At 73.7% G+C, this 83,095-nt stretch carries 70 protein-coding genes, 6 pseudogenes and 1 CRISPR repeat array (1 of these 77 cut by a window edge); of the genes and pseudogenes, 32 read left to right on the top strand and 44 right to left on the bottom strand.

Annotation, left to right across the window (positions count from 1 at the left end):
- The 5 genes from ACOBQU_RS40040 to ACOBQU_RS40060 form a co-directional block, all read right to left on the bottom strand.
- Positions 1–9,380, bottom strand: the 5' portion of a protein-coding gene (locus tag ACOBQU_RS40040) for an amino acid adenylation domain-containing protein (RefSeq protein ID WP_423635459.1). It extends 436 nt beyond the left edge of the window; 9,380 of the gene's 9,816 nt are visible here — the first part of the coding sequence; the start codon lies at positions 9,378–9,380; its stop codon lies off the left edge, out of view.
- Between the two features lie 170 nt (positions 9,381–9,550).
- Complete coding sequence (locus ACOBQU_RS40045; protein ID WP_423635461.1) at positions 9,551–9,814, bottom strand: acyl carrier protein; 264 nt, start codon at positions 9,812–9,814, stop codon at positions 9,551–9,553.
- A 41-nt stretch (positions 9,815–9,855) separates the two neighbouring features.
- Complete coding sequence (locus ACOBQU_RS40050; RefSeq protein ID WP_423635463.1) at positions 9,856–10,734, bottom strand: acyl-CoA dehydrogenase family protein; 879 nt, start codon at positions 10,732–10,734, stop codon at positions 9,856–9,858.
- Complete coding sequence (locus tag ACOBQU_RS40055) at positions 10,731–12,482, bottom strand: acyl-CoA dehydrogenase family protein (protein WP_423635465.1); 1,752 nt, start codon at positions 12,480–12,482, stop codon at positions 10,731–10,733. Before ACOBQU_RS40055 ends, ACOBQU_RS40050 begins: the two co-directional genes overlap by 4 nt.
- Complete coding sequence (locus tag ACOBQU_RS40060) at positions 12,479–14,230, bottom strand: fatty acyl-AMP ligase (protein WP_423635467.1); 1,752 nt, start codon at positions 14,228–14,230, stop codon at positions 12,479–12,481. The genes ACOBQU_RS40055 and ACOBQU_RS40060 overlap by 4 nt, the downstream gene beginning before the upstream one ends.
- Before the next feature lie 674 nt (positions 14,231–14,904).
- Between ACOBQU_RS40060 and ACOBQU_RS40065 the strand changes: the two genes are divergently transcribed.
- The 4 genes from ACOBQU_RS40065 (at position 14,905) to ACOBQU_RS40080 (ending at position 18,422) form a co-directional block, all read left to right on the top strand.
- Positions 14,905–15,309, top strand: a complete 405-nt coding sequence (locus ACOBQU_RS40065; protein WP_423635469.1) for a cobalamin B12-binding domain-containing protein — start codon at positions 14,905–14,907, stop codon at positions 15,307–15,309.
- Entirely contained in the window at positions 15,306–16,559 is a 1,254-nt protein-coding gene (locus tag ACOBQU_RS40070; RefSeq protein ID WP_423635471.1) for a methylaspartate mutase, read from the top strand. Before ACOBQU_RS40065 ends, ACOBQU_RS40070 begins: the two co-directional genes overlap by 4 nt.
- Entirely contained in the window at positions 16,556–17,374 is an 819-nt protein-coding gene (locus ACOBQU_RS40075) for an ABC transporter permease (RefSeq protein WP_423635473.1), read from the top strand. The genes ACOBQU_RS40070 and ACOBQU_RS40075 overlap by 4 nt, the downstream gene beginning before the upstream one ends.
- Before the next feature lie 61 nt (positions 17,375–17,435).
- Complete coding sequence (locus tag ACOBQU_RS40080) at positions 17,436–18,422, top strand: TauD/TfdA family dioxygenase (protein WP_423635475.1); 987 nt, start codon at positions 17,436–17,438, stop codon at positions 18,420–18,422.
- Here the strand turns inward: ACOBQU_RS40080 and ACOBQU_RS40085 are convergent.
- Genes ACOBQU_RS40085 through ACOBQU_RS40095 form a run of 3 tightly spaced genes read right to left on the bottom strand, consistent with a single transcriptional unit; the run spans position 18,332 to position 19,360 of the window.
- Entirely contained in the window at positions 18,332–18,739 is a 408-nt protein-coding gene (locus tag ACOBQU_RS40085) for a hypothetical protein (RefSeq protein ID WP_423635477.1), read from the bottom strand. The genes ACOBQU_RS40080 and ACOBQU_RS40085 overlap by 91 nt on opposite strands.
- Positions 18,732–18,920 (bottom strand): hypothetical protein, encoded by a 189-nt coding sequence (locus ACOBQU_RS40090; RefSeq protein WP_423635479.1) that lies wholly within the window; start codon positions 18,918–18,920, stop codon positions 18,732–18,734. Before ACOBQU_RS40090 ends, ACOBQU_RS40085 begins: the two co-directional genes overlap by 8 nt.
- Positions 18,917–19,360 (bottom strand): hypothetical protein, encoded by a 444-nt coding sequence (locus tag ACOBQU_RS40095; protein ID WP_423635481.1) that lies wholly within the window; start codon positions 19,358–19,360, stop codon positions 18,917–18,919. Before ACOBQU_RS40095 ends, ACOBQU_RS40090 begins: the two co-directional genes overlap by 4 nt.
- A gap of 230 nt (positions 19,361–19,590) precedes the next feature.
- Here ACOBQU_RS40095 and ACOBQU_RS40100 point away from each other — a divergent pair.
- The 3 genes and pseudogenes from ACOBQU_RS40100 (at position 19,591) to ACOBQU_RS40110 (ending at position 21,227) form a co-directional block, all read left to right on the top strand.
- Positions 19,591–19,853: pseudogene (locus ACOBQU_RS40100) on the top strand (hypothetical protein).
- Positions 19,825–20,352: a DUF6879 family protein gene (locus ACOBQU_RS40105; RefSeq protein ID WP_423635483.1), complete on the top strand. Its 528-nt coding sequence runs from the start codon at positions 19,825–19,827 to the stop codon at positions 20,350–20,352. Before ACOBQU_RS40100 ends, ACOBQU_RS40105 begins: the two are co-directional and overlap by 29 nt.
- Before the next feature lie 23 nt (positions 20,353–20,375).
- Complete coding sequence (locus ACOBQU_RS40110; RefSeq protein ID WP_423635485.1) at positions 20,376–21,227, top strand: helix-turn-helix domain-containing protein; 852 nt, start codon at positions 20,376–20,378, stop codon at positions 21,225–21,227.
- A 325-nt stretch (positions 21,228–21,552) separates the two neighbouring features.
- Positions 21,553–22,617: a CRISPR direct-repeat array (repeat unit 29 nt; unit sequence GTGGTCCCCGCGCGTGCGGGGGTGGTCCC).
- Between the two features lie 605 nt (positions 22,618–23,222).
- On the opposite strand, the gene ACOBQU_RS40115 is transcribed toward ACOBQU_RS40110, so the two are convergent.
- From ACOBQU_RS40115 to ACOBQU_RS40190, 16 genes are all read right to left on the bottom strand, one after another.
- Entirely contained in the window at positions 23,223–24,158 is a 936-nt protein-coding gene (locus ACOBQU_RS40115) for a kinase (RefSeq protein WP_423635487.1), read from the bottom strand.
- Positions 24,155–26,743, bottom strand: coding sequence for an amino acid adenylation domain-containing protein (locus ACOBQU_RS40120; RefSeq protein ID WP_423635614.1), 2,589 nt, complete (start codon positions 26,741–26,743; stop codon positions 24,155–24,157). The genes ACOBQU_RS40115 and ACOBQU_RS40120 overlap by 4 nt, the downstream gene beginning before the upstream one ends.
- Positions 26,632–27,402, bottom strand: a complete 771-nt coding sequence (locus tag ACOBQU_RS40125; protein WP_423635489.1) for a hypothetical protein — start codon at positions 27,400–27,402, stop codon at positions 26,632–26,634. Before ACOBQU_RS40125 ends, ACOBQU_RS40120 begins: the two co-directional genes overlap by 112 nt.
- Entirely contained in the window at positions 27,399–28,751 is a 1,353-nt protein-coding gene (locus tag ACOBQU_RS40130; protein ID WP_423635491.1) for an ATP-grasp domain-containing protein, read from the bottom strand. Before ACOBQU_RS40130 ends, ACOBQU_RS40125 begins: the two co-directional genes overlap by 4 nt.
- Positions 28,748–30,244, bottom strand: coding sequence for an argininosuccinate lyase (gene argH / locus ACOBQU_RS40135; protein WP_423635493.1), 1,497 nt, complete (start codon positions 30,242–30,244; stop codon positions 28,748–28,750). Before argH ends, ACOBQU_RS40130 begins: the two co-directional genes overlap by 4 nt.
- Positions 30,241–31,329: a cysteine synthase family protein gene (locus ACOBQU_RS40140; RefSeq protein WP_423635495.1), complete on the bottom strand. Its 1,089-nt coding sequence runs from the start codon at positions 31,327–31,329 to the stop codon at positions 30,241–30,243. Before ACOBQU_RS40140 ends, argH begins: the two co-directional genes overlap by 4 nt.
- A gap of 144 nt (positions 31,330–31,473) precedes the next feature.
- Positions 31,474–32,586, bottom strand: coding sequence for an ATP-binding cassette domain-containing protein (locus ACOBQU_RS40145; protein ID WP_423635616.1), 1,113 nt, complete (start codon positions 32,584–32,586; stop codon positions 31,474–31,476).
- 255 nt (positions 32,587–32,841) lie between these two features.
- Complete coding sequence (locus ACOBQU_RS40150; protein ID WP_423635497.1) at positions 32,842–34,542, bottom strand: GH3 family domain-containing protein; 1,701 nt, start codon at positions 34,540–34,542, stop codon at positions 32,842–32,844.
- 2 nt (positions 34,543–34,544) lie between these two features.
- Positions 34,545–35,156, bottom strand: a complete 612-nt coding sequence (locus ACOBQU_RS40155) for a hypothetical protein (RefSeq protein ID WP_423635499.1) — start codon at positions 35,154–35,156, stop codon at positions 34,545–34,547.
- A complete protein-coding gene (locus ACOBQU_RS40160; RefSeq protein WP_423635501.1) occupies positions 35,149–35,817 on the bottom strand; it encodes a DUF6182 family protein in 669 nt (222 codons plus the stop codon). The genes ACOBQU_RS40155 and ACOBQU_RS40160 overlap by 8 nt, the downstream gene beginning before the upstream one ends.
- Positions 35,818–37,011: a hypothetical protein gene (locus ACOBQU_RS40165; protein WP_423635503.1), complete on the bottom strand. Its 1,194-nt coding sequence runs from the start codon at positions 37,009–37,011 to the stop codon at positions 35,818–35,820.
- Positions 37,012–37,025: 14 nt separating this feature from the next.
- Positions 37,026–37,937, bottom strand: coding sequence for a TrmB family transcriptional regulator sugar-binding domain-containing protein (locus tag ACOBQU_RS40170; protein WP_423635505.1), 912 nt, complete (start codon positions 37,935–37,937; stop codon positions 37,026–37,028).
- 466 nt (positions 37,938–38,403) lie between these two features.
- On the bottom strand, positions 38,404–39,027 hold the full coding sequence (locus ACOBQU_RS40175; protein WP_423635507.1) for an HAD family acid phosphatase: 624 nt from the start codon (positions 39,025–39,027) through the stop codon (positions 38,404–38,406).
- A 170-nt stretch (positions 39,028–39,197) separates the two neighbouring features.
- Positions 39,198–39,812 (bottom strand): hypothetical protein, encoded by a 615-nt coding sequence (locus tag ACOBQU_RS40180; protein WP_423635509.1) that lies wholly within the window; start codon positions 39,810–39,812, stop codon positions 39,198–39,200.
- A gap of 157 nt (positions 39,813–39,969) precedes the next feature.
- A complete protein-coding gene (locus ACOBQU_RS40185) occupies positions 39,970–40,335 on the bottom strand; it encodes a DUF1330 domain-containing protein (RefSeq protein ID WP_423635511.1) in 366 nt (121 codons plus the stop codon).
- A 111-nt stretch (positions 40,336–40,446) separates the two neighbouring features.
- Positions 40,447–41,355 (bottom strand): MerR family transcriptional regulator, encoded by a 909-nt coding sequence (locus tag ACOBQU_RS40190; protein WP_423635513.1) that lies wholly within the window; start codon positions 41,353–41,355, stop codon positions 40,447–40,449.
- A 39-nt stretch (positions 41,356–41,394) separates the two neighbouring features.
- On the opposite strand from ACOBQU_RS40190, the gene ACOBQU_RS40195 reads away from it, so the two are divergent.
- Positions 41,395–42,144: a maleylpyruvate isomerase family mycothiol-dependent enzyme gene (locus ACOBQU_RS40195; protein ID WP_423635515.1), complete on the top strand. Its 750-nt coding sequence runs from the start codon at positions 41,395–41,397 to the stop codon at positions 42,142–42,144.
- Positions 42,145–42,205: 61 nt separating this feature from the next.
- Here the strand turns inward: ACOBQU_RS40195 and ACOBQU_RS40200 are convergent, their stop codons facing one another.
- Entirely contained in the window at positions 42,206–42,442 is a 237-nt protein-coding gene (locus ACOBQU_RS40200; RefSeq protein ID WP_423635517.1) for a hypothetical protein, read from the bottom strand.
- 26 nt (positions 42,443–42,468) lie between these two features.
- Here ACOBQU_RS40200 and ACOBQU_RS40205 point away from each other — a divergent pair, with 26 nt between their 5' ends.
- The gene (locus ACOBQU_RS40205) at positions 42,469–42,657 is read left to right on the top strand and encodes a hypothetical protein (protein ID WP_423635519.1); all 189 of its coding nucleotides are present in this window, start codon (positions 42,469–42,471) and stop codon (positions 42,655–42,657) included.
- Entirely contained in the window at positions 42,654–43,469 is an 816-nt protein-coding gene (locus tag ACOBQU_RS40210) for a class I SAM-dependent methyltransferase (protein WP_423635521.1), read from the top strand. The genes ACOBQU_RS40205 and ACOBQU_RS40210 overlap by 4 nt, the downstream gene beginning before the upstream one ends.
- 74 nt (positions 43,470–43,543) lie before the next feature.
- On the opposite strand, the pseudogene ACOBQU_RS40215 reads toward ACOBQU_RS40210, so the two are convergent.
- Positions 43,544–43,878, bottom strand: a pseudogene (locus tag ACOBQU_RS40215) (cupin domain-containing protein).
- Positions 43,879–43,949: 71 nt separating this feature from the next.
- On the opposite strand from ACOBQU_RS40215, the pseudogene ACOBQU_RS40220 reads away from it, so the two are divergent.
- Positions 43,950–44,875 (top strand): annotated as a pseudogene (locus tag ACOBQU_RS40220) (GlxA family transcriptional regulator).
- 28 nt (positions 44,876–44,903) lie between these two features.
- On the opposite strand, the gene ACOBQU_RS40225 reads toward ACOBQU_RS40220, so the two are convergent.
- On the bottom strand, positions 44,904–45,653 hold the full coding sequence (locus tag ACOBQU_RS40225; RefSeq protein WP_423635523.1) for a TetR/AcrR family transcriptional regulator: 750 nt from the start codon (positions 45,651–45,653) through the stop codon (positions 44,904–44,906).
- 276 nt (positions 45,654–45,929) lie between these two features.
- On the opposite strand from ACOBQU_RS40225, the gene ACOBQU_RS40230 reads away from it, so the two are divergent.
- The 3 genes from ACOBQU_RS40230 (at position 45,930) to ACOBQU_RS40240 (ending at position 48,969) form a co-directional block, all read left to right on the top strand.
- Positions 45,930–47,444: an MFS transporter gene (locus tag ACOBQU_RS40230; RefSeq protein ID WP_423635525.1), complete on the top strand. Its 1,515-nt coding sequence runs from the start codon at positions 45,930–45,932 to the stop codon at positions 47,442–47,444.
- Between the two features lie 86 nt (positions 47,445–47,530).
- Positions 47,531–48,427, top strand: coding sequence for an alpha/beta hydrolase (locus ACOBQU_RS40235; RefSeq protein ID WP_423635527.1), 897 nt, complete (start codon positions 47,531–47,533; stop codon positions 48,425–48,427).
- Entirely contained in the window at positions 48,424–48,969 is a 546-nt protein-coding gene (locus tag ACOBQU_RS40240; protein ID WP_423635529.1) for a hypothetical protein, read from the top strand. Before ACOBQU_RS40235 ends, ACOBQU_RS40240 begins: the two co-directional genes overlap by 4 nt.
- Before the next feature lie 55 nt (positions 48,970–49,024).
- Here the strand turns inward: ACOBQU_RS40240 and ACOBQU_RS40245 are convergent, their stop codons facing one another.
- Complete coding sequence (locus ACOBQU_RS40245) at positions 49,025–50,083, bottom strand: hypothetical protein (RefSeq protein WP_423635531.1); 1,059 nt, start codon at positions 50,081–50,083, stop codon at positions 49,025–49,027.
- A 341-nt stretch (positions 50,084–50,424) separates the two neighbouring features.
- Here ACOBQU_RS40245 and ACOBQU_RS40250 point away from each other — a divergent pair, with 341 nt between their 5' ends.
- Positions 50,425–51,132 carry a response regulator transcription factor gene (locus ACOBQU_RS40250; RefSeq protein WP_423635533.1) on the top strand — a complete coding sequence of 236 codons (708 nt, stop codon included), beginning with the start codon at positions 50,425–50,427 and terminating at the stop codon, positions 51,130–51,132.
- Here the strand turns inward: ACOBQU_RS40250 and ACOBQU_RS40255 are convergent.
- Complete coding sequence (locus ACOBQU_RS40255) at positions 51,093–52,769, bottom strand: sensor histidine kinase (RefSeq protein WP_423635535.1); 1,677 nt, start codon at positions 52,767–52,769, stop codon at positions 51,093–51,095. The genes ACOBQU_RS40250 and ACOBQU_RS40255 overlap by 40 nt on opposite strands.
- Before the next feature lie 409 nt (positions 52,770–53,178).
- Between ACOBQU_RS40255 and ACOBQU_RS40260 the strand changes: the two genes are divergently transcribed.
- Positions 53,179–53,514, top strand: a complete 336-nt coding sequence (locus ACOBQU_RS40260) for an SH3 domain-containing protein (protein ID WP_423635537.1) — start codon at positions 53,179–53,181, stop codon at positions 53,512–53,514.
- Between the two features lie 284 nt (positions 53,515–53,798).
- Here ACOBQU_RS40260 and ACOBQU_RS40265 read toward each other — a convergent pair whose 3' ends face one another.
- The 5 genes from ACOBQU_RS40265 to ACOBQU_RS40285 form a co-directional block, all read right to left on the bottom strand.
- Positions 53,799–54,980, bottom strand: coding sequence for an ABC transporter permease (locus ACOBQU_RS40265; RefSeq protein WP_423635618.1), 1,182 nt, complete (start codon positions 54,978–54,980; stop codon positions 53,799–53,801).
- 197 nt (positions 54,981–55,177) lie between these two features.
- Positions 55,178–55,936 carry an ABC transporter ATP-binding protein gene (locus ACOBQU_RS40270; RefSeq protein WP_423635620.1) on the bottom strand — a complete coding sequence of 253 codons (759 nt, stop codon included), beginning with the start codon at positions 55,934–55,936 and terminating at the stop codon, positions 55,178–55,180.
- 23 nt (positions 55,937–55,959) lie between these two features.
- Positions 55,960–57,234: a peptidoglycan-binding protein gene (locus ACOBQU_RS40275; protein WP_423635539.1), complete on the bottom strand. Its 1,275-nt coding sequence runs from the start codon at positions 57,232–57,234 to the stop codon at positions 55,960–55,962.
- 3 nt (positions 57,235–57,237) lie between these two features.
- A complete protein-coding gene (locus ACOBQU_RS40280; protein WP_423635543.1) occupies positions 57,238–57,822 on the bottom strand; it encodes a hypothetical protein in 585 nt (194 codons plus the stop codon).
- A 169-nt stretch (positions 57,823–57,991) separates the two neighbouring features.
- Positions 57,992–58,363 (bottom strand): VOC family protein, encoded by a 372-nt coding sequence (locus ACOBQU_RS40285; protein WP_423635545.1) that lies wholly within the window; start codon positions 58,361–58,363, stop codon positions 57,992–57,994.
- A 222-nt stretch (positions 58,364–58,585) separates the two neighbouring features.
- On the opposite strand from ACOBQU_RS40285, the gene ACOBQU_RS40290 reads away from it, so the two are divergent.
- Together ACOBQU_RS40290 and ACOBQU_RS40295 are read left to right on the top strand one after the other, a co-directional pair.
- Positions 58,586–59,068: an OsmC family protein gene (locus tag ACOBQU_RS40290; RefSeq protein WP_423635547.1), complete on the top strand. Its 483-nt coding sequence runs from the start codon at positions 58,586–58,588 to the stop codon at positions 59,066–59,068.
- Positions 59,069–59,231: 163 nt separating this feature from the next.
- Positions 59,232–60,011, top strand: a complete 780-nt coding sequence (locus ACOBQU_RS40295; protein WP_423635549.1) for a hypothetical protein — start codon at positions 59,232–59,234, stop codon at positions 60,009–60,011.
- 130 nt (positions 60,012–60,141) lie between these two features.
- On the opposite strand, the gene ACOBQU_RS40300 is transcribed toward ACOBQU_RS40295, so the two are convergent.
- On the bottom strand, positions 60,142–61,197 hold the full coding sequence (locus ACOBQU_RS40300) for a nuclear transport factor 2 family protein (RefSeq protein ID WP_423635551.1): 1,056 nt from the start codon (positions 61,195–61,197) through the stop codon (positions 60,142–60,144).
- A gap of 212 nt (positions 61,198–61,409) precedes the next feature.
- Between ACOBQU_RS40300 and sigJ (ACOBQU_RS40305) the strand changes: the two genes are divergently transcribed.
- Together sigJ (ACOBQU_RS40305) and ACOBQU_RS40310 are read left to right on the top strand one after the other, a co-directional pair.
- Positions 61,410–62,363 carry an RNA polymerase sigma factor SigJ gene (gene sigJ / locus ACOBQU_RS40305; protein WP_423635553.1) on the top strand — a complete coding sequence of 318 codons (954 nt, stop codon included), beginning with the start codon at positions 61,410–61,412 and terminating at the stop codon, positions 62,361–62,363.
- A gap of 289 nt (positions 62,364–62,652) precedes the next feature.
- The gene (locus ACOBQU_RS40310) at positions 62,653–63,423 is read left to right on the top strand and encodes an SDR family oxidoreductase (protein WP_423635555.1); all 771 of its coding nucleotides are present in this window, start codon (positions 62,653–62,655) and stop codon (positions 63,421–63,423) included.
- A 135-nt stretch (positions 63,424–63,558) separates the two neighbouring features.
- On the opposite strand, the gene ACOBQU_RS40315 is transcribed toward ACOBQU_RS40310, so the two are convergent.
- Both ACOBQU_RS40315 and ACOBQU_RS40320 read right to left on the bottom strand, forming a co-directional pair.
- Positions 63,559–64,467 carry a LysR family transcriptional regulator gene (locus ACOBQU_RS40315; RefSeq protein ID WP_423635557.1) on the bottom strand — a complete coding sequence of 303 codons (909 nt, stop codon included), beginning with the start codon at positions 64,465–64,467 and terminating at the stop codon, positions 63,559–63,561.
- 160 nt (positions 64,468–64,627) lie between these two features.
- Positions 64,628–65,077 carry a carboxymuconolactone decarboxylase family protein gene (locus ACOBQU_RS40320; protein ID WP_423635559.1) on the bottom strand — a complete coding sequence of 150 codons (450 nt, stop codon included), beginning with the start codon at positions 65,075–65,077 and terminating at the stop codon, positions 64,628–64,630.
- Between the two features lie 178 nt (positions 65,078–65,255).
- Here ACOBQU_RS40320 and ACOBQU_RS40325 point away from each other — a divergent pair, with 178 nt between their 5' ends.
- Positions 65,256–66,107 (top strand): sigma-70 family RNA polymerase sigma factor, encoded by an 852-nt coding sequence (locus ACOBQU_RS40325; protein WP_423635622.1) that lies wholly within the window; start codon positions 65,256–65,258, stop codon positions 66,105–66,107.
- An 8-nt stretch (positions 66,108–66,115) separates the two neighbouring features.
- Here the strand turns inward: ACOBQU_RS40325 and ACOBQU_RS40330 are convergent, their stop codons facing one another.
- Both ACOBQU_RS40330 and ACOBQU_RS40335 read right to left on the bottom strand, forming a co-directional pair.
- Positions 66,116–66,562 (bottom strand): cupin domain-containing protein, encoded by a 447-nt coding sequence (locus ACOBQU_RS40330; protein ID WP_423635561.1) that lies wholly within the window; start codon positions 66,560–66,562, stop codon positions 66,116–66,118.
- Positions 66,563–66,768: 206 nt separating this feature from the next.
- Positions 66,769–67,005, bottom strand: a pseudogene (locus ACOBQU_RS40335) (NAD-dependent epimerase/dehydratase family protein); the annotation flags it as partial.
- Positions 67,006–67,287: 282 nt separating this feature from the next.
- Here ACOBQU_RS40335 and ACOBQU_RS40340 point away from each other — a divergent pair.
- Both ACOBQU_RS40340 and ACOBQU_RS40345 read left to right on the top strand, forming a co-directional pair.
- Positions 67,288–67,761 carry a carboxymuconolactone decarboxylase family protein gene (locus ACOBQU_RS40340; protein WP_423635563.1) on the top strand — a complete coding sequence of 158 codons (474 nt, stop codon included), beginning with the start codon at positions 67,288–67,290 and terminating at the stop codon, positions 67,759–67,761.
- 80 nt (positions 67,762–67,841) lie between these two features.
- Positions 67,842–68,606: an SDR family NAD(P)-dependent oxidoreductase gene (locus tag ACOBQU_RS40345; protein ID WP_423635565.1), complete on the top strand. Its 765-nt coding sequence runs from the start codon at positions 67,842–67,844 to the stop codon at positions 68,604–68,606.
- A gap of 27 nt (positions 68,607–68,633) precedes the next feature.
- Here ACOBQU_RS40345 and ACOBQU_RS40350 read toward each other — a convergent pair.
- Positions 68,634–68,760, bottom strand: a pseudogene (locus ACOBQU_RS40350) (cupin domain-containing protein); the annotation flags it as partial.
- A gap of 531 nt (positions 68,761–69,291) precedes the next feature.
- On the opposite strand from ACOBQU_RS40350, the gene ACOBQU_RS40355 reads away from it, so the two are divergent.
- Both ACOBQU_RS40355 and ACOBQU_RS40360 read left to right on the top strand, forming a co-directional pair.
- Positions 69,292–70,068: a polysaccharide deacetylase family protein gene (locus tag ACOBQU_RS40355; RefSeq protein WP_423635567.1), complete on the top strand. Its 777-nt coding sequence runs from the start codon at positions 69,292–69,294 to the stop codon at positions 70,066–70,068.
- Between the two features lie 246 nt (positions 70,069–70,314).
- On the top strand, positions 70,315–70,905 hold the full coding sequence (locus ACOBQU_RS40360) for a lytic polysaccharide monooxygenase auxiliary activity family 9 protein (protein ID WP_423635569.1): 591 nt from the start codon (positions 70,315–70,317) through the stop codon (positions 70,903–70,905).
- 171 nt (positions 70,906–71,076) lie between these two features.
- Here ACOBQU_RS40360 and ACOBQU_RS40365 read toward each other — a convergent pair whose 3' ends face one another.
- The gene (locus tag ACOBQU_RS40365) at positions 71,077–72,567 is read right to left on the bottom strand and encodes an FAD-dependent monooxygenase (RefSeq protein ID WP_423635624.1); all 1,491 of its coding nucleotides are present in this window, start codon (positions 72,565–72,567) and stop codon (positions 71,077–71,079) included.
- 192 nt (positions 72,568–72,759) lie between these two features.
- Between ACOBQU_RS40365 and ACOBQU_RS40370 the strand changes: the two are divergent.
- Positions 72,760–73,355 (top strand): annotated as a pseudogene (locus ACOBQU_RS40370) (TetR family transcriptional regulator).
- On the opposite strand, the gene sigJ (ACOBQU_RS40375) reads toward ACOBQU_RS40370, so the two are convergent.
- Positions 73,352–74,290, bottom strand: a complete 939-nt coding sequence (gene sigJ / locus ACOBQU_RS40375) for an RNA polymerase sigma factor SigJ (RefSeq protein ID WP_423635571.1) — start codon at positions 74,288–74,290, stop codon at positions 73,352–73,354. The pseudogene ACOBQU_RS40370 and the gene sigJ (ACOBQU_RS40375) overlap by 4 nt on opposite strands.
- Positions 74,291–74,670: 380 nt before the next feature.
- On the opposite strand from sigJ (ACOBQU_RS40375), the gene ACOBQU_RS40380 reads away from it, so the two are divergent.
- Positions 74,671–75,141, top strand: a complete 471-nt coding sequence (locus ACOBQU_RS40380) for a carboxymuconolactone decarboxylase family protein (RefSeq protein ID WP_423635573.1) — start codon at positions 74,671–74,673, stop codon at positions 75,139–75,141.
- Positions 75,142–75,270: 129 nt separating this feature from the next.
- Positions 75,271–76,155, top strand: coding sequence for an endonuclease/exonuclease/phosphatase family protein (locus ACOBQU_RS40385; protein WP_423635575.1), 885 nt, complete (start codon positions 75,271–75,273; stop codon positions 76,153–76,155).
- 217 nt (positions 76,156–76,372) lie between these two features.
- On the opposite strand, the gene ACOBQU_RS40390 is transcribed toward ACOBQU_RS40385, so the two are convergent.
- The gene (locus tag ACOBQU_RS40390; protein WP_423635577.1) at positions 76,373–77,356 is read right to left on the bottom strand and encodes a TolB family protein; all 984 of its coding nucleotides are present in this window, start codon (positions 77,354–77,356) and stop codon (positions 76,373–76,375) included.
- Positions 77,357–77,833: 477 nt separating this feature from the next.
- On the opposite strand from ACOBQU_RS40390, the gene ACOBQU_RS40395 reads away from it, so the two are divergent.
- Entirely contained in the window at positions 77,834–78,535 is a 702-nt protein-coding gene (locus ACOBQU_RS40395; RefSeq protein ID WP_423635579.1) for an RNA polymerase sigma factor, read from the top strand.
- 373 nt (positions 78,536–78,908) lie between these two features.
- Complete coding sequence (locus ACOBQU_RS40400; RefSeq protein WP_423635581.1) at positions 78,909–79,061, top strand: hypothetical protein; 153 nt, start codon at positions 78,909–78,911, stop codon at positions 79,059–79,061.
- A gap of 32 nt (positions 79,062–79,093) precedes the next feature.
- Here ACOBQU_RS40400 and ACOBQU_RS40405 read toward each other — a convergent pair whose 3' ends face one another.
- Entirely contained in the window at positions 79,094–79,408 is a 315-nt protein-coding gene (locus ACOBQU_RS40405; RefSeq protein ID WP_423635583.1) for a restriction endonuclease, read from the bottom strand.
- A 396-nt stretch (positions 79,409–79,804) separates the two neighbouring features.
- On the opposite strand from ACOBQU_RS40405, the gene ACOBQU_RS40410 reads away from it, so the two are divergent.
- Positions 79,805–80,998, top strand: coding sequence for an NAD(P)/FAD-dependent oxidoreductase (locus ACOBQU_RS40410; protein WP_423635585.1), 1,194 nt, complete (start codon positions 79,805–79,807; stop codon positions 80,996–80,998).
- Between the two features lie 9 nt (positions 80,999–81,007).
- The gene (locus tag ACOBQU_RS40415) at positions 81,008–81,946 is read left to right on the top strand and encodes a sigma-70 family RNA polymerase sigma factor (RefSeq protein ID WP_423635587.1); all 939 of its coding nucleotides are present in this window, start codon (positions 81,008–81,010) and stop codon (positions 81,944–81,946) included.
- Positions 81,947–83,095: the final 1,149 nt, after the last annotated feature.

The raw sequence follows: 83,095 nt of genomic DNA on the forward strand, positions 1-83,095 counted from the left end.
ACCTGGGGGTGCGGGAGTTCGGCGAAGGTCTCCCGCGTCTCCGGGTTGAGATAGCGGACCATGCCGTGGCCCATGCCCTTGTCGGGCACCGCCCGCAGCTGCTCCTTGACGCGCTTGAGGACCTGACCGGCGGCCGGGCCGCCCGCCCACGCCTCGGCCGCGTCGAACGAGCCGCCGTCCAGGCGCACCGGGTACAGGTTCGTGAACCAGCCGATGGTGCGCGACAGGTCCGCGCCCGGCACCAGCTGCTCCTCACGGCCGTGGCCCTCCAGGTCCAGGAGCAGGCCGCCGCCGCGCCACTTCGCCCACGCCAGCGTGAACGCCGTCAGCAGCACGTCGTTGACCTCGGCCTGGAACACCGACGGCACCTTCGTCAGGACCGCCTCGGTGACCGCCACCGGCAGCGTCAGCGTCAGCCCGCCCGCCGTGCCGTACGTGTCCCTCGCCGCGTCCAGCGGGCGGGAGCCGATCGGCTCCTCGGCGCCGCCGATGACGTCCTGCCACCAGGCGGCCTCCGCGACCCGCACCGGCTCCGCCGCCAGCTCCGCCATCCGCTGCGACCAGCGCCGCAACGACGTGCCCACCGGCTGGAGTTCCGGCGTCCGGCCCGCGGCACACGCCTCGTACGCCTCCGCCAGGTCCGGAAGCAGCACCCGCCACGACACGCCGTCCATCACCAGGTGGTGCACCAGGACCGCCAGCAGCCCCGACGTGTCGGCGCCCCGGTCGAGCCACACGACCTGCACCAGCGAGCCCGCGGCCACGTCCAGGCGGTCCCGCGCGGCCTCGCCCTCGGTGTGCAGCAGCGCTTCGAGGACCGAGCCGTCCAGGCCGCGTGCGTCCACCCGGCGCACCACGTCGGCCGCCGCCACCGCGCCCGGCTCGCGCACCTCCACGTGCCACACCGGCGAGACGGTGGTGTCCACGCGGGCCCGCAGCGCGTCGTGGTGGTCCAGGACCGCCTGCACGGCGCCCGTCAGCGCGGCCAGGTCCAGGCCCGCCGGGACCTGGAGGACCGCCGACATGTTGAACGCGTCCACCTCGGCGGTGCGCCCCGCCAGCCAGCGCGTGATCGGCAGCGGCTCCACCGTGCCGTACGCCGCGCCCGGCTCCTCCGCGGCCGGGGCCTGGGCCTCCGTGACGACCTCCGCGAGCGCCGCCACCGTGCGGTGCTCGAAGATGTCCCGCACCGACAGCTCAAGGCCCACGCGGCGGGCGCGGCCCACCAGCTGGATCGACATGATGCTGTCGCCGCCCAGGTCGAAGAACCCGTCGTCGACGCCGACCTGCGGCACCCCGAGCACCTCGGCGAACAGCGCGCACAGCGCCTTCTCCCGCTCGCCGCGCGGCGCCCGGCCGCCCGGGAGGCCGTCGGCGCCCGGCGCGGGCAGCGCACGGCGGTCCAGCTTGCCGTTCGCGGTCAGCGGCAGCTCGTCCAGGAGCACCACCGCGGACGGCACCATGTAGTGCGGCAGCCGCTGCTCCAGGTGGGCGCGCAGCAGCCGGGCGCCGTCGTCGCCGAGGTCGGCGTCGGCCGCCGGGACCGCGTAGCCGACCAGGCGCACCAGGCCCGGGGTGTCCTCGCGGGTGATGACCGCGGCCGTCGCGACCGCCGGGTGCTCGCCGAGGACGGCCTCCACCTCGCCGGGCTCCACGCGGAACCCGCCGATCTTCACCTGGTGGTCGGCGCGGCCCAGGAACTCCAGCTCGCCGGAGCGCGTCCAGCGCACCAGGTCGCCCGTGCGGTACATGCGCGCCCCGCCCGCCGTGAACGGGCTGGCCACGAACCGCTCGGCGGTGCGGCCCGGGTTGCCGAGGTAGCCGCGCGCGAGCTGCGCGCCGCCGATGTACAGCTCGCCGCGCACGCCCGGCGGCACCGGCCGCAGCCGGTCGTCGAGGACGTACACCGACACGTTCCACAGCGGCTGCCCGATGGAGGCCGAGCCCGGCCACTCGTCGATGTCGTCGGGCAGCGTGGTCGTCGTCGCGGCGTGCGTCTCGGCGGGCCCGTACACGTTGTGGGCGAGGGGGCGCCAGTCGGCGGCGCAGAACGCGCGCAGCTCGTCGCTGAGCCGGAACTGCTCGCCGCCCTGGAACAGGTCCGTCAGGGACGTCAGCGGCGTGCTGCGGTCGGCGGCGGCCGCGAGCACCGCATCGATCACCAGGGTCGGCGCGAACAGCTCGTTGACGCCGTGGCGGTCGATCCACGCGGCCAGCTCGTGCGCGTCGCGCCGCACCTGCTCCTCGGGGATGACCAGGGTCTTGCCGACGATCAGCGCCTGGAGGATCTCCTGCACCGCGAAGTCGAAGGACAGCGCGAGGAACTGCGCGGTGCGGGTGCCGACGCCGCCGCCGTAGCTGCCGGTGTGCCACGACAGCATGTTCACCAGCGAACTCATCGGCATCACCACGCCCTTGGGCGCGCCGGTCGAGCCGGAGGTGTACACGACGTACGCGGGGTGGCGCGGGTCGAGCGGGCGGACCCGGTCGGCGTCGCCGAGGTCGGCGGCGTCGGCCGCCGCCCACGCGGCGGCGGTGTCCGGCGCGTCCAGGACCAGCGCGCTGTCGAGGCCGAGGCGCGGCAGCGTCGCGGTGTCGGTGATGACGGTGGCGGGCGCGCAGTCGCCGATGACGGCCCGCAGCCGCTGCTCGGGCGCCGCCGTGTCCAGCGTCAGATAGGCGGCGCCGGACTTCAGGACCGCCACGATCGCGACGACGAGTTCCGGCGAGCGCGGCAGGGCCAGCGCGACGACGTCCTCGCCGCCCACGCCCCGCTCCACCAGCAGGCGCGCCAATTGGTTGGCGCGCGCGTTGAGTTCGCCGTAGCTGACCACGGTGTCCCCGGCGATCAGCGCGGTGGCCCGCGGCACGTCCGCGGCCTGCCGCTCGATCAGGGCGGGAACGGGCGCGTCCGGCACCTCGTGCGCGGTGTCGTTCCACTCCTCCAGGACCTGCCACCGCTCGGCGGGCGACAGGATCTCCAGCTGGCTGACCGGCCGGTCGGGGGCGGCCGTGGCCTCCTCGAACAGCCGCAGCAGCCGCTCGGCCATGCCGAGGACCGTGGCCCGGTCGAACAGGTCGGTGCTGAACTCGACGGCCGCGTGCAGACCGGTGGCCTCGCCGTCGGGCCCGTACGTCTCGTCGAAGAAGAACGACAGGTCGAACTTGGACCGGCCGGTGTCCGGGGCGTCGGCCTCCACGGTCAGGCCCGGCAGCTTCAGGGCCGCCTCGGCGTCCTGGTTCTTGTCGAAGCCGAGGAGGACCTGGAACAGCGGGTGCCGGGCCAGGGACCGCACCGGGTTGAGGACGTCGACCAGCCGCTCGAACGGCACGTCCTGGTGGGCGTACGCGGCGAGGTTGGTGGCGCGGACCCGGCCCACCAAGTCGGTGAACGTGGGGTCGCCGGAGGTGTCGGTGCGCAGCACCAGGGTGTTGGCGAAGAAGCCGACCAGCTCCTCCACGGCGTCGTCGGTGCGGCCCGCGATGGGGCTGCCGATGGGGATGTCGGTGCCCGCGCCGAGCCGGGTGAGCAGCGTGGCGAGCGCGGCCTGCACCACCATGAACAGGCTGGAGTGCGTCTGCCGGGCCAGCGCCACCAGCTGGGCGTGCACCTGCTCGGGCACCTCGAACTCCACCCGGTCGCCCCGGTAGGACTGCTTCGCCGGACGCGGCCGGTCGGTGGGCAGCTCCAGCTCCTCCGGCAGACCGGCCAGGGCCTTGGTCCAGTGGGCGAGCTGGCGGGAGATCTCGCTGTCGGGGTCGTCCTCGGAGCCGAGGAGTTCCCGCTGCCACAGCGTGTAGTCGGCGTACTGCACCGGCAGCGGCTCCCAGGCGGGGGCCGTCCCGCGCACGCGGGCCGTGTACGCCTCGGACAGGTCACGGGCCAGCGGGTTCATCGACCAGCCGTCGCCTGCGATGTGGTGCAGCACGAGCAGCAGCACGTGCTCGCGCTCGCCGACCGCGAACAGCCAGGACTTCAGGGGCAGGTCGGCCGCCAGGTCGAAGGTGTGGCCCGCCGCCTCCAGCACCTGCTCGGCGACGGCGTCCGGCGTGGTGTCGACGACCGTCAGGTCCGGGTGGGCGGCGTGCGCGGGCAGGATCACCTGGCGGGAGCCGGAGGAGTCCTCGGCGAACAGGGTGCGCAGGCTCTCGTGCCGGGCCGTCAGGTCACCGAGCGCCGCCCGCAGCGCCTCCCGGTCCAGGGCGCCGGTCAGGCGCAGCGCCACCGGGATGTTGTACGTGGAACTCGGGCCCTCCAGGCGGTCCAGGAACCACAGGCGGGCCTGCGCGGGCGACAGCGGCACCCGCGGCGGGCGCGGCCGGGCGGTCACCGCGCCGCGCGCCCCGGCCGCCTCGTCGATGGCCGCGGACAGGCCCGCCACCGTCGGGTTCTCGAACAGCTTGCGGATGGACAGCTCCGCGCCGAGCACCGACCGCACCCGGCTCAGCAGCCGCACCGCGGACAGCGAGTGCCCGCCCCGGTCGAAGAAGTTGTCGTCGATGCCGACGCTCGGCACGCCCAGCATCTCCGCGAACAGGGAGCACAGGATCTCCTCGCGCGGACCGCGCGGCCCGCGCGAGACGGCGGCGGCCGGGCCGGACGCGTCGGCCTCCGGCGCGTCCAGGACCACGAGGTCGCCGTCGGCGGTGAAGCGGGCCCGCGCGTCGGTGCGGTACAGCCAGGCGTCGCCCGGGAACGGGCTCGGCAGCCAGCGCTCGGGCTCGGCGCGCTCGCCGTCGCCGGTGCCCGCGGTGTGCAGGCGCCCGGCCACCCCCGGCGCCACCGGGCGCAGCGCCTCGTCGAGGACGTACACGCGCGGTCCGCGGGCCGCCTCGGGCAGGGCGAGCGCGGCCAGGGCGGCGGCGGTCGCCGGGCGGGTGGCGTCGCTCCACTCGTCGAGCAGCACCGCGCGCTCGCCGTCGGCCAGCACGTCGACCTGCGCGAGCGGGCGGCCCGGCTCGGCGGCGACGGCCGCGAGGACGCGCAGGAAGCGGTCCGCGAGCGCCCGCGCGGTCGCCGCGTCGAACAGGTCGGCGCTGTACTCCAGGTCCGCGCGGATGCCCGCGGGGGAGCCGTCGGCGGCGAACCGCTCGGTCATCTCCAGGTTCAGGTCGAACTTGGTGTCCTCGATCGGCACCGACTCCAGGTCCAGGTCCAGGCCCGGCAGGCGCGCGACGTCGGCGAGCACGGCCCGCGCGTCGGCGTGGTGCAGCGTCAGGCACACCTGGAACAGCGGGTGCCGGGCGAGGGAGCGCACCGGGTTGAGGACCTCCACCAGCCGCTCGAACGGCACGTCCTGGTGGGCGTACGCGGCGAGGTTGGTGGCGCGGACCCGGCCCAGCAGCTCGGTGAAGGTGGGGTCGCCGGAGGTGTCGGTGCGCAGCACCAGCGTGTTGGCGAAGAAGCCCACCAGCTCGTCCACGGCCTCGTCCGTGCGGCCCGCGATGGGCCCGCCGATCGGGATGTCGGTGCCCGCGCCGAGCCGCGTGAGCAGCGTCGCGAGGGCGGCCTGCACTACCATGAACAGGCTCGCGCCGCCGTCCTTGGCGACCTCGCCGAGCCGGGCGTGCAGCGCCGCCGGGACGTCGAAGGCGACCTGCCCGCCGCGCGCGGAGTGCTCCTCGGTGCGCGGCCGGTCCACGGGCAGCTCCAGCTCCTCCGGCAGACCCTCCAAAGCCTTGGTCCAGTGGGCGAGCTGGCGGGAGATCTCACTGTCGGCGTCGTCCTCGGAGCCCAGCAGGTCCCGCTGCCAGAGCGTGTAGTCGGCGTACTGCACCGGCAGCGGCTCCCAGGCGGGGGCCTCGCCCCGGAGGCGGGCCGTGTACGCCTCGGACAGGTCCCGCACCAGCGGGCGCATCGACCAGCCGTCACCCGCGATGTGGTGCAGCACGAGCAGCAGCACGTGTTCGCGCTCACCCAGCGCGAACAGCCACGCCTTCAGGGGCACTTCCCGCGACAGGTCGAAGGCGTACCGGGACGCCTCCGCGAGGCGCGCGCCGAGCGCAGCCTCGTCGATGTCGCCGACCTCGCACACCGGCAGCTCCAGCCGCGCCGCCTCCGGCGCCAGGACCACCTGGTGGAAGCCGTCGGCGTCCTGCCCGAACACCGTGCGCAGGCTCTCGTGCCGCGCGAGGACATCGCCCAGGGCCGCGCGCAGCGCCTCGCGGTCCAGGTCGCCGGTGAGCCGCAGCGCGCCCGGAGCGTTGTAGGCGGTGCTGTCCTCCTCCAGCAGGTCAAGGAAGCGCAGCCGCTGCTGGGCGTACGACAGCGGGACGCGGTCCGGCCGCGGCCGGGCGGTCACCCCGCCGCGGGCGGCCCCCGCGTGCCCGAGGGCCGCCGCGAGCCCCGCCACGGTCGGCGTCTCGAAGAGCTGCCCCACCGGTAGCTCCGTCGAAAGAGCCGTGCGGATCCGCGCCACCAGGCGCGTCGCCAGCAGCGAATGCCCGCCCAGCTCGAAGAAGTTGTCGTCGACGCCGACCCGCTCGGCGCCCAGCACCTCGGCGAACAGCGAGCACAGCAGCTCCTCGGCCGGGGTGCGCGGCGCCCGGCCCCCGTCGCCGCCCGTCGCCGCCGGGGCGGGCAGCGCCCGCCGGTCCAGCTTGCCGTTGGGCGTCCACGGCAGCTCGTCGAGGGCGACGACCGCCGACGGCACCATGTACGCGGGCAGGCGCGCCGCCATGAACGCCGTCAGCGCCGCCGCGTCCACACCGTCGGCCCCGTCGGTGTCTGCCACGACGTACGCCACCAGGCGCTGGTCGCCGGGCCGGTCCTCGCGGACGATCACCGCGCAGCGCGCCACCCGCTCGTGCGCGGCGAGGACCGCCTCGATCTCGCCCGGCTCGATGCGGTAGCCGCGCACCTTCACCTGGTCGTCGACGCGCCCCAGGTACTCCAGCTCGCCGTCCGCGCGCCAGCGCGCCAGATCGCCCGAGCGGTACATGCGGCTGCCCGCCGGGCCGTAGGGGTCGGCGACGAACCGGGAGCCGGTCAGATCCGGGCGGCCCAGATAGCCGCGCGCCAGACCCGTGCCGCCGATGTACAGGTCGCCGGTGACGCCCGGCGGCACCGGGCGCAGGCCCGCGTCCAGGACGTACAGGCGGTTGCCGGGCAGCGGACGGCCGATCGGCACCGGGCCCGACGGCGTCTCGTCGCCCGGCTTCAGCAGGAAGTCCGCGCAGTTGACGGTGGTCTCCGTCGGCCCGTAGTCGTTGTACACCCACGCGTCGGGGTGCCGCTCGCGCCACGGGGCCAGCGCCTCGCCGAGCAGCTGCTCACCGCCGAGGACCAGGGCGCCGCTCGGGGAGTCCGCGTCGCCGGGGCCCTCGAACAGCGCCAGGTGGCTCGGGGTGGCCTTCACGAACGTCGGCGGCTCCTGCCCGGCCACCGGTACGGCGTCCAGGCTCAGATCGCCGATCCGCACCCGGCCGCCCATGGCCAGCGGCACGTACAGGACCGTCACGGTCAGGTCGAAGGAGACGGGGGAGTGCAGCAGGCCCGTGCCCGCCGCGTGCGGGTAGCGGTCGCGGCAGCACACGATGAACTCGCCGAGCGAGGCGTGCTCGACGACGACGCCCTTGGGGCGGCCCGTGGAGCCCGACGTGTAGATCGCGTACGCCGGGTGGTTCAGGCGCAGCGGTTCGAGCCGGTCGGCGTCGGTGATCGGGGCGTCGGCGAAGCCGTCGGCGTCGGCGAGCCGCGCCACGTCGTCGATGACGAGCACCGGCTTGGCGTCGTCGAGGATGTACGCGATGCGCTCGGCCGGGTAGTCCGGGTCGACCGGCACGTACGCGCCGCCCGACTTGGCGATCGCCAGCAGCGTCACCATCAGCTCAGGGGAGCGCGGAAGGAGCACGCCCACGAACCGCTCCGGGCCCACGCCGCGCGAGATCAGCCAGCGGGCGACCCGGTTGGAGCGGGCGTCCAGCTCGGCGTACGTCAGCGTGGTGCCCGGCGCCTCCACGGCCACCGCGTCCGGGGTGCGGGCCACCTGCGCGGCGAACAGGCCCGGCAGGTCGGCGCCCCGCTGAAGCGGAGCGGTGGTGTTCCACTCCTCGATCACCCGGGCGCGCTCGGCGTCGTCCAGCAGCTCCACGGCGCCCACCGGGGCGTCCGGCTCGGCGGCGACCGCGTCCAGGACGCGCAGGAACCGCTCCTGGTGCGCGGCGAGTTCGTCCTCGGTGTACAGCGCGGGGTCGGCGTCGAACTCCAGGCTGAGCCCGGCGCCCGGGTCCGCCGTACCCCAGAAGTTGATCTTCAGGTCGGTGACGGGTCCGCTCGACACCGGGCGCACCCGCGACGGGTGCGGGCCGAACGACGGCTCGCTGGTGAAGCCCATGACGTTCACGGTCGGCCCGAACGACGCCGCCGAACCGGAGAGCCCCAGCTCCTGGATCAGCTGCTCGCCGCGGAACCGCTGGTGCTTCACCGCCAGGGCGAGCCGCCGCCCCACGTCCTTGGCCAGCTCCGCGAACGGCGCCCGCGGGCGCACCTCCACCCGCATCGGCAGCACGTTCGTCAGCGCGCTCGGCGTGCTCAGCGACGCCCGCCCGGTGCGGCCCGCCAGCGGCATGGAGAACGTGAACTCCGTACGCCCCGTCATGCGGTGGTAGTACGCGGCCGTCGCGGCGATCGCGAACTCCGGCCACCGCACCCCGGCCCCCTCGGCCGCCGCCATCAGCGCCCGCACCCGCTGCCCCGGCAGCGTCACGATGCGCTGCAGCTGGCTCGGCACCATGCCGGTGGCCCGCCCGGCGAGCGCGGCCGGTTCGGGCCGGTCGGCCATCGCCGTCAGCCAGTACTCCCGGTCCCGCTCCTGACGGCGCGAGCCGCGGTACGGGACCTCCTCCGCCACCACCTCGTCCAGGGTCGTGAACGAGGGCGGCGCGGGCTCCTCGCCCGCGAGCAGCGCCGAGTAGACCTCCGCGACGCGCGCGGCGTGCGTGGAGAAGCCCAGGCCGTCCATGACGGCGTGGTGGTAGCGGTGGAAGAACCAGCTCCGGTCGTCCGCCAGGACGATCAGCGCCTGGAGGCTCAGCGGCCCGCGCGTCAGGTCCATCCGGTCCGCCATGCGCTCGCGTACGTAGGCGAGCGCGGCGCCCTCGGGGTCGTCCGCGCCGCTCACGTCGACGACGACCAGGGGGTCGGGGGCGCCCTCGTCGACGAGCTGCCACAGCTCGTCGCCCTCCTCGGCGAAGCGCGACCGCAGCGCCTCGGTCTCCGTGAGCGCCTGCCGCACCGCCCGGGCGAGGACGTCCCGGTCGACGCCACCGGCGATGTCGAAGTACCCGCCGCAGTTGAACGGCGTGCTGTCCGGCGCGAGCTGCTGAGCCACCCAGATGCCGAGCTGGGCAGCGGTGACCGGTCGACGGATGACGGACATGGAGGGGCGGTCCTCTCAGCGAAGGGGGCGTGGCGAGGGGGCGGGGAGCGCCCCGAAGGCGGAGCGCGCGGGTGGTGGAGCGCCCCGAAGGGGCGCGGGGAACTGCGCGCTCAGCCACAACGAGCCCCGCAGACTCGCGACGGCCGAACGCGGCAGACGCAGCCGAGCGCTTACGCGCTGGCCAGCTCGGCCACAAGCGCCGCGCTCAACGCGTCAATCGTGGGGTTGTCCCACATGATCGTCGGGTCGAGCGAGACGTCGAACTCGTCCTCCAGCTCGGAGGCGATGGCCAGCACATAGACGGAGTCGAGCCCGTAACTGGTGAGGGGAACGTCCGTGGCGACGGCGTCGGCGGGCTTGTCCAGGTGGGAGGCGACGCACGCGGCGAGCCAGGTGCGCAGGGACTCGACGGTGTGCTCGGGGGCGGTGGTCATGAAGGGCTCCTCCAACGAAGCAAAGAGAGGGGGACGGGGGTTCAGGGCCGGTCGGGCAGGGGGCGGCAGGCCAGGCCGAAGGACAGGTGCGCCCGGTAGCGCCGGTCCAGCTCGCCGTACAGCTCCCGCAGCGCGGACTCCCGCGGCAGCGAGGCCCGGGCCCGCAGGCTCGGCGCGGCGGCCAGCCACGCCGGGTCGCACACCCCGGCGAGGCCCGGCGCGCCCACGAGTTCCGCCAGCTCCGGGGGCTCGGGCCCGACCGGCACGGCGCCCGCGCCGAACAGCCCGCGCTGGCTGTCCCGCAGCAGCTCCTGGAACGCGGCGCGCTCGTCCTGCCGGATGTAGAACCAGGCGCCGAGCACCACCGACAGGCGGTCCAGGGCGTCCTGCGCGGCGCGCGGCACGAACGAGCGGACGGCCGCCGCGTGCAGCCCCGCCCGCTCCGGCAGCAGATCCTCGCCGCGCGCCGCCGCCGACGTCAGCGCGTCGCACAGCAGCAGGTCGGCGAAGACCCCGGCGAGCACCGCCCGCAGCTGCGGGATCTCGATGGCGGGCGCGCCGTACAGGCGGCGGGCGCGCAGATGGCGCAGCGCGATGCGCAGGCCCGAGTCGAGGGCGCCGGTGACCGCGCCGATCCGCACGGCCTCGGCGGCGGCGCCGGACGGCACCCGGTCCCAGGCCAGGCGCGGCGCCCGCCGGGTGACCGCGCGCAGCGACTCAAGCAGCTCCGCGTCGGCGCGGTGCCCGGCGAGCAGGCCGAGCGAGTCGAGCAGGTCGCGCCCGGCGGTGAACGGCACCCCGGCGGTCCGCGCGGCGTGCAGGGCGGCGAACCCGTAGGGGTTGTCGGGCGCGTACGGGTCGCCCAAGCGCTCTTCGAGCAGGTCCGCGCGGGGCGGCGCGGCGATGGGTGCGGTCGTCATGCGGGCTCCCCGTGGGTCAGCGGCGCCAGGGGCGCCTCGGACGGGCCGGTCAGCGCGGCCTCCGCGAGCCGGTCGTAGAGGGCGTCGGCGCTCGCGGGGTCGACGGGTGCGCCCCACGCGGTGAGCGCCTTCACCAGGGCGCCCCGCAGCCGCAGTTCGCCGCCGGGGCGGGGCGCGTTGCGCAGCCACAGGTGCAGCGCCGAGGCCGCCGCGAAGCACAGCTCGTACCGCTCGGCGTAGGTGAACGCGACGCCGGGCACCGCGCGCGGCGAGGGCGTGTAGGCGTCCAGGTCCGTGTGCAGCTCCGCCGCCAGGTCGCCCAACTGGCGTGCCAGGGCGGCCAGTTCGGGCGTGGCCTCGCCGCGGGCCGCGCGCTCCTCGACCTCGGTCACAGCCTGGGGGAGCGCGGTGACGACGGCGGAGCCGCGCCGCGACAGCAGGTTCAGGGCGGCCGGGTCCAGCGGGGGCAGCGGCTCGGTCAGGGTGGTGGCGCGGGTCAGGCCCGGCTCGTCGACGCGGCCGGTGCGGTAGGCGCGGGCCAGCCTGGGGAACTGGTCGATCAGGGCACTGCGGTTGACCAGGCTGCTGCCGTCGAAGATGCCGATGATGCGGTGGTCCCGCTCGACCTTCGCGAACGCGCCGTGCTCGAAAGAGCCCTCGGGGTTCTCGGGGTTCTCGGCCAGCAGCCCGTACGGGCCCAGCGCCCGCACAAGCAGCGCGATCGCCTCGTCCACCTGGAACGGCACATACGCCTTCGCGATCGCCGACACCACGCTCATCTCGCCGGTGAGCGCCTGGATCGAGCGGGCCGCGACGGTGCCCGCCGCCTCCGCCAGGGCCAGGGCCGCGACGGCCTCGCCCACCAGGCGCCGCACGTGCGGCAGTTCGGCGAGCGGACGGCCCTCGTGCCGGGTGGTGGCGGCGAAGCGGGTGGCGAGGCCGAGCGCGCGGTCGCCGCCGCCGAGCGACAGGCCCGCGCAGGCGGTGCGCGTCAGGTGCAGCGCCTTCAGGATGATCTCGACGCCCTGCCCCTCCCGGCCCACCAGCGCGCCCGCCGGGACGCGCGCCCCGTCGAAGGAGATGCCGCTGATGTCCATGCCGCGGATGCCGTACGTGGGGACCTTCGGCGCGCAGCGGTAGGTGCCCGGCGCCAGGCGGGCCTTGTCGACGAGCAGCAGGCTGAAGCCGCGCGGACCGCCCTCGGGCGCGGTGCGGGCCAGCACCGTCACCAGGTCGGCCCGGGTGGCGTTGTTGATCAGCCACTTCTCGCCGCGCAGCACCCACTCTTCGCCGTCGCGGGTGGCGGTGACCTCCCCGGCGAGCAGGTCGCTGCCGTGGTGGCGCTCGGTCAGGGCGCAGGAGACGACCGCGCCGGACGCCACCCGCCCGCCGAGCGCCGCGGCCTGCTCCGGCGTGCCCGCGAGCCAGGTGGAGACGGCGCCCAGGTACGTCTTGCCGTGCGCGAGGGCGACCGTCAGGTCCCGGGCGGCGACCGCCCGCAGCACCCGCGTGAACGCGTGGAAGTCGGTGAGGTCGCCGCCGTGCTCGGCGGGCACGTAGAAGCCGGGCAGGCCCTGGGCGTCCAGGACCGCGCAGGCCTCGGCGGGGAAGGCCTCGGCCCGGTCGAGGGCGGCCAGTTCGGCGGCCGAGAACGGCAGGCCGGGGCCGGTGAGGGCGCCGAGGGCGGCGGCGATCCGCCGCTCCGGGGCGTCCTCGGTGGCTTCCGGGGCCTGGACGGCGGCGGTCACGCGCCCGCCTTCGCGCGGTCGGCCGCCGCGGCCTCGGCCCGCTCGTTCGCCGCGGCTTCGGCGCGCTCCTTCGCCTCCGGCAGCAGCTGCTCGTCGTACAGCGCGAACACCGGCTCAAGGGCGCCCGTCGTGAACAGCTCCCGCATCGCCGAGCGCTGCACCTTGCCGCTGGTGGTCTTGCGCACCGCGCCCGGCCGCAGCAGCAGCACCCCGCCGATCGGCGCGCCGAACTCGCGGGCCACGGTCAGGCGCACGGCCTCGGCCAGCTCCCGCTGCCGCTCGGGGTCCTTCACGCCGCGCACCTCGTGCGTGACGACGAGGACGTCCTGGCCGCCGTTCGGGCCCTGCGCGGGCACCGCGAAGCAGGCACCGGCCAGCTGGCCGAGCTGCGGGTGGTGCACGCGGACCTCGTGCTCGATGTCCTGCGGGTACAGGTTGCGGCCGCGCAGGATCAGGGTGTCCTTGATGCGCCCGGTGACGTACAGGTCGCCCTCGTACAGGACGCCCAGGTCGCCGGTGCGCAGATAGCCGCCGTCCCCGTCGGAGGTGACGGCCCGGAACTGCTCCTCGTTGACCTGCTCGCGCCGCCAGTAGCCCTGGCCGACGGTGTCGCCGCGCAGCCAGATCTCGCCGACGCCGCCCTCGGGGCGCACCTCGCGGGTCGCCGGGTCGACGACGATGACCTCGACGCCCTGGGGCACACCGCAGCTCACCATCTCGCGGCCCCCGGCCTCGCCCGGCTCCACGGGACGGAACTCGTGCCGCTCCAGGGCGGCGGCGTCCACCCGCCGCACCAGCGGCGCCAGGCTCGGCGAACCCGCCACGAACAGGGTGGCCTCGGCCATGCCGTAGCAGGGGCTCAGGGCCTCCACGGCGAACCCGGCCGGGGCGAAGCGCTTGGTGAACCGCTCGACGACGGCGGCGCGCACCGGCTCCGAGCCGTCGCCCGCGCACCGCCAGCGCGACAGGTCCAGGTCGGCGAGCTGCGCGTCGGTGACGCGGCGGTGGCACAGCTCGTACGCGAAGTCCGGGGCGGCGGAGAACACCACGTCGAACTTGTCGATCATCCGCAGCCAGTGGTGCGGGCGCTTCAGGAACGCCGACGGGCTCATCACGACGGTGCTCGAACCGAGAAGGAGCGGCGGGATGATCAGGCCCATCAGGCCCATGTCGTGGAAGTGCGGGATCCAGCCGCCGAAGCGGGTGGTGGCGTCCAGCTCGAAGGCCGTGGCGATCGACTGCGCGTTGCGCAGCAGATTGCCGTGCGTGATCATCACGCCCTTGGGGTCGCCGGTGGAGCCCGAGGTGTACTGGAGGACGGCCAGCGTCGCGTGGCCGGTGGGCGGCATCGTCCAGGCGTCGGCGTCCGCCCCGTCCAGGGCGCCGGGCGCGTCCGTCGCCAGAATGCGCAGGCCCGCCAGCTCCTCCTCGGCGGCCCACGCCTCGACGTCGGCGAGGGTTGCGGCGTCGGTGAGCACGACGGCGGCGCCCGAGTCGCCCGCGATCCGCCCCACCCGGTAGCGCTCGTGCCTAAAGCGCCCCGGCAGCGACGACGGCACCGCGACGGCACCGGCGTACAGGCAGCCGAAGAAAGCCGTCATGAAGTCGAGCCCCGCCGGGTAGAGCAGCAGCACCCGCTCTCCCGGTTCCACTCGACCGCGCAGCCACACCGCCACCCGGCGGGCTCTCGCGTCGAATTCGGCATACGTCAGCCAGGAAACGCCGTCCTCCCGGTCGGGGTCCGTCACGAATGCCGCGGCGCCCTGTTCCGGCAGATTCCCGGCGTGCTCCCTGAGCAACGCTGTGACACTGGGCGCGGTGACCAATGCCGCCATATTCGAAGCCCTGCCCTTCGTGTTCGCGGATGCTTTTGCCGCGCCGTCTCCGGCACCGCCGTGACTTTCTACAGTCGGCCCGGACGGTCCGGAAGGCGCCTGACAGCAAACTGCACCCGGCGGCCCGGGCCCCTTCGGCGACGGCATCAAATGCCGTCCGGGGGAGTCCGCTTGCGGCCCCGGAAGGACAGTTCCGGCCACCGCGAAGGGCGTCCGGGCGGCGCGGCGGACAGTAAAGTCGGGGCGGCGCCGACTTTCCTCGTCCTCTTCCCGCCGCCGAGTGGCCATCGCACCGTGCCCGCACGCGCGCGCCCGCGTTCCGGGGCAAGGCGGTCCACCACTCCTCGACTTGGGGCTCGTTCATGAATTCCACGCACGGCACGCCCGCGCACGGCAATCCCCTGCACGGCAATCCCCCGCACGCCAATCCGACACACGGCAACGCATCAGGCAACCCCGCATCAGGAAATCCCGCATCAGGAAATCCCGCATCAGGCAATCCGGCCTCAGGCAATGCCCCGTACGGCAACCCCGCACCCGGAAATCCGACCCAGGTCAATTCCGGCCGCGTACCGGAAAAGCCCTCCGTGCTGATCACCGGAACGTCCTCGGACTCCCACACCTGGAACCTCATATTCCTTCAGCTGATGCTGGAGGAGATGGGGCACACCGTCGCCAACCTCGGCCCGACCCCGCCCGACGAGCTGGTGGTGGCCGAGGCGCTCGCCCACCGGCCCACGCTCATCGTCGTCAGCAGCGTCAACGGCCACGGCTTCAACGACGGCCTGCGCCTGATCAAGGCGATCCGCGCCGAGGACGCCCTCGCCGACACCACCGTCGTCATCGGCGGCAAGCTCAGCACCGACGGCCTGCGCAACGTCGGCTACACCCGGCAGCTCAAGGCCGCGGGCTACGACGCGGTCTTCGAGAACGGGGAGCTGGGCCCGTTCCGCGCCCTTGTGTCCCGCCTGCCGCACCGAGCCGTGTCGTGACGCTGCCCTTCGGGGAGTTCGTGTCGCGCGCCCACACGCGTGGCACCCTGGTCGTGCAGCCCCGCATGGGGTTCAGCGACCCGGAGCTGATGCGCGAGGGGCTCGCCGCCACCAAGGCGGCCGCCGCCACCACCGTGGGCACCCTCACCTTGGACAGCTACACCCGCGTACGCGACCTGGACTCCGCGCGCGAGGCCGTGGCCGCCGGCGTCGCCCTCAACGGCTACCCCATCGCCACGCACCCGCGCGCCACCTCGCTGCGCGTCCTGGACGGCGTCCGGGGCGACGACTTCCCCGTCCAGGTCCGGCACGGCTCCGCGCGCCCCGAGCACATCATCGACTCCCTCGTCGCGCTCGGCCTCGACGCCACCGAGGGCGGACCCGTCTCGTACTGCCTGCCCTACGGCCGCGTACGGCTGCGGGACGCCGTGGCGAGCTGGCGCACCAGCTGCGCGCTGCTCGCCCGCGCCGAGGACCTCGGCGGCACCCCGCACCTGGAGAGCTTCGGCGGCTGCATGCTCGGCCAGCTGTGCCCGCCCAGCATGCTGGTGGCCATCAGCGTCCTGGAGGGCGTCTTCTTCGCCCGGCACGGCCTGAAGAGCGTCTCGCTCAGCTACGCCCAGCAGACCAGCCCCGCCCAGGACCGGCAGGCCGTCGCCGCCCTGCGCCACCTCGCCGCGGAACTGCTGCCCGGCGTCGACTGGCACATCGTCCTGTACGCCTACATGGGCGTGTACCCGCGCACCCACGACGGGGCGCTCGGCCTGCTGTCGGCCGCCGCGCGCCTGGCCGCGGAGTCCGGCGCGGCCAGGCTCATCGTGAAGACCGCCGCCGAGGCGCACCGCATCCCCACGATCGCGGACAACGTCGAGGCGCTGGAGACCGCGGCGACCGCGGCGACCGCGGCGACCGGTGCCCGGCGCAGGGTCACCGACCCGACCGGCACGGAGGTGTACGCCGAGGCGCGCGCCCTCGTCCACACCGTGCTCGGCCTGCACGAGGACCCCGGCGAGGCGCTGCTGATCGCCTTCGCGCGCGGCCTCCTCGACATCCCGTTCTGCCTGCACCCCGACAACGCGGGACGCACCCGGTCCTACGTCGACGACGCCGGATGGCTGCGCTGGTCCGACACCGGTTCGCTGCCGTTCGGCGCGGCGGCGTCCCCCACCCTGCGGCGGCTGACGTCCACCGACCTGCTCGCCGCGCTGTCCCACGTCCAACGGGCCTACGACCGCGAAGGATCCCCATGACCAGCAGCTCGCCACCGGCCGCGGTGACCGCTCCCGACTGGCGCGGCACCACCGCGTTCGCCCAGCTCCGCGTCCTGACGGCGCGCTCCGTGCGGGCCCAGCTCGCCAACCGCAAGGCCGTCTTCCTCGGCATGCTCCAGCCGGTGTTCATGCTGCTGCTGCTCAGCCAGGTCTTCGGCAGCATCGTCGACCGGGGCCACCTGCCCGACGACGTCGCCTACATCGACTACCTGCTGCCCGCGGTCCTGGTGACCACCGGCATCGGTCCCGCCGTGGCGTCCGGCATCGGCCTGGTCCGCGACATGGACAACGGCGCGATCGCCCGCCTTCGCACCCTGCCGATCCGGGCGCCGCTGCTGCTGTTCGCCCGCAGCATCTCCGATCTGCTGCGCACGGCCATGCAGTTGCTGCTCCTGATCGCCTGCGCGGTGCTGTTCCTCGGCGCCGACCCGGCGGGCGGCGCGCTGGGCCTGCTCGCCGCCCTGCTCCTGACGTGCGTCGTCATCTGGGCCATGACCTGGATCTTCCTGGCGCTCGCCGCGTGGCTGCGCAACGCCGAGACCATGCAGAGCGCGGGCTACCTCGTCACGTTCCCGCTGATGTTCGCCTCCAGCGCGTTCGTGCCCAAGGACCGGCTGCCGGACTGGCTCCAGCTCCTCGCCACCGTCAACCCGCTGACGTACGCGATGGACGCCACCCGCGGCCTGGCCCTCGACCAGCCCGCCGCGGCCGAGGTGTGGGCGGCGCTCGGCGCGAGCCTCGCCGTGGCGGTCATCGGCTCGACCTGCGCGGTCCTGGCGTTCCGCCGCCCGTGACCGTGTCCCCGTATGTCACAGCAGAAGAACATATGTCACCGAAGAAGAACAGGAGAAGACCGTGTCGTCCTCCCTCCTCACCAGCTCCATAGACCTCCTTGAGACCGGGCCGGAGGCCGCCGCCGCGGGGCCCGCCCGGTGGCTGGCCGAGCACCGCGACGAGATCCGCGCGCGCGTCGCCGAGCACGGCGCCGTGCGCGTACGCGGCCTCGGCCTCACCGACCGCGCCGCGGCGGGCGCCGCGATCCGCGCGGTGCTCGGCGAGCCGATGACCGAACGCGAGGGCTTCGCGCCCCGCGAGTCGTACGGCCAGGGCATCTACTCGTCCTCCGAGTGGCCGCCCGACCAGCCCATGTGCATGCACAACGAGCTGAGCTACGCCGTCGAGTTCCCCGGCCTGATGGCCTTCGCCTGCCTGACCGCGCCCACCGACGGCGGCGTCACCGCGCTCGCCGACACCCGCGCCGTCCTCGCCGACCTGCCCGCCCAGCTGGTGGCCCGCTTCGAGACCACCGGCTGGAAGCTGACCCGCGGCTACAACCCGCTGGTGGGCGTGGACTGGAAGAAGGCGTTCGGCACCGGCGACACCGACGCCGTCGAGCGCTACTGCGAGCAGCACGCCATCCTCGCCACCTGGGACATCTACGGCGGCCTCAACACCAGCCAGCGCCGCGCCGCCGTCGTCCACCACCCCGTGACGGGCGACCGCTGCTGGTTCAACCAGATCGCGTTCCTCAACGAGTGGACCATGGCCCCCGAGGTCCGCGAGTTCCTGATCGCCGAATTCGGCCCCGAGGGGCTGCCGTTCAACACCTTCTACGGCGACGGCGAACCCCTCGACCGCGAGACCGTCGACCTCATCAACGAGGTCTACGAGAAGCACACCCTGCGCGAGCCCTGGCAGACCGGCGACCTCATGGTGGTCGACAACATCCGCATGGCCCACAGCCGCGAGCCCTACCGCGGCGACCGCGACATCGCCGTCGGCCTCGGCGCCCCCACGACCCTCGCGGACTGCCGCCCGACGGTGCCTCCGGCGGCCGCCTGATTCCGCTGGCGCGGGGCGGGGCAGACGCGGGTGTGCAGGTAGCCGTGGACGGGCCCGCTGCCGCCCAGCCAGAGGTGCGGGCGCACCCGTTCGCCGCCGGGTTCGACGGCGGCCCGGCAGTGCGCGCACGACGGCTTCGGCTTCCCGGCCTGCTCCCGCGCGGCCAGGTGCTCGGCTTCGAGCACCTGGCCGCGCGGGCAGGGGCGCAGGGGGCAACGGGGGCACCAGACGCACACGGCACCGGCCCGCTGCTGCGCGGTGAGGGCGCTGCCCGCGGGGACGACGAACAGCCGCAGCGCCTCGTTCACCTCACGCATCGCCGCTGACCCCCGCCCGGGGCCGTGCGGGTTCGAAGTCCCTGCCGTTGCCGCTCCAGGCCTGGCGGAGCCGGGCGGCTTCGCCGCAGGTGGCGAGGATCCCGAAGTGCCGGTGGGGGCAGTTGTCGAGGTGTTGGCGGTAGGCGGCGTACCCGTCCGTTTCGAGGGATGCGTCGCTCACGTGGCCGTCACGCCCTTCATCGCCTCGCAGGCGGCGCGCAGGGCGTCGGGGTCGGTGGGGGGTGTGCCGGGAGCGACGATCCAGGAGCGGGCGCGGGTGGTCAGGGGCGCGACGACGGCCGGGTCCGGGGCCGCGACGAAGTCACCGGGGCCGAGGGTGCTGGTCTGCGCGACGCACCAGGAGCGGGCGGTCCCGGCAGGCACGAAGACCTCCACGTGGGTGGCGGTGTGCAGCACGAGCCCGAGCGGGGTGCCGTCACCCCGGAGCCGGTGGATGGTGCGCCAGCCCAGGCGCTGGGGGATCCGTACGACGTCCCATGCGCGCCCCACGGGAACAGCCGCCAGCTCGGCGCGATCCCAGGCGGCGAGCGCTCTGCGGACATCCGCTCCCGCTTCCACGAGCCAGGTGAGGGCGACGGAGGTTGTCGCGGTCTCGGCCATGTCGACTCCTACTGATCGGACACGCCCCCGGGACCGTTCGCACGGTCGTCGGGGCTCTGTCGTAACCACCGACGCTAGGAGCTGGACATGAGCCACTGCCATGAATGTGCACCGATGTACACGCCGATGACATTGGCCTCGTCACCGGCGATCGAGGCTCTTGGCTGCCTAACTCCGAGGACCAACAGTGGTGTTCATCGGTGCACACCACGCCACCCGCGGAGGCAGCCATGGCGTTACGGTTCATCGGGATCGACCCCCATACCGGCGACGGGGAAAGCCCCACCGTGTGGGTCGACCAAGACAAAGGTGAGATCATCACCAAGGGTGGAAGCCGGGACCCGAACTGACCGCGCAATGCGCCGCGTTCGAGGTGCCGGGCCACGCGACGGGCATCCCGGAGCACGAGCACGTAGTACGGATCCCGGCCCGCATGGTCGCGACGCTGAGGGAGGCGTGCAGAGTTGTCGAGCAGCGTGCCGACGTTCCCTGACCTGTTGGGCAGGGCCACGGAGTCGGCGGTCCATCTGGAGATGCGTGACAGCTACGCCGTGGACTACGAGTCGGAGTCGTTCGCCCGCTGGCGTCAGGGGTTCCGCCACGACCCAGCGGATCGGGCCTCGTGGTGGCGCCCCTGGCTGGACCTCATCCAAGAGACGGTCGGACGTGGCGTGGCCGTGCGGCGCGCCCGGATCGTCTCCCAGCCAGTGAGCGAGTACATCCGGTACGAGCACTCGGGTACGTTCACGAACGTGGCCGCGGGCGAGCAGGTGCGGTGGCTGCCCCGGCGCCAGGCCTCCGATCTGGCCCTGCCGGGCAACGACTTCTGGTTGATCGACGGTCGGCTCATCCGCTGGAATCACTTCACCGGGGACGGCGCTTCCGCTGGCGGGGAGATCAGCACCGATCCGGCGGCCGCGAAGCTGTGTGCCGACGCCTTCGAGGCGGTGTGGGCGCGGGCGATCCCGCACGACGAGTTCCGGATCGACTAGCGCGAAGGCGAGCGGGCCAGTTCATGTCCATCTCCCCGTCGTCCGCCGCGCGGGCGGCGCGCGAAAGCGTCGCGCACCGTCTGCGCGAGCTGCGCGCCGACGCGGGAATCAGCGGGTCTGAGCTGGCCTCGCGCTGCGGCTGGTCCCACCCCAAGACCTACCGCATCGAGAACGCGCGGACGCCGCCGTCCACCGACGACATCCGCCGCTGGTGTGACGCGTGTGGCGTCCCCGAGCAGGCTGCTGACATCATCGCCCAGTCCCGCAACGCCGAGTCGCTGTATGTGGAATGGCGTCGCAAGGCCCGCGCCGGGTTGAAGCAGCTCCAGAACAGCTACGTGCCCCTGTTCAGGTCGACCCGGCAGTTCCGCGTCTACTCTGCGACCTTGGTACCCGGGCTCCTCCAGACCGAGGGGTACGCGCTGGGGCTGCTGTCCTCCATCACGGGCTTCCGGGAGATCCCGAACGACGTCGTCGAAGCCGTGGCCGCCCGCCTGGAGCGCTCGCGCATCCTGCATGAACCCGGGCGCCGGTTCGTGCTGCTCGTCGAGGAAGCGGCACTGCGACACCAGGTGTGCGACGCGGACTCCATGGCCGCGCAGTTGGGGTACCTGCTGACTGCGGGCACCTTCCCCTCCGTGGCGCTCGGCATCATCCCGATGTCGTCGCCCGAGCGGGCCATCTGGCCCATGGAGACGTTCCACATGTACGACGACACCCTGGTGTCGATCGAGCTTCTGTCCGCTCGCGTGAGCGTGACACAGCCGAGCGAGATCGCCCTCTACGAGAAGGCGTTCGACCGGATGCGTTCCCTCGCTGTGTACGGCGCGGACGCTCGGGCCCTGATCGTCAAGGCGATCGACGCCCTTCGCTGACCAGGACACGACGAAGGCCCCTTCCGCCCGGCTGCGGGAGGGGGGCGAAGCGACTCACCGGGCCAGCGGAACGCCCGGCGCGCCAGCCACCCCAACGAAGCGGCCACCGCTCGCGCTCCCGCCGCGAGCGGGCGCTGCGTACGCTATGCGTCTACGGCGGTGGTCGGGTGAGGCACCCCGAGCTGCTGAGGAAGTTCCGCTCAGCAGCGGCCCGTTGGACTGTGGCCGAGGTAGTGGGGTTGGGGGTTACTTGCCCGAAATGCCGGTATCTCAAGAAGTAAGCGAAAACCGGGCAGCAGCGGGGTAACGCCGCAGGTCGCGACCTGTGGTCCCCGCGCGTGCGGGGGTGGTCCCTTCACCCGGCCCACCTGCTCGGCCTCCAGGAGGTGGTCCCCGCGCGTGCGGGGGTGGTCCCACCCCCGGCGCCCGCGAGCTGCTCGCCAACCTGTGGTCCCCGCGCGTGCGGGGGTGGTCCCCACCCCAAAGCGACGAACCTCAATGGGCTGGTGTGGTCCCCGCGCGTGCGGGGGTGGTCCCGAACTTCCCCCCTACGTGGTTCTTGGTGTTTCGTGGTCCCCGCGCGTGCGGGGGTGGTCCCGAGCCGACAACGGTCTTTTTTGTCCGCCATTCGTGGTCCCCGCGCGTGCGGGGGTGGTCCCGACCCCGACCACGACGGCCGCGAAGTCGCCGGGTGGTCCCCGCGCGTGCGGGGGTGGTCCCAGGTCACGGACTTCGGATGCCGCCCCCGACAGGTGGTCCCCGCGCGTGCGGGGGTGGTCCCGGGAATGGGGCTATTCGCACGAAAGGAAAGGGGTGGTCCCCGCGCGTGCGGGGGTGGTCCCATCGACCGCGCCGCCGCGCTGCGCGCCATCGCGTGGTCCCCGCGCGTGCGGGGGTGGTCCCGAGCAGCGCCGCCGCCAGCAGCAGCTGGACCAGTGGTCCCCGCGCGTGCGGGGGTGGTCCCCGATCGGCCGAACGAGCGGCATAGGCCACTCTGTGGTCCCCGCGCGTGCGGGGGTGGTCCCGACTTCACCGCCGTCCCGGTGTGCGTCAAGGAGTGGTCCCCGCGCGTGCGGGGGTGGTCCCGTGCGCTCGTACCCCGAGATGATCCGCCGTGAGTGGTCCCCGCGCGTGCGGGGGTGGTCCCCGCCATACGGTTTTCCTCGGCTAGCGGCCTGGGTGGTCCCCGCGCGTGCGGGGGTGGTCCCAGCAACGACAGCACCACCGCGGGCGGGTTCGTGTGGTCCCCGCGCGTGCGGGGGTGGTCCCTTCCCCCGACCCGGACCCGGACGTACTGCGGGTGGTCCCCGCGCGTGCGGGGGTGGTCCCGACGTCGCAGATCGTCCGGGAGGTTTCCGAGCGTGGTCCCCGCGCGTGCAGGGGTGGTCCCTGGGCCTGGCCCACCGCAGTGCCCAGCAACTGGTGGTCCCCGCACGTGCGGGGGTGCCGAGCAAATGCGTCAGCCCCCTGAGCGGCCTCGCCGCCGGTCACGCAGGGCACGGCCTTCCGGCAAGCCCAGTACGTGAAGATCGAGTGGGCGCCCAAGCCGCCGCCAAACTCGATCACGCTGCTCGCAGCCCTCTCCGCCGTAGAAGACATCAGCGGTGCTCCAGGGGGCGAAGCCCCCGACTGCCTTGGACGGCGGGAAGCGACCCCCCTGGCAGCCCTGGGCAGCCCGGGTCCACGACGAATCCGGATGGCGTCCACGATCTCCCGCCGGGGGCGGGCTGGACGCCTGGCGTCCGCACACCGCCCCGGACGGCCACCCTGAGGCCGTCCGGGGCAGTGCCGGGGCATCCCTCAGCGGAAGGCTCCCGGCAAGGGGTGCCCCTCCGGCAGAGGGGCGCCCGAGCAGGGCCCCCGCAGGGGAAGCCCCCCGGCAGGGGGTGCCCCCCGGCAAGGGGAAGCCCCCGGCAAGGGGAAGCCCCCCGGCAGAGGGAAAGCCCCGCAGAGCACGGCTCCCCCAAGGGAAGCCCCCCGCCCAGCACCCCCCACCTAGTGGAAACTCAGCGTCCGATACACCGTCACATTGCCCGCCAGCCGCTCGCACGCCTGCGCCGACGACGCCAGCTTGCTGACGAACGACGGGTCCGCGGTGTCGAGGAGGATGCCGAGCGTGGTGCCGCTGTGGCCGACGACGACGCCGAGGCCGCCGACGTCCTCGCAGATGGAGATCATCGGATCGAGCTGCCGCTTGTGCCGCAGGACCTGGTTCATGCGGGCGCTGCGGGTGGCGACCCGGCCGACCTCGGGCAGGTCGCGGTCGGCGATCGCCCGCGTGACGCGGTCCAGGAGACGCGCGTACTCCCGCTTGTCGCTGTCGGTGAACGGCTTCGGGATGCGGTTGAAGTCGACGGTGTCGACGGCGCCGCCCTCGTCGATGCTGACCACCGCCATCGGCGGCAGCGAGCCGAGCAGCGCCCGCAGGCGCACGCTGCGGTGGTGGAACGCCACGATGGAGGAGTACAGGACGCCGTCCGTGGGCTCGATGCGCGCCAGGTACGACTCGATGCGGCGCGGCGGCATCGGCTCGTCCAGGGCGTTGGCGACGGCCCGTGCCGTCGCCACCAGGTCGGCGGACGACGAGGCGAGGCCCTTGCCCTCGGGCAGGGTGCTCTCCAGGCTGAGCAGACCGCCCACGGAAATCCCGCAGTCCTCCAGGATCATGGAGGTGAGCCGCAGCGCCTTCTTCTTGTGCGGCGGCCACACCCGCACCTCGTCCGACCCCGGGTCGGCCTGGAAGCTCGCCATCGTCCAGCGGGCCACCGGCAGCGTCACCAGGAAGTCGCCGTCGTCCTCCGGCAGCACCCCCTGAAGCAGCTCGCCGAACGTGCCGAACGCCGTACTGACCCCCGTACCGGCGGCCCGGGCCCGCCCAGTGGCGAGCGCCGCGGCTCCCGCCGCCTCGGGCGTCTCGTCCAGGACGGTCATGCCGCGCCCTCCTCAACGGCCGTGCCGCACGCGGCCCGTACCACCGCCGCCGCCTCGCCGGGGCGCGCCCCCACGAAGTAGTGGCCGCCCTGGGACAGCTCCCGCAGCTCCACGGTGTCCGCCACCGCCTTCCACGCCAGGTGCCGGTCCGCGGCGCCCGCCGTCGACGCGTCGTCGTGCGCGACGACGACCTCCACGGCCGCGTCGACGCGGTGCGCCTTCGGGTTCGCGTGCACGTCCAGCAGGAACGCGTTGGACGTCACGACGTCGTGGCGGTACGCCGAGCCCACCACGTCGGCGCGCTCCGGCTTGAACCCGTCCAGCTCCACGTACGCGCTGTCCACGCGCAGCTTGTCGAGGAGTTCCCGGTTGTCGACGGCCTGGACGTCGGCCGTCTCCCGCCGCAGCGCCTCCTCGTCGTCGAGGAGCAGCGCGCCGACGAACACCCGGCGCGGACCGCGCCCGGCCTCCTCAAGGAGACGGGCCGTCGCCAGCGCGTGCGCGGCGCCCGCGCAGTGGCCCCACAGCAGCACCGGCGTGTCGATCCGCTCACCGATCTCCGCCGCCACCCGGCGCGCCACCTCGGCCACGTCCGCCATCGGCTCGTCGTCGCCCGCCAGGTCGTGCCCGGGCAGCTCCACGCCGTACACGGCGATCCCGTCGCCCGCCAACTCCTTCGCCAGGGAACGGAAGTTGACGGCGTTGCCGCCCGCGTACGGGAAGCACACCAGCGCGTGGTGCGGGCGCGTCACCCGCGACAGCGGCTGGAGCAGACCGTCCGCGCGCGCCACCTCGGCGCCGCCGTCCGCGCCGCCGTCGAGCAGCGCGGCCAGCGCGCTGAGCTTCGGGGCGCCCACGAGCTGCTTGAGGGACAGCGCCCGGTCCATGCCGACGAGCAGCCGCACCGCGGCCAGGGACGTGCCGCCCAGCTCGAAGAAGTTGTCGTCCCTGCCGATGCGCTCAAGGGGTACGCCGAGGACCTCGGCCCAGCGCTGCGCCAGCCGCTGCTCGGTGGGCGTGCGCGGCGCCGCGTACGTGGCGCCGCCGTGGCCGAGGGTGCCCGCGAGGCGCTTGAGGACCTTCTTGTCGACCTTGCCGTTCTCGGTGAGCGGCAGCTTCTCCAGGCGGTGGAAGTACGTCGGGACCATGTACGCGGGCAGCAGGCCCGCCAGGAACTCCCGGGGGTCCTCCGCGAGCCGGTCCTCGGCGCCGCTGTAGAACGCCACCAGGTTGCGCAGGTCGCCGGTGCCGCCGTCGATGACGACGGCCGCCTCGCGCACCCCCGCCATCGTCAGGAGCTTGTTCTCGATCTCGCCGATCTCGATGCGGAACCCGCGGATCTTCACCTGCTCGTCGCGCCGCCCCAGGAACTCGATGCGGCCCTCCGGCAGCCAGCGCCCGAAGTCACCCGTGCGGTACATGCGGGTGTCCGCGCGGAACGGGTCCGGCACGAACGCCTGACGGCTGCGCTCCTCGTCGTTGATGTAGCCGCGCCCCACGCACACCCCGGAGAACGCGATCTCACCCGGCGAACCCAGCGGCACCAGCTCCAGGTTCTCGTCCAGGACGTAGGTGTGCACATTGCGCAGCGAGCGGCCCACGGTCACGAAGTCCCGGTCCGGCACCCGGTCCAGGACCTCGTGCATGGTGTCGTCGGACACCTCCGTCGCCCCGTACGCGTTGACGAGCCGCACGCCCGGGTAGGCGGCGAACCAGCGCTGCACCAGCTCCATCTTCAGCGCCTCACCCGTCACCGAAAGGGCCCGCAGACGGCCGAGCGGACGCGGGTGCTGCTCCAGGTGGGTCAGCATGACCTCCAGGTACGACGGCACGATCTGCGCCACCGTCACCCCGCCCTCGACGATCTCGTCGACGAACGCGGCCACGTCGAGCTGCGCGTCGGTGTCCACGATCCGTACGCTGCCGCCGACGATCAGCGGCGCGGCGAACTGCCACAGGGAGATGTCGAAGCACTGCGACGCGGTCTGCGTGACCACGTCACCGGCGCCCGGCTCCATCCCCATGTCCTCGGTCTTCATGAACAGGTGGTTGACGAAGCCGCCGTGCTCGCACAGCGCGCCCTTCGGGGCGCCCGTGGAGCCCGACGTGAAGTAGATGTACGCGGCCTGGCCGTGGGTCAGCGGCACGCGCGGGTCGTCCTCGCGGCCCCCTGCCAGCACCTCGGGCACCGGCAGCAGCAGCGGCTCGCCCTCCAGGTCCGCCACCGCCTCCCGCGCCAGCTCCGCGCTGCCCGGCTCGTGCAGCACCAACCGGCACGCCGAGCGCCGCAGCTGCGCCGCCACCCGGTCGGCGGGGAAGTCCGGCCGCACCGGCAGGTACACGCCACCCGCCTTGAACACGCCGAGCGCCACCGCCACCCACTCCAGGGTGCGGTCCATCACGACCGCCACGACGTCCTCGGCGCCGAGCCCCGCCTCAAGCAGGGCGTGCGCGACCCGGTTGGCGCGCGCGTTCAGCTCGTCGTACGTCCAGTCGGTGCCGCCGTGCGACGCCGCCACCCGGTTGCCGCCCGCGCGCACCTGCTCCTCGAACAGCTCCACGAAGGTGCCCTCCGGCAGCGCCACCCGGCGCCCCGACAGGCCGTACAGCTGCTTCTCCACCTCGGCGGGGACAGCAGGCTCTGCCGGTGGTGGGCGGCGTCCGGGTCGTCGGCGAGCAGGCGCAGCGCGGCCATGTGGTAGCCCGCGACGCGCGCCGCGTACTCCTCGTCGACGGCGGCCCGGTCGAACAGGACGCGCAGCCGAAGCCCGGTGCCGTCGGCGCCGTCGGGCACGCACACCACGCGGATGACCTCGCCGTCGCCGAGCTGCGCGTCCGTACTGCCCGGACCGTCGGGGCTGTTCAGCACGCCCAGGTCCAGGACGAGTTCGGCGCGGGCGGGCCCCTCCGGCAGGTCGGCGGCGACCGCCGCGGCGTGCGCCACCAGCTCGCGCCAGCTCGACGCGGCCACCGTCACGCGCAGCGGCCCGGGCACCTGGCGGCCCGGCGCCACCAGGCCGAGCAGCAGCTCCCGCTCCGTGGCGAGGGTCGCCGCGACCCGCGCGTGCGCCGCGAGCAGCAGGTCCGCGCGGGCCACGCCGAGCGCGGCGGCACCGCGCTCCAGGTCCCGCACCAGCTCCGCGGGCAGTTCCTCGTGGTGCTCGCCCGGCCCGCTCGCGCTGTGGCGCGGCGCGGTCCACCGGGGGACCTGCGTGAACACCCCGTCGTTCGCGTTGTCGGTCATCGTCCCCCGGCCCCTTCTGCCGACCGCGTCGGCTCGTCCAGTTCTGCCGACCGCGTCGGCTCGGCTGCTTCCGCGGACCGTGTCGGCCCGTCGCCTTCGATTGCTTCCGCGGACCGTGTCGGCCCGTCGAGTTCGATCCTGATCAGGCGCGCGGCGTCCGCCGCGCGCTCGGCTGCCTGCCCGGCGTCCGCCCCGACGGCCACGACGTGGCCCAGGCGGTCCTGGAAGGAGTGCGTGATGCGCACCTGGCGGCCCACGGCCGCCGTGGTCGCCGCGTCCACGACGCCCGGCGCCCGCAGCGCCTCGTCGAGCCCGCCGACCGCCGTGACCGTGCCCGCGCCCGGCGCGGCCACGAACCGGATCGCGGCATGCCCGGGCCCCGGCTGCGCGGGCGCCGGGTCGAGGCCCGCCGCGCGCGCGATCAGCCGGTCGATGAGGTCGACGCCGGTGGCCGCGGCCAGCGCGGCCGGGATCATGCCCCCGGCGAGCCGCGGGTTGACCTCGATGACGACCGGGCCCCGCTCCGTCAGGCGCAGCTCGGTGTGCGCGGCGCCCCAGCCGAGGCCGAGCGCCCCAAGCGCCCGCACGGCCGTCTCGCCGAGCGCCGCCGCGACGTCGTCGGCGACCGGCGCCGGAAGGTCGTGGCCCGTCTCCACGAAGAACGGCTCCGGCGTCAGGTGCTTGGCGACCACCGCCACCACCCGGCCGTCGAAGGTCTCCACCGAGAACTCCGGGCCCGTCACGGCCTCCTCGACGAGGATCCGGCCCGCCGTCGGCGCGCCCCGCTCGTCGGTGAGCCGCGACAGCAGCTCCACCGCCCAGCGGCGCACCTCGTCCCGCGTCAGGCACAGCTTCACGCCCACCGACCCCGAGCCGCTGACCGGCTTCAGGACCACCGGCCCGCCGATCTCCCCGGCCGCCCGCACCGCTTCACCCACCTGCCCGGTGGCGTGGAACGCGGGCACCGGCACCCCGGCCGCCGCCAGCGCCGCGCGCTGCGCGTCCTTGTCCCGGCAGCGCGCGATCGCCTCGCCGTCCGGGCCCGGCAGGCCCAGCTTGGCCGCCGCGAGCGCCGCCGTCGCCACGAAGTACTCCGAGCTGGACGCGATCCCCGCAAGCCCCTCGGCGTCGGCGAGCCGCGCACAGGCGTCCACCACCGCGCCCAGGTCCGAGGTGTCGAGCACCAGCGTGTCCACGCCGTCCTCAGCCGCGTACGGATACCGGGCCACATCCCGCGCCAGCAGCACCGGACGCAGCCCGCGCGCCCGTGCCACGGCGCAGAACCGCCGCCCCGTACCGGTGGTGTTGCTCTCCAGGAACGCGAACCACCTGGGTGTTCCGCCGCTCATGCCGCCCTGCCTTCGCTGTTGTCACTGTCGGGCCTTTCGGGGGCCTCGCCCGCCCCGCGGATGACCGCGGCGACCGCCTCGTCCAGCTCCCGCCCGGCCGCCGCCCAGCGGGCGCGGCGCCTGCGCAGCCAGGCGGAGTGCTCCACCAGGCGCGCCCGGGCCTCCTCGAACGCGGCGTCGAACGCGCCCGGACCGCCGCCGTACCGGTGCTCCGAGACGGCCTCCGCCGCCGACGGCACCGCCACCCGGCCCACTCCCTCGGGCCCGCGCACCCGCGTGAGCCGCGACTCGCCCGCCTCCACGGCCTGCCGCACCGCCGCGCCCACCACGTGGTGCGCGGTACGGAACGGCACACCCTGGCGCACAAGCCGGTTGGCGACCACCGTCGCCGTCACCATGCCCTCGTCGGCCCGCTCCGCCATCCGCTCCGCCACCGGCCGCGCCCCGCTGACCAGGACCTGCGCCAGCAGCACCGCGTCGCGCACGGCGTCGAGCGCCGCCCACGTCCCGGCGACGGCGTCGGTGCCGACCTCGATGGAGTTGGTGAACGGCGTGGACTTCATCGCGCTGGCCGCGCCCGTCCACGCGCCGATCGCCGCGCCCGCCTTCGCCTTGACGTGCTCCAGCAGGAACGCGTTGCGTTTCTGCGGCATCGCCGAACTGCCGCCGACCAGCCGCTCGGGAAACGCGACGAAGCCGAACTCCTGGGTGCTCCACAGCTGGAGGTCCGTCGCCAGACGGCTCAGCGTCACGCCGAGCCCGCCCGCCGCCGCCAGCGCCCGCAGCACCGTGTCCCGGCTCGCCACCGAGTCCATCGCGTGCAGCGGCGGCCCGTCGAAGCCGAGCAGCGCCGCCGTGCGCGCCGTGTCGAGCGGCAGGTCCGTGCCGGACACCGCGCCCGCCCCCAGCGGACAGCGCGCCAGCTCCGCCAGGGCGTGCCGCAGCGCCGCCGCGTCCCGGTCGAGGGCGACGGCGATCCCCGCCAGGTAGTAGCCGTACGTCACCGGCATCGCGGGCTGGAAGTGCGTGTACACCGGCATCACCGTGTCCCGGTGCGCCCGCGCCCGAGCCAGCAGCACCCCCTGCAACCGCAGCGCCTCACCCAGCAGGTCCGCCAGGTCGGCGCGCAGCCGCAGCGCCGTCAGCGTCGCCTTGATGTCGTTGCGGGAGCGGCCCGTGTGCAGCTTGCCGCCCACGTCCGCGCCCAGCTCGGCGACCAGATGACCCTCGTACATCAGGTACAGGCCGCGCGGCGCGGGCCGCTCCAGCAGGTCGGTGAAGCCGTCCGCGCGCAGCCGCGTGATGTGGTCGAGCAGCCGCGCCGCCGCCGATGCGGGCAGCAGCTCCCGCTCGGTCAGCATCACCACGTGCGCCAGGTCCACCAGGCTGGTGCCGTTCAGCTCCCTGCGTACGTCCTCGGGGCCGGGCTCGCCGTACACCACGCGCCGGGTGCGCGGACCCAGCGTCGCGGTGAGCCTGCCGGTGCCGCTCATCGACCCGTCCCCGCCGACGGCGCGGCGGCGACGGGAGCCCCGGCGGACTTCGCCCACACCCCGGGAACGTCCTCGTAGGCGCGCCGCCGCCACTCAAGCCGCGACCAGCGCCCGTCCACCGCGTCGACGCTGTCGGCGTCCACCGGCTCCTTGGGCAGCTCCGCCAGCACGTGCCCGTGCTCCGCCAGCCACGCGTCGTCGTACACCGTGGCCTGGTAGCGGTAGCCCTCGTCCGGCAGCATCACCACGCACACCTGGTCGGGGTGCTGGCGCGCGTACCACTCGGCGGCCAGGAACGCCGCCCCCGACGTCGGGCCCTGGAACAGGGCGTGCCGGGCGTGCAGGCGGCGCGTGGCGGCGTACGCCTCGGTCGCCGACAGCCAGTGGACCTCGTCGAAGACGGTGTGGTCCAGGTTCGCGGGCCACAGGCTGTTGCCGAGGCCGCGCAGCGCGCGCGGCCCGTCCGGCTGCCCGAACAGGACGCTGCGGTGCGTGTCCACGCCGATGGCCCGCGTGTGCGGGGTGCGCTCCCGCAGGCCCCGCACCGTGCCGCACATCGAACCGCCGGAGCCGACCGGGCCGATCACGCAGTCGACCTGTCCGAGCGCGGTGTGCAGCTGCTCGGCGACCACCTGGTACGAGGCCGGGTTGTCGGGGTTGGTGTACTGCTCGGGGCAGAAGCTGTCGGGCTGCTCGGCGCGCACCTCCGCCAGGCGGCGCAGGCGCACCGCCTGGTAGCCGCCCACCGGGTCCGGCTCGGGGCAGATCTCCACGCGGGCGCCCAGGTCGGTGAGCCTGCGGTACAGGTTGGCGTCGATCGCCGGGTCGCTGATCAGCGTCAGCTGGCGGCGCATCAGCGCGGCCTGCATGGCAAGGGCCAGGCCGAACGTGCCCGACGTGGTCTCCACGATCGACGTGTCGGGCCCGAGCGCCCCGCGCTCCTGGGCCCGCCGCAGGATGTACCGCGCGGGCAGCAGCTTCATCAGCGTGAACGACGCGCCGTACAGGTTCGGGCCCAGGCGGATCAGACGGGGCAGCATCTGCGCCTCCGTGACCTCCTGGAACGTGGGTGTGATGACCGGCATGACAGCTCCCTGGGTTCGGGGGACGGACAACGAGCGCGCCGTCGCGCCCCGGCCCCGGCCCCCGCGCGACCCGCGAAGCCGGTGCCGGACCGACGGCCGCGCGGCGGAGGGCCTGGCGGGGGCCTGGCGGGAACGGGCAGGGCTCTAGACGCCGACCGGCTCCGAGGACTCCGAGGACTCCGAGGGCTCCGAGGACTCCGAGGGCTTCAAGGACTCCGGGGACTCCGGGGACTCCGGGGACTCCGAAGGCTTCGAGGACTCCGAGGGCTTCGAAGGCTCCGGTGACTCTGGCGACTCCGGCGACTCCGGCGACTCCGGTGACTCCGGCGCCCGCGACGCCTGCGAGCCGGTGAGCGCCAAGTAGACGTCGTCCAGGGTGGGTTCGCGCAGCGCGAGGCCGCTGAGCGCGACGCCCGCCCCGTCCAGGGCCCGCACGACGTCCGACAGGCCGAGCGACGACTCGACGGGCGCGCTGACGCCGCCCGGCTCCTCGGCGGGCACCGGCGCGAGGCCCGCCGCCCGCAGCGCCGCCACGGCCCGGTCCACCGCGCCGGGATCGGCCAGGTCGGCGTGGACCGTGCTCACCCCCACCTGGCTCTTCAGCTCGGCGGCGGTGCCCTCGGCGATGGTCCGCCCCTGCCCGAGCACCACGATCCGGTCGGCCAACTGGTCCGCCTCCTCCAGGTACTGGGTGGTCAGCAGCACGGTGGTGCCGTCGGCGACGAGGTCCCGCACCACGTCCCACAGCTCGTTGCGGCGCACCGGGTCCAGGCCCGTGGTCGGCTCGTCGAGGAACAGCACCCGCGGACGGCCCACCATGCTGCTCGCCAGGTCCAGGCGCCGCCGCATGCCGCCCGAGTACGTACGGGCCGCACGGTCGGCGGCGTCGGTCAGCGCGAACCGCTCAAGCAGCTCATCGGCCCGCGCGACGGCCTCGCGCCGGTTCGCGCCCAGCAGCCGCGCCACCAGCACCAGATTGGCGCGGCCCGACAGGCTCTCGTCCACCGAGGCGAACTGCCCCGTCAGGCCGATGCGGCTGCGCACCTCGTGGCCGTCGCGGACCACGTCGAAACCGGCGACCCGCGCCTGACCCGACGTCGGCGGAAGCAGCGTGGTCAAAATGCTCACCAGCGTGCTCTTCCCGGCCCCGTTGTGCCCGAGAAGACAGAGGACTTCACCTTTCCCGGCGCGGAAACTCACATCCCGAAGGGCATGGGCCCGACCGAAAGTCCTGCCTATCCTGACCGCTTCAATCATCGCACTGCTCACGGTTAGCCATTCCTCGCAGACAGTGGTTCGGGCGCGCCCTTGAGCCCCACGAAGGGCCCTGTCGGGCACCGGCTGAAGGGCCCCGGCGGGCACCGAATTTCTACTCGGCCGCCCCGAGCGGCCACAAGGAGCGGAACAGCAAGCTGTCAACACTTCCGGAAGCGCGTAACGAACCGGTAATTGCCCCTCGCGCCGGTGGCAGGTTCTTACCGCCGCTAACGGTTCCCGGCAAAACAATTGCCGTCAGCCCGCGCCGTCACCGCACGCATTCCGCGTGAGCAGTTCCCACCCCGCCGAATCCCGCTGGAACACCCGGTCCTTCACCTCCGGCGGCCGCATTCCGCCCGCCACCCGCCGGTGCCAGTCCGCCACGAACGCCGCCGCCGGAACGGGAAGCAGCCGCGCCGCCCCGAGCCGCCCCGCCGCCCGCGCCGCCCGGTACGTCCGGCTCGTACGGCACAACTCCGCGTCCACCACGCCCGCGAAGTCCGCCACCACCGGATCACCGGACGCCACGGCACGCCCGAACGCGGCGGCCACCGCATACCGGTACGCCCCCGGCCCGTCCGGCTCCGCCCGGCACGTCACGTTCACCACGTCCAGGCCCGTGCGCCGCGCCGCCTCGGCCACCGCCCGCACCACCTGCGCCTCCCGCAGCCGCTCGCCCGCCGCGTCCGAGGGCTCGGCCCGGCCCGCGTACGTCACCCGCGGCACCCCGCCCACCCGGTCCACCACATGCGCCACATCGCCCAGCACATACCGGTACAGGCCGCCCACGTGCGAGAACACCACGTGGTAGTCCCGCCCCGGCTCCACCTCGTGCCACAGCAGCGTCGGCGAGTCCGGCCGCACATCGTCAGCCGCGTCCACGAACTCGTACAGCGCCGACGACACCGCGAGCACCCCCGCCGCCGGATGGTCGTCCACCGGCACCCCCACCGGCCCCTCCGACGCCGCCGCGGGCGCGGGCAGCACCGCCACCCCCGCCCCGTACCGCTCCGCGAGCCGCGGCAGATACAGCGACGCCACCCCACTGGTCCAGCAGTACAGCAGCCGCATGCGCGGCCACACCGCCGACGGCTCGGGCCCGCACCGCTCCAGCTCCGCCGCCCGCCCCGGATTCGCCACCCCGCCCGGCAGCCCCCGGAACGTCCCGTCCCGCACATCCCGCAGGATCTGGGGCCACCACTCGGCCAGCAGCTCCGGCACCATCGCCACCAGCGCCGGATTGTGCCCGATCACGCACCGCACATCGTGCTCCACCGCCATCCGCAGCCGCACGTACAGCTTGTCCAGATACGCCCGCTCGTTCAGCTCCACCGGCGGCTCGGCCCACGGCGCCCGACTGCCCGGCTCCACCAGCGCCACCCCGAACCCGCCCCGCAGATCCGCCTGGCTCGGCCCGAGGCTCGGCCGCCCCGACCCCGTGGTGTCCGGCCGCGCCAACCGGTCGTGCCGCAGGTTCAACGTCGCCGCGCCCAGCGAGAACACCTCGGGGAAGTACGCCGCGGGCACCCCCATCGCCGCCCGGAAGTACGGCACGTACACCTGCCGCACGAAGTCCTCCGTCACCGGAATCCGCTTCCGCGCCCCCGTGCTGCCGCTGGTCGTGAAGAACAGCTTCGGCTCCCGCCGCGTCAGCACCCCCGGCTCCCCCTCGGCCGCCCGCGCCAGCCACGCGTCGTACTCCCCGTACGCCCGCAACGGCACCGCGTCCCGGAACGCGTCCACCGACCGCACCCCCGCGAGCCCGTGCGCCGCCCCGAACTTGCTGCCCCCCACCTGCTCCAGCACCGCGTCCAACACCCGCCGCTGCGCCACCGCCCCATCCGCCATCGCCACGGCAAGCCGCTCCTTGGCGGCGACCAACTCGCCGCGCAGATCGTCGTCGGTGTACGGGGCCGGGCCGGGGGCCGCGAGCGAGGTCCTGCCGAGAGCGGGCATGGTCACTCCTTCATCGTGCGCAGCACGTGGTCGACGGTGGCCGTGATGTCGGGGGCAGCGGGGACGTGCTCGACCCGCAGGTCGCTCACCTCGTCCAGGAGGCCCGCGCGCAGGTCGCGCTGGAAGCGGGTGAAGGCGTCCTCATCCGGTACGGGGCCGTAGTGCTCCAGCGGGTTGAGCCGGGCCCCGTTGCCGGAGCGCCGCCACGCGGTGGCGGGCGGCACGTTCAGGAACACCACCCCGGCGGGCCGGGGCAGGGACCGCCAGTACGGCAGCCAGGGGCCGTCGTCCAGGCCGAGGAGACGGCACTTGACGAGGATCTTGTAGTAGTAGGAGTCCAGGAGCGGGGTGCGCCCGGCGGGCGCGGTGACCACCCGGTCGTGAAGGTAGGCGACGGCGACGTTCAGCAGCGCCATGACGTACGCGCGCGACCGGCCGCCCGCGTACGCACGGCCGAGCGCGGCGGGCAACTCGGCGATCGCCCGGTAGTCGCCGGTCAGCAGCTCCGGGTCGTACGACACGGCCTCGACGGGCCCGGCGCGGGCGGTGAGGTCGGCGAGGACGGAGGACTTGCCGCAGTAGTCGGTGCCGAGCAGCACCCAGAAGTCAGCCACGGTTCCCCTCCTCGGGGCGGGGGTCGTCGGTGACCGCCGCGAACGCCCGCAGCCGCCCCGGGTCGCCGGGGTCCTGGTGGACCCTCAAGTAGGCCGGGGAGCGGGGCAGTTCGGGCAGCGCGGGGGCGTGGCGGAGGGTCAGCCGGTCGCCGGGGGCGAGGACGCCGGTGAGCAAGGACTCGGCGAGGGTGTGGTTGACGTGCACCAGGTACTGGGGCAGGGACAGGCCGCCGGTGGCGATGTCCGCCCGCCACCGCCGGGGGTGGCGCGTGGCGCCCGGCACGGTCAGCGTGACCGCCGCGGGCAGCGCCGGGGGCAGCGCGCCCTCGACCGCCCGCAGCAGCAGCCGCAGCTCCCGCCGCGCCCTCCGGGGCCCGCCCGCGTACCAGGCGATGTGCCCGTCGGCGGACACCAGCGACGGCGGCAGCCGCGCCGCCAGGTTCCGGGGGTTGCCCGCGAGGAACACGGTCCGGGTGAAGTCCCCCTGCCAGTCGGCGCGGGCGGCCGGGGGCAGCCAGGACGCGAAGTCCAGGACGGACCGGGCGAACGCGCCCGCGTCGAAGGCGCGGAGCACCGCCACGGCCGGGCCGTGCGCCGGGCGCGGACCGGCGGCCCGGACCCGGGCGTCCAGGGCCGCGCGCAGCTGTCGTTGGGTGAGCACTCAGACGTACACCTCCTCCAGCAGGGCCGCCGCCCGGCTCGCGGGGACCCGGTTCCGTGACAGCAGGGCGGTGGTGAGCCGGTAGGGGTCGACGTGGGGGTGGGGGCGGGCGTGGCGCGGGAGCAGGGGCGCCGGGTCGTCGGCCGGTGGCGGCGGCGCCGGGCCGCCGGGGTCCAGGCCCGCGCCCGCGTCCGCCGCCGCCAGCAGCCGCGCCGCCCGCGCCATGCACCGCCCCACCAGCTCCTCGCGGAACACCTCGCGATCCCCCTGGCCCAGTACGGCGATGAAGTACAGCCGCACCCCGAGCCGGTACACCCGCGGCCCCACCACGTCCAGGTACCGCCCGGCGAGCGCCGCCGCCGTGTGCCCCCGCCAGCCGCCGTACCGGCTGGAGACGGGGCGGCCGCCGCCGGTGCGCACCCGGCCCACGCCGACCAGGCTCACGCGCGCGCCGAGCCGGGCCAGGACGTGCCGTACCAGGACGTAGTCCGGCAGCGACTCGCGGTCGAAGGCGAGCACCACGTCGTCGTACGCGTCCACCAGCGGCACCAGCTCCCGCAGCAGCCCCGCCAGATAGTTGCCGGACCCGCCGCCCGCCCCCGCCAGGCGCCGCAGCGGAAACCCGTGCGCGGTGCCGTCGAGGTACACCGGCCCGTCGAACGGCCGGTGGTCCAGGCACAGCCCGTACCCCGACAGGACCTCCACCAGCGCGTCGAACGACATCGGCGGCGGCGTGCGCACCCGCAAACCCGGGTCCGGAATGCCGAGTTCGCCCCACCGCTCGGCCCACAGCTCGAGGACGCGCGCGCCCGCCGGGTGCAGCGCGCCCGGCGCGCCGACCTCCGGCGGCGGCCCGCCCCGCTCCCGCCGCTGCCGCTGGTAGTCCACGTACAGGAGGCCGATGTCCTCCTCGTCGAGCCCGGAGAAGTCCATGCCGGGCCGGGTGGCGTCCAGATGCGCCCAGAAGCCGTGCGTCTGCGCGTTGGCGACGCCGACCGTCCAGCTCCACAGGAAGTCCGTCTTGTGCAGGAGCGCCGTGGCCCGGAACAGCACATCGCTCCACAACAGCCCCTTCACATGGCTGAAGGTGAGCGGCTTGGTGGGGGAGACGGGCACGGGCGCGAACAGCACCCGGCGCCCCGAATCCACCCCGCCCGATAAACCGCCGTCGCCGTCCATCATCGAATCAACCATGGTTGTCCCGCTGGTCACGCGCGGGATTCACTCAGTTCACGGGACCGGTTCACGGGCGACAACAAGCCCAATTCAACCGCCCGCACCCCGGCCTGGAACCGGGAGTTCGCTCCCAACTCTCGTGCTATTTCTGCTACATTACGGCGGTAGGTCCGCACGGACATACCCAGTTCCCGTGCCGCGGCCTCATCGGTACGGCCCGAGCTGAGCGCCACCAGAATGCGCCGGGCCATTCCATTGCGCGACCTGTCGCTGAGCTTGCGGTAATCCGCGAGCGCGACGCTGCGCGGCCACGAAGCGGCGAAGAACATCCGCAGATGGCGCAGCAGCACCGGCGCCCGCACCACGAGCGCCTGCCGCCCCGTCGCGTCCCCGCGCGTGCGCACCAGCGCCGCGGTGTCGTCGACGAGCACCATCTCCTGAAGCGGCGCCTCCACCAGGCGCACCTCCACGCGCCGGGCGAACTTGTCCAGGTCCCGCAGCAGCTCCCCGCTCTCCAGGAGCCGCGCCGTCGCCAGCACCCGCACGGCGACCCCGCGGGCGGCCACCTTGCCCAGATGCACCAGGAGCGGCCCGAACACCTCCGGGTCACCGTCCTCCGGCAGCACCACGAGCGCACACGAACGCGCCCCGTCGACCAGCTGCTCCGCCGTCGCGCTCAGCGCCGCGTCCGTGGCGTCGAGCGACGACACCGACCGCTGGTCCACGTCGCTGCGGTGCTTCGACACGGCCGTCTCGACCAGAGAGCGGGCCTGCAACAGGATCCGCTCCACCTCGTCGTTGGACGGGGGCACCACCGGGGCCCCGGGTCTTATGACGTCGACCACCGGCACGACGGAACCGACGGAATCGACGGACTCCATGGGCTCGATGGAAGCAACGGAACCAACGGACTTGATGGACTCGATGGAATCAATGGTGGGCATGACTGACGCTTTCCTCCCCTGAAAAAGCGATCCCGTACGAGATGAGCTCGTCCTCATGCAGCCGCGGACGCGATCCCCGCCCTCCCGGAACCTGGCGTAGCACATAAATTCGACTGACTCAATCGAAGCTACCTGGCCGCTGTCGGCCAGTCAAAAGCTTTGCCCGCGAACTTGAGCGCTCTCCGATCCCGATTGGAGTTTTCTCCACGCGGTGTACGGTGTTTCTGTGTTGGAATTCAAAGACGGTTTCGGCGCTTTTCCAGTTCCTTTCTGGTTCCTTTCTGGTTCCTTTCCGGTGGCCCTGGACGCGTCCTTGAGCGCCTCTCGACCACCCGCCGCGCCCGCCTCGTACACATACGAAAACCCCCGGCGCCCGGTGTCACTCGGACACCGGGCGCCGGGGGCCTGCACGCCCCGTGGAACAGGGGAAGAGGGGCGAGGCGGAACCAGGAGGGCCTGGGAAGGACTAGGAGAGCTGGCCGTCGTAGTCCGGCAGCTTGATGGTGCTCTCGGCGTGACCGCCCGCGAAGTCGTGGTCGTTGTTGCCCACGTTGGCTATGATCTTGTAGCCCTTGGCCTCGATCTCCGCGCGCTTGGCGGCCTTGTACTCGCCGACCGAGCCGAACAGGTCACCGATGCCCCGCTCGTACAGGCCGTCGACCGGGTAGCCGACCTCCTTCAGGTTGTACTTGGTGACGGGGTTGATGATCCCGGGCCGCGCGGTCACGAAGAAGACGTCCACGCCCTGCGCGTCCGCGTACTTCACCAGGTCGAGGACCGGCTTCACGGCGGGAGTCGGGGGCAGCGGGTGGAAGTGCGTCTCCAGCGACGTGTTGTCGATGTCGAGGACGATCGCCTGCTTCTCCTCCTTGGCCTTCGCCGCACGCTCCTTGACGTACGCCGTGCCCTTGTCGACGGCCGCCTTCGCGTCCTTCGCCCAGACGTCGTAGTCGACCGAGGCGGCAGCGGCGGCCGGAGCCACCGACTGCGGAGCCGCGGGGGCGGAGGCACTGGCCGTACCGGCCAGACCCGTCGTCACCGTCACCACAGCGGCGACGACACCCATGCGCCCCAGCTTGCGATTCGTCATGCCAGCGATCCCTTTCTCTCACCGAGTTGCTGGCCGACTGTAGGCAGAGAAGGTGGACACAGGGCTACGTTTTGTCAACAACAGGCAACCGCCCCCGCCCACCCCCGGGAACCACCCCCACGCCCCTGACTGCAAGCTGCCACCACCGGGCCCCGGACCCACCGCACGCGTCAGCCCCGCACACCCCGCGCCCGCGCGTACGCCCGCCGCTTCACCGCCTCCCTCTCCGCGTCCGAACGCCGCCGCACCCCGCCGTACGCCAGCGCCCCGACCGCACCCGCGAACAGCCCACCGGTCCACGACAGACTGACCACGTCGAGCCCCCGGTCCCCGCTCGCCTCGATCCACGGATCCAGACCACCGCCCGGATCCTTGAACAGGACCACGTGCTGCCTCGGCTCGAACTGCCCGTAGCAGTTGTGCCGTTCACCCAGGTCCCGCACCTCGCCCGAGGTGTCGACCACCCGGCACACGTCCCGGTCGCCGCCCCGCACCCGCTCACGCTCGGCCGTGTCGACGACCAGCGCGTCCACCCGGTCCCCGAACCGCTTCAGATACGCCTCGTGCAGCGTCGGCCCCGAGAAGAACCCCAGCCCCATCACCGCCGCGACCGCCAGCAGCGCCGCCCCCGCGCGGTGCCAGACGCCACCGGCCACGATCCCGGCGGTGGCCGCCGCGCCCATGATGACGACCACGCTGAGCCAGACCCCGGCGTACAGGCCGAGGAACGTACCGGCAACGGTCAGCAGCGGTACGAGCAGGGCCCACAGCAGGGAGTTGAGCACCCGAGGCCGCGCCTGCCCGCCCTCCCCACCCCCGACTGCCCCGGCCGCCCCGGCCGTCGCCCCGACGGCCCCGCCGGTCCCCGAGATCCCCTCCACGCAAGCCCCCTAGCCCCGCCCGGCCACCACCTGATCCACCGAGGAACTTTACGGGAGCGAACTACCCGGCGTCCCCCTCGGCCCCAGCCGTCGCCGCCGCCCGCAGTGCGGCCACCGCCGCCGTCGGCTCGTACCCCTCCTCCACCCCCTCGATCAGGATGATGTCGCCCTCGATGTGCCGCGAACGCAGCGGCGCGATCGCCCGGTAGGCGGGGGAGTCCCACCACGCGCGGGCCTCGGCGAGCCCCGGGAAGCCGATCATCACCACGTGCCCGGACCAGCTGCCCTCCTTCACCTCGTGCTCCTTCATGTGCACCAGGTAGCGCCCGCCGTACGGCGCGAAGGTGCCGGGCAGCCGCTCGATGTAGTCGGCGATGTCCGGGTGCGGGGCGGCGTCCTTCAGGTTGGCTATGACGTAGGCGGGCATGGCGTCCTCCAGACATCCGGGGTGACCGGGCCGCGATCGGGCTCCGTACGCCGAGATCCTGGCACCGGGGGAGCGCGGGCGTCGATGACCTCGGAGGTAAGCGCGCGCCGCCTACGCCACCGCCCGGTCCAGGGCGTCCAGCAGCCACGCGTGGCCCTCGCCGAGCGTGACGTCCTCGCCCGTGACGTCACCGACGAGCCGCCAGTAGCGGCGCAGCCCCGGCGCGCGGTCGGCGGCGGCCGCGCGCAGCAGCTCGCGCCGGAACACCGGGCTGTCGCCGGTGCCGCGGGCCGCCGCGTGCACCGCGACGAACCGGTCGAGCAGCGGCCCGGGCCCCGGCCGCTCGCCCGCCCGCACACGGGGCAGCGCCAGCTTGAGCGCGACACCGAAGCCGTCCGCCACCAGGGCGCGTTGGTAGGCGACGGACGCGGACCGGTCGCGCGACCGCGCCCGCACCAGGCGCCGCAGCCGCTCGTCACCGACGATCGCGACCAGCGCGGCGTACGCGACGACCTGCTCGGGAGTGGGGTCCTCCGGTGGCGCGGGCACGCTCACGGAGATCACCATGTCGGCGTCGCGGCCCGGCAGGGACGGCAGGACCAGGCGGCTCCAGAACGACTCCAGGGCGTCCCGCGCGGCCCGCCCGTCGCCCACGGCCGCCAGCAGCTCCAGGCGCGCCGCGCGCTCGGCGGGCGCGGCCCGCTCCACCGCGCTCAGCGAGGCCCTGCGCCACGCCAGCGCCGCCAACTCGCCCTCGACGCGGGCGCGTTCACGGGCGGCGGCCTCGGCGACGGACCGCTGCCCGCCCAGCACCGACTCGATCGCCGCGAGCCCGAGGCCCAGCGCCCGCAGCCGCCGCAGCAGCGTCAGCCGGTCCACGGCCTCGGGCCCGAACCGCCGGTGCCCGCCCCCGCTGCGTACGGACTCCACGAACCCCTCGTCGCAGTAGAAGCGGACCGTGCGCACCGGCACCCCCGTCCGCCGCGCCAACTCGCCGATGGACAGGGTCTCCTCGCGCACTTGAACCTCCACCCCGGTGGAGCTCCTACGGTACGCCGCATGACACAGCCACAGACCGGCCGACTGGCCTCGGCCCTGCTGCACACGACCACGGCGTTCGCGGACCTCGTGGACGGCGCCGACTGGGACGCCCACGTCCCGACCTGCCCCGAGTGGCCGCTGCGCGTCCTGGTCGGCCACCTCGGGCAGGCGCCGCGCTGGATGGCGGCCATCGTCCGCGGCGGCGCCCCCGACGGCGTCCCCGACCCCCGCGACGAGACGCCGCCGAGGGACTGGCGGGCCTGGCTGCACGCGGGCGCGGTCGAACTCGCCGTCGCCGTACGGGAGGTGGGCGCCGACACCCCGGTGTGGACCCTCACCGGACCGGGCCCGGCGTCCTTCTGGCTCCGCCAGGCCACCCACGACGCCACGGTCCACACCGTCGACGCCGCCCTGCTGACCAAAGCCCCGTACGCCATCGAACCCGACCTGGCCGCCGACGCGGTCACCCAGCTCCTGGAACTGCTGTCCGCCCCGGCCGCCACGACCCTCAAGCCCGCCCTCGCGGCCCTCCACGGCACCGGCACCCTCACCCTGCGCCCCACGGAGCCCGCCCTCCCCGCCTGGACCATCACCCGCACCCCGACCGGCGTGACCTGGCACCCCGGCACGGCCGACGCGGACGTCACCGTGACCGCCCCGGCCCAGGACCTCCTCCTGATCCTCACCCGCCGCCTCCCCACCCACCACGCGAAGACCGAGGGCGACGAGACCCTCTTCGCCCACTGGCTGACCCACTCGGCGCTGTGAGCGGCCCCGCAGATAGCGGCGCACGAGCGCGACGTCTCCACCGAACGCCGCCCCCGACGGTTCAGCGGGCGGCGAGGTGCCAGCGGGTTCCGTCGGGAACGTGCCAGACGAAGGCACCGCCGTCTGCCTCGCGGACGTATCCGAACTGGTCGTGGGTGGGGCGGTGGTGAGTGTTCCACCAGTTCAAGGCGGCTTCGGCCTGCTTCCACAGCTCCGGGTCGCCGCCGTAGGTGACGGTCTGGTTCGGTTTCGGGGGCGCGTTGCGGGCGCTGGGGCGTGGGGTAGGTGCGGGCGGCATCGCGGGCAGGCATGAAGCGGCCTGAGGTGGTGGTGCTGCGCGGGCCCGTCGATCAGCTCTCGGCCAGCATCGTGAAGCGGCTGGGGAAGCTCGCGGGTGAACTCGGAACAGCGCAGTACCGTGGATCGTCGCAGGTTGCTCAATTGTGCGAACGCATCATGACGACCGCGAGACCGATGGCCCTGCCTTCCATCAACCCCTCGGAGCCGACGTGACTGACCCTGTCCCGCACGACCCCGCCATGACAGATCGGGCCATTCTCGCGGGCAGCGCGTACAGGACCGAGCGCGACCTCGCCGCCCGTCAGTCGCTCTATCGCTGGCAGACTCCGAGCTACGATCTCCCGGCACTCGTCGCCGAGCAACTCCACTCCGTGCGCGGCAGCGTCGCCGATATCGGCTGCGGCAACGGCAAGTTCATCAAGCGCCTCATGCGGGATCGGCCTGACCTGCGCCTTCTTGGCCTCGATGTATCGCCCGGCATCCTCGACGGCGTGCCTCGTCCCGTTGCAGTCGCTGATGCCGCACGCCTGCCCCTACGGACAGCGAGCCTCGGCGCGGCGCTTGCGCTCCACATGCTCTACCACGTTGAGAACATCCCGGCGGCGGGCGCGGAGCTGGGGCGAGTGCTGACTGAGCCGGGCATCGTGGTCGCCTCGACCAATAGTGAGCGGGACAAAGCCGAGCTGGACCAGCTGTGGGTACAGGCCGCCGGTGACGTACTCGGAGTCGAGAAGGGCCCTTCGCGGATCTCCCTGAGCGCACGGTTCTCGTTGGAGAAGGCTCCCGACATGCTTGGCGCGGTATTCTCCAAGGTCGAAACGATCCCGCTACTCGGCACCATCGCCGTGACCACACCCGATCCCGTGATCGCCCACATGGCCTCATATCGCGCCTGGGCCAGTCAGCACGAAGTGCCGTTCGACGAGACGATCGCGAGGGCCCACACGATCGTCACAGACCACATCGCCCGGCACGGAGCTTTCACGATTACTTGTCTCGGCGGCATCCTCGTCTGCTCTCGTTGACCGGGGAAATGACAGAAGGCCCCTCTCGGTACTGCGCTGAGAGGGACGCCTTCAGTCGACGGCGGGCGCCGCGCCTAGCCCTCGGGGTAGAAGACGAACAGCGTGCAGCCGGTGGTTGTCGAGGGGATGTGCCAGGAACCGGCCGGGGCGTGGAGGAACGTGCCCGGGGGTAGTCGCGGGCGCCGTCGTTGAAGGTGCCCGCGACCACGTAGACCTCCTCCGGGCCGGGCTCGTGGACGTCGCGGCGCGGCCAGGAGGTGCCCGGGTCCATCTCCAGGACGTGGGCGTGCGCGCCGGACGGTCCGCGCCACAGGCGGCGCAGGCGGATTCCGGGGAACAGCTCGGTGGCCGGGGACTCGTCGACGGAGACGGAGGTGTAGCCCTCCTGCGCGAGGATCTCGGTGTGCATGCCCGCAACGGTGCCGTGCGCGGGCGGCGGCCGACAGAGACCGTGATGACACCCTGGGGTACTTTTCTGCCATGCATCGCGTGGTGGCTCTGGTACGGCCGGTGCAGTCGGTCTTCGAACTGGGCTGTGCCGTCGAGGTGTTCGGTACGGAGCGGCCCGGGGTGCCGCGGCGCTACGCGTTCGAGGCGTGCACGGAGCGGCCCGGCCCCGTGCCGACCACGGGCGGCTACGCGATGACCGTGCCCCGGGGCCTGGAGGCGCTGGACACCGCCGACACCGTGATCATCCCCGGCTGGCTCCCGGTGGAGGAACCGCTGACCGACCCCGTCCGCCGGGCCCTGCTGCGGGCCCACGCCCGGGGAGCCCGGCTGGTCACGATCTGCTCCGGGGTCTTCGCCCTCGCCCGCACCGGACTCCTGGACGGCCGCACGGCCACCACGCACTGGGCGCGCGCCGAGCAACTGCGCCGCGAGTTCCCCGGATACGCGTGGAACCGGACCGGCTCTACGTGGACCACGGCGACGTCGCCACCAGCGCGGGCGCGGGCGCGGGATTCGACCTGTGCCTGCACCTCGTACGCGAGGACCACGGGACGGCGTACGCCGCCGACCTCAGGCGGCACATGGTGCTGCCGCCGCGCCACGAGACCGCCCAAGCGCCGCCCCCGCCGCCGGGCGACGCGCTCGACGGGCTGCTCGCCTGGGCCGACGAACGCCTCGGGACACCGCTGTCGGTGGCCGACCTGGCCGCCCACCTCGGCGTCTCGCCCCGCACCCTGGCCCGGCGCTTCGCCGACCAGCTGCACACCAGCCCCGGCGCGTGGCTGCTCTCCCGCCGCGTGGCCGCGGCCCGCGCCCTGCTGGAGCGGACGGAACTCCCGGTCGACGCGATCGCCACCCGCGTCGGCCTGTCCTCCGCGGTCAACCTCCGCCGCCGCTTCCGCGCCGCGACCGGCACGACCCCGGGCGCCTACCGGCGGACGTTCCGGGCCTCCTGACCGGCCGGGCACACCCCGGCGCCTCGGTTCAGGCCGACGGGGCGGTGCTCCAGGTTCCGGCGCGGGCCGCCAGGGCGGCGGCCTTGGCGGCGCTGTCCGCGTCCCGCGCGGTCAGGGGGCGGCCGGTGTTGAGGAGGGCGTAGTAGAGGGGGGCGGAGACGGCGGCGATGACCGCGTGGGGGTCGGTACCGGCGGGGAGTTCACCGCGGGCGACCGCGTCGGTGACACAGCCGGACCATTCGGCGATGCGGACGTCGTAGAAGCGGTGCAGTGCCTCGGCGGCCTGACCGTCGCAGAGGGAGGCGGCGATCAGGGCCTTGAAGAGGGGGCCCTGGCGGGGGTCGGTGAGGGTCTTCACGACGAGGCGGGCGTTCGCGGTGAGGTCGCCGTCGAGGGTGCCGGTGTCGGCGCGGGGCAGGGACGTGGCGGCCATGTCGGCGAGGAGGTCGGCGGCCAGCGCTCCCGGGGTGCCCCAGCGGCGGTAGACGGTGGTCTTGCCGACGTCGGCGCGGCGGGCGATCTCGGCCAGGTCGAGGGCGGCGAAGCCCTCGGTGGCGAGGGTGTCGCCAGCCGCCTTGAGGACGGCTTCGCGGACGCGGGCGGTGCGTCCGCCGGGGCGGATGGTTCCGGCGGGGGCGGTCGGGGCCGCGGGGGCGGTCGGGGCCGCCGGGGTCACAGGGGTGGTCGGGGCTGCCGGGGCCGCTGGGTCCTCGGGGGCCGCCGGGGTGGTCGGGGCGGTGCGCTTGCCCGCGGTCGGGGAGGCGGGGGGCGTGGGCATCTGGGCTCCTTCCGGGGGCTCCTCGCGGTGCCACGGCCAGCTTACCGGTACTCGGGTTCCCATTACGTGACTCGGGTGCTACCTTCATGGCCGTAACGGAACTGCAAACCCGTTAGCGGGGGGCTCTGGACCTCCGGGGTCATTCCGCCTTGCCTCCCGCCCCCTCCCCTTCCTCCTCCCGCCCCTCCTCCCGCCCCCCCTCCTCTCACCCCTCTACTCCTCCCGCTCATCCCGCCGCGCGTCGGCGAACGGCGGTTGCGAAAGGATGTATCTGTCATGTCCACGACCAACGTGCGCCCGGAGTCCGGCGCCGAGCCCAAGAGCGCCACGGCGCGGCCGCACCGGCGGCCCGCCCCGCCCACCGACCCGCAGCGGCCCGCCCCGGCCCCGGCCCCCCGCCTCACCGGACGGCTGAAGCTCGTCCTGGCCGTGCTCCTGGTCGCCCAGTTCATGCTGGCCGTCGACTTCTCGATCCTGAACGTGGCGCTCCCCGCCATCGGCGACGGACTCGGCTTCGCCCTGTCCGACCTGCAGTGGATCGCGACGTCCTTCGCGCTGACGGCCGCCGGGTTCACCCTCTTCTTCGGCCGGATCGGCGACCTGATCGGCCGTAAGAGGATCTTCATCGGCAGCCTCGCGCTCCTTGGGATCTCCTCCCTGGTCGGCGGGCTCGCCACCACCCCGGAGGTGCTGCTGGCCGCCCGCGTCGCCCAAGGCCTGGCCACCGCCGCCGCCACCCCGGCCGGACTCGCCCTGCTCACCACGTCGTTCCCCGAAGGACCGCTGCGGCAGAAGGCGCTCGGCATCAACGGCGCCCTGATGTCCGCCGGGTTCACCGCTGGCGCGATCCTCGGCGGCGTCCTGACCGACCTGCTCTCCTGGCGCTGGGCGTTCTTCGTCAACGTGCCCGTCGCGCTGGCCGTCGTCCTCGTCGCCCCGGCCGTGATCAAGGAGTCCCGGCCCGCCGTACGCCCGAAGCTCGACCTGCCCGGCGCGCTCACCGTCACCCTCGGCCTGCTCGGCCTGGTCTACGGCCTCACCCAGGCCGGTGAGCACGGCTGGACCAGCGGCCACGCCCTGGCCGGACTCGTCGCCGGTGCCGTCCTCCTGGCCGCGTTCCTCCTGATCGAGCGCAGGGTCGCCGAGCCCCTCGTCCCGCTGCGGACGCTCGGCCGCCGCACCGTGGCCTGGGGCAACGCGCTGGGCGCGCTCGCCTTCATCACCGAGACCTCCCTGGTGTACCTCCTCACCCTCTACCTCCAGAAGACCCTCGGCTTCTCCCCGCTGACCGCCGGTGTCTCCTTCGGCGTCCTCGGCGTCGGCACCGTCGTCGGCGGACTGATCGCCCCCAGGGTCATCGCCCGGACCTCCACCCGCACCGCCCTGATCGCGGGCGGTGTCGTCCAGACCGTCTTCACCGCCGCCCTCCTCCTCCTGGGGACGACCACCGGCGCGGCCATGGCCCTGCTGCTGCCCGCGACCTTCTTCGGCGGCGTCGGCAACATGCTGGTCATCGTCGGCTTCATGGTCACCGCCACCAGCGGGCTCCCCGACGAGGAGCAGGGCCTCGCCACCGGCCTCGCCTCGATGTCCCAGCAGATCGGCATCACCATGGGTACGCCGATCATGTCCGCCGTGGTCACCGCGAGCACGGCCGGTGCGGTGAGCGCGTCCGCCATCCACCACGGCATCACCGTCGCCATCGCGGTCAACGCCGCGCTCGTCCTGCTCGGGGTCGTCATCGCGACGGTGCTCCTGCGCGCCAAGGGCACTGGCGCGCAGGGCGCCTGACCCGTCCCGCGCACCACGCGCCGCCGAGTAGTCCGTGCGCCCCGATCACCTGGGGCCCGCCCGCCCCGACCCCGAGGAACCCCGCGATGACCGCCGCCGCCCCGCAGACCGCAGCCCCGACCGCCGCGCCCACCGGCACGGTCGCCGTGACCACCGTGACCGTTCCCGGACCGACCCCCGTCCGCGCCCGCCTCCACACCCCGCCCGGCCCCGCCGCCCCCGGCGGCTGGCTGGTGTGGGCGCACGGCGGCAGCTGGCAGCGCGGCTCGGCCGCCGACTGGCACCCCGTCACCCACCGCCTGGCCGCGCTGTCGGGCTGGCGCGTGCTGAGCGTCGACTACCGGCTCGCCCCCGCCCACCGCCACCCGGCGGCGCTGGAGGACGTCCTCACCGCCCTCGCCTGGGCCCGCGCCCAGGCTGCCGCCGACGGCACGCCGGTCGCCGACGGCACGCCGGTCGCCGTCGGCGGCGACAGCGCCGGAGGCACCCTCGCCGCGGTCGCCGCGCTCGCCGTACGCGACCGGGACCGGCGCCTTCCACCGCGGGCGCGCCCCCGGCCGCTGGCCGCCCAACTCCTCGCGTACCCGCCGCTCGACCCGGACTGCGCCGCCCCGAGCCACCACCGCGACCCGCGCGCCTTCCCCCGCCCCGCGGAACTCCGCCGGGCCTGGCGCCTGTGGCAGGGCACCGGCCGCACGGCCCGTACCCCCGACGGCACTTCCCTGTACTCCACCCCGGCCGACGCCCCCGACCTGGCGGGCCTGCCGCCGACGGCGTTGGCGGTCGGCGGCCGCGACCCCGTGGCCGACGACGTCCTCGGCTACGCCGTCCGGCTCCGCGACGCCGCCGTACCCGTGGAGCTGATCCACCCGCCCGGCGCCGCCCACGGCGACCTGCTCCGGCCGGGCAGCCAGCTCCTGCCCCGCCTCGCCGCCCACCTGCGCCGCGCCGCCGCCCCCACCGAAGGAGAGCCCCGACCATGACGGCCCCCGCCCCCGCCCCGATCGACGCCCTCGTACGCCACTTCACCGACCTGCGCGACGGCACCCACGCCGGGCACGCCGACCGGCCCGCCAAGCAGCGGGCGTTCACCGCGGCGGTCGACCTGCTCGACGCGCCCGCCCGGCAGGTCCTGGCCGAGTACGACACCCACCTGCTGCTCGGCACGGGCACGCTCCACGCCACCGGCCCGCGCCGCGACCAGCACGGCGGCTCCTCCGCGGCCTGGCGGCTGACCTGGCCCGAGCAGCGCCGCGCCGGTATCCCCGGCCTCACCCTGCACGCCCACTTCGGCGCCGGTTTCCACCACCCCCACCTGCGCGGCGCGACCGTCGCCGAGTGGCCGCTCAACGTGGCCACCGCCGACCAGGCCGCCGAACTCCTGCCCACCCTCCGCGCCATCGTCGCCGCCGACCTGCACAACCTCGTCTTCCAACGGAACTGGCGCATCGTCCCGGCGCTCCGGACCACCGCCCGTCAGACGGCCGCCCGTCAGACGGCCGGAAGGCCGCGCCCAGGGGGATGAGGGCGCGGCCTTCGGTTCGGGGCGGCCACTCGGGGTGGCCGTTCGGGGCGGCTGCTCAGCGGCAGGCCCAGACGGTCGGCTCGTCCCGGCCGCCGGGGAAGGTCCAGCTGCGGCCCGCGAGGGTGCCGTCGTCGCTGGAGACGGTCAGCTCAAGCCCGCGGTTGGAGCTCCAGGCCAGAGTGGAGGCGAGGGCCGTGCCCTGCCACACGCCGAACTGGCGGCGGCTCGGGTCGTCGGTGCGGCCGACGATCCGCCCGTCGCGGTTGATGCCGCGGATGTCGTCGGCGCGCTCCACCACGCGCGGCTGGCCGTCGCGGTCCCACAGCACGCTGCGCGCGTCGGCGCCCACGCCGACCTGGGCGATGACGCGGCCGTTGGAGATGCCGCGCGGGATCACGTCACGGGCCCCGTCGGGCAGGGGCAGCCGACGCGCCGAGCCGCCCTTCCACAGGTACAGCTCCTGCTTGACGTCGTACGTCGCCTCGACCGTCACGGTGCCGTCCTGGTCGATGCCGGTGGCGCTGGCCGACGTGGCGGGCAGCCCGGTCAGCTCGACGACCGTGCCGGGCCTGTCGGCGGGCCAGATGACGGGGTGGGAGTACGGCGCGCCGTCGACCTCCGTGTCCACGGCGCCGACGATGTCCCCGCGGTCGTTGATGCCCTCGGCCCGGGAGGAGAAGGCGCCGGGCAGCTCGGGCAGGCGCTCCAGCCTGCCGTCGCGCGAGCGGATGGCGCTGGGGAAGCCGGTGCTCTCCTGGTAGGCGGCGCCGACGACGGTCCCGGCGTCGTTGACGCCGTGGACGCCGACCCAGTTCTGGTACGCGGGGTCGGCCAGGTTGCCGTAGTCGGTGAGCTTCCCGTCCTTCCACAGCACGGCGCGGCCGCCCTTCGCGGAGTCCGCGCCGTACGAGATCGTGCCCGCGTAACCGCCGCTGCCGTCCGTCGCGTCCACCGCCCCGGCGAGCGCGCCAGCGGGCATCGGCAACACGGACGGCTGCCACGCGCACGCCCCCGCCTCAGCGGCGACCGCGCCGGGCCCCACGACACCGACCGCCGCCACCAGCACCGCCGCCGACAGCAGAACCCGAGCGACACCCTGCGTACGTCTCATCATTCTCCCCGGAGTGACCGTGATGGGCGTGACCGTGCTGGCTGCGACCGTGCCGCGCGGACCTCACTGAGCACCCCTGATCCTGACGCAACAGGGCTTCCCTCTCCAGGAGTTGGCAGCTTCCGGCCACGAGCGGGGCCGGGAACGCCGGAACGATGCCGGGGCGCCGCCGGGACGCCGCCGGAGTGACGCCGGACTGCGGAATCACCCCCTCCAGGCGTACGGATGCGGAACACCGGCCACCACTTCACGTACGCGAATGAGCACTGCTGGCGAAACCGCCGGGAGTTCCCCTCCGCTTGTACTACGGTGCCGGAACGGGCAGGGGCTCACTGGGGGAATCGTTGGCCGCGCGGATACTGGTCGCCGAAGACGACGCCATGCAGTCCCGGCTCGTCCGGATCTATCTGGAGCGGGAGGGAAACGTGGTGCAGGTCGTGGCCGACGGCCGCGCCGCACTGGAACGGGCCCGCTCGGCGAAACCGGACCTCATCGTCCTCGACGTGATGCTGCCGCTGGTCGACGGACTCGACGTGTGCCGCATCCTGCGCGCCGAGTCGGACGTCCCGATCCTGCTGCTCACCGCGCGCACCACCGAGGAGGACATGCTCCTCGGGCTCGACCTCGGCGCCGACGACTACCTCACCAAGCCGTACAGCCCCCGCGAACTGACCGCGCGCGTCAGGGCGTTGCTGCGCCGGTCGAAGAAGTCCGGCGGCCCCGCGGAACCCGTGGTGCTGCGGGTCGGCGAGGTGGAACTGGACACGGCGCGCTTCGAGGTCCGCGTCGCGGGGCGGCCGGTGGCGCTGACCGCGAAGGAGTTCGCCCTCCTGGAGGTCCTCGCCCGCGAACCCGGCCGGGTCTTCACCCGAGCACAGATCATCGAGCGCGTCTTCGGCTTCGACCAGCACGTCCTGGAGCGGACCGTCGACGCCCACGTGATGAACCTGCGGCGCAAACTGGAGGCGGACCCAAAGCGGCCGCGACGCCTGGAGACGGTGTACGGGCGCGGCTACCGCCTCGCGGACGGCTCGGGCTCAGCGCCCTCCTGACGCGCCGCCACCGCCGCGCGCGGCGACCAGGCCCACCGTGAACGTCGTGCCCGACCCGACCGCGCTGCGCACCTCGATCGTCCCCCGTGGTCGGCGACGATCTGACGGGCGATGGCGAGCCCCAGGCCGCTGCCGCCCGTGGCCCGGCCCCGCGAGGCGTCCGCCCGCCAGAAGCGGTCGAAGAGGTGCGGCAGGTGCTCCGCGGGTATCCCCGCGCCCGTGTCCCGGACCTCGATGACGGCCAGATCGCCGCGTTCGCCGTGCTGGTCGCGTTCGCCGTGCTGGTCGCCTTCACCGGTCTCGCCGGGCGGGAGGAGTGCCAGGGTCACGGCGCCGCCCGGTTCGGTCGCCCGCAGCGCGTTGCTGACGAGGTTGCCGACGACCTGGCGCAGCCGGTCGGGATCGGCGTCCACGTATGCCGTCCCCGGCGCCTCCACCGCGAGGGTGACGCCCGCCGCCCGCGCCCGGGCGCGGTGGGCCTGGCGGCTGGCCTCCAGGAGTTCGCGCAGGTCGACCTCGGTGCGGTGGTAGGTGAGCGCGCCCGCCTCCGCCAGGGCCAGGTCCTGAAGGTCGTTCACGATCCGCTGCTGGAGGAGGGTCTCCTCGTGCAGGGCGGCGAGCAGGTCGGGGGTCGGCTCGATGACCCCGTCGCGCAGGGCCTCCAGATAGCCGCGCAGATTGGCCAGCGGGGTGCGCAGCTCGTGCGCGATGTCGCCGGTGAGGCGCCGCTGGCGCTCCTCGGCGGCCTGGACGGAGTCCGCCATGCGGTTGAAGGTGCCCCCGAGCCGGGCGATCTCGTCGCGCCCGGAAACGGGTACGCGCCGGGTCAGATCGCCCTCGCCCAGCCCCTGCGCGGCGTGCGTCATGGCGCGTACGGGGCGCAGTACGGCCCGGCTCAGGACCAGGGCGCCCAGGATGGCCGCGAGGGCGACGCCGCCCGCGGCGAGCACGGTGGGGGCGGCCGCCAGGGTGGGCGGCGCCTCGTTCCGTACGCCGAGGTGGACCTCCAGACGCGGCGGGGCGGCGGAGCCGGTCCGCTGGTTGAACACCCGCTGCAGGCAGGCGGTGAGCCGCCGCGCCGACTCGCACGGCCGCAGCGCGTCGAGGTCCCGCTGGGTCGGCGGGGCGGACTCTCGCGGGGGATTCCCGCACGGCGAGCGCCGTCCATCCGCGCTGACCTGGGGGATGCCGAGGGCGTCCGGCCGGGCCGTGACGCCGGTGCCCGCCCGCGTCAGGCAGGCCGCGTACGCCACCGTGGCGCGGTAGTCGGCGATCGCCCGCGCGGTCTGCTTCACGGACAGGCGCGGCACCTGGCCGCCGGGGAACCGCAGGGCGGGGCGCGGGTCGACCGCGACCGGGGGCTGACCGCTCAGCGGCCGGGGCTCGCGCCCGGCGAGGCGGTCGGAGTCGGCCAGCAACTCGTCGGCCTCCGTGACCACCCGGATCCGCTGGCCGGTGTCCTCCGCGAGCGCGCGCACCGTGGCCGACAGCCCCTTCCAGGTGCCGTGCGCGAAGCCGTACGCGCGCAGCTCCCCGGTGATCCGCGAGACCTCCTGCTGACTCGCGGTGACGGTCCGCTGGACCTGCCGGTTCGCCTGCCGCAGCGTCAGCCAGGCGGTGGCGGCGGTCGCCGCCATCGCGACCAGCATCAACAACCCCAGAACCCGGAACCGGAAACTCATCGCACCCCACCGCCCCCACCCACCACGACGCGTCCGATCACCGTGACTCCTCCGGTCGGTTCCCTGGCCTGTGGGATCGCATGGTCGAACAGAAAACAGTGATCTTCAAAGGGTGTCACGCGCCACTTCTCAAGTGTGGCGTGTTTGCGCTCGGGAAGGTTTCAGACTCCCAGGGTAGAGAAGTGGCCAGTCGGTGACGGAATACTTTCTTCAGGAACGCCGGACCGCCAGTGTTCCTTTTCGTCGCGTCCTCTTGATGCGGCGGTCACTGCTTTCGCCCGAGTGCCTTTCAGTGTCCGAGAGCGGTGATCCGGAATCGTCCCTTGGGGTTCAAGTGAACAGAATAAAGCGCCGAATCGCCGCCGTGGTTCCCGCGATCGCGGCCGTCGCCGTGGCCGTGCCGCTGTCCCTCGCCTCCCCGGCCGCCGCCCACGCGTCGTGCGGCAAGACCGCCTCGGACAAGGACGGGGGCTCCTGGAACAGAACGGCTAACGGAGCCAACGAGCGCAGCGGCTCCAGCACTGGCTGTGCCATCACGGGCATCGCCTACAACAGCCACCGGCTCGACTACCACTGCTACACCAGCGGCAACGACGGAAAGACCTGGACGTACTTACGGAACGATTCCACCGGGGTCAGCGGCTGGGTCCGTGACGACCTCCTCAGTGACGGTGGCAGTCTCTACAGTTGCGGCTTCTAGCGTTCCGCTATCGGAGCTGAAAGCGGTGAAGTAACGGAATGGAGAGGGGCGGTTCCGGTGGGGGCCGCCCCTGCTTCCGTGTGGAAATCCGGTAGACCTCAACCCGTGGTGAAAGGCGGGGCGCCGGTGTACGGGCGTTGCTAACGCATCCGTCGCTAACGCACCGTCGCTGACCGGCTCGGAGAGGGCCGACGCCGCTGGGTCGCGCGCCCCAGCCCCGCGGTTCCTGTTCCGGTCGGCACGCCGACCAGCGCCCCCCTCCGGCGTCGCGCGCAGCACCCCGCTCAGCCGCCGGACAGTGCGTCCGTAGGGGCCAGCCTGCTCGCTCGGACCGCTGGATACAGTCCGGCTGCCACGCCGATGAGCACGGTCGCGGTGAGGCCCGCCGCGCTCGCCCACACCGGCACTACCGTCGGCCAGTCCCGGCTGAGGGCGTACCCCGAGGTGATCAGCGTGCCGAGCACCGTCCCGCCCAGGCCGCCGAAGAGGGACAGAAGCAGGGATTCCGTCACGAACTGCGCCCGTATCTGTCCCCTGGTCGCCCCGAGCGCACGGCGCAGGCCGATCTCCGGGCGCCGCTCCAGGACCGAGATGACCATGGTGTTGCCCACGCCCACCCCGCCGACGAGCAGGGCGACCCCGCCGAGGCCGAGCAGCAGCCCCGTCAGCGCCGACTCGGTGGCCTCGCGGGCCGCGAGCGCGTCGGAGGGCCGCGAGACCCGCACCTCGCCCGGCTTCTCGGGGTACGCCGTCGCCGGGAGCACCCCCCGTACGGCGGCGACCTGGCTGTCCTCGGCACGGACGTACACCGTCGACGGGTGCCCGTCGAAGCGCAGGTACGTGCGGGCCGCCGACCACCCGACCAGCGCGGCGCCGTCCAACTCCGGCGCGAGCGGCGCCGGATCGAGCACCCCCACCAGGGAGAACCAGCGGCCGCCGAGCCACACCCGGGTCCCCGGCGCGTACACGTCGAGCCGCTGGGCGGCGGTGGCGCCGAGCACGACCGCCGGGTACCGCTCGGTGGCGGAGTCCAGCCAGCGCCCCGTACGGACGCGACCGCTGACGGCGGTGAGGAGGTCGGGACCGGCCGCGAGGACGCTCAGGGAGCCGGTGTGACCGACGGCGATGCGCTCGTTGCGGTACACGTTGGCGCCGGTCGCGCCCGTCGCCGCCACCTGCCGCACCGGCGGGATGCGGCGGACCATCACCACGGCCTCGCGCGGCAGCCGCACCTTCTCGCCCCCGAGGGACTCGCCGGGGGCGACCCGCAGCAGATTCGTCCCGAGCGCGTCCAGCCGACGGTCCACCTCGGCCTGCCCGGAGCCGGAGATGCCGACCACCGCGATCATGGCGGCGACACCGATGGCGATGCCGAGCGCGGAGAGGAAGACGCGCAGCGGGCGGGTGCGCAGACCGGTGCCGCCGAGCCGTACGACGTCGGCGGGCCGCAGCCGCGCGGCCCGCAGCCGCGCCCGGCCACGGCCGGAGCCGGATGCCGTCCCGGTCCCGGATGCCGTCCCGGACCCTGACACCGTCCCGGACTCGGACGCCGCCCCGCTCCCGGGTAAAGCCCCGCTCCCGGGTAACGCCCCGCCCCCGGAACGCGGGCCCCGGCCAGGGGAGTCGGCCTCCGCCCGGCGCGACCCCGGGGCGACGCCGTCCGTCACCGGCGCACCCCGATCCCCGTACTCCACGCCGTGTCGCCGACCACCACACCGTCGCGCATCTCGACGCGGCGCGGAAGCCCCGCCGCGATCTCCCGGTCGTGGGTGATGATCACCACGGTGGTGCCGGAGGCGTGCAGCTCGCGCAGGAGGTCCAGGACGGCCGCGCCCGACGCCGAGTCGAGGTTCCCGGTCGGCTCGTCCGCCAGCAGCACCGACGGCTCGCCGACCACCGCGCGGGCCACCGCGACCCGCTGCCGCTCCCCACCGGAGAGCTGGTGCGGCAGGTGGTGGACCCGGTGGCTGAGCCCCACCCGCGCCAGCGCCGCCGCGGCCCTGGCCCGGCGGCGGCGCAGCGGAACCCCCGCGTACAGCAGGCCGTCACCCACCGAGTCCAGCACCGGAACACCGACCGCCAGGTGGAACTGCTGGAAGACGAAGCCGATCCGCGTGGCCCGCAGCGCGGAGACCTCCCGGTCGGACAGCGCCGCCACGTCGTGGCCGTCGACCAGCACGCGCCCCGTGGAGGGCCGGTCGAGGCTCCCCATGAGGTGGAGCACGCTGGACTTGCCGGAGCCCGACGGCCCGACCACCCCCACCAGTTCCCCGCGCCCGATGCGCAGGCTCACATCACGCACCGCCGTCACTCCGCCCGCGTACGTCTTGGAGACCGCGTCGAACTCCAGGACCGGACCGCCGCCCCCGCGGCCCCCACCAGTCGCGCCAGGCACACCCGCCGCCCCCGCCGCCCCCGTCATCCCCGTCATCCCTGTCACCCCCGTCACTCCGGAATCCTCACCCTCAACCCCTCGCGGACCCCACGACCGCTCACCTCGACCTTGCCGTCCGCGAACAGCCCGGTCCTGACCGCGACGAACGCGCCGTCCGCGGTCTCCAGGCCGTGCCCGCCCTCCGCGAGCGCGACCAGCGCGGCGACGGGAACCGCGAGGACGTCCTTCACCTCGCGCCCCACGTACGCGACCGTCACGGGCCCGCTCTCCAGCCGCCCCAGAGCCCGCTGGTCCCCGATGGTGACGGTCACCGGCACCGTGGCGGCGCCGCCCTGCTCCGAACCGTCCTTGCCGCCGCCCTCGGACGCTGCGGTCGCCTGCTTCCCCACCGACGCCACCACCCCCTTCACCGTCGTCCCCGAGGGCAGCGTGACCCGCACGGCGGTGCCGCGTACGGCCCAGGAGGCGTCCGCGGCCGAGGCGTTGACGACGACCTTCCGCGAGGTGGAGGTGTACGTCAGGGCGTTCTCGGCGGCGGCCGAGCCGACCCGGACGCCCGCGTGGCCGACGCGTATCCGGCCCCCGGCGTAGATGACGTCCCCGACGCCGACCCTGCCGGTCCGGGGCAGGCCCAGCGACCCCTGCCAGCGCTTGACCGCCTCGGCGGTGCGCGCCGTGAACGTCTCGTCCACGGTGAAGCCGGTGTGGCCGAGCGCGGCCAGATTGGTCTCGAACTGCAGGACGTCCATGCCCTTCACCTCCCGCGCCGACTGCCGTGGTGACGCCGGTGCCGACTGTCGCGGCGCGGCGGTCCCCGAGGGCTTCGCGGGCGCGCCGGGCCCGGCAGGCGGCGGCGCGGACTCCGCGGGCGTTGCGGGCCTCGCGGCGGTCAGCCCCAGGTCCCGGTACATGGGCAGCGCCCCGTACAGCAGCACCACCGGGCGGTCGTCGACCCGCAGCAGTGTGTCGCCGCGCCCGGCTGCCGCGCCCGGCCGGGGCAGCCAGGTCACCGTGCCCGTGGCCCTGACCGGCAGCGGAATCTCCTTGCCGTACCCCAACTCCCCGTCCACCTCGGTGCGTTCGGTCAGCGTGGTGCGCGTGACCGGGACGAGGGAGCCGGAGCGGGGCGGCGCGCCCGTGCCGCCGTCGCCGCCGCCGAGCCCCAGGGCGCCGACCACGGCGACGGCGGCCACGACGGCCACGGCGGCGGCGATCAGCGCCGTGCGCCGCCCGCGCCCACCGCGCGGCGGCTGCGGGGTGCCCCCGGGGGTGCCACCAGGTTCGCTACCGGGGCCGTCACCGAGAGGCGTCACCGTCTCCGGCATGACTCAGCCCTTGCCCGGGCCCGGGTTCTCCGGGACGCCGACGATCGGCCCGCAGACGCGCGCGGCCCGCTTCGCCCCGGCCGAGCTCTGGTCCCAGTCCCCCTGTCGGAGCCCGTCGGGCCCGGGGTCGGGGAAGTCGGCGGCGCCGTTCTTCTGCATGCACGCGGCGTACTCGCGCTTCACCTTGATCTGCTCGGGGGAGAGCTTGGGCTGGTTGCCCCGGTCGACGCTCTCGGGCACCGCCTTCACGTACTGGGCGCACTTCTCCGTGGCGGTCCGGAACTTCGGGTTCTTCTTCACGTCGCGCACCGCGTCGCCGCCGCCGAAGTCGATCGTCCCCCGGGAGTCCGGGTCCGGCGCGTCGATGCCGTTCGTCCGCAGGCACTTCACGTACTCCCGCTGGGACTTCACGTACGCGGCCACGTCGTCCCCGCCGTCCTGGCCGCCCCCCGCGGACGTGCCCTGGGACCTGCCGTCGGCGCCAGCCGCCGTGGGAACCCTGTCGTTCCCGCCGTCGCTGCCGCAGCCGACCAGCCCGAGGGCCAGGACCGAGGCCGCGGCGGCCAGCAGTAGCCGAGTGGTCTTCATCGGTTTCTCTCCCGCTCTCCTCCGGGACCCGTCCGCGAGCGCGGCGGGCAGGCCGACCGTAGGACGAGGACGATGAAGAACCTTTGAAGAACCTGTCAGCCCGTCATGCGGGCCCCCGAGCCCGCCGAGCCCCTGGCGGGGGGAAGGGGAGGGGCCGACGGTGCCGCGCTCAGTTCAGGCGGGCGCGCAGGAGGCAGAACTCGTTGCCCTCGGGGTCCATCAGGCAGTGCCAGGGCTCGTCGCCGGTCTGGCCGATGTCGGCCCGGCGCGCCCCGAGCTTCAGCAGGCGCTCCAGCTCGGCGTCCTGGTCGCGGTCGGTGGCGTTGACGTCGAAGTGCATGCGCAGCTTGCCGGTCTTGGGCTCCGTGGTGGGCACGAAGACCAGCGTGGGCTGGAGCCCGCCGAACCCGCTCTCCGGCCCGATCTCCACCGCGCCGTCGTCGAGGTCGAGCACGGTGAAGCCGAGGACCTCGCACCAGAACTCCGCGAGACGCTGCGGATCCTGGGCCGGAACGATCAGTTCGGAGAGTCGACAAGCCATGATCGGCACCGTACCGGCACCCCCGGCACGCGGCCACCCCGTACGAGACCCGCGTACGAGCCCTCCGTACGCCACCCTGTACGAGCCCCCCGTACGCCACCCTGTACGAGCCGACATACGCCCCCCAGCACGCCACCCCGTACGGACGCGAACGGAACGGGACGACACCCACACACCACACCCACCACGCCCCCAAAGCCCCCCAACACTACTGTCGGCACCATGACTGCCAACCCCGCACAGCCCGCACAGCCCGCCCAGCCCACACAGCCCGAAGAGCCCGCGCCCTCGCTGCGTTCCGTCACCGTCGAGCGGACCGCCACCGGCCGGTTCACCGCGACCAACGCGCGCGGGGCCACGGTGAGCTTCGGCACCGGGTCCGGTGACGACTTCACCCCGGTCGAACTGCTCCTCGCCGCGATCGGCGGCTGCACGGCGGCCGACGTGGACGTGGCCACGGCCCGCCACGCGGAGCCCACCGCGTTCACCGTCACGGTCACCGGCCACAAGGTCGACGACGAACTCGGCAACCGCCTGACGGACCTCAACGTCACCTTCTCCGTCGCCTTCCCCGACGGCCCCTCCGGCGACCGCGCCCGGACGATCCTGCCCCGCGCGGTCAAGACCTCCCACGACCGCCTGTGCACGGTGAGCCGCACCATCGAAACCGGCACCCCGGTCACGACGACGATCACCGAGCCGTAGGCACGGCAGCCGGACCGGCGGCAGCCCCTCATCCGGCACTCACCGGACCATCCACGCCCCCCGCGGCGCCCCCTTGAGCTGACCGGGGACGCCCAGGGTCGCCTGGCCAAGGTCCGGCGATACCGTTGTGCTCCCAGACGCCGCTCTTCGACGGGAGGAGCACATGGGACCGGAGTCCGGCGACCGAGTGATCCGCAGCTACCGGCTGCGCGCGGGGCCGTTGCTGTTCGTCACCCTGGTCCTCGGGCTGCCGGGCCTTCCGCTGGCGCGGCAGATCCTGCGGGAGGATCACGACCTGCCCCCGACGTTCAGGGCGGGCCTGCTCGTGCTGATGGGCACGGTGTATCTCGGCGTCATCTGGTTCTGGCGGGCGGCGACCCTCGTGTACGAGGACCACCTCGCGGTACGGCAGCTCTTCCGGACCCGCAGCACGGCGTGGTCCGACGTGCTGAGCATCGAGCGCGACCCCAATCCGGCGTCGAACAGGACGCTGGTGCTCGACCGGGAGGGCCGACTGTTCCCCCTGCCAGGGGGCGTGGGGGCACAGCCTCACGAGGTGCGGGCCATCAAGGACCGATGGGAGCGGTCGCGCGGCGAGGACTGGACGCCCCCGGCCGACGCCTTCGTCCTGGCGGCCCGGTGCCGCGCCGCGGCACGCGAGTCCGCGGTGGTGTGGGCCATTCTCCTGACCACGGGCTCCATCCTGGTGCTGGCGGGGGCCGGGTTCGTCCTCGCCGAGTCCGAGTCCGAGTCCGAGTCCGGGTCCGGGTCCGGGTCCGGGTCCGGGTCCGGGTCCGGGTCCGAGTCCGGGGCGGGGTGGGAGGGTGACGAGATCCCGTGGATCCTGCAGGTATCCGGTTTCGTGCCGATCGTGGTGTTCGTCGCCGTCTACCAGGTCGCGGTCCGTCTCCTCCGCCGCCGGTACGCGGCACGCCTGCCCTGACCTGGGACAAGCGCCCCCCACGCCCCCGGGCCGCCCCGAGCCCGCCACCAGTCCCCCTGGAGCCGTCCCCAAGGGGCCCCGGCAGCCCCCTCAGGACCTCTCAGGACCTCTCAGGACCCCTCAGGCCCCCTCAGAACCCCACTGCCTCCCGCAGCAGCAGCACCGTCCCGCGGCCCGGGCGCGGCTCCGCGTTCAGGACCAGCAGGCGGTTGACGGCGCTCGGCATGCCGTACACCGCCTGGGCGCGGACGTTCTCCAGCGGCAGGGCGTGCTCCTCGACGCGGCGCAGGGCGGTGGCCAGGTCCGGCACCACCTTCTGCGCGCCCACGACCCACACGGCGTGGGCCGCGCCGCCCGCGTTCGCCGGGAGCTGGCTGCCGCTGCCCGAGGCCAGGACCAGCGCGCCGGACTCGGTGACCGCGGCGACGCTGTTGACGACGTAGTCGGGCGTGGCGACGAGCCGCCGGATCTCGTCGGCGCCGGTGGCCCGGTCGATGGCCAGGACGCGCGGCCTGATGGCGTCGTACTGGCCGCTGGCGTTGAGGTCCTCGTCGATGCCGGACAGGCGCAGGGTCTCGCTGGCGCCGGTGAGCACGCTGGCGCCCTCGGGGATCAGCTCCTTCACGCGGGCCCGCGCCTGCGCGGCGTCGTCGAGGACCTCCGCGGCGAAGCCGCCCGCCCGCAGCGCCTCGGCCACCCGCTCCAGCCGCTCCTCCGACGCCGGTTCGGTGAAGGACGCGGCGGCAGCGGCCCGGGGCGCCGCGCCCGCCAGCGGGGACGTGTCCAGGTACCGGACCTCGTACACCCGCTCCGCGAACCGCCAGCCCTCCTCCGTACGCCGGTAACGGTCGTGGTACACCGCGTAGTTGACGCCCTCGTACCCGTCGAGGGTGCGCACGATCTCCTGCATGTAGGCCCGGCCGGTCGCCGTGTCGCCGTCCAGCTCGACCGCGCCGGGGTGGGTGTTCTGCACGAAGAAGTCCCACCGGCTCTGCAGCCGCTCACCCCCGGCGAGGATCTCCTCGCGGCCGGTCAGCTCCACGGGGACGTCCGGCATCCGCAGGACACCGTCCGCCGTGAACAGCGACGCCAGGCGGGGCCGGTCGCGCATCATCGCCGCGTCGGTGAACTCGGCGCGCAGCGCCTCGATCTCCACGCGGTCCGCGACGGCCTGGAAGTCGTTCATCGAAAGCCCCTCTCCGGCGCGCGGTCCACCCCGCCGCCGTCTCGCTGCCTCTTGTCGTCGCCCCCAACGGTTCGACACCGTTACGACAGGACAGCGCACCGGATTGTGAGGCCGCCGCGCCGCCTCACAATCCGGTGCGCTGTCCTGTCGTACGTGTAGGCGCCCGTACCGGGCGGCGGAACAGCGGCGAGAGAGCGGGAGACGGCCGGACCATGACCAGCCACGCGGGGACCGGGGGCGGAACCGAGCAGGGCGACCCGGGGCTGAGCGCGATCATGAGCGAGCGGCGCCAGCTCATCAACCTCGGCTACCGGCTGCTCGGTTCGCTGGCCGACGCCGAGGACGTCGTCCAGGAGACCTACGCCCGCTGGTACGCCCTGTCCCCGCGGGAGCGCGAGGCCATCGACTCGCCCGGCGCCTGGCTGATGACCGTCGCCAGCCGCGTCTGCCTGAACCTGCTCGGCTCGGCGCGGGCCCGGCGCGAGACGTACGTGGGCGACTGGATCCCCGAGCCGCTGCCGGAACCCACCGAGTGGGCCACCGGGTGCCTCGGCACCGGCGGGGCCGACCCCGCCGACCGGGTCACCCTCGACGAGTCGGTGACGATGGCCTTCCTCGTCGTCCTCGACACGATGACCCCGGCCGAGCGCGTCGCGTTCGTACTGCACGACGTCTTCCGCTACCCCTTCGCCGAGGTCGCCGAGATCGTCGGCCGCACCCCGGCGGCCTGCCGCCAGCTCGCCTCCTCCGCCCGCCGCCGCGTCCGCGCCGCGCAGAGCCCGGCGGGCCCCAAGGGCCCGGGCGCCGGACAGGCCGACGTCGTCCGGCGGTTCCGAACGGCGTGGCAGGCCAAGGACATCGAGGCCCTGGTCGGACTGCTCGACCCCGACGCCGTCGCGACCGCCGACGGCGGCGGCCTCGCCGTCACCCACCCCCGCCCGATCGTGGGCGGGGAGCGGATCGCCCGCGCCTACGCCGAGATCGCCCGCGTGTCCGGCGACCGCACCACGTTCCAGGAGCGCACGGTCAACGGCCTGCCCGGCCTGGTGGCCTGGCAGGACGGCGCCCTCGCGACCGTGTTCGCGTTCGAGATCGCGGGCGACCGGATCCGCCGCATCTGGGCGGTGCGCAACCCCGAGAAGCTCCGCCCCTGGCAGACCGCCTGACGCCCCCCGGAAGGCGGAAGCCGGAAGCCGGAAGCCGGAAGCTGGAAGCTGGAAGTGCCCGCCATAGGGGTTTCCTATGGCACCTGCTGCACTTTCGTCTTTGCCTCTCGTGGATTTCCGTACGTACCGTGAAACAGCGCTCGACGAAGCGCCCGCCACGAATCAACCGCGTTCGCCGGGTTCGTCAAATTCGCTGAACTGGCCGGATTCGCCAGATGCGGCGGAGGCGTGCGCTCTCTTCCTCCGTCGAGCAGATCACTTCACGATCGAGAAAGGGCCGGTGACTGGCATGACCGCCATCGAGAACGGCACGGGAACACGGGAACTCGCGGGAAAGCGGGCCCTGGTCACGGGCGGCACCCGAGGGATCGGCGCCGCCGTCGTGCGCCACCTCCTGGACGCGGGCGCCGAGGTGCTCACGACCGCCCGGTCAGCGGCGGACACCGTCCCGGACGGAGCCGCCTTCGTGACCGCCGACGTGCGGACGCGCACCGGCGCGCGGGCGCTCGCCGACGCCGCGCGGGAGACGCTCGGCACGGTCGACGTCCTCGTCCACAACGCGGGCGGCGCGCGGCCCCACGCGAGCGCGTCGACCATCCCCGACGAGGAGTGGCAGGACGCCCTGGACCTGAACTTCCTCGCCTCGGTACGGCTTGACGCCCTTCTGACCCCGTCGATGCGGGAACGCCGTACGGGGGCGATCGTGCACGTCTCCTCGGCCGCGCTGCCCCTCACGCCACCGCCGTTCCTGCACTACGTGGCGGCGAAGGCGGCCCTGGAGAGCTACAGCCGGGGCCTGGCCGCCGAACTCGCCCCGTTCGGCGTCCGCGTCAACACCGTCACCCCTGGCCGGGTCGCCACCCCCGGCGGCGAAGCCACCCGGCAGCAGTGGGCGCGCATCGACCCGACGCAGGGTCAGGAGCACGTCACCGTGCCCCTGGGGCGCGAGGGGCGGCCCGACGACATCGCCCACGCCGTGCTGTTCCTCGTGTCGGACCGGGCGAGCTGGATGACCGGCGGCAATCTCGTGGTCGACGGCGGGGAATTCCCCAAGGCGTGACGTCGACGCGTTCTGGGAATTCCCCGCCGCCCACGCGAGAGGAAATCACGCGAGGGGAATTCCCGCGAGGGGGATTCACGCGGGGGGCGTTCACGCGAGGGGCATTCCCGCGAGGGACGTTCACGCGAGGGACGTTCAGGAGAACTCGGTGGTGCCCGTCGAGAAGGGAACCGGCTGGCCCCACTCCTCCCGCCGCAGGAATTCCAGCAGCGCCGTCTCCGCCGGTCCCGCCCCCTGCCGCAGCACCGCGACGACCGGCCGGGTCACGGCCGGGAACACCGGGCGTACGAGATCCGCGTGCTCCCGTGGCACCGCCGACGCCGGGACCAGCGTCACCCCGAGCCCGTGCGCGGCCCAGCGCACGGCCGTCGCCGTCTGGGACGCCCGCGCGGCCGTGGCCGGGGCCAGGCCGTTGTCCCGCAGCACCTCAAGCAGTACGGCGTCCAGCGCGCCGTCCCGGTCGAACCGCACCCACGGCTCGCCCTCCAGCGCCCGCAGCCCGACCCGCTCCGAGTCCAGCAGCCGGTGCCCGGCGCCCACCACCACGACGAACTCCTCGTCGCCCAGGTGGTGGGCGTCGTCGGGGGTCTGCTCGCACGCTGCCATCAGCGCCAGGTCCAGCACGCCCCGGCGCCCGAGCCGCTCCAGCTCGGCGCCGCTCGGCTCCTCGAAGACGGTCACCTCAAGGCGCGGGAAGCGGCGCCGCAGTGCCCCGAGCGCGCCCGGCAACTGCCGCGTGCCGAAGCCCATCTGCACCGCGACCACCAGCTCGCCCACCAGCTCGTCGGCCCCGGCCCGCGCCGTCGCCCGCGCCCGCCGCGCCGCGTGCACCGCCGCCCGGGCCTCCCGCAGGAACGCCCGCCCCACCACCGTGGGCACGAGCCCGGACGGGGTGCGGGCGAACAGCTCCACGCCGAGGTCCCGCTCCAGGCCCCGGATCTGCTGGGACACCGACGGCTGAGCGACGCGCAGCCGCTCCGCCGCCGCCGTCACCGAGCCCTCATCGGCCACGGCGAGCGCGTACTCGAACTGACGCAGGCTCATCGGCACCCCCCGGGTCGTACGCCGTCGCCACGGCCGTCGCAGCGAACAACTCCGCCGCGCGGACGGTGATTCCCACGGCGACCCGGACCGCCAGCTCACCAGGTTCCACCCTCAGCTCACCAGGTCCGACCGGCCTGCTCACCAGGTCCGACCGGCCTGCTCACCAGGTCCGACCGGCCTGCTCCCGGATGGTGCGGTTGACCCGGTTGAAGAAGTTCGTCACCGCGATCTCCAGGGTCAGCGCGGACAGCTGCTCCGCGCCGAAGTGCTCGGCGGCGGCCTCCCAGATCTCGTCGGTCACCCCCGGCGCCCCGTCCTGGATCCGCGTGGCGGCCTCGGTCAGCGCCAGCGCCGCCCGCTCCGCCTCCGTGAAGAACGGTGTCTCCCGCCACGCCACCACGTGGTGCAGCCGCTCCTCGGTCTCCCCGTGCTTCCGCGCCGCCGCGACCCCGGAGAACACGCACGGGCTGCAGCCGTTGATCTGGCTGGCCCGCAGGTGGACCAGGTCCAGCAGGCGCGGGTCGACGCCAGCGGCGTGGACCGCCTTGAACAAGTGCTGGATCGCGGTGGTCAGTTCGGGAGTCGGCGGGTTCGTCACACGTGCTTCCATCGGTCCTGCCCCTTCGTCGGAGGTGCGCGCCGGTGGCGCGCCGGTTACCTGTGCCGGGCCCGGCACGTCACCCCTACGACGGAGCAGCGCGGAGGAAGGTAACACCATGCCAAGCACCAGCCCGAAGAACCCGGCGGCCCCGGCGGCCCCCACGTGCCCGGCGGTCGACCTGGAGCCGATGGCCGCCGCCTTCGAGGCCCACCGCGACCGGCTGCGCGCCGTCGCCCACCGCGTGCTCGGCTCGCACGCCGACGCCGAGGACGCCGTCCAGGAGGCCTGGCTGCGGCTCACCCGCCAGGACCCGGCGGCCATCGACAACCTCCCCGCCTGGCTGACCACCGTCGTCGGCCGGATCAGCCTCGACGTCCTGCGCGCGCGCCGCGCCCGCCCGCAGGCGTCGTACGACGACCAGCTGACCGAACTCGTCGTGACGGCCGACGACGGGCCCGCGCCGGAGGACGACGCCGCGCTCGCCGACTCCGTCGGGCTCGCGCTCCTCGTCGTACTGGACTCGCTGCGGCCCGGCGAACGGCTCGCGTTCGTGCTGCACGACCTGTTCGCGGTGCCGTTCGACGACATCGGCCGGATCCTCGGCAGGTCCACCAACGCCACCAAGATGCTCGCCAGCCGCGCCCGCGCCAAGGTGCGGGCGGCCGAGCGGTCGACGGGCGGCGCGCGCCAGCGGCGCGAGGTGGTCGAGGCGTTCCTGGCCGCCGCCCGGCACGGCGACTTCGAGGGGCTGCTGCGGGTGCTCGACCCGGACGTGAGGCTGAGCGTCGACACCGCCGACGGCGTGCTCATCACCCTCGGCGCGACCCGGGTCGCCACCGGCGCGCGGCTGTCCGCGGGCGCCGCCGCGCACGGCCGACCGGTGCTCGTCAACGGCCGCCCCGGCATCCTGTCCCGGCGCGCCGACGGCACGCCCCTCTCCCTCGTCGCGTTCACCGTCGCCGACGCCCGGATCACCGCCCTCACCATCGTGGTCGACCCGGCGAGACTCGCGTCCCTCGACCTGCCGGGACCCGCGTGAACCCGCCGCTACTCGAAGGGGCAGCCCGGGTTGGGGGCGTCCTGGGAGAAGGGCGCGCCGTGCGGCAGCACGTACAGGACCTCAAGGACGAGGTCGGTGGTGCCGCGGTTCTGCCCGAAGTGCACATAGTCGGCGCCCGGCGGCTCCTTCAGGCCGCTGCCCGCCGGGTACACCCCGTCGGAGGCGCAGGTGGAGTCGAAGTGGCTGAGGGTGCCCTGCTTGACCCGGCCGTACAGCGTGCCGTCGTGGTAGTGCCATCCCGTGGCCTGACCTGGCGGAATGGTGACCTCGCGGAGTACGTAGTCCCGGTCGCCGACGGTGGTCCTGGCGAGGACCCTGCCGGTGACCCCGGGGCCGCCCGGCGTCGCGTGGGCGGCCCCCGCGGGCAGGACGGCGGGCAGGACCAGGGCGGCGAGCGCGGCGCTGAACGCGCCTAGGCGTGACAGGTGGGGCATGACGGTCCCTCCAGTGCGGTGGTGAGTCTCGGTGGCGCGTGCGGACGCCAACTGCCGTGGGGCAGAACGCAGTTGTGTAAGAAAAGCGGCTTGCCGGTGGTGATGGCTACCCAGATCCGTCCGTACGACGTGGCTCACACCTGCCGGGCGAGCCAGTCGGCGAAGCGGGTGTCGGCGATGTGCGCGTCACCGGCGGGCAGCAGCGTGACGTTGCTGGTCGAGGTGCGGAAGAACGCCATGACGGCGTTGTCCGCGAACGACGGCGAGTTGGACACGTCGACCACGACCCGGGCACCCGCGAGCACCCCGGCGAGGCCCTCACCGGTCAGCGTGTCGACACCGGTACTGGGCGCGGCGGCCACCGCGTCGTGGCCCTCCGCCGTCAGCTCGGCGACCAGCTTCGCACCGATGAGCCCGGTGCCGCCGATGACTACGACCTTCATGAGCAATCCTCTCGGAGTACGGGAGTGCGGGGGAGGGGGACGGGAGAAGCAGGGGGCGGCTACGAGACACGGCTGCCGCGCGGCTCACCTACCAGACCGGGCGGCCCCCGGACTTGTGACACCCAGCTCTTGTGACACCCAGCTCTTGTGACACCGACCCGCCGTGGGCCTCCGGGCGCCGAGGCCGCGTACGAGGTGTCACAGCGCCTCGTTCTGTCACAGCTCGGGGCGGAGCCCGGTCAGTACTCGTGACACGGCACCACGCCCCGAGGAGGACACACCATGGACGCCCGTCTCGACTACTTCGGCAGCACGCTGGGGGCCAGGGTCCTGAAGCACCTGAACTCGGCGAACAAGGTGATCGTCGACTCGACGCTGCCGCGCGCGACACAGGAGCTGGTGAAGATCCGCGCGAGCCAGATCAACGGCTGCGGTTTCTGCACCGACATGCACACCACCGACGCCGCCCACGCGGGCGAGAGCGCCAAGCGCCTCCACCTCGTGGCCACCTGGCGGGAGGCCACGGTCTTCACCGACGCCGAGCGCGCCGCCCTCGAACTCGCGGAGCAGGGCACCCGGATCGCCGACGCCTCCGGCGGCGTCAGCGACGAGGCCTGGGCGAACGCCGCCAAGCACTTCGACGCGGACCAACTGGCCGCGCTGGTCTCGCTGATCGCCGTCATCAACGCGTACAACCGCGTCAACGTCATCAACCAGCAGCCCGCCGGGAGCTACCAGCCCGGCCAGTTCGGCTGAGCCGCCCGGCCAGCCTGGGTCAGCTGCCCGCAGCCCCCGCCCCCTCCCCCGCCCACCCCCTCACCTCGTCACGGAGCGCCATGCCCAGTTCTGTACCGCGGCACTTCTCCGGTCTCGTCGCCATCGTCACCGGCGCGGGATCCGGCATCGGACGGGCCACGGCCGTCGCCCTAGCGGAGTCGGGGGCGCGCGTCCTCGGCGTCGGGCGGCGGCAGGCGGCCCTCGCGGAGACCGCCCGCGCGCACGACGGGATCGCGGTCCTGCCGGTCGACGTGCGCGCGGACGGCGCCGCAGGCCGAGTCGTCTCCACCGCCGTCCAGCGGTGGGGGCGGCTCGACCTGCTGGTGAACAACGCCGGTGCCGCCTCCCTGATGTCCCTGGCGGACACCGACCACGCGACGATCACCGACCTGTTCGACCTCAACGTGACGGCGCCCAGCCTGCTCGCGCACGCGGCCCTGCCCCACCTGCGGGAGACCTCCGGCGCCATCGTCAACGTCTCCAGCACCTACGGGCACCGCCCGCTCGCCGGTGGGGCGCACTACGCGGCCACCAAGAGCGCCTTGGAGCAGCTGACGCGCAGCTGGGCGCTGGAACTCGCCGCCGAGGGCGTACGGGTGAACGCCGTCGCCCCCGGCCCCACGGAGACGGAGGCGCTGGCCGCCGCCGGGCTGCCCCCGGAGGACGTGCGCCGCGTCCGGGCCGCCGAGCGCGAGCGCGTCCCCACGGGCCGCGTCGCCGTCCCCGAGGACATCGCGGACTGGATCGTGCGCGTCGCCGACCCGCGGGGCGCCTTCGTCACCGGCCAGGTCCTCACCGTCGACGGGGGGCTCGAACTCTCCTGAGCCCTCGCCCCCTCCTGGGACTTAAGTCATCGTCACCACGAACCGGGTCCGCGCGTCGCTGAGCGCGTTGCCGTCCTGGTAGTGGATGACGTCGCCGCCCGGCTCCCAGAACGTGCCGCCCCACCTCGACCATCCGCCCGGGTTCGCCCTCCAGCCAGGTGTGCTGCCTTGTTGACCGGTCGGGCCGCCGGTGCCCCACACCGCTAGTCGATCGTCCCTGCCACGCACACTGATGCACGATGCCCCTCCCCAGGCTGACCAGGGCCTGACTCATGACCTGCTGACCCGCACGGTGGCGGTGGAGGGCGAGCGGCACCCCCCGGGCGCGGTCCACACGGCCGACGCGGCGGGCGCCGGGCCCTGCGGGCCGTCGGCGTCGAGTCGGAGAGGGAGCTGGCGTTCGCCGTCCGCAAGACAGCCAGCCGCGCCCCCCACCCCCGCCGCACACGCGGAGCCGCCCACGCCGAGTCCCCCGGCCCGGAGTCCCCCGGCCCGGAGTCCCCGGCCCGGAGTCCCCCGGCCCGGAGTCCCCCGCCCGGAGCCCCCCACCCGAAGTTGTCCGCGAACCCTCCCGGAACTGTCCGCAGTTCGTAACGGACGCATCCCCCGGCGCGGACCCCCCATCTATCCGGATGGCCGCGAGGGCGGCCGGGACTTGGCGGGGGACTGCGCGAGAGGGGCGGACATGGCACGGCACGGCGGCGGGCGGGGCTGGTACGGCAAGGTGGCCGGGGCGGCGCTCGGGGTGATGATGCTGGCCACCGGCGCGTCGGTGTGGACCGCGCAGGCCGGTGGCGTGGAGGACGCCCCGCCGAAGGCGACCGCGCCCGGCAAGCCGGGTGGCGCCGCCGTCAAGCCCGTGTCGGCGACCATCGCGCACGCCTCGGAGAAGGGGAAGCGCGGCGTCAACATCACCATCGACGACGGCCCCGACCCCGTGTGGACGCCCCGGATCCTGGACCTGCTCCGCCAGTACGACGTGAAGGCCACGTTCTGCATGGTGGGCACCCAGGCGCAGGCTCACCCGGACCTCGTGAAGAAGGTGGTGGCGGCCGGGCACCGCCTGTGCGACCACTCCGTCTCGCACGACACCGCGATGGACAAGAACACCGAGGCCTACCAGTCCCGGCAGATCCTCGACGCCGAACGCATGATCACCAAGGCGTCCGGCGGCGTCCGCCCGATGTACTACCGCGCGCCCGGCGGCGCCTTCACCCCGTACAGCCGCAAGCTCGCCGCCTCCCGCGGCATGCGCCCCCTGGGCTGGAACGTGGACACCAAGGACTTCGAACGCCCGGGCACGGACGCCATCGTCGCCACCGTCGAACGCGAACTGCCCAACGGCCCCACGCTCCTCTTCCACGACGCGGGCGGCGACCGCACCCAGACCGTCGAGGCCCTGCGCCGCCTGCTGCCCCAACTCAAGCAGCGGGGCTACACCTTCGGCTTCCCGGTGCGCTGACCGCGCGCCGAGGACCGGACACCGGGAAGGCCGCCCGCACGCCGGACGGCCTTCATTGGTATGGACATGACTATGACTCGGGGCTAGTCTCGAACTTGGTCTAGACCGCGTCGGACGTGTGCCCTCCGGTTGATTCCGCGCTGCCGCCCTGCCTTCCCCCATGCTTCTCGTCGTACGACCCGGCAGCGCATCCGAGGCGTGCGTCCACCCCCACCCGCACGCATCCTCGGACCTCGGGAGCCCGCCATGCGCAGAAAGCTCACCTCGTTACTCGTCGGCCTCGGCCTCGCAGGCTCGGCCGTGCTCGCCACCAGCGGCACCGCCCAGAGCCACGGCTACACCGACTCGCCCATCAGCCGCCAGCAGCTGTGCGGCAACGGCACCGTCCGCAACTGCGGGCAGATCCAGTGGGAGCCGCCGAGCGTCGAGGGGCCCAAGGGCTTCCCCGCGCGCGGCCCGGCCGACGGCCACATCTGCTCCGGCGGCATCGGACGCTTCCACGAGCTGGACGACCCGCGCGGCGGCAACTGGCCCGCCACCAAGCTGACCGCGGGCCAGAGCCACACCTTCGTATGGCGGATCACCGCCCGCCACGCCACCACCGACTTCCGCTACTACATCACCAAGGACGGCTGGGACCCCACCAAGCCGCTGACCAGGGCCGACCTTGACCCGCAGCCGTTCCTCGCGGTCCCCTTCGGCGGCCGCCAGCCCGGCGCCACCGTCACCCACTCCGGCGTCCTGCCCCAGAAGACCGGCCGCCACCTGATCCTCGGCGTCTGGACCATCGCGGACACCGGCAACGCCTTCTACGCCTGCTCCGACGTCCGCTTCTGACCCACTCCAGGGCCCACGGGCCCACTCCAGGGCTCACGGGCCCACTCCATCCAGGGCCCACGGGGCCTGCCCCAGGGCCGGGGACCCCACCGCTCCGCCCCGGCCCCACACCACCGCGCCCCGGACCCCGCCGCCAGCGGGGCCCGGGGCGCGCTGACGACACCGCCCCGCCTACACCGGCAGCCCCCGCCCCGCGAGGTACCCGTCGGGCCGTACGAGGAGGCTGTCCGTGCGCGGCGACCCCGCGCGCCAGTGCACGCGCACCGCGTCGGACACCGCCGGAACGCTCCCCGAGCCCACCGGGCTGATGTGCACGAACCGGCCGCCCCGCAGCGTCTCGTAGAGGCGGCCGCCGCCGTCGAGCGCGATGTCGGGAACGCGGCGGGCGTCGGGCCCGTAGGAGATGCCGATGCCGGAGATCTGCCCGGCGGCGCGGCGCCGCACCGGCGCGAGCAGGTCGAGCGCGGACCCGGCGAGCGCGCGGACGGCGCGCATCGCGGGGCGGTGGGCCATGGCGAGGCGGACGAGGGCGCCGCTGGTGCGCAGCACCCGGGCGCCGACGGGGTGGCGTTCGGCCTGGTAGGTGTCGAGGAGGGCGTCGGGGGAGGCGCCGCGCAGAACTCGGGACAGCTTCCAGGACAGGTTCGCGGCGTCCTGGAGACCGGTGTTCATGCCCTGGCCACCGGCGGGGGAGTGCACGTGGGCGGCGTCACCCGCGAGGAAGCAGCGGCCCTCGCGGTAGCGGGGCGCCTGCCGCTCGTCGCTGTGGAAGCGGGAGAGCCAGCGCGGCTCGTGCGCGCCGAGGTCGTCCCCCGTGGTACGCGTGAGCAGGCCCCTGATCTCGTCGAACCCGACGGGCGTACCCTGCGGGGCGACGCGGTCGCGGTCCCAGCCGATGACCCGGTAGTAGCCGTCGCCGAAGGGCGCGATGAACACGAAGCACGCGGCGCCGGGCGCGATGCGCAGCAGCGGCACGTCCCGCGGCGGGCGGGCCAGCTTCACGTCCGCGAGGACGATCGACTTCAGTACGGCCTCCCCGGGGAAGGGGATCCCCAACGCCTCGCGCACGCCGCTGCGATGGCCGTCGGCGCCGACGAGGTACCGGGCGGAGCACACGACGGTAGCGCCCTCATCGGTGCGCAGCGTGGCCCGCACCGCGCCCGGCACGGCGGGGGAGTCCTGCTCGATGCCGACGAGTTCGTGCTCGTAGCGGAAGTCGACACCGGCCTCGACGGCCCGCCGCTCCAGCAGGCGCTCGACCTCGTACTGCGGCGTGGCCAGCAGGAACGGGAAGCGGGTGGGCAGGCCCGCGAGGTCCATCTGACCGCGGCCGAAGACCCGCAGACTGCGGGTGGCGTGCCCGGTCTTGATCAGGTCGTCCGCCAGGCCCCGGGCGTCCAGGAGCTCCAGGGTGCGGGCGTGGACGGCGAAGGCGCGCGTCAGGTTGGAGATCTGGTGCGGGCGGCGCTCGGCGAGGACGACCCGGTGACCCGCCGCGGCCAGGTCCCCGGCGAGAAGCAGACCGGTGGGGCCCGCGCCTACGACGATCACGTCAGTGTCAGTGTCAGTGTCGGTCGGCACAGGGGTCGAGGCGGCGCCGGGGGCGGTGCGGTCTGACTGGACCGTGCGTGCTGACTGGTCCGTGCGTGCTGACTGGTCCATGCGGTCCGTGCGGTCCGTGCTGGCCACGGCGGCCTCCATGTGTCGCAGCGGGTGGTACCGGAGAAGTGGACTGGCGTTGGTCGGCATCTGTTGGTCAACGCTCGATTGTCAACGCTCGTTGGCCAACGCCTGTTGACGACGATAGAACCCGACCCCTGGTAGGTCAACACTCGTTGGCCTACAGTTGTTGACGTGACCCAGACCTCCCCCTCCCCCTCTCCCGCGCCCGCGCCCGCGCCCCGCCGCTCCGACGCCACCCGCGCCGCGATCCTGCAAGCCGCACGCGAGAGCTTCGCCGCCGAGGGGTACGAACGCGCCACGATCCGAGCCATCGCCCGCGCCGTCGGCATCGACCCGTCGATGGTGATGCGGTACTACGGCAGCAAGGAACGCCTGTTCATCGCCGCCTCCGACACCGACCTGCGGCTGCCGGACCTCACCGCGGTGCCCCTCCAGGACGTCGGCGCGGTCCTGGTCGCGCACTTCCTCGACCGCTGGGAGGGCGACGACGTACTGACCGCGCTGCTCCGCGTCGGCGTCACCCACCAGGCCGGAGCCGAGCGGATCCAGGAGATCTTCCGGCAGCAGCTCGGTCCGGCGATCACCCCCGTGTGCCCCGACCCGGCCGAGGTGCCGCGCCGCGCCGCCCTCGTCACCTCGCAGATCCTCGGCCTGGCCCTGGCCCGCTTCGTCCTGCGCTTCCCCCGGCCACCGACATGACCCGCGAGGAAGCCATCGCCTGGATCGCCCCGACCGTGCAGCGCTACCTCACCGCCGCGGCCCCCTAGCCCCGCGCGACCCAGGGCCGCAGCTTGTCCGGGTTGCGCACCGCCCAGATGTGCCGGACCCGCCCGCCCACGACGTCGAACGCGACCACGGTCACCGTCACCCCGTCCACCTGGAGCACCAGCCCCGGCTGGCCGTTGACCGTGCGCTCCACGATCGCCAGCCCGGGCGCCCTGCGCGCGACGTCGACCAGGTGGCGCGCGACCTGCCCGGCGCCCTCGACGGGGTGCGGCACGGCGCTGACCAGGCCGCCGCCGTCGCCGACCGCCGTGACGTCCGGAGCCAGGAGACCGATGAGGGCGTCGATGTCCCGGGCGTCCCACGCCTGCTTGAAGTCCCGTACGACAGCCGCACGTTGGACGTCCAGGCCCGCCGGGTTCCGCGCGGTGCGCACCCGGCGCCGCGCGGAGGAGGCCAGTTGGCGGCAGGCCGCCGGGGTGCGGCCCACGATCTCCGCGACCTCGGCGAAGGGGTAGCGGAAGACATCGTGCAGCACGAACGCGACGCGCTCCGCCGGAGTCATCGACTCCAGCACGACGAGGAAGGCCATGCTGACCGACTCGTCGAGCGTGACCCGGTCAGCCGGATCGCCCCCGACGGACCCGGACCGCCCCTCGCCCCACTCGCTGCGATCCGGCACCGGCTCCGGAATCCACTCGCCCACATAGCTCTCCCGCCGCACCCGCGCCGAGCCCAGCAGATCCAGACACACCCGGCTGGCCACCCTCGTCAGCCAGGCACCGGGAGACGCGATGGCCTCCTGCTGCCGCCGCGACAGCGCGTACCAGCGGGCGTACGTCTCCTGTACGACGTCCTCGGCGTCGGCCAGCGAACCGAGCAGCCGGTAGGCGAGGTTGATCAGATGGCGCCGCTCGCTCACGATCGCGCTCAGGCCCGGATCGAGCTGGCCGTCCTCCGGCCCGGTGGGGGTGCTCATGGCGTGCCGCTCCCTTTGGCTGCGTGGTCCGTCATCGGACGCGTGATCCGTGACCTGACACGTGGTCTCACAGGTACGACGAGACAGCCGCCGAAAACGTCAGGCCGCCGCCCGGCCTGACATCCCGTACGGCTGCCTCGTCGGTACTGGTGGGACGAACACGGTCCCGGAAGCGGCTGTTCCGCCCTCGCGGCGCAGCAGCTCCGTACGAACCCCCCACGAACACGTACGCGCCGCCCATGCGAGCGCAGGTCAGCACGCACACATGCGTACATACGAACACCCGCGCACCCGGGCACCCGCGTACGCACAGCCACACACACCAACACACCCACACACCCACCCACACACACGCACCCACACACGAAAGGGAAACCACCATGGAAACCCGTCTGGACTTCCTCGCCAACCCGGTCGCCGCCACGTCCCTCAAGCACCTCGCCGCGGCGGGCCGGGCGGTCGCCGACGCGCTCCCGGCCACGACGCGGGAACTGGTGCTGCTGCGCGCCAGCCAGATCAACGGCTGCGGCTTCTGCGTCGACATGCACACCAAGGACGCCACGCACGCCGGGGAGACCGCGACGCGCCTCAACCTGGTCGCGGTCTGGCGGGAGGCCACCGTCTTCACCGACGCCGAACGCGCCGCCCTGGAACTGGCGGAGGAAGGCACCCGGATCGCCGACGCGGCCGGGGGCGTCCCCGACGAGGTCTGGGCGAACGCCGCCAAGCACTACGACGAGGACCAGCTCGGCGCCCTGGTGTCGGTCATCGCCGTCATCAACGCCTTCAACCGGCTGAACGTCATCACCCAGCGGCCCGCGGGCGACTACCAGCCCGGCCAGTTCGGCTGACCGAAACGACGGCGGCTGGGCACCCGGCCTCCCGGGGCCCGGCCGCCACCACCACCCCGCCCGCCCCGGGCCCCGCACAACCCCCGTACCGCACCCGAACCCGGCAGACCCAGGGAGAAACCCCCAACGATGACCCCCCGCACGATGACGCCCCCGACGATGACGCCTCCCACGACGACCACGGACCTGCGCGTCGTCACGCTCAACGTATGGCACACCCGGGGCGACGCCACCGCGAGAACAGCGCTGATCAACGCCGAACTGCGGCGCCTGAACCCCGACCTCGTCGCCCTCCAGGAGGTCCTGCCCGGCCAACTGCCCGACCTGGTCGAGGGCACCGGACTGCACGCCACCCACCAGTCGCAGACGGCCGAGACACAACCGCCGTACGCGGACCGGTACGGCGGCACCGCGATCGCCACGCGCTGGCCCCACCGCGTCGTCGAGACCCTCGACCAGCGCGGCACGGACGCGCCCGACGTCCCCTGGCTCACCCTGGCGGCGCTGGTGCCCCTGCCCGGCCTGGGCGAGGTGCTGTTCCTCGCGCCCACGACGTCGTTCCGGCTCGACGCGGAAGCACAGCGCGAGCGCCAGGTCCTGGCCCTGTGCGACCTCGACGCCCGGCACCGGACGGCCCTGCCCACCCTCATGGCTGGCGACTTCAACGCGGACCCCGACGCGTCCAGCATCCGCTACCTGACCGGACGGCAGTCACTCGCGGGCCGCAGCACGCACTTCCACGACGCGTGGGAGGTCGCGGGCACCGGCCCCGGACACACCTGGACCACCGACAACCCCAACGCCACCGAGGACATCGAGCTGCTGGCCCGCCAGCCCCGCCACCACCGGCGCCTCGACTACGTCTTCGTCGGCTCCCCGCACGCCCACCCCCACAGCTTCGCCCACGTACGCCGCGCCGCCCTCGCCTTCCACGAGCCGACCGACGACGTCTGGCCCAGCGACCACTACGGCGTCGCGGCCGACCTGACCATGGGCCTGCTGACACCTGCCTGACACCCGCCTGACCCTTGGCTGCCCCTTGGCTGCCCCCGCCCGCCCCAGCGCCACGAGACCCCGGCGGGGCCCGGCGCTCCGGCGGGCCCGAAGCCACGTCGGGCCCGCCACGGCAGCCGGGACGCCACACGCTCAGCCCCGGCTCAGCACCGCCTCAGCGCCACCTCACTGCCACCCGGACCCGCTCACGGCTGGCTCCGCTCACGGCTGGCTCCGCTCACTCGAACCGCCGCACGAACACATCCGCCTTGCCATTGGTGTCACCGGGCACGACGTCATCGGCCGCCGAAGTGAACACCACATCGCGGCCGTTCGCGCTGACCGCGTCGACCCCGGCCGAAGCGGGCCGCTCCGAGAGGACCTCGTCGGTGCCGGTGAGCAGATCGCGCAGCGTGAGCGGCGACGGCCCGCTCGTACCGTCCGAGCTGTTCGGGGCGTACAGCAGATAGCGGCCCGTGGGGTCGATGGCGATGCCCCGCACGTTCGGCACCACCTGATCGGTGCCCGCGGCCACGTCGTGCACATAGGTGTCGGAGCCCGAGCGGTAGACCACCTTGCTGCCGTCGTCGCTGAGCTGCACGAGCGTCGCCGCCCGGGACGGCCCCTCCACGGGGCCCGAGGTGGTGCCGCCGGTGCGGTCCCGTACGAAGACGTCCCCCGCCTTGCCGTCCTGGTAGGCGACATAGCGCGCGTCGCCGCTGAGGGACGGCCGGGACGGGGAGGTGTGGTCGAACTCGGCGATGACCTCCTTGGCGCCGGTCCACATGTTCTGCACCTCCACACGCTGGTGGACGGCCGGTGGCCTCGCAGTGACGGAGTAGGCGGCGTAGCGGCCGTCCGCGTTCAGCGACGGCTGGAAGCAGTTCGGCCAGCAGTCCAGGCCCGCGATCGCCCCCGTCCGCACCTGCCACGTGTAGATCTTCACGTCGCGCATCCACTGCACCGGGTACGCCAGGTACGCCCCGTCGCCGCTGAGCGCCGGGGGCTGGAGCGGGTCGTAGTACCCGATCCGCCGGGTCTGCGCCGCCAGCTGGTCGCGGACGAACACCTCGTCGCCCAGCTCCGGGCGGTCGGACGTCAGGTTGTTCGCCGCCGACGCGAAGACCACGTGGCGGCCGTCGGGCGTGAGCGAGGCGTCGGCGGAGTCCCCGTCGGCCTGCGTGCCGTCGCCCGCGACGCTGATCCTCTCGACGCTGGACACCCGCGCGCTCGTGCTCCCCGCTCCGCCCCCGCCCCCGCCCCCGTCCCCGGACTCGGCCGAGGCGGTCGCGGGCAACACCGCCGTGACCGCGCACACCGCGACCACCACACCCAGAGCGGCCCGCACCCGTCTGCCGATGCCCCCGCCCACGCCAATACCCCTCATTTTCCCCCCAGTTGGCACACGCCATCTCCCCCAGTCCCACACCGGAGGACCACAAGCATGCAACCGCGCCGACGCCGCGTGGTCAATGCCGCCTCACAAAACGAACAACACGATGACCCCCACCCGAGAAACCCCCACCCCTCCCGCCACACCCGAACCCCGACGCACCCCAAGTGGGCTACACCACACCAGAATTGCCCGACCAACACATGGGATCCGCCCTCCCCGCCACATATAACGTTGACGTGGTGACAGCCTCAAACACAGAGACACCTGGGACGACAGCGACACCCGCGACACCGGACCACCACCGTGGCTGACCACACCCCCCACACCGCCACCACCACCCACCCCGACGTCCCACCCCCAGAAGACCGCGAACACCTCGCGACCTACGGATACGACGCCCTCCTGAGCCTGATCCGATCACAACGCATCTACGAACGATGCGCGGCCCAAGGCCGCCCCATCACCCCCACCCCCGACGACCTCGAAACGCTGCGCCGGTCACCCGACGAGCGCCACGCCCTGGCAGGCGACACCCTCCTCAAGGTCCTCGAAGACCTCCCCAAGCTCTGGGACACCTGGGACGCCCGCAAGGGAGCAGCACGCGAGACGTACTTCGTCGGCGCCCTCACCCTCTACTTCCCGGCGGCCTTCCGCACCTGGCAGAGAACCCACCGCCACCCGCACCCCCTGCTCCCGCACGGCACCGTCGCGACCGCCCCGCCCCCCGGCACCACCCAGGCCGACCCCGCACTCGACGTCCTGGCCCGCGACGCGCTCCGCCGGGCCCTGCGACTCGGCGGACCCGAGATCCACGCCCTGCTGGTGATGGTCGCCGCGGGCTACCCCCACAGCGAGATCGCCGACCGCCTCCACACCACCGAGCGCGCCGTCGAAGGACGCCTCTACCGCTTCCGCAAGCAGCTCCGGAACAGCAGCGCGGGCCAGGACCTACGGGAAGCCCTCCAGGCCCAGACCTCACTCCTCGTACGCGTACGACACGGATGACACCGCCGTACGACGGCGAACGGCCACGCGCCGGGAACGGGCTCCGGACCCTCCTGGGGGGTGCTGGCCTGCGCGGCCATCAGGCCACGAACCTGGGAGGGGCACCAGGCCAAGCCGCTTCGCGGTCGCGCAAGCGCGAGCCCGGCGCCCCTCCCAGAACCGCGGCAGACGGCCCCCACAGGCCAGCACCCCCAGGAGGCCCCACGGACCAGAACCCGCACAACCCGCACAACCCGCACAACCCGTACAACCCGCAAAACTCGTAAAACCCGCACTACCCGCACACCCGAGAACCCTTGGAACCCCTGCTACCCGAAGCCCCGCCTCGCCCAGGCGGGGCTTCGCCACGTCCCACACCCAGAGAGGAACCCCGATGAACGCCCAGCCCACACGACCCGCCCCACCGTTCTTCGAACTCCGCATCGGCAGCATGCACATGACGATCCAACGGGTGCCCTACCGCCTGCTCACCCTCACCGCCGCCATCACGGGCCCGCTCGCGGGCGCGACCTGGCTAGCCCGATAGACCACCCCGTCAGCCGCCCTCCACCCTCCACCTCACTCGAGGTCAGGACGGAGCCTGCGGTGGCTGCCGGACCGACCGATGTCCAACTCCACCAACGCCCCGAGCGCGGTGCCGCCGTTCCAGAAACCGAGCAGATCGACGTCGATGAGAACCAGACCGTGCCGCGCGGCGAACCTGCGGGCCGGAGCGGTGAACACACACGACGCGACGAAGACGGGAACATCGGCACCGTGCTCGGCACGGGCGGTCCCGTTGAACGTCTGCAACTCACGGCTGCCGACCGAACGGTGCTTCGCGAACCGCTTGCACTGTACGACGATCTTCCGGCCGTCCGGCAACCAGCCCACCACATCGGCCCCCAGATCGCCCGAGCCCCCACCCGCTCCACTCCGGTACAGCCATCGCGCTGGCACAGCTCGGCCACGTACTCCTCGAAGGCACGGGCATCCATCGCCCACACCGCCTCCAACGAACGCCGGGCCGCACGCCTCGCGTCCTCCTCAAGCCGCACCCGCTCCGCCACCGCCTCACGCCGCCCGACGCGCACCAACCCCACGACGACGCCCCCGAACACGACCAGCACAACCAACACAACGACCACCAGCACCATCACCATCACCAGCACCCCCACTCCCGAACCCCACCCACCCCAGAAAAGGGTGACCCGAGTCACACCCCACCCCTGTCAGGAAACCGCACGCCACCCCGTTCAGTAGGCACGCGAACGAGACAGGAGCAACGCCATGAAGCACCGCATCGTCGTACTCGGCGCTGGCTACGCCGGGGCCTTCGCCGCCGGAAACCTCGCCCGTCGCCTCTCCCCGGCCGACACCGAGATCACCGTCGTCAACGCGGCGCCCGACTTCGTCGAGCGGATGCGGCTGCACCAACTCGCCAGCGGACAGGACCTCAGCTTCCGCAAACTCACCGACATCTTCGCGGGCACCGGCATCCGACTGCGCCTGGCCCGCGTCACCGCCGTACACCCCGACCAGGACACCGTCACCATCACCGACGACCACGGCGACGACGAACTCCCCTACGACACCCTCCTGTACACGCTCGGCAGCACCGCCGCCCACCACGGCGTCCCCGGCGCCGCCGAACACGCCCACGACGTGACCGGCCTGCCATCCGCGCTGCGCCTGCGCGAACGCCTCGCCACCCTCGACACGGGCGGCACCGTCCTGGTCGTCGGCGAAGGCCTCACCGGCATCGAAGCCGCCACCGAACTCGCCGAAGCCCGCCCCGACCTGTCCATCGCGCTCGCCGCCCGTGGCGAACTCGGCGCCTGGCTCTCGCCCAAGGCCCGCGACCACCTCCGCCAGGCCTTCGAACGGTTCGGCATCACCGTCCACGAACACACCAGCGTCGAAGCCGTCGAACCCACCCACGCGACCACCGCCGACGGCACCACCCTCCCCGCCGACATCACCGTCTGGTCCGCCGGATTCGCCGTCCACCCCATCGCCGCCGCCAGCGGCCTGGAAGTCGCCCGCACCGGCCAGATCACCGTCGACCGCACCATGCGTTCCACCTCCCACCCCAACGTCTACGCCGCAGGTGACAGCGCCTACGCGATCGGCGACAACGGCCGCCCCATGCCGATGTCCTGCGCCTCCGCCGGATTCACCAACATGCAGGCGACCGCCGCGATCACCGCCCGCCTGACCGGCACCGACGTCCCGACCGTCGGACTGAAGTACCAGGGCAACCACATCAGCCTCGGGCGCCGCGACGCCATCTTCCAGATGGTCGACCGAGACGCCCAGGCCAAGTCCTGGCACCTCAGCGGCCGCACCGCCGCACGCTTCAAGGCAGGCGTCCTCGCCGGAGCCGGATGGGGCATCGCCCACCCCACCTTCGGCCTGCCCAAGCGCAGGCGCCGCCTCACCACCACACCCCACCAGGCCCGAGCGAAGGTCGCCGCCGCCTAGGCTGCCCCCATGGACAGCGCGGCCCTCGACCGGTTCGAGGCCAGCCGGAACCGGCTGGCCTCGCTCGCGTACCGCCTCCTCGGCTCGGCGACCGACGCCGAGGACGCCGTACAGGACGCCTTCCTGCGCTGGCAGACCGCCGACCGGACCCACATCGCCACCCCCGAAGCCTGGCTGACCAAGGTCGTCACCAACCTCTGCCTCGACCGACTCCGCTCAGCCCAGGTACGCCACGAGCGCGCGGCCGGAGCCTGGCTGCCCGAACCCCTCCTCGAAGGCGACCCGATGCTCGGCCCCGCCGACACCTGCGAACAACGCGAATCGGTGTCCCTGGCCGTGCTCACCCTCATGGAGCGCCTCTCCCCGACGGAACGGGCCGCCTACGTCCTGCGGGAGGCCTTCTCTTACCCCCACGCCGAGATCGCCGCGATCCTCGACATCACCGAGTCCGCCAGCCAGCAGCACGTCCACCGCGCCCGCCGCCGCATCACCGCCGAGCACCGCACCCGCGACGAGGTCGACCCCGCCACCGCGCGCCGCGTCGTCGAGGAGTTCCTCACCGCCGCCACATCAGGCCGCACCGACCGCCTGGTCGCGCTCCTCACTGCCGACGCGACCGCCACCTCCGACGGCGCCGGACTGGCCAAACGCCTCCTGCACCACACCACCCGCGAACGCATCGCCTCCTACGTCCGCGCGGGCTTCAAACCCACCCCCGCCAAACGCCGCCTGGCAGGCGGCCCCCTGTCCCTGCACATCACACGGCTCAACGGCTCCCCAGCCGTCGTCGCCGTCGTCAACACCCAGGTAGTAGGCGCAGTGACCCTGGAAGTCACCGGCGGCAAGATCGCCACCCTCTATGGAATCGCCGCCCCCGACCGCCTCACCCGCCTCAACACCACCTGGCAACAGCACACACCAGACGCACCAGTCATCCCCACATGGTGACCGAACACCTGGAACCACACACCAGCGACCAGCCGCTCACGGCCCGGTCGTAGTGTTCTGCCGCGCGGAGTTCACCGTCCCCAACGCAGCCGCAAACCCCTGCCCAGCGGCCCCCCGCTCCACAGCCCCCCGCTCCCCGAACCACCCCGCCGCCACAGCAGAACAACACACACCCCCACCGCAGCCACAAGCCCAAGCAGCATACAAACAAGGAAAATCACACAAACCCCCAAATATCAGACGGGTCCAAACGACCCCTCACTCCCCCTCATTCTCACCCACACCCACACACCAGAAACAAGAAACCACCCTTCGACCTCAACTGCCCCCGAGCCGACACTCTCCGGCGCCTACGCCTAGGCACGAAGAACTACTCATCCGGGACGAACACCCCGCTGCTGCACTTCTCCTGCTCACCTGCCTGATGACGGCGAACGCCATCACCCCGACTGACGAGCTGACATCGCGTCCCACAAACCCTGCATGCGGCAGTGGAAGAGCCGAGAGAAGCATCGTCATCACAACCCCAAAGGTGCCGACCAAGGGACACGGCACCTATCGGAAGCCGTGCAGCTCGGCCGCACACGCCCGTCCCGCACGGCGGTTCTTCGCTGGAATGCTCGTTGCGTTCCAGGGGGCTCTGCTGGCGGGTTCCTGAACTCGTAGTGTTGGTTTGGTGCTGAAAGGCGTGACAGAAGCGTGAGTGCTCCTCACGGCCGAGTGTGTAGCGGCAGGCATAGCATCGGAAGCCGTCCAGTCCAGAATTCATCTGGACATAATTGTGAAGCAAAAGCCACACCCGCCGTGAATGAGGTCCGGTAGGCCGCCAGCCTGTGCCTGACAGAACGTCAAGGGCGCCCGCCGACCCCGCTACAGCCGGGCCGAAGGCCCGTGATTCAGCGTGCCCCGCGGAGCGGGGCACGCCTGGTGACGCGGAGCGTCACAGGTGGCTGGAGCGCAGCGGAAGCCACCGGCCGGGCGGAGCCCGGCCGCGCCTCGCAACGCGAGGCGCTTGCAGTGTAGTTGACGGAGCTCGCGGAGCGGGCTCCGTCTGGCGGGGAGCGAAGCGAGCCGCTTCGCTCCCGCGGAGCGGGAGCGGTCGTCCGCGAAGCGGACGGTTCGCTTCTTTGCGCGTAGCGCAAAGGGAGA

Source organism: Streptomyces sp. G45 (assembly GCF_049542095.1).
GTDB lineage: Bacteria > Actinomycetota > Actinomycetes > Streptomycetales > Streptomycetaceae > Streptomyces.

Excerpts from the sequence above, each read along its gene's own strand:
- ACOBQU_RS40110 (WP_423635485.1), top strand. The coding sequence starts at position 20,376 with ATGTCCATCTCCCCGTCGTCCGCCGCGCGGGCGGCGCGCGAAAGCGTC.
- ACOBQU_RS40315 (WP_423635557.1), bottom strand. The coding sequence starts at position 64,467 with ATGAGCCTGCGTCAGTTCGAGTACGCGCTCGCCGTGGCCGATGAGGGC.
- ACOBQU_RS40415 (WP_423635587.1), top strand. The coding sequence starts at position 81,008 with ATGGACAGCGCGGCCCTCGACCGGTTCGAGGCCAGCCGGAACCGGCTG.
- ACOBQU_RS40400 (WP_423635581.1), top strand. The coding sequence starts at position 78,909 with ATGAACGCCCAGCCCACACGACCCGCCCCACCGTTCTTCGAACTCCGC.
- ACOBQU_RS40325 (WP_423635622.1), top strand. The coding sequence starts at position 65,256 with ATGGCCGCCGCCTTCGAGGCCCACCGCGACCGGCTGCGCGCCGTCGCC.
- sigJ (WP_423635553.1), top strand. The coding sequence starts at position 61,410 with ATGACCAGCCACGCGGGGACCGGGGGCGGAACCGAGCAGGGCGACCCG.
- ACOBQU_RS40235 (WP_423635527.1), top strand. The coding sequence starts at position 47,531 with ATGACCGCCGCCGCCCCGCAGACCGCAGCCCCGACCGCCGCGCCCACC.
- ACOBQU_RS40310 (WP_423635555.1), top strand. The coding sequence starts at position 62,653 with ATGACCGCCATCGAGAACGGCACGGGAACACGGGAACTCGCGGGAAAG.
- ACOBQU_RS40050 (WP_423635463.1), bottom strand. The coding sequence starts at position 10,734 with ATGACGACCGCACCCATCGCCGCGCCGCCCCGCGCGGACCTGCTCGAA.
- ACOBQU_RS40165 (WP_423635503.1), bottom strand. The coding sequence starts at position 37,011 with ATGGTTGATTCGATGATGGACGGCGACGGCGGTTTATCGGGCGGGGTG.
- ACOBQU_RS40230 (WP_423635525.1), top strand. The coding sequence starts at position 45,930 with ATGTCCACGACCAACGTGCGCCCGGAGTCCGGCGCCGAGCCCAAGAGC.
- ACOBQU_RS40410 (WP_423635585.1), top strand. The coding sequence starts at position 79,805 with ATGAAGCACCGCATCGTCGTACTCGGCGCTGGCTACGCCGGGGCCTTC.
- ACOBQU_RS40270 (WP_423635620.1), bottom strand. The coding sequence starts at position 55,936 with ATGACGGGGGCGGCGGGGGCGGCGGGTGTGCCTGGCGCGACTGGTGGG.
- ACOBQU_RS40320 (WP_423635559.1), bottom strand. The coding sequence starts at position 65,077 with ATGGAAGCACGTGTGACGAACCCGCCGACTCCCGAACTGACCACCGCG.
- ACOBQU_RS40245 (WP_423635531.1), bottom strand. The coding sequence starts at position 50,083 with ATGATGAGACGTACGCAGGGTGTCGCTCGGGTTCTGCTGTCGGCGGCG.
- ACOBQU_RS40255 (WP_423635535.1), bottom strand. The coding sequence starts at position 52,769 with ATGGCGGCGACCGCCGCCACCGCCTGGCTGACGCTGCGGCAGGCGAAC.
- ACOBQU_RS40075 (WP_423635473.1), top strand. The coding sequence starts at position 16,556 with ATGACCAGCAGCTCGCCACCGGCCGCGGTGACCGCTCCCGACTGGCGC.
- ACOBQU_RS40085 (WP_423635477.1), bottom strand. The coding sequence starts at position 18,739 with ATGCGTGAGGTGAACGAGGCGCTGCGGCTGTTCGTCGTCCCCGCGGGC.
- ACOBQU_RS40275 (WP_423635539.1), bottom strand. The coding sequence starts at position 57,234 with ATGCCGGAGACGGTGACGCCTCTCGGTGACGGCCCCGGTAGCGAACCT.
- ACOBQU_RS40045 (WP_423635461.1), bottom strand. The coding sequence starts at position 9,814 with ATGACCACCGCCCCCGAGCACACCGTCGAGTCCCTGCGCACCTGGCTC.
- ACOBQU_RS40340 (WP_423635563.1), top strand. The coding sequence starts at position 67,288 with ATGGACGCCCGTCTCGACTACTTCGGCAGCACGCTGGGGGCCAGGGTC.
- ACOBQU_RS40330 (WP_423635561.1), bottom strand. The coding sequence starts at position 66,562 with ATGCCCCACCTGTCACGCCTAGGCGCGTTCAGCGCCGCGCTCGCCGCC.
- ACOBQU_RS40290 (WP_423635547.1), top strand. The coding sequence starts at position 58,586 with ATGACTGCCAACCCCGCACAGCCCGCACAGCCCGCCCAGCCCACACAG.
- ACOBQU_RS40145 (WP_423635616.1), bottom strand. The coding sequence starts at position 32,586 with ATGATTGAAGCGGTCAGGATAGGCAGGACTTTCGGTCGGGCCCATGCC.
- ACOBQU_RS40170 (WP_423635505.1), bottom strand. The coding sequence starts at position 37,937 with ATGCCCACCATTGATTCCATCGAGTCCATCAAGTCCGTTGGTTCCGTT.
- ACOBQU_RS40195 (WP_423635515.1), top strand. The coding sequence starts at position 41,395 with ATGACACAGCCACAGACCGGCCGACTGGCCTCGGCCCTGCTGCACACG.
- ACOBQU_RS40200 (WP_423635517.1), bottom strand. The coding sequence starts at position 42,442 with ATGCCGCCCGCACCTACCCCACGCCCCAGCGCCCGCAACGCGCCCCCG.
- ACOBQU_RS40380 (WP_423635573.1), top strand. The coding sequence starts at position 74,671 with ATGGAAACCCGTCTGGACTTCCTCGCCAACCCGGTCGCCGCCACGTCC.
- ACOBQU_RS40300 (WP_423635551.1), bottom strand. The coding sequence starts at position 61,197 with ATGAACGACTTCCAGGCCGTCGCGGACCGCGTGGAGATCGAGGCGCTG.
- ACOBQU_RS40150 (WP_423635497.1), bottom strand. The coding sequence starts at position 34,542 with ATGCCCGCTCTCGGCAGGACCTCGCTCGCGGCCCCCGGCCCGGCCCCG.
- ACOBQU_RS40115 (WP_423635487.1), bottom strand. The coding sequence starts at position 24,158 with ATGACCGTCCTGGACGAGACGCCCGAGGCGGCGGGAGCCGCGGCGCTC.
- ACOBQU_RS40130 (WP_423635491.1), bottom strand. The coding sequence starts at position 28,751 with ATGAGCGGCGGAACACCCAGGTGGTTCGCGTTCCTGGAGAGCAACACC.
- ACOBQU_RS40295 (WP_423635549.1), top strand. The coding sequence starts at position 59,232 with ATGGGACCGGAGTCCGGCGACCGAGTGATCCGCAGCTACCGGCTGCGC.
- ACOBQU_RS40125 (WP_423635489.1), bottom strand. The coding sequence starts at position 27,402 with ATGACCGACAACGCGAACGACGGGGTGTTCACGCAGGTCCCCCGGTGG.
- ACOBQU_RS40345 (WP_423635565.1), top strand. The coding sequence starts at position 67,842 with ATGCCCAGTTCTGTACCGCGGCACTTCTCCGGTCTCGTCGCCATCGTC.
- ACOBQU_RS40175 (WP_423635507.1), bottom strand. The coding sequence starts at position 39,027 with ATGACGAATCGCAAGCTGGGGCGCATGGGTGTCGTCGCCGCTGTGGTG.
- argH (WP_423635493.1), bottom strand. The coding sequence starts at position 30,244 with ATGAGCGGCACCGGCAGGCTCACCGCGACGCTGGGTCCGCGCACCCGG.
- ACOBQU_RS40140 (WP_423635495.1), bottom strand. The coding sequence starts at position 31,329 with ATGCCGGTCATCACACCCACGTTCCAGGAGGTCACGGAGGCGCAGATG.
- ACOBQU_RS40355 (WP_423635567.1), top strand. The coding sequence starts at position 69,292 with ATGGCACGGCACGGCGGCGGGCGGGGCTGGTACGGCAAGGTGGCCGGG.
- ACOBQU_RS40285 (WP_423635545.1), bottom strand. The coding sequence starts at position 58,363 with ATGGCTTGTCGACTCTCCGAACTGATCGTTCCGGCCCAGGATCCGCAG.
- ACOBQU_RS40240 (WP_423635529.1), top strand. The coding sequence starts at position 48,424 with ATGACGGCCCCCGCCCCCGCCCCGATCGACGCCCTCGTACGCCACTTC.
- ACOBQU_RS40365 (WP_423635624.1), bottom strand. The coding sequence starts at position 72,567 with ATGGACCAGTCAGCACGCACGGACCAGTCAGCACGCACGGTCCAGTCA.
- ACOBQU_RS40280 (WP_423635543.1), bottom strand. The coding sequence starts at position 57,822 with ATGAAGACCACTCGGCTACTGCTGGCCGCCGCGGCCTCGGTCCTGGCC.
- ACOBQU_RS40185 (WP_423635511.1), bottom strand. The coding sequence starts at position 40,335 with ATGCCCGCCTACGTCATAGCCAACCTGAAGGACGCCGCCCCGCACCCG.
- ACOBQU_RS40385 (WP_423635575.1), top strand. The coding sequence starts at position 75,271 with ATGACCCCCCGCACGATGACGCCCCCGACGATGACGCCTCCCACGACG.
- ACOBQU_RS40095 (WP_423635481.1), bottom strand. The coding sequence starts at position 19,360 with ATGGCCGAGACCGCGACAACCTCCGTCGCCCTCACCTGGCTCGTGGAA.
- ACOBQU_RS40225 (WP_423635523.1), bottom strand. The coding sequence starts at position 45,653 with ATGCCCACGCCCCCCGCCTCCCCGACCGCGGGCAAGCGCACCGCCCCG.
- ACOBQU_RS40360 (WP_423635569.1), top strand. The coding sequence starts at position 70,315 with ATGCGCAGAAAGCTCACCTCGTTACTCGTCGGCCTCGGCCTCGCAGGC.
- sigJ (WP_423635571.1), bottom strand. The coding sequence starts at position 74,290 with ATGAGCACCCCCACCGGGCCGGAGGACGGCCAGCTCGATCCGGGCCTG.